The sequence below is a fragment of the Rhizobium sp. BK456 genome (assembly GCF_014194045.1).
GTDB classification, from domain to species: domain Bacteria; phylum Pseudomonadota; class Alphaproteobacteria; order Rhizobiales; family Rhizobiaceae; genus Rhizobium; species Rhizobium redzepovicii.
The window spans coordinates 1-115,343 of the sequence record NZ_JACIAO010000010.1 but is presented as its reverse complement, the minus strand read 5'-3'; the positions used below and the strand labels follow the sequence as shown (position 1 = coordinate 115,343).

Annotated in this window: 99 protein-coding genes and 9 pseudogenes (1 of these 108 running past the window's edge); 51 read left to right on the top strand and 57 right to left on the bottom strand. The window is 55.9% G+C overall.

The annotated features are described in order from the left end of the window. The 3 genes from FHX03_RS25460 to rpoN all read left to right on the top strand — a co-directional run. A protein-coding gene (locus FHX03_RS25460; protein ID WP_183856025.1) for a cation-translocating P-type ATPase crosses the window boundary here: on the top strand, nucleotides 1–1,756 show its 3' portion. It extends 530 nt beyond the left edge of the window; the window shows 1,756 of its 2,286 coding nt (coding positions 531–2,286); the start codon falls outside the window, past its left edge; it ends in the stop codon at nucleotides 1,754–1,756. Beyond that, a complete protein-coding gene (ccoS, locus tag FHX03_RS25455; protein WP_168257799.1) occupies nucleotides 1,753–1,923 on the top strand; it encodes a cbb3-type cytochrome oxidase assembly protein CcoS in 171 nt (56 codons plus the stop codon). Before FHX03_RS25460 ends, ccoS begins: the two co-directional genes overlap by 4 nt. A 298-nt stretch (nucleotides 1,924–2,221) precedes the next feature. Beyond that, nucleotides 2,222–3,781: an RNA polymerase factor sigma-54 gene (rpoN, locus tag FHX03_RS25450; RefSeq protein ID WP_183856199.1), complete on the top strand. Its 1,560-nt coding sequence runs from the start codon at nucleotides 2,222–2,224 to the stop codon at nucleotides 3,779–3,781. 1,067 nt (nucleotides 3,782–4,848) lie between these two features. On the opposite strand, the gene FHX03_RS25445 is transcribed toward rpoN, so the two are convergent. From FHX03_RS25445 to nifH, 8 genes are all read right to left on the bottom strand, one after another. Continuing rightward, the gene (locus FHX03_RS25445) at nucleotides 4,849–6,003 is read right to left on the bottom strand and encodes a uridylate kinase (RefSeq protein ID WP_183856023.1); all 1,155 of its coding nucleotides are present in this window, start codon (nucleotides 6,001–6,003) and stop codon (nucleotides 4,849–4,851) included. After that, entirely contained in the window at nucleotides 6,000–7,037 is a 1,038-nt protein-coding gene (locus FHX03_RS25440) for an aspartate-semialdehyde dehydrogenase (protein WP_183856021.1), read from the bottom strand. Before FHX03_RS25440 ends, FHX03_RS25445 begins: the two co-directional genes overlap by 4 nt. Nucleotides 7,038–7,076: 39 nt before the next feature. Further along, nucleotides 7,077–7,454 carry a ferredoxin III, nif-specific gene (gene fdxB / locus FHX03_RS25435; RefSeq protein ID WP_183856019.1) on the bottom strand — a complete coding sequence of 126 codons (378 nt, stop codon included), beginning with the start codon at nucleotides 7,452–7,454 and terminating at the stop codon, nucleotides 7,077–7,079. Between the two features lie 356 nt (nucleotides 7,455–7,810). Beyond that, nucleotides 7,811–9,154, bottom strand: a complete 1,344-nt coding sequence (nifN, locus tag FHX03_RS25430) for a nitrogenase iron-molybdenum cofactor biosynthesis protein NifN (RefSeq protein ID WP_183856017.1) — start codon at nucleotides 9,152–9,154, stop codon at nucleotides 7,811–7,813. Nucleotides 9,155–9,207: 53 nt separating this feature from the next. Continuing rightward, a complete protein-coding gene (nifE, locus tag FHX03_RS25425; RefSeq protein ID WP_183856015.1) occupies nucleotides 9,208–10,629 on the bottom strand; it encodes a nitrogenase iron-molybdenum cofactor biosynthesis protein NifE in 1,422 nt (473 codons plus the stop codon). Nucleotides 10,630–10,677: 48 nt separating this feature from the next. Continuing rightward, entirely contained in the window at nucleotides 10,678–12,219 is a 1,542-nt protein-coding gene (gene nifK, locus FHX03_RS25420; RefSeq protein ID WP_183856013.1) for a nitrogenase molybdenum-iron protein subunit beta, read from the bottom strand. Between the two features lie 97 nt (nucleotides 12,220–12,316). Further along, nucleotides 12,317–13,813: a nitrogenase molybdenum-iron protein alpha chain gene (nifD, locus tag FHX03_RS25415; protein WP_183856011.1), complete on the bottom strand. Its 1,497-nt coding sequence runs from the start codon at nucleotides 13,811–13,813 to the stop codon at nucleotides 12,317–12,319. Nucleotides 13,814–13,901: 88 nt separating this feature from the next. After that, complete coding sequence (gene nifH, locus FHX03_RS25410; RefSeq protein WP_127431682.1) at nucleotides 13,902–14,795, bottom strand: nitrogenase iron protein; 894 nt, start codon at nucleotides 14,793–14,795, stop codon at nucleotides 13,902–13,904. A gap of 757 nt (nucleotides 14,796–15,552) precedes the next feature. Between nifH and FHX03_RS25405 the strand changes: the two genes are divergently transcribed. From FHX03_RS25405 to FHX03_RS25390, 4 genes are all read left to right on the top strand, one after another. Continuing rightward, complete coding sequence (locus tag FHX03_RS25405) at nucleotides 15,553–15,747, top strand: hypothetical protein (RefSeq protein WP_183856009.1); 195 nt, start codon at nucleotides 15,553–15,555, stop codon at nucleotides 15,745–15,747. A 13-nt stretch (nucleotides 15,748–15,760) separates the two neighbouring features. After that, entirely contained in the window at nucleotides 15,761–16,213 is a 453-nt protein-coding gene (locus FHX03_RS25400; protein WP_183856007.1) for a TlpA disulfide reductase family protein, read from the top strand. A gap of 445 nt (nucleotides 16,214–16,658) precedes the next feature. Further along, nucleotides 16,659–17,225, top strand: coding sequence for a hypothetical protein (locus tag FHX03_RS25395; protein WP_183856005.1), 567 nt, complete (start codon nucleotides 16,659–16,661; stop codon nucleotides 17,223–17,225). Next, nucleotides 17,226–17,756, top strand: a complete 531-nt coding sequence (locus tag FHX03_RS25390) for an IS110 family transposase (RefSeq protein ID WP_312865344.1) — start codon at nucleotides 17,226–17,228, stop codon at nucleotides 17,754–17,756. A gap of 198 nt (nucleotides 17,757–17,954) precedes the next feature. Here FHX03_RS25390 and FHX03_RS25385 read toward each other — a convergent pair. Then, nucleotides 17,955–18,928: pseudogene (locus FHX03_RS25385) on the bottom strand (IS3 family transposase); the annotation flags it as partial. Nucleotides 18,929–19,302: 374 nt separating this feature from the next. On the opposite strand from FHX03_RS25385, the gene FHX03_RS25380 reads away from it, so the two are divergent. Next, nucleotides 19,303–20,625 (top strand): D-amino acid dehydrogenase, encoded by a 1,323-nt coding sequence (locus FHX03_RS25380; RefSeq protein WP_183856004.1) that lies wholly within the window; start codon nucleotides 19,303–19,305, stop codon nucleotides 20,623–20,625. Nucleotides 20,626–21,071: 446 nt separating this feature from the next. Here FHX03_RS25380 and FHX03_RS25375 read toward each other — a convergent pair whose 3' ends face one another. The 4 genes from FHX03_RS25375 to FHX03_RS25360 form a co-directional block, all read right to left on the bottom strand. Continuing rightward, nucleotides 21,072–22,142: an ABC transporter ATP-binding protein gene (locus tag FHX03_RS25375; protein WP_131702600.1), complete on the bottom strand. Its 1,071-nt coding sequence runs from the start codon at nucleotides 22,140–22,142 to the stop codon at nucleotides 21,072–21,074. Between the two features lie 13 nt (nucleotides 22,143–22,155). Further along, entirely contained in the window at nucleotides 22,156–23,991 is a 1,836-nt protein-coding gene (locus FHX03_RS25370; RefSeq protein ID WP_183856002.1) for an ABC transporter permease subunit, read from the bottom strand. A 171-nt stretch (nucleotides 23,992–24,162) separates the two neighbouring features. Beyond that, complete coding sequence (locus FHX03_RS25365) at nucleotides 24,163–24,528, bottom strand: hypothetical protein (protein ID WP_183856000.1); 366 nt, start codon at nucleotides 24,526–24,528, stop codon at nucleotides 24,163–24,165. Between the two features lie 101 nt (nucleotides 24,529–24,629). Continuing rightward, nucleotides 24,630–25,619, bottom strand: a complete 990-nt coding sequence (locus FHX03_RS25360) for a succinylglutamate desuccinylase/aspartoacylase family protein (RefSeq protein ID WP_131702603.1) — start codon at nucleotides 25,617–25,619, stop codon at nucleotides 24,630–24,632. 228 nt (nucleotides 25,620–25,847) lie between these two features. Between FHX03_RS25360 and FHX03_RS25355 the strand changes: the two genes are divergently transcribed. From FHX03_RS25355 to FHX03_RS25335, 5 genes are all read left to right on the top strand, one after another. Continuing rightward, entirely contained in the window at nucleotides 25,848–26,690 is an 843-nt protein-coding gene (locus FHX03_RS25355) for an IclR family transcriptional regulator (RefSeq protein WP_131702604.1), read from the top strand. 528 nt (nucleotides 26,691–27,218) lie between these two features. Continuing rightward, nucleotides 27,219–27,989, top strand: a complete 771-nt coding sequence (locus FHX03_RS25350; RefSeq protein ID WP_183855998.1) for an enoyl-CoA hydratase/isomerase family protein — start codon at nucleotides 27,219–27,221, stop codon at nucleotides 27,987–27,989. Nucleotides 27,990–27,996: 7 nt separating this feature from the next. Then, complete coding sequence (locus FHX03_RS25345; RefSeq protein ID WP_183855996.1) at nucleotides 27,997–29,541, top strand: AMP-binding protein; 1,545 nt, start codon at nucleotides 27,997–27,999, stop codon at nucleotides 29,539–29,541. Nucleotides 29,542–29,650: 109 nt separating this feature from the next. Beyond that, a complete protein-coding gene (proC, locus tag FHX03_RS25340; RefSeq protein WP_183855994.1) occupies nucleotides 29,651–30,517 on the top strand; it encodes a pyrroline-5-carboxylate reductase in 867 nt (288 codons plus the stop codon). After that, nucleotides 30,514–31,482 (top strand): ornithine cyclodeaminase family protein, encoded by a 969-nt coding sequence (locus FHX03_RS25335; RefSeq protein WP_131702608.1) that lies wholly within the window; start codon nucleotides 30,514–30,516, stop codon nucleotides 31,480–31,482. The genes proC and FHX03_RS25335 overlap by 4 nt, the downstream gene beginning before the upstream one ends. 209 nt (nucleotides 31,483–31,691) lie before the next feature. On the opposite strand, the gene FHX03_RS25330 is transcribed toward FHX03_RS25335, so the two are convergent. Beyond that, nucleotides 31,692–32,396: a hypothetical protein gene (locus FHX03_RS25330; protein ID WP_246622111.1), complete on the bottom strand. Its 705-nt coding sequence runs from the start codon at nucleotides 32,394–32,396 to the stop codon at nucleotides 31,692–31,694. Nucleotides 32,397–32,903: 507 nt separating this feature from the next. Here FHX03_RS25330 and FHX03_RS25325 point away from each other — a divergent pair. The 4 genes and pseudogenes from FHX03_RS25325 to FHX03_RS25310 form a co-directional block, all read left to right on the top strand. After that, nucleotides 32,904–34,004, top strand: coding sequence for an ABC transporter substrate-binding protein (locus FHX03_RS25325; RefSeq protein WP_245515210.1), 1,101 nt, complete (start codon nucleotides 32,904–32,906; stop codon nucleotides 34,002–34,004). Nucleotides 34,005–34,180: 176 nt separating this feature from the next. Further along, a complete protein-coding gene (locus tag FHX03_RS25320) occupies nucleotides 34,181–35,641 on the top strand; it encodes a M81 family metallopeptidase (protein ID WP_183855993.1) in 1,461 nt (486 codons plus the stop codon). Nucleotides 35,642–36,048: 407 nt separating this feature from the next. Further along, nucleotides 36,049–37,422, top strand: a complete 1,374-nt coding sequence (locus FHX03_RS25315; protein WP_183855991.1) for an ISNCY family transposase — start codon at nucleotides 36,049–36,051, stop codon at nucleotides 37,420–37,422. 289 nt (nucleotides 37,423–37,711) lie between these two features. After that, nucleotides 37,712–38,476 (top strand): annotated as a pseudogene (locus tag FHX03_RS25310) (IS30 family transposase); the annotation flags it as partial. Between the two features lie 13 nt (nucleotides 38,477–38,489). Here FHX03_RS25310 and tnpC read toward each other — a convergent pair. From tnpC to tnpA, 3 genes are all read right to left on the bottom strand, one after another. Beyond that, nucleotides 38,490–40,022, bottom strand: a complete 1,533-nt coding sequence (gene tnpC / locus FHX03_RS25305) for an IS66 family transposase (RefSeq protein WP_183855989.1) — start codon at nucleotides 40,020–40,022, stop codon at nucleotides 38,490–38,492. A gap of 71 nt (nucleotides 40,023–40,093) precedes the next feature. Continuing rightward, nucleotides 40,094–40,420: an IS66 family insertion sequence element accessory protein TnpB gene (gene tnpB / locus FHX03_RS25300; RefSeq protein WP_210298716.1), complete on the bottom strand. Its 327-nt coding sequence runs from the start codon at nucleotides 40,418–40,420 to the stop codon at nucleotides 40,094–40,096. A gap of 26 nt (nucleotides 40,421–40,446) precedes the next feature. Further along, nucleotides 40,447–40,878 (bottom strand): IS66-like element accessory protein TnpA, encoded by a 432-nt coding sequence (tnpA, locus tag FHX03_RS25295; RefSeq protein ID WP_046669441.1) that lies wholly within the window; start codon nucleotides 40,876–40,878, stop codon nucleotides 40,447–40,449. 74 nt (nucleotides 40,879–40,952) lie between these two features. On the opposite strand from tnpA, the pseudogene FHX03_RS34610 reads away from it, so the two are divergent. Further along, nucleotides 40,953–41,207 (top strand): annotated as a pseudogene (locus tag FHX03_RS34610) (transposase); the annotation flags it as partial. A gap of 169 nt (nucleotides 41,208–41,376) precedes the next feature. On the opposite strand, the gene FHX03_RS25290 reads toward FHX03_RS34610, so the two are convergent. From FHX03_RS25290 to FHX03_RS25265, 6 genes and pseudogenes are all read right to left on the bottom strand, one after another. Next, nucleotides 41,377–41,772 (bottom strand): hypothetical protein, encoded by a 396-nt coding sequence (locus tag FHX03_RS25290; RefSeq protein WP_131702611.1) that lies wholly within the window; start codon nucleotides 41,770–41,772, stop codon nucleotides 41,377–41,379. A gap of 126 nt (nucleotides 41,773–41,898) precedes the next feature. Then, nucleotides 41,899–43,020: a KamA family radical SAM protein gene (locus tag FHX03_RS25285; RefSeq protein WP_131702612.1), complete on the bottom strand. Its 1,122-nt coding sequence runs from the start codon at nucleotides 43,018–43,020 to the stop codon at nucleotides 41,899–41,901. A gap of 226 nt (nucleotides 43,021–43,246) precedes the next feature. Next, nucleotides 43,247–44,503 carry an ATP-grasp domain-containing protein gene (locus FHX03_RS25280; RefSeq protein WP_183855985.1) on the bottom strand — a complete coding sequence of 419 codons (1,257 nt, stop codon included), beginning with the start codon at nucleotides 44,501–44,503 and terminating at the stop codon, nucleotides 43,247–43,249. A gap of 154 nt (nucleotides 44,504–44,657) precedes the next feature. Next, nucleotides 44,658–45,596, bottom strand: a complete 939-nt coding sequence (locus FHX03_RS25275; RefSeq protein ID WP_183855983.1) for a hypothetical protein — start codon at nucleotides 45,594–45,596, stop codon at nucleotides 44,658–44,660. Nucleotides 45,597–45,755: 159 nt separating this feature from the next. Then, nucleotides 45,756–46,997, bottom strand: a complete 1,242-nt coding sequence (locus FHX03_RS25270; protein ID WP_131702615.1) for a Glu/Leu/Phe/Val family dehydrogenase — start codon at nucleotides 46,995–46,997, stop codon at nucleotides 45,756–45,758. A 50-nt stretch (nucleotides 46,998–47,047) separates the two neighbouring features. Then, nucleotides 47,048–47,119: pseudogene (locus FHX03_RS25265) on the bottom strand (hypothetical protein); the annotation flags it as partial. Between the two features lie 1,324 nt (nucleotides 47,120–48,443). On the opposite strand from FHX03_RS25265, the gene FHX03_RS25260 reads away from it, so the two are divergent. The 10 genes from FHX03_RS25260 to FHX03_RS25215 all read left to right on the top strand — a co-directional run bounded on the left by FHX03_RS25260 (nucleotide 48,444) and on the right by FHX03_RS25215 (nucleotide 57,997). Beyond that, nucleotides 48,444–49,154: a redoxin domain-containing protein gene (locus tag FHX03_RS25260; protein ID WP_131702616.1), complete on the top strand. Its 711-nt coding sequence runs from the start codon at nucleotides 48,444–48,446 to the stop codon at nucleotides 49,152–49,154. Between the two features lie 6 nt (nucleotides 49,155–49,160). Then, on the top strand, nucleotides 49,161–50,012 hold the full coding sequence (locus tag FHX03_RS25255) for an electron transfer flavoprotein subunit beta/FixA family protein (protein WP_131702617.1): 852 nt from the start codon (nucleotides 49,161–49,163) through the stop codon (nucleotides 50,010–50,012). A gap of 17 nt (nucleotides 50,013–50,029) precedes the next feature. Then, the gene (locus FHX03_RS25250; RefSeq protein WP_131702618.1) at nucleotides 50,030–51,166 is read left to right on the top strand and encodes an electron transfer flavoprotein subunit alpha/FixB family protein; all 1,137 of its coding nucleotides are present in this window, start codon (nucleotides 50,030–50,032) and stop codon (nucleotides 51,164–51,166) included. Continuing rightward, the gene (locus FHX03_RS25245; protein ID WP_183855981.1) at nucleotides 51,153–52,460 is read left to right on the top strand and encodes an NAD(P)-binding protein; all 1,308 of its coding nucleotides are present in this window, start codon (nucleotides 51,153–51,155) and stop codon (nucleotides 52,458–52,460) included. Before FHX03_RS25250 ends, FHX03_RS25245 begins: the two co-directional genes overlap by 14 nt. A gap of 11 nt (nucleotides 52,461–52,471) precedes the next feature. After that, the gene (locus FHX03_RS25240; protein WP_131702620.1) at nucleotides 52,472–52,768 is read left to right on the top strand and encodes a ferredoxin family protein; all 297 of its coding nucleotides are present in this window, start codon (nucleotides 52,472–52,474) and stop codon (nucleotides 52,766–52,768) included. A 196-nt stretch (nucleotides 52,769–52,964) separates the two neighbouring features. Continuing rightward, on the top strand, nucleotides 52,965–54,524 hold the full coding sequence (gene nifA, locus FHX03_RS25235) for a nif-specific transcriptional activator NifA (protein ID WP_183855979.1): 1,560 nt from the start codon (nucleotides 52,965–52,967) through the stop codon (nucleotides 54,522–54,524). Between the two features lie 195 nt (nucleotides 54,525–54,719). Beyond that, complete coding sequence (gene nifB, locus FHX03_RS25230; protein WP_183855977.1) at nucleotides 54,720–56,198, top strand: nitrogenase cofactor biosynthesis protein NifB; 1,479 nt, start codon at nucleotides 54,720–54,722, stop codon at nucleotides 56,196–56,198. A gap of 28 nt (nucleotides 56,199–56,226) precedes the next feature. After that, nucleotides 56,227–56,421, top strand: a complete 195-nt coding sequence (locus FHX03_RS25225; protein WP_131702622.1) for a 4Fe-4S binding protein — start codon at nucleotides 56,227–56,229, stop codon at nucleotides 56,419–56,421. Between the two features lie 172 nt (nucleotides 56,422–56,593). Then, entirely contained in the window at nucleotides 56,594–56,800 is a 207-nt protein-coding gene (gene nifT, locus FHX03_RS25220; protein ID WP_183855975.1) for a putative nitrogen fixation protein NifT, read from the top strand. A gap of 144 nt (nucleotides 56,801–56,944) precedes the next feature. After that, on the top strand, nucleotides 56,945–57,997 hold the full coding sequence (locus FHX03_RS25215) for a class I SAM-dependent methyltransferase (protein WP_183855973.1): 1,053 nt from the start codon (nucleotides 56,945–56,947) through the stop codon (nucleotides 57,995–57,997). 88 nt (nucleotides 57,998–58,085) lie between these two features. On the opposite strand, the pseudogene FHX03_RS35120 reads toward FHX03_RS25215, so the two are convergent. The 6 genes and pseudogenes from FHX03_RS35120 to FHX03_RS25190 form a co-directional block, all read right to left on the bottom strand. Continuing rightward, a pseudogene (locus tag FHX03_RS35120) lies at nucleotides 58,086–58,184 on the bottom strand (DUF982 domain-containing protein); the annotation flags it as partial. A 160-nt stretch (nucleotides 58,185–58,344) separates the two neighbouring features. Then, on the bottom strand, nucleotides 58,345–59,124 hold the full coding sequence (locus tag FHX03_RS25210; protein WP_183855971.1) for an ABC transporter permease: 780 nt from the start codon (nucleotides 59,122–59,124) through the stop codon (nucleotides 58,345–58,347). Nucleotide 59,125: 1 nt separating this feature from the next. Further along, nucleotides 59,126–60,160 carry a nodulation factor ABC transporter ATP-binding protein NodI gene (gene nodI / locus FHX03_RS25205; RefSeq protein ID WP_131702626.1) on the bottom strand — a complete coding sequence of 345 codons (1,035 nt, stop codon included), beginning with the start codon at nucleotides 60,158–60,160 and terminating at the stop codon, nucleotides 59,126–59,128. A gap of 37 nt (nucleotides 60,161–60,197) precedes the next feature. Continuing rightward, complete coding sequence (gene nodC / locus FHX03_RS25200; protein WP_183855969.1) at nucleotides 60,198–61,475, bottom strand: chitooligosaccharide synthase NodC; 1,278 nt, start codon at nucleotides 61,473–61,475, stop codon at nucleotides 60,198–60,200. A 21-nt stretch (nucleotides 61,476–61,496) separates the two neighbouring features. Then, nucleotides 61,497–62,147: a chitooligosaccharide deacetylase NodB gene (nodB, locus tag FHX03_RS25195; protein WP_183855967.1), complete on the bottom strand. Its 651-nt coding sequence runs from the start codon at nucleotides 62,145–62,147 to the stop codon at nucleotides 61,497–61,499. Continuing rightward, nucleotides 62,144–62,734, bottom strand: a complete 591-nt coding sequence (locus tag FHX03_RS25190) for a NodA family N-acyltransferase (protein WP_131702629.1) — start codon at nucleotides 62,732–62,734, stop codon at nucleotides 62,144–62,146. Before FHX03_RS25190 ends, nodB begins: the two co-directional genes overlap by 4 nt. 258 nt (nucleotides 62,735–62,992) lie before the next feature. Here FHX03_RS25190 and FHX03_RS25185 point away from each other — a divergent pair, with 258 nt between their 5' ends. The 3 genes from FHX03_RS25185 to FHX03_RS25175 all read left to right on the top strand — a co-directional run bounded on the left by FHX03_RS25185 (nucleotide 62,993) and on the right by FHX03_RS25175 (nucleotide 66,062). Beyond that, the gene (locus FHX03_RS25185; RefSeq protein ID WP_131702676.1) at nucleotides 62,993–63,925 is read left to right on the top strand and encodes a LysR family transcriptional regulator; all 933 of its coding nucleotides are present in this window, start codon (nucleotides 62,993–62,995) and stop codon (nucleotides 63,923–63,925) included. A 646-nt stretch (nucleotides 63,926–64,571) separates the two neighbouring features. Beyond that, complete coding sequence (locus tag FHX03_RS25180) at nucleotides 64,572–64,850, top strand: acyl carrier protein (RefSeq protein ID WP_127431415.1); 279 nt, start codon at nucleotides 64,572–64,574, stop codon at nucleotides 64,848–64,850. Next, complete coding sequence (locus FHX03_RS25175) at nucleotides 64,851–66,062, top strand: beta-ketoacyl synthase (protein ID WP_168257384.1); 1,212 nt, start codon at nucleotides 64,851–64,853, stop codon at nucleotides 66,060–66,062. 311 nt (nucleotides 66,063–66,373) lie between these two features. Here the strand turns inward: FHX03_RS25175 and FHX03_RS25170 are convergent, their stop codons facing one another. Both FHX03_RS25170 and FHX03_RS25165 read right to left on the bottom strand, forming a co-directional pair. Continuing rightward, entirely contained in the window at nucleotides 66,374–67,108 is a 735-nt protein-coding gene (locus FHX03_RS25170; RefSeq protein WP_131702631.1) for a helix-turn-helix transcriptional regulator, read from the bottom strand. A 152-nt stretch (nucleotides 67,109–67,260) separates the two neighbouring features. Next, entirely contained in the window at nucleotides 67,261–67,899 is a 639-nt protein-coding gene (locus FHX03_RS25165; RefSeq protein ID WP_131702632.1) for an acyl-homoserine-lactone synthase, read from the bottom strand. A gap of 178 nt (nucleotides 67,900–68,077) precedes the next feature. Between FHX03_RS25165 and FHX03_RS25160 the strand changes: the two genes are divergently transcribed. The 9 genes and pseudogenes from FHX03_RS25160 to FHX03_RS35115 all read left to right on the top strand — a co-directional run. Then, on the top strand, nucleotides 68,078–68,428 hold the full coding sequence (locus tag FHX03_RS25160) for a helix-turn-helix domain-containing protein (RefSeq protein WP_183856197.1): 351 nt from the start codon (nucleotides 68,078–68,080) through the stop codon (nucleotides 68,426–68,428). A 180-nt stretch (nucleotides 68,429–68,608) separates the two neighbouring features. Beyond that, complete coding sequence (locus tag FHX03_RS25155) at nucleotides 68,609–69,280, top strand: hypothetical protein (protein WP_064649264.1); 672 nt, start codon at nucleotides 68,609–68,611, stop codon at nucleotides 69,278–69,280. Nucleotides 69,281–69,401: 121 nt separating this feature from the next. Beyond that, nucleotides 69,402–70,121, top strand: a complete 720-nt coding sequence (locus FHX03_RS25150; RefSeq protein ID WP_168257382.1) for a hypothetical protein — start codon at nucleotides 69,402–69,404, stop codon at nucleotides 70,119–70,121. 66 nt (nucleotides 70,122–70,187) lie between these two features. Further along, nucleotides 70,188–70,592 (top strand): hypothetical protein, encoded by a 405-nt coding sequence (locus tag FHX03_RS25145; protein WP_183855965.1) that lies wholly within the window; start codon nucleotides 70,188–70,190, stop codon nucleotides 70,590–70,592. Between the two features lie 678 nt (nucleotides 70,593–71,270). Continuing rightward, nucleotides 71,271–71,843, top strand: a complete 573-nt coding sequence (nodL, locus tag FHX03_RS25140; protein WP_131702635.1) for a nodulation O-acetyltransferase NodL — start codon at nucleotides 71,271–71,273, stop codon at nucleotides 71,841–71,843. Nucleotides 71,844–72,684: 841 nt separating this feature from the next. Further along, a complete protein-coding gene (gene glmS / locus FHX03_RS25135) occupies nucleotides 72,685–74,511 on the top strand; it encodes a glutamine--fructose-6-phosphate transaminase (isomerizing) (RefSeq protein WP_183855963.1) in 1,827 nt (608 codons plus the stop codon). A gap of 77 nt (nucleotides 74,512–74,588) precedes the next feature. Beyond that, entirely contained in the window at nucleotides 74,589–75,074 is a 486-nt protein-coding gene (locus tag FHX03_RS25130; protein WP_011654219.1) for a MaoC family dehydratase, read from the top strand. Nucleotides 75,075–75,241: 167 nt separating this feature from the next. After that, a complete protein-coding gene (locus tag FHX03_RS25125) occupies nucleotides 75,242–76,690 on the top strand; it encodes an efflux transporter outer membrane subunit (RefSeq protein WP_183855961.1) in 1,449 nt (482 codons plus the stop codon). Between the two features lie 202 nt (nucleotides 76,691–76,892). Further along, nucleotides 76,893–77,254: pseudogene (locus tag FHX03_RS35115) on the top strand (transposase); the annotation flags it as partial. A gap of 92 nt (nucleotides 77,255–77,346) precedes the next feature. Here FHX03_RS35115 and FHX03_RS25115 read toward each other — a convergent pair. From FHX03_RS25115 to msuE, 11 genes and pseudogenes are all read right to left on the bottom strand, one after another. Continuing rightward, nucleotides 77,347–77,743, bottom strand: a pseudogene (locus FHX03_RS25115) (ATP-binding protein); the annotation flags it as partial. Then, nucleotides 77,664–78,008, bottom strand: coding sequence for a Mu transposase domain-containing protein (locus FHX03_RS35110; protein WP_376775553.1), 345 nt, complete (start codon nucleotides 78,006–78,008; stop codon nucleotides 77,664–77,666). The pseudogene FHX03_RS25115 and the gene FHX03_RS35110, both read right to left, overlap by 80 nt. A gap of 146 nt (nucleotides 78,009–78,154) precedes the next feature. After that, nucleotides 78,155–78,316 carry a hypothetical protein gene (locus FHX03_RS34215; RefSeq protein ID WP_210298710.1) on the bottom strand — a complete coding sequence of 54 codons (162 nt, stop codon included), beginning with the start codon at nucleotides 78,314–78,316 and terminating at the stop codon, nucleotides 78,155–78,157. A 50-nt stretch (nucleotides 78,317–78,366) separates the two neighbouring features. After that, a complete protein-coding gene (locus tag FHX03_RS25105; RefSeq protein ID WP_011654216.1) occupies nucleotides 78,367–79,221 on the bottom strand; it encodes a calcium-binding protein in 855 nt (284 codons plus the stop codon). Between the two features lie 286 nt (nucleotides 79,222–79,507). Then, nucleotides 79,508–80,755, bottom strand: coding sequence for an SfnB family sulfur acquisition oxidoreductase (locus FHX03_RS25100; RefSeq protein WP_183855957.1), 1,248 nt, complete (start codon nucleotides 80,753–80,755; stop codon nucleotides 79,508–79,510). A gap of 23 nt (nucleotides 80,756–80,778) precedes the next feature. Further along, on the bottom strand, nucleotides 80,779–81,561 hold the full coding sequence (locus FHX03_RS25095) for an ABC transporter ATP-binding protein (protein WP_131702639.1): 783 nt from the start codon (nucleotides 81,559–81,561) through the stop codon (nucleotides 80,779–80,781). Between the two features lie 71 nt (nucleotides 81,562–81,632). After that, entirely contained in the window at nucleotides 81,633–82,673 is a 1,041-nt protein-coding gene (locus FHX03_RS25090) for a branched-chain amino acid ABC transporter permease (protein WP_131702641.1), read from the bottom strand. A 3-nt stretch (nucleotides 82,674–82,676) separates the two neighbouring features. After that, nucleotides 82,677–83,573: a branched-chain amino acid ABC transporter permease gene (locus tag FHX03_RS25085; protein ID WP_131702642.1), complete on the bottom strand. Its 897-nt coding sequence runs from the start codon at nucleotides 83,571–83,573 to the stop codon at nucleotides 82,677–82,679. Further along, entirely contained in the window at nucleotides 83,573–84,466 is an 894-nt protein-coding gene (locus FHX03_RS25080) for an ABC transporter ATP-binding protein (protein ID WP_376776763.1), read from the bottom strand. Before FHX03_RS25080 ends, FHX03_RS25085 begins: the two co-directional genes overlap by 1 nt. Before the next feature lie 163 nt (nucleotides 84,467–84,629). Further along, nucleotides 84,630–85,733 carry a dimethylsulfone monooxygenase SfnG gene (gene sfnG, locus FHX03_RS25075; protein WP_168257372.1) on the bottom strand — a complete coding sequence of 368 codons (1,104 nt, stop codon included), beginning with the start codon at nucleotides 85,731–85,733 and terminating at the stop codon, nucleotides 84,630–84,632. Nucleotides 85,734–85,755: 22 nt separating this feature from the next. After that, nucleotides 85,756–86,343 carry an FMN reductase gene (gene msuE / locus FHX03_RS25070; protein ID WP_131702645.1) on the bottom strand — a complete coding sequence of 196 codons (588 nt, stop codon included), beginning with the start codon at nucleotides 86,341–86,343 and terminating at the stop codon, nucleotides 85,756–85,758. Between the two features lie 61 nt (nucleotides 86,344–86,404). On the opposite strand from msuE, the gene FHX03_RS25065 reads away from it, so the two are divergent. Both FHX03_RS25065 and FHX03_RS25060 read left to right on the top strand, forming a co-directional pair. Beyond that, nucleotides 86,405–86,686 carry a hypothetical protein gene (locus FHX03_RS25065; protein WP_168301796.1) on the top strand — a complete coding sequence of 94 codons (282 nt, stop codon included), beginning with the start codon at nucleotides 86,405–86,407 and terminating at the stop codon, nucleotides 86,684–86,686. Between the two features lie 23 nt (nucleotides 86,687–86,709). Beyond that, entirely contained in the window at nucleotides 86,710–87,009 is a 300-nt protein-coding gene (locus FHX03_RS25060; RefSeq protein WP_244604854.1) for a hypothetical protein, read from the top strand. A 296-nt stretch (nucleotides 87,010–87,305) separates the two neighbouring features. Here the strand turns inward: FHX03_RS25060 and FHX03_RS34595 are convergent. Then, a pseudogene (locus FHX03_RS34595) lies at nucleotides 87,306–87,398 on the bottom strand (transcriptional regulator); the annotation flags it as partial. 617 nt (nucleotides 87,399–88,015) lie between these two features. Between FHX03_RS34595 and FHX03_RS25055 the strand changes: the two are divergent. The 3 genes from FHX03_RS25055 (at nucleotide 88,016) to FHX03_RS34590 (ending at nucleotide 90,304) form a co-directional block, all read left to right on the top strand. Next, nucleotides 88,016–88,693 carry a hypothetical protein gene (locus FHX03_RS25055; RefSeq protein ID WP_168277511.1) on the top strand — a complete coding sequence of 226 codons (678 nt, stop codon included), beginning with the start codon at nucleotides 88,016–88,018 and terminating at the stop codon, nucleotides 88,691–88,693. A gap of 203 nt (nucleotides 88,694–88,896) precedes the next feature. Further along, nucleotides 88,897–89,610, top strand: coding sequence for a GntR family transcriptional regulator (locus tag FHX03_RS25050; protein WP_131702646.1), 714 nt, complete (start codon nucleotides 88,897–88,899; stop codon nucleotides 89,608–89,610). A gap of 202 nt (nucleotides 89,611–89,812) precedes the next feature. Further along, the gene (locus FHX03_RS34590) at nucleotides 89,813–90,304 is read left to right on the top strand and encodes a hypothetical protein (protein ID WP_246622866.1); all 492 of its coding nucleotides are present in this window, start codon (nucleotides 89,813–89,815) and stop codon (nucleotides 90,302–90,304) included. Between the two features lie 605 nt (nucleotides 90,305–90,909). Here FHX03_RS34590 and FHX03_RS25040 read toward each other — a convergent pair. The 5 genes from FHX03_RS25040 to FHX03_RS25020 all read right to left on the bottom strand — a co-directional run bounded on the left by FHX03_RS25040 (nucleotide 90,910) and on the right by FHX03_RS25020 (nucleotide 96,305). Continuing rightward, entirely contained in the window at nucleotides 90,910–91,992 is a 1,083-nt protein-coding gene (locus FHX03_RS25040) for a hypothetical protein (protein ID WP_183855955.1), read from the bottom strand. Between the two features lie 35 nt (nucleotides 91,993–92,027). After that, the gene (locus FHX03_RS25035) at nucleotides 92,028–93,236 is read right to left on the bottom strand and encodes a glycerophosphodiester phosphodiesterase family protein (protein WP_246622867.1); all 1,209 of its coding nucleotides are present in this window, start codon (nucleotides 93,234–93,236) and stop codon (nucleotides 92,028–92,030) included. 327 nt (nucleotides 93,237–93,563) lie between these two features. Then, a complete protein-coding gene (locus FHX03_RS25030) occupies nucleotides 93,564–94,061 on the bottom strand; it encodes a GNAT family N-acetyltransferase (RefSeq protein ID WP_245515214.1) in 498 nt (165 codons plus the stop codon). Between the two features lie 151 nt (nucleotides 94,062–94,212). Next, a complete protein-coding gene (locus FHX03_RS25025; protein ID WP_127431435.1) occupies nucleotides 94,213–94,884 on the bottom strand; it encodes an HAD family hydrolase in 672 nt (223 codons plus the stop codon). Nucleotides 94,885–95,018: 134 nt separating this feature from the next. Continuing rightward, nucleotides 95,019–96,305: a DegT/DnrJ/EryC1/StrS family aminotransferase gene (locus FHX03_RS25020; RefSeq protein ID WP_131702649.1), complete on the bottom strand. Its 1,287-nt coding sequence runs from the start codon at nucleotides 96,303–96,305 to the stop codon at nucleotides 95,019–95,021. Between the two features lie 453 nt (nucleotides 96,306–96,758). Here FHX03_RS25020 and FHX03_RS25015 point away from each other — a divergent pair, with 453 nt between their 5' ends. Beyond that, on the top strand, nucleotides 96,759–98,033 hold the full coding sequence (locus FHX03_RS25015) for an ROK family protein (protein ID WP_127431437.1): 1,275 nt from the start codon (nucleotides 96,759–96,761) through the stop codon (nucleotides 98,031–98,033). Between the two features lie 95 nt (nucleotides 98,034–98,128). Here the strand turns inward: FHX03_RS25015 and FHX03_RS25010 are convergent, their stop codons facing one another. The 6 genes from FHX03_RS25010 to FHX03_RS24985 all read right to left on the bottom strand — a co-directional run bounded on the left by FHX03_RS25010 (nucleotide 98,129) and on the right by FHX03_RS24985 (nucleotide 105,830). Beyond that, nucleotides 98,129–100,060 (bottom strand): methyl-accepting chemotaxis protein, encoded by a 1,932-nt coding sequence (locus tag FHX03_RS25010; RefSeq protein ID WP_183855953.1) that lies wholly within the window; start codon nucleotides 100,058–100,060, stop codon nucleotides 98,129–98,131. A 181-nt stretch (nucleotides 100,061–100,241) separates the two neighbouring features. Beyond that, complete coding sequence (locus FHX03_RS25005; protein WP_183855951.1) at nucleotides 100,242–101,408, bottom strand: ABC transporter ATP-binding protein; 1,167 nt, start codon at nucleotides 101,406–101,408, stop codon at nucleotides 100,242–100,244. 78 nt (nucleotides 101,409–101,486) lie between these two features. Continuing rightward, nucleotides 101,487–102,512 carry a Gfo/Idh/MocA family protein gene (locus FHX03_RS25000; protein WP_127431440.1) on the bottom strand — a complete coding sequence of 342 codons (1,026 nt, stop codon included), beginning with the start codon at nucleotides 102,510–102,512 and terminating at the stop codon, nucleotides 101,487–101,489. A 27-nt stretch (nucleotides 102,513–102,539) separates the two neighbouring features. Then, on the bottom strand, nucleotides 102,540–103,373 hold the full coding sequence (locus FHX03_RS24995) for a carbohydrate ABC transporter permease (RefSeq protein ID WP_027681768.1): 834 nt from the start codon (nucleotides 103,371–103,373) through the stop codon (nucleotides 102,540–102,542). A gap of 1 nt (nucleotide 103,374) precedes the next feature. Next, the gene (locus FHX03_RS24990) at nucleotides 103,375–104,304 is read right to left on the bottom strand and encodes a carbohydrate ABC transporter permease (RefSeq protein ID WP_127431441.1); all 930 of its coding nucleotides are present in this window, start codon (nucleotides 104,302–104,304) and stop codon (nucleotides 103,375–103,377) included. 71 nt (nucleotides 104,305–104,375) lie between these two features. Beyond that, nucleotides 104,376–105,830, bottom strand: coding sequence for an ABC transporter substrate-binding protein (locus FHX03_RS24985; protein ID WP_127431442.1), 1,455 nt, complete (start codon nucleotides 105,828–105,830; stop codon nucleotides 104,376–104,378). A 287-nt stretch (nucleotides 105,831–106,117) separates the two neighbouring features. Between FHX03_RS24985 and FHX03_RS24980 the strand changes: the two genes are divergently transcribed. Beyond that, nucleotides 106,118–107,377, top strand: a complete 1,260-nt coding sequence (locus tag FHX03_RS24980) for an ROK family transcriptional regulator (RefSeq protein WP_127431443.1) — start codon at nucleotides 106,118–106,120, stop codon at nucleotides 107,375–107,377. A 119-nt stretch (nucleotides 107,378–107,496) separates the two neighbouring features. Here FHX03_RS24980 and FHX03_RS24975 read toward each other — a convergent pair whose 3' ends face one another. Then, nucleotides 107,497–108,687, bottom strand: coding sequence for an ROK family transcriptional regulator (locus FHX03_RS24975; RefSeq protein WP_244604858.1), 1,191 nt, complete (start codon nucleotides 108,685–108,687; stop codon nucleotides 107,497–107,499). 128 nt (nucleotides 108,688–108,815) lie between these two features. Here FHX03_RS24975 and FHX03_RS24970 point away from each other — a divergent pair, with 128 nt between their 5' ends. Genes FHX03_RS24970 through FHX03_RS24955 form a run of 4 tightly spaced genes read left to right on the top strand, consistent with a single transcriptional unit; the run spans nucleotide 108,816 to nucleotide 113,543 of the window. Beyond that, a complete protein-coding gene (locus FHX03_RS24970) occupies nucleotides 108,816–109,799 on the top strand; it encodes an extracellular solute-binding protein (RefSeq protein WP_245007026.1) in 984 nt (327 codons plus the stop codon). Nucleotides 109,800–109,849: 50 nt separating this feature from the next. After that, complete coding sequence (locus FHX03_RS24965) at nucleotides 109,850–110,854, top strand: ABC transporter ATP-binding protein (protein ID WP_127431445.1); 1,005 nt, start codon at nucleotides 109,850–109,852, stop codon at nucleotides 110,852–110,854. After that, nucleotides 110,851–112,560 (top strand): ABC transporter permease, encoded by a 1,710-nt coding sequence (locus tag FHX03_RS24960; protein ID WP_127431446.1) that lies wholly within the window; start codon nucleotides 110,851–110,853, stop codon nucleotides 112,558–112,560. The genes FHX03_RS24965 and FHX03_RS24960 overlap by 4 nt, the downstream gene beginning before the upstream one ends. A gap of 17 nt (nucleotides 112,561–112,577) precedes the next feature. Next, complete coding sequence (locus FHX03_RS24955) at nucleotides 112,578–113,543, top strand: sugar phosphate isomerase/epimerase family protein (RefSeq protein WP_127431447.1); 966 nt, start codon at nucleotides 112,578–112,580, stop codon at nucleotides 113,541–113,543. Between the two features lie 85 nt (nucleotides 113,544–113,628). On the opposite strand, the pseudogene FHX03_RS24950 reads toward FHX03_RS24955, so the two are convergent. Both FHX03_RS24950 and FHX03_RS24945 read right to left on the bottom strand, forming a co-directional pair. Then, nucleotides 113,629–114,334 (bottom strand): annotated as a pseudogene (locus FHX03_RS24950) (IS5/IS1182 family transposase); the annotation flags it as partial. A 61-nt stretch (nucleotides 114,335–114,395) separates the two neighbouring features. Beyond that, nucleotides 114,396–115,343, bottom strand: a 948-nt coding sequence (locus tag FHX03_RS24945; RefSeq protein ID WP_183855949.1) for an NADP-dependent isocitrate dehydrogenase, incomplete at its 5' end; no start/stop codon positions are given.

The window sequence follows — 115,343 nt, the reverse complement described above, 5'->3', positions numbered from 1 at the left end:
GGCCTGGAATGCGCTGCGGCACTGGCGCACCAACATGGACGTTCCGATTTCGCTCGCCGTGACGCTCTCCTATGCCGTTTCATTGTGGGAGACCGTCCATCACGGCGAGCATGCCTGGTTCGACGCTTCGGTCTCGCTGCTCTTCTTCCTGCTGATCGGCAGAACCCTCGATCATGTCATGCGGGAAAAGGCTCGGGCGGCGATCAACGGACTCGCAAGACTGGCGCCGCGCGGAGCATTGCTGATCAATCCGGACGGGTCGCGACGCTACATTGCGGTAGAAGAAATCGCCGCGGGGGATGAAATCTCGATAGCCGCAGGCGAACGGGTTCCCGTCGATGGCATCGTCGTCAGCGGAGAAAGTGACTTGGACCTGTGCATCGTCACCGGCGAGAGCAGCCCGGTCGCCGTCGCCAACAACAGCGAAGTGAGTTCCGGGGCGATGAATCTGACCGGCTCCCTCGTGCTGCGGGCGACGAGAATTGCCAAGAATTCGCTTCTCTCGGAGATCATCGGCCTCATGGAAGCCGCCGAGGGCGGAAGAGCTCGCTATCGCAGGATCGCCGATCGCGCTGCGACACTCTATTCCCCGGTCGTGCATCTGCTGGCGCTGGTCTCCTTCCTTGCCTGGGGCCTCCTGGGCGGAGACTGGAAACAGGCCATGTTGGTCGCCGTAGCGGTGCTGATCATTACCTGCCCATGCGCATTGGGTCTTGCCGTACCCGTGGTCCAGGTCGTCGCCGCGGGCGAACTTTTCCGGAAGGGCATCATGGTGAAGGACGGCTCAGCACTCGAAAGACTGGCCGAAACCGACACCGTGGCCTTTGACAAGACGGGCACCTTGACGATCGGCAGTTCGCGACTTGTCAGAGTGGACGCCATGGACGAGAGCGCCACCGCGATCGCCCGTGGATTGGCGGCGCATTCACGGCATCCTCTTTCTCGGGCCCTGGTACGGGACACCGAAACGGACCTCATGTCCTTCGACCTCGTCACGGAAGTCCCCGGCGGGGGACTGGAAGCCAGGAACGGAGCAGATGTCTATCGATTGGGCAACGCGGCGTTTGCCTGCGGAACCAGCGTCGTGCCCCGCACAGCCGACAGTCCGTTCTCGGAAGTGGTCCTGTCGAAGAATGGCGTAGATCTTGCCCGCTTCTTCTTCGATGACACGCTTCGTCCAGGTGCCTGCGAGGCCATCGACCGGCTCGATGCAGCCGGCCTTGAAACGCTGATCGTGTCCGGAGACAGGCAGACCGTCGTCGACAATACGGCGCATGTCCTGGGTATCGACAGGGCTTTGGGCTCTCTGACGCCTAAACAGAAGGTCGAGGAATGCCAGAGGCTGAATGGCGAAGGTCGTCGCGTGCTCATGGTTGGCGACGGGATCAACGACGCCCCGGCACTTGCTGCCGCGCATGTCTCGATGGCGCCGGCCACAGCCTCCGATATCGGTAGACAGGCGGCCGATCTGGTTTTCTTCAACGATCGCCTTGACGCTGTTCCGGAAGCGATCGCCGTTGCGCGACGATCCGCCAGCCTCATCCGGCAGAACTTCGCTCTCGCCATCGGTTACAACGTTCTGGCGGTGCCGATCGCCATTGCCGGATTGGCGACGCCGCTGATAGCGGCGGTGGCAATGTCGACTTCTTCGATCATCGTCGTGACGAACGCCCTGCGCCTGAACGCCTTCGGCAAGCGTCGGGATATGCACATTCGAGGGCGGATCGGCAGGAGTGCGGAGGTCAAAGCCGCATGAACATGTTGATCTATCTCATACCGATCGCGCTGCTGATGGGAGGAATAGGACTCCTGGCATTCCTTTGGTCGCTGAAGAACGGCCAGTATGACGACCTTCAAGGCGCCGCCTGGCGGATCCTCGCCGAGGACGAAACCGATCAACGAAAGCCCGAAACCTCACACTGAGACCAAACACGAAAGGAATATGGACAATTGCGACAATCTGCACTGTCGTCGGCTCCGCGACAAATGCACTTTCCTAACCAAGTTCACTGCTCGCCAAAATAGCTAAATTAAGAATATTCTCCCTCGGAATTCATTCGATGATTTGGCAGGCTTTCTTGAAAGCTATTGGCGCCGGGGCGACCAAGTTGGCCCAAGTGGTTCATGATGCCAAGCACGTGCCAATTTCACGTGAAGGCATCGATCTCCGTGCCTGAGGTCATGATCAGGCATGGACCCGAGAATTAAGTGGAACTTCATCATGAAACTGTCCGCCAATCTTTTCCTGCGCCAGACCCAGTCCCTGGTGATGACACCGCAACTGATGCAATCCATCCAGTTGCTGCAGATGACTCATTTCGAACTCAACCAGTTCATCGCCCTGGAGGTGGAGAAGAACCCGCTGCTCGAATTTCCGTCGAATGACGGCGAGGCGGGCGGTGAACGCGGTGAAGCCGAAGATGGAGAATATGCTCATCAGCCGGAGGATGCCGGCTCCGACGACGGCTACGACAACCGCACCGAGGCGCTCTCCAGCGACTGGTATGACAATGGCGGCAGCGCCAGCACCAGCCGACTGAACGACGAACTCGACGCCAATTACACCAATGTCTTTCCTGATGACGGTGCTCCGCAGCGCCTCGATGCGCCGGAGCTCGTCAGTCAGTGGAAGTCGATGCCGGGCAGCGGCGAGGGCGCCGACTACGATCTCGACGATTTCGTCGCCGGTCAGGTGTCGCTGCGCGATCATCTCGCCCAGCAGATCCCCTTCGTCCTGCCTGACATGGCCGACCGGTTGATCGCGCAGAATTTCGTCGACCAGCTCGACGACTGCGGTTATCTGCAGGCCGATATCGTCGAGACGGGCGAGAGGCTGGGCACGAGCCTCGCACAGGCCGAGCGCGTGCTTGCCACCCTGCAGAGCCTTGATCCGCCAGGTGTTTTCGCCCGTAGCCTCGCCGAATGCCTGGCGATCCAGCTCAGGCAGAAGGACCGGTACGACCCGGCCATGCAGGCTCTGGTCGAAAACCTCGAACTGCTGGCCCGGCGCGATTTTGCCACGCTGAAGCGGCTCTGCGGCGTCGACGAGGAAGATCTTCTCGACATGCTCGGCGAGATCCGTCAGCTCAATCCCAAGCCCGGCAGCGGCTTCGAAGCGGGTGTTTCCGAAGCAATCACGCCGGATGTAGTCGTCAGGCCCGCCTCGGACGGCGGCTGGCTGGTCGAGCTCAATCCGGATACGCTGCCGCGCGTGCTGGTCAACCAGTCCTATTTTTCCCGTGTGACGAAGAACGGCGAGGACCACGCCTTCCTCTCCGATTGCCTGCAGAGCGCCAACTGGCTGACGCGCAGCCTCGACCAGCGGGCAAAAACCATCATGAAGGTGGCAAGCGAAATCGTCCGCCAGCAGGACGCCTTCCTGCTGCACGGCGTCGATTACCTGCGCCCGCTGAACCTGAAAACGGTCGCCGAGGCGATCAAGATGCATGAATCCACCGTCAGCCGCGTCACGTCGAATAAATATATGCTGACGCCGCGCGGCCTCTTCGAACTCAAATATTTCTTCACCGTCTCGATCAGCGCCGTCGCCGGCGGCGACAGCCATTCGGCCGAGGCCGTGCGTCACAAGATCCGTGCGCTGATCCTGCAGGAGAGCCCGGAGGCGGTGCTTTCCGACGACGATATCGTCGACATGCTGAAGAAGGGCGGCGTCGATCTCGCCCGCCGCACCGTAGCGAAATACCGGGAGGCGATGAACATCGCCTCTTCGGTCCAGCGCCGCCGCGAGAAGCGGGCGCTCGCCAAGGTCGCAGGCTTCTGACGCAGCAATGCTTCGACCTCGATCGAAGCATCCTGCCCTAAGCGGCGCGACTCTATGAAAGCTAGCCCTTGGGTGAGTTTGGATCACGCCCGCGGTGCTTGCGCTGGCCCAGTCTGCCATCTCGATTTTTGGGCGCGGCTCCTGTTTCGGGGTCGTAGGCGGTCAAGGAATGTTTTGTGCCGAAATGTGCCCTGCACCACATCTGCCGGCAACGCGCTTAGCTTCGCAACCGCAATGGGGGTTAGATCGTACCCTGCGCTCGAGCTGGATCAAGAAGTGCGGCGGCTATGACCGCATCTGCGACAGCGAACTCAATTCCCCAGACACCTCGGCGCAGGAACAGTTTTCGCAGTGCCACATTATACAGCGGCGACGTACATTTTTCGACAAGCGAGCCTGCACTAGGTGGCGATTACCTGGCGCTGCATGCCATTCTGCGGAAGAACGAATATCAAACAGCGCAACATCTTCGCAAGCTGCGATTTTTGTGCCGCGTGGTTGCGCCAGCAGTCCTCTCAAACGTTGCCTTCTGCGTCAAGGGACATACGCCTTGGGTTCCAACCCGATCAGGGTGTTCCGTCGGCGGAGTTCTCCTCCCGCCGTACAGGGGCCCGCGCGAGCCGTGGCAGCTAGGAGGCGCGCTGAAGACCGACCGCGATGTCATGAAGGCGCCGCTAGTCCATATGGCACCGCGGCACGGACTGCCGCCGGCCGCATAAATGGCCCGAGAATGCGAAGTACCTGCGCGATGAGTATAGCGACCAGCGGCCGGCGCAAGGGCATCAAGAGCGCGCCGGATCACGAGGACGAGATGCTGGCGCACTGCAAGGTAAAGGGCTGATTTCAGCCGCTTTGCACTATCCTCGTCTACCGCAACTGGAAAGCGGCGATCCAGAACCTGCATTCGACAATAATTTTTCGAATTCACCGGTCGCGTCTGTCCAGCGTCCTGCGATGAAGATTGCACGTTGAACCCGATGATGTACCGAGGTTATAAGGGCGGTGGAACAGGCGATCGTCGCTAGCGATCACCCGGCTACCAAGTCGAAGCATCCCTGGGCCGATGGCTAGATCAAGCGACTTCGCCGCCGCCTCCATTCGGGCGTCGCCTGTGGCGCTGTTTGGTCGTTCTCTATCACAAGATCGCGAATGGCTGCCGGATACATCTGTTCGTGGATGTTTTGCGCATGTGCCAAGGCGCTCTCGTAGTCAACGTGAAGGTGGAGGCGCGACATCGCGCCATTAAGCTCGGTCACCACGACCCTTGATCCGATGGCGACCGCGCGCCTGCCTGCCGATGCGACAAGGCGCATCGCAAAATCGATGTCGGTTATGATGCAAAGGCAAGGCCTGCCGTCCTCTTCAAAGAATATTGAGCTAATATCGTGTTGATCAAGAAGCACAAGGAGAGTGTCGCGTTCTGCATCACTCGCGACAGCTAATACTGCTGCGTCGCGTGCTACTGTCACGGAACCGGAGTATCCGTGGCCTGTGATGATCGTGCCCGTCGCCGCTCCGTCACTAGTCAGTGCTTTGCAAACTATGGTGACTGCGTGCTTTTTAGCATAATCCACTGCCCTATGGTGCAGCACCTTTGCGCCTTGTCGCGACATCTGCGCAATTGTCCAATACCCAATCTTCGGGATTAATCGAGCCCCTGATACAAGATGAGGATCTGCGGTGTAGACGCCCTTAACATCTGAATATATTTCGCAAGCTTGCTCTCCTAACATAGCTGCGATCACGACGGCTGTCAGGTCGGAGCTGTTTCTGCCGAGAAACGTTAATCTGCCCGACTGATCAATTGCCTGACCACCCGTCGCAATGACAATGTCATGCTCCTGAAGCGCAGCCCTGATTGGCTGAGGATCGACGCTTTCTACTGAAGCCCGACCGAAGTCTGAATTGGTGCGTATTCCGAGGGCATAGCCGTTCAACGACGTTACGGGAATCCCAAGGCAACTGACTGCAGCCTCCAGCATGCAGGCACTTAGCATCTCGCCCGTGGCAAGTGCCGCATCGAGATTCGACGGAGATGCTTCCCTGTTGACGCCAAGCATGGTTGCTTTCAGCTTGTCGGTCATACCATACATTGCGCTGACCACGGCGATAATCTTGGTTCCGCCTGCAGCCCGCAGCTCAGCTAAATGCTGAGCAACTCGAGCGTAGTCACAAGGATCTCGAAAACTCGAACCCCCGAATTTGACGATAGTCGTCTTCATGTTTCATCCACCAAGTTATTGGCGATCACAAGCTGTGCGATGAGGAGTGCGTTGAGTGCGGCTCCGACCTGAACGTTGTCGGCTACAACCCACATCCACAGCCCGCGCGGATTCTCTGGATTAACTCGGACTCGGCCGACGTGAACATATGCAGGGTCTCCCAGAAAGCGCGGCGTTGGATATCCGTCGCGAATTTCGTCAGCATAAAGTCGAACACCTGGTTCATTTGCCAGGAGCTCATGGACCTGTTCTAGTCGAACTTGATCGTCGAACTCGACGTATACCGCCTCGGAATGACACGTCTTTACCGGCACTCTAACGCAGGTGGCGGTTAACTGCAGACGAGGCATACCGAAGATCTTCCGTGACTCTTGAACCAGCTTGCGTTCCTCGAGAGCCACGCCTTCGCTGGAAATCTCTCCGATCTGCGGTATGACATTGAATGCAAGAGAGACAGGGAAGCTCTCCGCAGCGGGCCGCGTGCTCCCCTTGAGCCAGGCTTCGGCACCGTCTTCTAGCTCGTTAATCCCGCGCTGGCCAACTCCTGAGGCGGCTTGATAAGTAGTCAAAAGAATCTGGTGGACACCGAACGTCGATATCAACGGTCGCAGTGCCCGAACCAGCTGTATCGTGGAGCAATTTGGATTCGCTACTATTCCAGACGGTGGACGAACCGTAAGTGAACAGGCGTTAACTTGTGGTACGATGAGGGGTACGTCAGGCTTCATTCGAAAGGCATTCGAGTTATCAATCACCAAGGCTCCTTGGGATGCGAACCGGGGTGCCCATACGGCGCTTACGTCGCCGCCTGCAGAGAAGAATGCAATGTCGGTTTTGATATCATCGATATTGCGAATGTCGCGTAGTGCCTCAACTAAGTATGTTTGATCTCGAAACTTGAGTTGACGAGCACCCGAACTGGAGGCGAACAGCCTCAGTCGATCGACCGCAATCTCGCTTTTTTCCAATAACTTGATCAGGGCCGTTCCAACCACCCCGGTTGCTCCAACGACAGAGATATCTAATGCTCTCATGAGGATCCTCATTTAGAAGCTCGTGGTTGGATCTTGCTTTCAAATTTCGATGCTCGCTTCGGCCGCCCAAGGATGTAACTGGAACTCTGTCGTCCCGGCTTGATCCACCGCACGATGATCAACGGTGATATGAGTCTGGCAGTTCTTGGGACAGACGCGGGCGCACGCTCCGCAGCCGATACAGCGGCCAGGATAGTCAATGACCATGATCACGCGACTGAGCTCACCATTAAAGTCGTCCTCGCCATCGCAGACACCGAGCGTTTCACCTGCCTCGTCGATGCCGTAGGGGTGCATGACCTCACGTGAGCAGACCTTGAAGCAGCGACCGCAGCCGATGCACATCGCAGGGTTGATCGAATTCAGATATTCCGGCATCCATCGGGACCCGTCGCGAGTCACGCATGAGCTTATCATAGATTTCTCCAATTTAGAGTTCTGCCAATGACATATGTGACCGCCGAAGGCGCGCCGATTGCCAGACAAATGCGAGCCGGCAGCTGTCTAACGCCGCTATCTTCTCCCCAGTGCAGTCATCGCCTTCGCTTCGGTGCCTTCCGATCTCGTCGGAGATATCCTCGAACCCAGCGGCTTCCACGAAGGTTCACGCGTCGAGTATCGCGTCGTAGATGGCAACAGTCTGGGCGATTCAAACGACGAGTTCAGTCCCTCCATATCTTGCATGACGTTCGCAATTCGCAAGGTGGTTACCTGCCGTTTCGGCCGCTGTTGGTGGAGTTTGCCATTGAAGAGCGAGAGGCGGCGAATTGGTCTCACTTTGCGATTCCCTGTCGGTCGAATACAGTGGGCTGCGGGTTCGGAGGGTTAGCGTAAATGATGTTCGCAAAGTCGAAGATCATGTCGCGGGTTCCCCGGTATAATATTGTAAGCTTGTGCTGGCTGCCGAAGCGGTCGAACATGGGGAAACCCACCCGCATCAGCGGAACGCCGAGGCGTCTGGCAGCTTCTCGGCCGTGCGAGTGTGTAACTATAAGGTCGGCCGTTGCGGCGAGACTTTCGAGATCACTGAGATCGCCGACTTTGACGGTCTTCGCCGGTACCATCTCGAGCGCCTTCGAAGTGCCTGTCGTGGTGACCGCGGCCGCAATTTCCGCACCCATGGCAGTAAAAAAGTTGGAGAGCTGGAAAAGTTGATCGGGCTCGGAAGCGATTGCGATCTTCTTGCCAGCCATATGGGAATATCCGTCGAGCATCGCATCCTGCAGCTGCATTCGGTTGCGGCGGACATTGAGCGGTGTCTGTTTGCGTGACATAGCGGCAAGCACGCGAATGAAGCGATCGACGTTTTCTAGGCCCGTCAGCGATCTAAACAGCACGTACGGCACACCGGCTAGTCTCTGCAGCGCTTCAGCCGGTCGCCGCATATGCTCGCCGATTGCGATACATTGCATCGTCGCACCGAGATCGCGGATCTCCGTCAATTTCGTACCGCCATACGTTGTCGGCATCCATTCTTCGGGGATGGAGCCGTCGAGTGCTCCGGACACGTCGGGCAGAATAACCGGGTCGAGCCCGAAGCTTACGGCCGTCTCGCGCAAATGTTCAATATCAGCAACTGTTAAGTTGCAGCCAGGCAAGATCGCGACCTTCCCCGGATCACGATACTGCTTGTCAGGTCGCGTTATTGCCTCGATCATGGCGGTAACAGCTTTGGACCAACCCTCCTCTATGGCGCCGTCAAAGTCCGGCGTGTTAGCGACGACCACTTCGGTCCCCATAAGTTCTATCGCCCGCCTGCGCTTGATGTTTTCGACATCACCGGCGACATCCTCGTCGCGGGCCTCTACCGATGCGGTCGTGCATATTCCGATTAGTCGTGGCCTCGTGCGGGCTTTGAGGCTGAGAATTGCCTCTTCGAGACGATCTGCGCCGCCGACGATTATCGCGGCTTCGTTCATAGCCGTCGTTTGCAGCGGGATCGCTTCATTGAAATGCCTCACGAGTAGTGCGAGCGCGAAGCTCGTACATCCCTGGCTGCCATGGAGCAGAGGTATTGCGCCGTCAACGCCCAGAAAGGCGAAGGCAGCACCAAGCGGCTGCGACGACTTCAGGGGGTTGACCGCCGCCGACTTGGTTTGAGATACGACGCGTGCCATAGTACGACCTCAACATTCTTTGCGAGTCATCTCGCGGTTTTGGTTCGACGCGCTTACGCTTCTCTTTTAGCTCGCTTTTCAACGACCAAGGCCGGCTCCCATGGCGCCGGCTCGCGCACCTGCGGCCAAATCGGATTGTGAATTGCCAGGTCAATTTGTCGGGCAAGTTGCACCATTCCCTCATAGCCAGCGTAAGCGTGATGACGCTCCTGGTTGATGTCGAGCCAGGGCAGTTTTGCCTTTAGCGCTATATACTGGGTGCGTCCGCCCGACAGCATGATGTCGGCCTTTCTCTCGAGTAGAAGCGAGAAAAGCTCGCGCGGCGACATCGTCTCGAACAGGAGGTTCTCCTCCTTCAGGGTCTGTTTCACTCGCTCCCTATCTTCGAGCGTCGATTTCTTGACTGATGTGCCGACGATCTCCATGCCGATCTCCATCAGGGCATGGACGACCGACCAGGATTTCACGCCGCCTGTATTTAGAAGCACGCGCTTGCCCTCAAGGCGAGGTCGGTACGCTTCCAGCCTCTTCCACACCTTTCCCTCTTCCTCCGCTACAAGGATTTCCGTGCGATGCAAAAGCGAGGGGGCGGCACCCTTCTTTACAAGCAGATAGGCGATCCGCCGGAGCGCCTCTGAGGTGCCGGAAATGCCATAGAAGGAGCCCTCGAAAAATGGAATGTCCCAGCGTTCCTGCATCTTACGTGCCAAAGCAACGAATGCTGTCGAACACACTGTCATCGCTGCGCGTGAGCGGTGGGCGGAGGCGACTTGCAGATATCGCGCGTCTCCTGGAATACACGCGCGGACGCGGATGCCAAGCTTATCCAAGAGCGGCTTCACCTGCCAGAATTCACCCGAGAGGTTAAATTCGCCGAGTATGTTGATGTCGCAAAGGCCTGGTTCATCAGGCTCCACGGTACCTATGACATGCTTGAGCAGCGCCTCGCCCGCTAGCTTGTTGCCGAGGTTTTTAGATCCGACAAAACCTGGCGCATTGACCGGCACCACCGGCAAGGCAAATTCGTCTGTCGCTCGCTTGCAAATAACGTCGATGTCGTCACCGATCATCGCTGTAACGCAGGTTGAATAGACGAAGATTGCCGCGGGCGCATACCCATCCTTGATTTCCCGGATCGCTTTAAAGAGCTTCCGTTCACTGTGGCCCATTACGATGTCGATTTCCGTAAGATCAGTCGTGAAGCTCGTGCGCCAAAGTGTTGGACCTGACGAGGCAGCGCCACGGTTGTCCCAGGAATTTCCCTCGCAGGCGAGCGGTGCGTGAATCAGATGTGCGACATCGGTGATCGGCTGCAGTGCGACCTTGGCGCCGTCGAAAGCGCAACCGCCGACGGCCGTTCCCGGGGCCATTGGCCTCGCGCAATTCCTTCGGCGCGCCTTCGGACCCTTGCTGCCGCCCCTTGAACTCGCTAGCTCGTGGAAGGCGTCTTTGATTTTGGCGTTGAGCGAGGACATTCGTCTGCCTTCATATCTGGTGGAGAGAAAGGCCGCCTGACCCAGTTCTTAGCGAGTGAGGTCATACGAATAGTCTGTCACACCCGCGTGCATTGTTTCGCGATCGAGGGTGTCGAAGATCTTGTCCAGGATCGTCGTTAAAAGACGCAGTCCGCCCTGGTAACCCATGAGGGGGAATCGATGATGATGGTGCCGATCGAAAATTGGAAACATCAGCCGAACCAATGGGGTGCCGGTGTCCCGCTCGAGATACTTCCCGTAAGAATTGCCAATCAGAAGATCCACCGGCTCGGTGAAAAGCAGCGAGCGCAGTGCCCAGAGGTCCTTGCCTGGCCAAACCTGTGCATTCTTCCCGAAGGGCGATGATGCGAGGAGTTCCTTCATCTCGTTCTCCCAAGCTGAGGTGCCGTTTGTGGCGAGGCAGTGGATTGGTTCGCCGCCGGTCTCCATGATGAAGCGCGCCATCCCAAAAACGAAATCTGGATCACCGTAAATCGCGTATTTTTTTCCATACAGCCAAGCTTGGCTGTCCGCCATCGCGTCAATGAGTCGCCCGCGCTCCAGGCGGATCGTCTCGGGAATTTCTCTCCTGGAAATCACAGATATCGCCATCAGGAGTTCATCGGTAGCTTCGACGCCGAGAGGGTAGCGGAAGGAGGTCGTCGCTTGTCCAACGTCTCTGCAGTAATCTAACGTCTTGCGAGTGTTGTAATATTGCAGGGACAACGTCCCCTCCGCGTTCAACGCCGCCTTCACGTCATTGATTTTGGTCCCCCCGTCATACATCCGAAAGTTGCCATCGGAAGGGGTATCGAACTGATCTGATGCGTCCTGGATGAACATGTAATTCACTTGCATCAAGTCGAGCAGGCGTTTTAATTCGCGATTGTTCCCAACGCAGAAGCCATCAAATCCAGGAATGATGTTGACAGAAGCGGTGGCTTCACTTCGCGCGGCGCCCTTCCAGAAATTCTCCAGCACACCTTTTACCATGCTGTCGTAGCCATCGACATGGCTGCCGACAAAGGCTGGTGTGTGGGCGAAGGGGACATCGAAATCGCGCGGGACCGAACCTTCACCTTTGGCATTTTCGATAAAACCATGCAGGTCATCTCCGATGACCTCTGCCATACATGTGGTCGACACCGCGATCATCTTCGGGTCATAGAGCTTGTATGTGTTGGCGAGACCGTCGACCATATTTTTCAGACCGCCAAAAACAGCCGCGTCTTCTGTCATCGATGACGAGACCACCGATGACGGCTCCTTGAAATGGCGCGATAGGTGCGATCTGTAGTAGGCAACGCAACCTTGGCTGCCATGGACGAACGACATCGTTCGCTCGAATCCCGCCGCTGCGAAGACCGCGCCGAGGGGCTGACAGGCTTTGGCTGGATTGACGACAAGGGCTTGGCGGGCCAAGTTTTTCTCTCGGTATTCCCAGCTCTTCGTGAATTCGCCCTGGTCCGACACGACCTGATCCGGGTGTGGGCACTCGAATTTCAGTTTTTTTTTGGCCAGCATCTTCCTGTATTCCGGCTCGCAGAATAGGGGCGCGTGGTCGAGAGTTTTCTCAGCTGACTGCGGCATAGGGTCACCTCTTTCGATCTGGCCGCGGCTCAAGGGCGGTCCAGAAACACGTGTCGCTTAAGCCGTTGCGCGTTTTTTACGTGCGAACGCTATGTTCTCACCCAGCAACCGCCGCCAAAGCGCGGTCATTTTTCCAGGGCGCGTCGTAGAGACCCCAAACTGGATTGTTGATGGCCATGTCCATGTCCCGAGCGAAAATCGCGAAGCCGTCATAACCGTGATACGGACCAGAATAGTCCCATGAGTGCATCTGACGGAATGGAATGCCCATTTTCTGCACCGGGTATTTTTCTTTAACGCCGGACCCGACGAGATCGGGCCGAATTCCCTCAATGAATTTTTCAAGTTCATAGCCAGTCACATCGTCGTAGATCAGCGTGCCTTCTTTTACATAATGGCCAGTGCGCTGATAGTCGTCGCCGTGACCGAATTCGTAGCCGGTTCCTACGATTTCCATCCCGAGGTCCTCATAGGCGGTGACGACGTGACGAGGACGCAATCCCCCGACGTAGAGCATCACCCGTTTGCCGGAAAGGCGCTGCCAGTATTTGTCGATTACGGCCCAAACGAGGGGCTGGTATTTGGCTATGACCTTCTCGGCTTTTTCTTGGATCTCCGGCCCGAAGTGTTCGGCTATGTTGCGCAGCGAGGCATCGATTTGGGAGTGTCCAAAGAAATTATATTCCATCCAAGGGATGCCATATTTTTCCTCCATGTGCCTGGAGATGTAATTCATCGACCGATAGCAGTGGATGAGGTTGAGTGCCGCTCTCGGCGCGCGCTCCACTTCGGCGAGAGTTGCATCTCCCGACCAGTTGCCGACCACGCGCAGTCCGATCTCTTCGAGCAGGATGCGCGATGCCCATGCATCGCCGCCAATGTTATAGTCGCCTATGACATTTACGTCGTAGGGACCCGCCTCGAATTTTAAGTCTTTCTTGTCGAAGACCCAATCTCGAATTGCATCGTTCGCGATGTGGTGGCCAAGCGATTGCGACACACCACGGAAGCCTTCGCAGCGCACCGGCACGACGGTCGTCGTGTGTTCTTTGGCCTTTTTTCGCGCCACCGCCTCAATGTCATCGCCAATCAGACCGATCGGACATTCGGACTGCAGGCTGATGCCATTGCTTAACGGGAAAAGTTCAGCAATCTCGTCGATGACCTTTTCCAGTTTCTTGTCACCGCCAAAAACGATGTCCTTCTCCTGGAAATCGGAGGTAAATTGCATGGTCACGAAAGTGTCGATGCCTGTCAGACCGACGTAATAGTTGCGACGTTGCGACCAGGAATATTGACCACAGCCCACAGGCCCGTGTGAAATGTGAACCATATCCTTGATCGGTCCCCAGACAACGCCCTTTGAACCGGCATAGGCGCATCCGCGGATCGTCATCACGCCAGGAACAGACTTGATGTTCGACTTTACCTCGCACTCGCTAATTGCGTTTGGGTCCTCGCCGGCGCCCTTTTCGCTCATTGCCACGCTAAGATGTTTACTACGTCGCTTCGCTGCTTTGCCCGGATATTGCGACAGCACGTCTGATATAAGCTTCGCATGGAAGTCACTGTCATTGTCGTATTTGAGGCTCATTGACCCTACCCCTTACAAATTCCGGATGAAACCTCCCTCGCGGGATGGCGGGCGCTTTGCGTGTCGCTGCGTGCTCGTGTCAGTGTGATCACGGGGCAGCTATCAACCTGGCATCCCTGGCTTGAAGTTCGGCAAGCATCTGCTCATCGGTTTTCATGATCCCGAAATCGAGAAGCATGTCCTCAAGTTCTTCCATAGTGATGGGGGTCGGGACGGTGCCTTTGCCAGAATTGTCATGTATTCTTTGGGCAAGTGTGCGGTACTCGGCCGCTTGCTGAGAGTCCGGCGCATATTGGATCACCGTCATCTTTCTAAGTTCGGCATGTTGGACAATGTTGTCGCGTGGTACGAAGTGGATGAGCTTGGAATTGAGTTTGGCAGCCAGCGCTTCGGCGAGGTCGAGTTCGCGGTCGGTCTGACGCTCGTTACAAATGAGGCCACCCAGGCGCACGCTGCCGCCTGCAGCATATTTCAGGATGCCCCTGGCGATATTGTTGGCGGCATAAAGCGCCATCATTTCGCCGGACATGACGATGTAGATTTCCTGAGCTTTGTTTTCACGGATCGGCATCGCGAAGCCGCCGCACACAACGTCACCGAGCACGTCATAAGACACGTAGTCGACATCGTTGTAGGCGCCGTTCTCTTCGAGAAAGTTGATCGACGTGATAACGCCGCGTCCCGCGCAGCCAACGCCTGGCTCCGGGCCGCCAGACTCCACGCATTTGATACCTTTATAGCCTACCTTGAGCACGTCTTCGAGTTCAAGATCTTCAACCGAACCCCTCGTTGCTGCGAGATCAAGAACAGTATCCTGGGCCTTCGAGTTCAAGATCAGGCGCGTAGAGTCCGCCTTAGGGTCACAGCCAACGATGAGGATCTTCTGTCCATGGTCCACGAGGGCGGCTAGCGTGTTTTGGGACGTAGTGGACTTGCCAATTCCGCCCTTTCCATAGAATGCAATTTGACGCAGAGCTGCCATGTGTGGCGTTCCTTCATGTGTTCGAGGCGATGCGGTTATCCCGCAACGCGGATGCGGAGGCGGTCCCGCTGCCTCGCAATAGCTCACAAGATTCGTGCCAAGCGGTCCGATTGAGCTGACGAACAATAATTCGCTGCGATTCCATCTATGTGGGCGTAAAATACGGGATTGAGAACAAGAACGCTTGTCACGTAACCGACAAAGGTGATGACAATGTCGAAACAGACTGTCACCCTCTGAGGACCAATGAATGGTGGCCTTTGTGCAATATCTGACCAAACGACAGGATGTCTCATTTACCCATGTGCAACTTTGCTAGAGCAGCCTGTATTCCATCAGACCGGTGATTACTCGCCGCAAAGCGTTGTCTTCGGCGATGATCAAGCGCCATGCCGCGTCTGGTACCCGCATAGGGTTAACGTCCTACTCTGCTGTCCATTATGATAGTGGCAGTGATGGCAACGAAGCTCTCGCCCCCGCACACGCGGTCAGCAATCATGACCCTTAGACGACGAAGAAGGCGCCACTTGTGACAACACGTCGCACGGCGCGATCCAAGTGCCCTAGCTGCTTCTTCACAGGCGCCCGTCCCGCGTAGATCGTTCAGAAAGCTCCGCTTTCAGTAGCGTCCGATCCTTCGCTAACTTCAGAACAAATGATCTGCTCGTAATTTTCGAGGCCTTCGCCGAGTACCATTTTTCCGCGTCAGGGATCTACGTTGGCAAATTCCAAATGGCCAATTTAGTTGGGGTACGTCATGAGTTACGGCATTGTCGCTACCTTTGTCGGTTACGTGACAGGCGTTCTTGTTCCTCAATCCCGTATTTTAGGCCCACATAGCTGGAATGGCAGCGAATTAGTGTTCGTCAGCTCAATCGGCCTGCTTGGCACGAATCTTGAGACCGTCTCCGCATCCGCGTTGCGGGATAACCGCATCGCCTCGAACACATGAAGGAACGCCAAGCATGACCAACCTAAGGATAGGGGACACAGTTCCCTCAATTCGTGATGTGCACTGGGTTCGTGGCGGGACTCTCGAGACCTTTCAGCCGGGCAAAGTTTACATTCTCGTGTTTCTGACAACCAATCGCGGAGTTTGCGTTGAAATAATGTCCAATCTCGCACAGATGCAGGAGAACTACCGCGAGAAAGGTCTTGAGGTTATTGGCGTCGTATATAAGAGCTCTGCATCGGCGGCTGAGGGTCGAGTTTATGTAAATGCGTGGCTGAACGAAAACTGCCCAAATGTGAATTTCAGAGTAGCAGTCGATTTCACAGGAGAGATTCTCAGGCTCTGGATGGATCCGATGGATTATGGGCCTCCGACCTCTTTCATTCTCGACCGCGGCGGGAAGGTAGCCTCTATCGACCCGATGGACCTCGATGACGTTGTGCTGAAAGTGCTTGGCGGAAGCTAACTCAAGCCCACGCGGTATAGGCGCAAGCTGAGGGCCAACCGAAGGCATCCTGTTGATCGATCATTCCGCCGATGTTGGTTCTGAAACACAGTGGAGTGCAGATATGGCTATTGCATACAGGCTCTTCAGCTCTCCGTCGATTAAAGCGCAGGACTGGCTGCGTGGCAATCTTATCTCGGCCCTCCAGCCCGGCAAAATATACATCCTCGGTTTTTTGCGACGCCATACGGTCCTGCATACCGGCACGGCCCCGCCTGGCGCAAGTGCAGGAGAAATACAGAACATGGGCTCGAGGTCATCATAGGCGTTGCAACAGATGAGGAAGCTGCGATGGCTGACGGCTAGAGCTCACCCACCTGTACATGTGGCTAACGGCAAAGCTCCCTAATTTTGACGCAGCTGGCGCACCAGCGAGGAAGCGAACGATCTGACAACGGAGAACGAGATGGATGTCGCTGAACAATCATTGATCGGTCTCATCTGGTCCGCGATAGAGGCGAAGGATTGGAAGACGGCACTTTCGTTACTAGAAGATGGCATCAGTGTTATGCCGGACAGCCTCTACCTATTCCAGTTATATGCAGACATGTTGATTGACGAATTGCAAGACATGGAGGCCGGCTGCCTGATGCTACGCAAATTTGTCCGCCTTGCAATTGAGAAGAACTCAAAAGACTGGCTTCTTGGAGCGATGCATCAACTCTTTTACTCATCGCATGACTACTCGCGATTTCCATTTGGTGAACGCTTATCGATGGGCAAGGCGCTCTCCGAGCACATCCTGACACTGTGCCAGTGGCAAAACGCCCACTCAAGAGCGGAATATTATCATGCCATGGCCTACTTCTTCCATGAGATCGGCAACAACGTCGTGGCAGTGGAGTTGTTCGAAATGACTGTCACTTTGGTAAAGGGGTTGCCCATCCAAGACGAACTGAAGCAGCTAGCGCGATTGCTGAAGACACTAGCCGAGTACAAGTCTCACGAAGCAGTTCGCGTGGAACTGCTTTAATTGGGTGGAAAGAGGAGCCCTTGGCGATGCTTGGGCAGCGGGTCCAGCTTGATCAGGTCAGTTGGTGAGTTGAACAAGCAGATAGATAAAATTGAGACGAGGCTCGCGGAGGTTGGTCGTTCAGATCCAGTCTCAAATCTGCTGTCGTCTATCCCAGGTGTCGGCCCAATCACATCTACAGCCATCGCCGCGACAACTCCGGACGCGAGGATGTTCCGCTCCGGCCGAGAGTTCGCCGCTTGGCTCGGCCTGACCCCGCGTCAAAATTCCAGCGGTGGCACCACTCGATTGGGAGGGATTACGAAGGAGGGAGATGCATACCTGCGTTATCTGCTCGTAATCGGTGCCAGGAACATAGTCCGATACCCGAAAGCTCGAGCGAAGGTCGGGGGAGCTTGGATCGACGCCTTACTGCAACGACGGCGTCCTATGATCGTGGCCGTCGCCATAGCCAATAAGCTTGCCCGGATCATCTGGGCGATGATGACCAGTGGAGAGATGTTCAAGGAGGCGCGCATCAAGACAGTATAGCCACGAAACCCAAATCGGCGTAAGGTGCAGAAACAACAGATGGTCATACAGCGGAGCTGAGGATCGAGTAAACCCGGAGAGCTTTAGGCGCCGTATTCAAGCGCGACCCGTTGATGAGGCCTCGATCCGCGCACTCCATCAGGGCCAGCGACCTTGTTTCGGTCGCATACAGGCCGAATACATGAACGCACCCAAATGATGACTCGAACTTGCAGAAAGCCTCTTGCGCCCGCGGGGCCGTCTATACATGAACATCTCGATGTAGCTGTTGTCGGTCGGCTTGCCAGGCCGCGAGAAGTCGAGCTCGACGCCCTTATGGTAGGCCCAGAGGTCTAGGTCGCGCGAGATGAATTCGCTGCCATTATCGACTCGTATGGAGGCTGGATATCCAACGTCCCTGCATATTCTCTCAAGGGCTTGAACCACGTCTTCGCCTTTGTAGCTGAAGCGAGCGTCGACTGCCGGCGAAAAGCGCGAAAAGGTGTCGACTACCGTCAGCACCCTGATCTTACGACCGGTGGCCAACTGGTCATGAACGAAGTCCATGGCCCAGACATGGTTGGAATGGGTCGGTTCCGTGCGATCGGCGCGAAGCTTCGCCTTGACCCGTCGCTTCGGAATTTTGTTGTGGAGCTGGAGGTCCATCTCCTTGTAAAGACGATAGATTCGCTTCGGATTGACAGGCCAGCCGTCACGTCTGAGCAGGACATGAACACGGCGGTAGCCGTAGCGCACCCGTGTCTGGCAGATGTCCCTGATCTTCAGCTTCAATTCGGCCTGCTCGCCGCGCCTGGACTTGTAGCCATACAGCGACCGATCGATCTTCAACACCGAACATGCGCGCCGGATCGAGACCTTCCAGTCCGCCTTGACCGTGTCGACAAGCTTGCGCTTGCGGGCAGGCCTCAGAGCTTTTTTGACAGCACGTCCTGGAGCATGGCCTTGTCCAGAGAAAGGTCGGCGACGATCCGCTTCAGCTTGGCATTCTCCTCTTCGAGCTGGCGAAGAGGCTTCATCTCCGACGGCATCAGCCCAGCGTATTTTTTGCGCCAGTTGTAAAACGTCGCGTCCGAAATTCTTGCCTTGCGGCATACTTCGCCGATCGGCGTTCCATCTTCCGCTTGCTTCAGCACGAATGCGATCTGCGCTTCCGAAAACTTCGAGGCCTTCATCGAATTCTCCTCTTCTTCCCATCAGGGATCATAAGTGGAAAATTCCAGTTCCAAATGGCCTAAATTATTGGGGGCACGTCACGTAACTTGAGCCGCGATGTTGAGCGGAAGGCACGCGCTCCCTCAGATCGTCCTGCAATAACCTCGTCAGCTCTGACTTCTTCACGAATTTATACCTTTAGCGCCCTACAGCGTGAACTGATCGCTGAGTTGTTGCTATAAACGGGATGGTGCCAGGGAAGGAGAACATCTCGCCAGTGGCAATCAACCAGCAGCTTGACGCGGAACCACGCGTATTGCAAAATAATTGTTAATATTGCATACTGATGATGTCGGATTTGTCGCGTGACGCTAGGTTGCTTTTGAGGGTAGTTATGAAAGTTGTTGTGCTTGGTGCTGGAATCGTTGGTAGTGCGACGGCTTATATGCTCGCCAGAGATGGTCACGAGGTCACCGTTATTGATCGCTGCGACAGGCCTGGCATGGAAACGAGTTTTGCCAACGGCGGTCTGATGACGCCTAGCGACTCCAGCCCCTGGAACTCACCTGGAACTGTCAAACGGCTTGGTAAGATGCTTTTTGACAGCAACTCTACGTTAAAAATCAACCCAAGCGCGATCCCATCGATTGTCGGCTGGGGCCTAAAATTTCTCTCGAACTCAACCCACAAGAGGCATAAAGCCAATATGGTTTCGAACATTAGGATCGCGAGCCTGAGTTTAGAGACGCTGCGCAGCATTCGCCAGAATTCTACCCTACATTATGACCAGACCACGCGCGGGACGATGAGGGTCTTCCCTCGAGGCGGCCGCATGTCGGAGTTCGTGCATATGTGCCGCGAGATGCAGGGGTGGGGCGTCAAATTCGACGTTCTTGATCAGGAACAAATTCTGGAGAAAGAGCCGTGTTTGAAGGACGTAATCGATCGCTACATCGGTGCGGTATACTTTCCAGATGACGAAAGCGGCGATGCCCATAAGTTTACGAATGAAATGGCTCGCCTCGCTAAGGAACTTGGGGCTCAGTTTTTGATGAGAGCTAACATATTGGAAATAATCAAACAGTCCTGTTCGCGGATCTCCCACGTCAAAACGTCCGTCGGAGAAATTCATGCGGATGCGTACGTACTCTCTCTTGGTAGCTACAGCCCCATATTTGCCCGCCCCCTCGGTATTCAACTGCCGATCGTGCCCGTGAAAGGCTATTCTGTGACCTTGCCTCTAAACGGATGGAAGGGAGGGCCGACACGTCCGGTCATGGACGACGGCTACCATGCAATGATGGTTCCGATGGGAGATCGCTTACGGATGGGTGGGAAAGCAGAATTTGCTCAATATAATACGAAAATCGATCCCAATGAAGGCCGACGCGTCCTCGACGACATTCTCAGGATTTTGCCGTCCATGGCTGCGCACGTCGACGTCAGCTCGGCTTTGACTTGGTCAGGATTACGCCCGATGACGCCCGATGGACCTCCGATCGTAGGCCCAACGCCATATGAAAACCTTTTCCTCAACACTGGCCATGGCCCGCTTGGATGGACGATGTCGTGCGGTTCAGCGAAAATTACAACAGAACTTGTAACGCACGGACGGGTTTTGAGCGACAGCGTCGACCCCAGGGACTATATGCTGAGGCAAGTTCGGCGCTCGGACCGTTCCGCTGTCTCTTTGACCCAGAATGGGATCGTAAGCTAGCGTTTGGCGGAACGTGAAATTACAGTAACCGAGTGCCGCCCGCACGGTCCGGTCACAAGCGGTGGAAAACGTAGCAGCCTTATTTGAGCATACATGCTCAACATTGCGCACTGGCGATGGCGTGGCTAAAATTCTGTCCTCTGAGGGAGCACGTACCTCCGCCAAATTGACACACGGCGATCCGACCCGAATTCGCCTAAATTTGTCGTGTTTGTTACGAATATGTTTGAAATCCCAGGATCCCAGGCGGGAGTCTGCGCAATCTAATCCTGATCCTGTGCTTGAGCCTTCCTGCTTATGCTGAGTGTCCGGCCGAAGTGGGGGCGCTTCACATCAATAGAGCCAAATACGCTGACCGGGAAGCGACTTCGGTGGGGCATTGCCAAAGCGATTGAATTCGTCGTCGCCCATATAGTGAGATTGAAGCGATTTCGCACAATGTATGGCTAGTCCAAGACCTTGCAATCTTCTGCTTTCCACGAAACCGTCACCGGTGTTCCGCCGGAAAAGTGAGCCTGCCCCCGGTTCTGCCGCTTCACGGTAATTGTCTCATCACCACAGCGGACCAGGTACCGCGTCATTTCGCCGAGGAACAGTGCGTTTTCGACCACGCCGTCGAGCGCGTTGGGCAAATCCGCTCCCACCGAACGGAAGTCGATCTCGACGTGTTCTGGACGAACAAACATCCAGCCGTGATCGCCGTCAATCTGCCCAGACAACTGCGCCGCCCCGGGTGTGTTGCCTGCCAGGGTAACCCTGCCTGCTCCGTTTTCGATCACGTCGACGCGACACGGAATCATGTTGGATTCGCCGACGAACGATGCGACGAACCGGTTCCTCGGCCTGCCGTAGAGCGTCTTGCTATCGTCCACCTGAACGAGTCGGCCTTCGTTGATAACTGCGATTCGATCCGACATGGTCAGCGCTTCATCCTGGTCATGGGTCACGAAGACAACTGTCATATTCAGTTCCTTCTGAATACGCATGATCTCAATCTTCATGTGCTCCCGGAGATTGCGATCAAGCGCGCCGAGAGGCTCGTCCATCAACAGAATGCTTGGATTGAATACGATGGCTCGGGCCAGTGCGATGCGCTGCTGCTGGCCACCAGAAAGTTGGTTGGGATAGCGGCCGCTATACTGTTCCATTTTCACGAGTCGCAAGGCGCGCGCAACGCTGCTCTCAATTTGAGCTCGGGTCGACTTGCGAACCGTGAGGGGAAACGCCACATTCTCCGCGACAGTCATGTGAGGAAATAGTGCATAGTTTTGAAACACCATGCCGATACCGCGCTCATAGGCGGGAAGCTCTACGATGGAACGGCTTCCCAGAAAGATATCGCCTGACGTCGGCGTTTCGAACCCTGCTATCATCTTCAACGCAGTCGACTTTCCGGAACCGGACGGTCCGAGGAAGGTCACAAACTCACCTGGCTGAATTTGGAGATTAAAGTCCTTCACAACCTGAAGCGGGCCGTAGAACTTTTGGATGTTTTTCATTTCAAGGCTTGTAGACATTTTTCGCCTCCAGTCATTCGGCAATATTGTTAGAGATGCGCGTGTTATGACGCTCCCGGATGAACTGCACTGCAATGATTGATGCCGTCACAAGGACAACGATCAAGGTCGATGCCGTGCTCAGCAACGGATCAACCTGGTAGGCAATGTCGCCCCAGAACTTGATGGGCAATGTTGGTGTTTGCCGTCCCAGCAGAAAAATGCCGACAAGGAGTTCGTCGAAGGATGTCAGGAAAGCCAACAGTCCCGCCGTAAGGAGAGCAGGTTTGAGAATGGGTAGCGTGACAAGTCGAAGTGTTTGTAATGGACGAGCTCCGTGCACTGCAGCTGCTGGCTCTAGGGACTGGTCAAAATTTCTCAGCGCGGCAGCCATGACCACGATGACGTAGGGCACGGCGAGCAGGACATGCCCCATAACCAGCCCGCCGAAGGTGCCGAGTATGTGTAGCTTTGCTTCGAAGACGTATAGCGAGGTTGCGATAATGACCACTGGCACCATCAAGGGGGAAAGCGCAAACAGGAATAGCGCTTTCTTGAATAGAAACTTTGTCCGCACCAGCCAAAACGCGCCCATCGTGCCTATGATCGTCGCAACGCAGGCGGCGGCGATACCCAATTGAACCGAAAAGAAGAACGACTGGTGCCATTCTGTAGCACTCGCCAGCTTTTCCCACCAACGAAGCGAAAATCCTGGGGGCGGAAAGACGACGAATGAAGACGAACTGAAAGACAGCACCACGACGACAATCAACGGCGCCGTCAAGAAAAAGAGTATGAGGATAGTGTATACCCACAACCAACGGGAATTGCGGGTGAGGATGGGTTTTGTGAGAAAATGCACCGATGCCTCGACAGTGTAGAGAAGAGGACCGATCGATCGTTTCACTTTCTTGAGCAGCCGTGCCGCTGCGCGTGGTTCTTCATCGGTGAGGGTGACTGTTGACGATGACCATATCATTTCCAGCGGGATAAACAGGCTCGCAACGAAGAGAATGGCGATTGTCACCATAAGCAGCACGATGGACGAAGCATATCCGAGTTCGAAGTTCAACAGCGTTGTCATCTGCGCGACAATCAGTTGTGAGATCATTGTGTCACTCGGGCCGCCCAACAGGGCAGGGGTGATGTAGAATCCGATGGCGGAAATGAAAATCAGGACACCTGCAGAAAAGATACCCGGTAATGTCAGTGGGAAATAAACGCGCAGGAATGCCTGTACCGGCTTTGCCCCCAGTATCTGGGCGGCTCTGGCAACATCATGGTCAATGCGCACCATTGACGAATACATTGTGAAAATGGCGGTCGGGATGAAGACATGGGCCATACCAACGACCACAGCAAAAGTGGTGTTGAGCAGGGTCAAGGGTTCATTGATTAAACCCGCCCAAACCAGAGCGTTGTTTATGATACCTTCGCGACCAAGTATGATCATCCAGGCGTAGGTTCTAATTAGGAAGGCAGTGAAAAGCGGAATCAGCAGGAAAATACTGACGGTGGACAATGAACGTGACTTAAGCTTGGTCAGTAGATAAGCGACCGGGTATCCGGCAGCGAGGGATACGACTGTCACGATCAACCCGATCCGAAGGGTATAAAACAGTATGTTCAAGTTCGTCTCGCTCGAAAAAACGCGAGCGTAGTGACTGAAGTTGAATTTCGCTCCTTCGAAACTGCCCCAAACGATATAGGACAGCGGAACCGCCAGAAAGCCGATCAGGAGGATGAGGAGCGGACCCGAAACCAGAGCCCCTCTAATCCAGCGATTTTCTAACAGGGAGTTCATGACGGTTAGCCTCTTTGCCGGGCGCTTTATACCAGTGCCGCTCGCGCTTTCCTGTACCACATTCATAACTTTAACTCCGTCGCTGCTCCGAATGCAGCGCTAATGATTCCCGCTCGGGGCATATTTCACCCGCAATAGGTTTCTCGACTGCGGCCAGCCACAACGAGCAGAAAACGGCTTGGAAGGAGCACTATTACGCGTTGGCCTCATAAGCCTCTTCTTCTGACGGCATCTAATTCAAGAAATCTTCAGAAGTTGGAGGGCTTCCACGCAGCTCGAGATGTCCCAAACATCAGCTTCATTCCTGTTCCCGTTTTTTTGCGGTATATTGTTATGCAATATCTTATATTGGAAAAGCGGGAACGTCAAGGCGTTTTTGATTTTGCCGTCTGTGGTAGATTGTCGGAGGCAAGGCCAGCTTAAATCAAAGATCCTCACCCTTGCGCCCAACCATTCGCCCGCGATAGGCTCGGGCTTTCTGGATCGATGCGGCAGGACGATCGTGTGAGGATGAAAGCGTTCTGCGGCTCTACGCCCGGACGCGTTTGCAACCATTTGCGGCTCTTTCGCCTTTTTTTTAAGAATTCCGGTACCGGCAGCCACACGGACCCAATCCTGTCGCTAGCAAACTGGGTGTTGAGGATCGTCGTGGCGAGGCTAAGCGTATTCGGACTGGCCCTAGAAATAGCCAATCTTGCGGAACACTATTTTGCCTGCGCCTCTTCAACAATGGTCAACAGCGCTTCACCTTTGCGGATGGAAGGGTGAGTAATACGCCAAAGGACGAATCCCGTCGCGGGAGCAAACACCTCGTCCAGGACATCTCCAAATACGTCGCGCACTGAGCCGAGACGCTGCCCTTGCCTCACGATGGATCCCGGCTCGACTTCTGCATGAAAATCCCCATCGCTAGGACATTCAACCCAGATGTAGCTGTCGCATAATGAGCGTCCATTGGTGGCCGATGACGGTTGGGAATCTATAATTCCGAGCAACCGGGCTACGTTCAATACTCCTTCGACATGAAAGGAAATATCGGCTTCGCTCAAAAGACCATTCGACCCGGCCTCGGTCATTATGGCGATCTGCTTGCGCAAAGCGCACGCTGTCGGAGGTCGACCCGGTTTCTTCATATATTCCGGGCCAAGGGCAAGCACGATCTCACTGTTGAAGCACATTGCAACGTTGCATGCCGCGGCGTCGAATTCATCATCACCCGTGCGCTGGAAAATGGTGAACCAGGATACCTTCTCTTTCAGATCCCCTCCATGCATGTCGATGTAGCAGTCTGCGCCCTTGACCCACTCGTTGAGGACGGCGTCGCAGAGGACTTCGGAAAAGGTCCCGTCGGTTCGACCGGGGAACATATGGTTGATGTTCTTGCCGTCGGCGGGGCACACGTACTCACTATATTTGTGGATGGCTGGCTGATTGATGACGGGTACAATTGACACTGACCCCTTCATCTTTTCGGGCTCGAAAAGCCTCTGAAGCCGTATGGACGCCTCGATGCTAGATACTTCATTGACATGCACTCCGGCAGACACACAAAGCCGGGGGCCAGGTTGCGTTCCTCGGATTTCGCATAACGGCCAAGTATAATCCCCCAAGACCTCGTTGTCGAAGCGGAATGTTCCTCGGAACACGCCTTCTTCACCGTATCTGCAGCTATTCTCTTGAGCGGTTATCTTCATTTTATGATCTCAACGTGATTTTCGGAACCGCCGCCATAGGCCATGTTCACCCGTCAATTCTATTGCATAATAATATCCTATATTGTAGCTTGGCCATGTCAAGGGACGCTGCATGGCTCCCGTTCACAGTGACGATTATGCCGGGGATCAGCGCGGGGCTTCAGCCTTTACACGCGCATTGAATAGCAATATGCACTACCGCATTCCATTTTTAGTTTGAGAGGCACGATGCTTGATCGCGGCGGTAAGGGCAAGAGCGGAGTCAATCCACCTGCTTCGTTCGAAAAGACCAACGTGGATGAGCGTCTTTATCTTGGCACCATCGAAAAGGGGATGCTCGTACTAGACACGTTTTGCTCAAATCCGCGCCCAATGACATTGGCTGAAGTCTCCGAGGCTTCCGGCTTGAACAAAAGTGCGACCCAGCGCGTGCTCTACACTTTGCGGGCGCTCCGGTATCTGACCCATAGTGAAACTACTCGCCAGTATTCACTTTCTGTCAGAGCCATGGACATTGGCAACGCGTATTTGCGAAGCAATCCGATCGTGGAAGCGACGTTTCCTTATTTGCTGGAGGCGAACAAGCGTTCACAGGAGACGGCCAATCTGACGGAACTCGATGGTTCTGACATCGTGTTCATCTCACGTGTGCCGAGTAGAAGCGTGATGAGTTCATATGTCACGATTGGGACCCGTCTTCCTGCTTTTGCGACCGCGCCAGGTCGTGCAATCCTCGCAAACTTGGACCCGAGCGTAGCAAGCGAGATCCTCAAAGCACCTTCCTTCGACGCTCTAACTCCCTTTACGATCCAAGACCGCCAGAAGTTGCTCGATGAGCTGGATAATGTGCGCAAGAAGGGGTTTGCCATCGCAAACCAAGAGGCAATGCTCGGCGACATTTCAGTCGCTGCACCGATTTTCGGGTATGATAACAGAGTGGTCGCAGCGGTTAACATCGCAGTTTCCACCGCTAACTGGACCATTGAACGAGTCGAAGCTGAACTCAGTCCGATTACCGTCGAGATTGCTAGGCAGATGTCTAAGGTAGCGTCGCAGTACCGGAGAGCCTGAAGCCGCCACCCTGAGGGGGGGTGGCGCGAGCACACTTTCCGGCAAGTTGTCATGCTTGGAATCTTCTGCGGAGGAGCATATCTCAGGCGTCGTTACGTCCATACTGTTATCGGTTTTTTGAGGACGTATTGGATAAACGTTTGCGACAATAGACGGTTTGACCGTTAGAGCCAGCGGATTGGTGATCGAATTCGCAAGTGACCGCAGGGCCAATCCTCGATGACGTTCAAACACTGAGAATTTGTGCCTGCCATCTACCCACCTCCGGGAAATTCGCGCCTACCACCAGCTAGCACCATACGTGTCGGGTTGGCGTAACCGCGCTCCCGCTCCTGCAAAATCCTTTCTTATATCGATTCCGAGCGACCTATGCACCGGATGATCGTTGCCGTCTCTCGTTTCCCGGTCGCTGAAACGCGAGGAATGACCGGGTCACATTCCACCGACCTGCTTAAACGCGCTTGACTTCACGAACCGGTTCGTCACATTATGCGATATATAATATTGCATTCCAATGAATGGTGGATCATGGATCGCTACATAATCGTTGAAAGAAGAGACGAGGTCGCAGTGGTCACACTGAATCGGCCCGAAATTCTGAACGCCTGGCACAAGCCAATGCGGAGCCAGTTTGTTGAAGCACTCGTCGACCTCGAGGAGGACAGCACTGTCCGTGCGATTGTACTGACCGGGGCAGGGGACAGGGCATTCTGTGCCGGCCAGGACCTCAACGAAGCCAAGTCCTTTGACGGAGAGACAGGCTCCCAATGGATCGCTGAGTGGGAGCGGCTGTACGGGGCAATTCGCTCGCTCTCCAAACCTCTCGTTGCGGCTTTGAATGGTGTGGCCGCCGGCTCCGCATTTCAGGTTGCGCTGCTATGCGACTTTCGCATCGGTCATGCCGGAGTAAGCATGGGTCAGCCTGAGATCAATTCCGGGATCGCCAGCGTAACCGGGCCGTGGATCATGCGCGAGATGCTTGGATTGGCTCGAACAACCGATCTGACGCTTAGCGGCCGACTGATGGGTGCCGACGAATGTCACTCCGTCGGGATCATCAACAAGATTGTTCCGCAGTCAGACGTCCTGACAGCTTCGCTTTCACTCGCCCGTGAGCTTGGCGTCAAGCCTCCAGTCGCCATGCGCCTCGATAAGCAATGGCTGCGCGAAATGACCGAGCTTGGGTTCCGCCAGTGCCTGGATGCGGCAGTCCGGATCCACCGGGAAGCCTACGCGTCGGGTGAAACAGCTCAAATGATGGAGAAATTTTTGGCGGAACGGGCATCTCGAAAGGCGTGACTTTTTCATGATGGACAATCTAAAGGGCTTCATTGCCGACTTCAATGCAAAAGCCGACCGAAGCCCTGATCAGGTTTTTGCGATTTTCAACGGTCAGCCGATCACTTTTGCTATGCTGAAAATGGAATCAAGCGCGTTCGCCTCGACACTGCGACGCAAAGGCGTGCAACCGGGCGACCGTGTCGCAGTAATGATGCGGAACTCCCGTCTATCGCTTCCTGTCCTTTTCGGCATTGCAAAGGCTGGAGCCGTCTGGGTGCCGATCAATGCGCAGCAAAAGGGCGACGGGCTTTGCTTCATGCTCGAGCATAGCGAACCCAAGCTCATCTTATGTGACCCTGATTTCCGATCAACGATCTCAGGGTGCGGTGCTCAACTACGCTCCGAAAACATCATGTTGGTCGGCGATCAAGATCATTCGGTACCGGAGGCAATCCTGCTCCGCGAAAGCAATTTTGCTGATGCCGTTCCAGATGCGCACGATTTGTTTGCGATCATGTATACGTCGGGAACAACTGGTCGGCCGAAGGGTGTGCTGGTTACCCACGGGATGCTGCGGCTTGCGGGGGAAGCGGTACGGACCCTAACCTCAATGGGTCCAGCAGACGTGTTTTTTGTCTGGGAGCCACTCTTCCATATTGGCGGGGCCCAGCTTTTAGTTCTGCCGATCATCGAAGATGTGACGTTGGCCATGGTCGACCGCTTCAGCGCGAGCCGCTTCTGGGATCAAGTTAGGAACTCATGCGCAACTCATATCCATTATCTCGGGGGCATCCTTCAGATTTTGCTGAAGCAGCCGGGGAGCCTGCTTGATCGTGAACATTCGGTTCGGATCGCGTGGGGAGGCGGGTGCCCGAAAGACGTTTGGCCGGAATTCCGCGATCGCTTCGGCGTTGAGATCCGGGAATGCTATGGGATGACCGAAGCAGCGAGCATTACGACCTGCAACACCAAAGGGGTCGTTGGCTCCGTCGGAAAGCCGACGCCTTGGTTTTCTGTTTCGATCGAGGATGAGGTGGGCAACCCCGTTGCGAGCGGAAATCGAGGAGAGATCGTCGTCAGATCCTCGCTCGATGGTGCTCTTTTCAAGGGTTATCTCCGCAACCAGGAAGCAACGGGAAAAGCGCTCGTAAACGGGGCGCTCCACACTGGAGACGCAGGCACTTTAGACGGAGACGGAAACCTGTGGTTCCATGGCCGGTTGACAGACAGCGTCCGGTGTAAGGGAGAGAATGTCTCTGCTTGGGAAGTGGAGCGTGTCGTTGGTACTCATCCAGCCGTTGAAGACTGCGCGATGATCGGAGTAGCTGCCGATGTGGGTGAGCAGGACATCAAATTGTTCGTGAAAGCGAAGACCGGAAAAGTTATCGAGCCTGAGCATCTATCTCACTGGCTTTCTGACCGCCTCGCCTCCTACCAGAACCCTCGCTACATCACAGTGGTGAAGGAATTTGAGCGCACGCCAAGTCAGAGGATCATGAAGCATTTGCTTCCCAAAGATTTAAACGATTGCTGGGATCGGCTGGCAGCAAAAGAGCAAGCTCGGGCTTAGGCTGGGGTCACAGGTATGCAGGCCCACCGCGCGGAACGCAAATTGGCTACCTTGTTGAAGCGTACGGAGTACAGCGCAGCGGCAACGCAGAGCGGGACGGGATGGTGAAATGAACCGCACATCAATCAAACTAGATGAACCCTTGATCCTCGTCGGTTGCGGCAATATGGGCTATGCACTGCTTCGTGGATGGATCGACACGTCTACTGTCGATCCCGCCGCTGTCCACGTCGTCGAGCCAGTCAGAGTTCTGCGGGAGAGAGCCGTGGCGCTCGGCGTGAATACCCATGAGACCTGTGAGACGCTACCAGCAAAAGCAGGGATCATCGTCTTCGCACTTAAGCCTCAAGCCGTCCAAAATGAGCTGCCTTCCTATCAGCGCTTTTCAGATGGCACCGTTTTCGTGAGCATCGCGGCGGGCGTTCCCGCTGGGAAGTTGAAACTTTTGCTTGAATCTCCACGCATCGTGCGTGCGATGCCGAACACCCCGACCTCTATAGGAAAAGGCTCAACGATTATTTTTAACGGCAGCGCTGTAGAAGACGGCGAGCTTGAGAACGTCTTATCGTTGTTCAAAGCCGGTGGTGCGGTTCATCAAGTCACACGAGAAGACCTTATAGACGCGGCCACAGCGATAAGCGGCTCAGGGCCGGCGTACATCTTCTACCTCATCGAGTGCCTAGGTGATGCGGCTCGTGAACTAGGTCTGCCGGCGGAAGTAGCGAGCAAATTGGCCAAAGAGACTGTTCACGGTGCGGCGGCGCTAGCTTTTGCATCCAATGACCACCCAGCAGAGCTTCGGCGACAAGTCACAAGCCCGAATGGAACCACCGCAGCGGCTATGTCGGTCCTTGCGACAGAAAGCGCACTTTCTGCACTCATACTGCGCGCCACTAAGGCAGCTTTTCAACGATCATTGGAACTTGGTGGAGCAGAGGAACTTGGATTAACGTCAAGCGGCCAGGGGACCAAATGACAGAAGACATCTTATACCTGAATGCATCAGACATAGATCAATTGAACATATCGCCATCTGAACTGCGGGCGGTGCTTCGAAAGGCATTTGGAGCCTATAGTTCAAGTGAACTTCGGATCCCTTCCAAGCAGACTGTGAGAGCCGCACCAGATCGATATTTTCAGACGATGGCCGCGGTTTGCAACGAACCTCCATTGGCGGCTGTAAAGTGGGTGAGTGTCGTAGGAACGAACTCTCAGCGAGGACTGCCAAATGTTAATGGCCTGATCATCCTCGGCGACGGTGAAACCGGACTGCCGCTCGCCGTTGTGGACGGAAATCGCCTCACAGTCATGAGGACCGCAGCCATGTCGGCACTAGCGTCTGAGTACCTCGCATCACCGGCTAGCACATCGCTAGGCTTCGTAGGATGTGGGGCACAGGCGTACGGCCATCTGACGGCGCTGCGAGACGTGCTTCCGGGCTTAGCTGACATCGTATGCTTCGACCGCCGTATCGAGTCTGCGGTATCACTCGCTGCGCACGCCGACGCAGACGGCGCCAACGGTCGAACCACCACCAGCCCGGATGATGTCCTTCGATGCGACATCGTTGTCTCCACCGTTCCGAATGTCGCAGGCATGGAGCCGTTCCTCGATGCTCGGAAGCTGACGGCGGGTAGCCTGGCTATCGCAATCGATATGGGGCGATCGTGGTTGCCTGATAGTTTTGGAGCATTTAGCTCGTTCATCGTCGATGACAAGGTGCAAGCCGAGGATCCTGATAGCCGATCAAAGCTAGCCTATTCTGGCCCATTTAATGCGGACTTGGCTGATCTCGCAAGCGGCGTTTCGAGGGGCCGTACAAGCGGATTGGATCGTATCCTATTCATCTATCCTGGTTTTGCGTTGGCGGATCTTGCTGTGGCGGGTGAACTCTACATTAGGGCTCGGCGGGAAAATGTCGGGACAAAATTGCGCCGCTAATAGGATCCAGTTCCGGGTTCTCCAATGTGATCGTTTTCCAACTTAGATGAACGCCAAGTCTGAATTTTGGCGTCACACACCCTCAACCTCTCCCGGCTGCGCTGCAAGTACAGCTTCGTATGCAGGCGATCGGCCGATCACGCACACTGCAAACCAGTGTGCCGGGAACATACGGTGACTTATCCTTAGATTTGCTGAACAGGGCAGCTTTAGTGGAGTGCGCCCATCGTTAAACGACAGAGATCCGTAATGCCGTAGACTGGTAAGCCAATTTTCTTTCGCAGTGCCGGAGCAACGCAAGGGAAAGCGGTGCAGGTCAGTAGAATGTTTGCAATGTCTGGGTGAGACGCTCGCAAGCGTGTTGCACCCGCAATCACATCTGCCTCAAGGCCCGCCATCTTTTCAGAGATAGTCACCTCCGCTGGATAGCGCGTCTTCACGCTTTGCTCATACGCACCTTCGCAACCGCCGAAAACTACCCTGCTCCGATCAGCCGAATTCTCAATGCCGAGGGCTGCGTCATCGTAGGGGGACGGCAAGGAGACACTCAATAGTCCAATTTTCGCCGCACGGCTCGCCTGACGCAGCAAGAGAGGCAACAAAAGCAGACTCGATAAAATCACCGGAACGCCCACCGCTGCTGCCACCGCAGGCTGATGCCAAGAAAAAAGGCCACAATCTGAAGCAACTGCGACAGCACCCCTTTTTACCAGACGTTCGGCAGCGACGATAAGGGCGGGCTCAATCGAAGAATCGCGGGCCCAGAGCCGATCCATATAGGCCCCTTCGACTTTTTCCGCGATGATCGGAAAATCAAATGTCTCAGGGTTAGCGACATAGCCGCGCGGCAACACGGAGTCGCCCTCGGTCGTCAGAACGCCCAGCGCGCGTCCAATCATTCCATTGCTGATCATTCTATTTCCTCCTCTGGAAACTGTCACAATCCAGTATCATCCCGCGTAAATTATTATGCAATGTGCAATATTGAATTTTCATTTTGGAGAAGGATTGCGCAAAGGTCTTCGGGCACGAGTTGTGATTGAGGTGCCCACGCTCGGAATTCCACAGAGGGTACAAGATCTTGCACCTTCAAAGCGTTCAGTTCGTAGATCCCGAAAACTGTGGTTGGTTTGATTGCAGGCAGCCTTGCCTCATCGCTGCCGGGCGTCAACTCGGTATCACGTCGGCTTCAACGCATTATTTGGTTCAAGATGCGTACGGTGTCGGGCGCACTGAAGCAGCGTCAAGCCGTTCCTATGCCGGAAATATTCTCCTTGACGAAAATAAATTAAATTATACAATATGTCGTATTGCTATGCGATATAACCGTATGATGCAGTTGCTAAGCATGTCTGGAGATGCGCTCGAGTCTTTATGACGTTGGAATCCACTTCGAGCTTTGCACAAAAGGGGAACAGAGGATGAGCAACAGAATAGCAAGCGACGCTCTCGCGGTCTGTGCGGCGATATTGCTTTCCGGATTGCCGACCGCAACTCGCGCGGAGGAGATCCCGGAAAATCTTAAGGGAACTGGGGAGGTGGTCGTTGCCACCGCCGGCGGCGCTTTTGAAGAAGCGCAAAAAAAGGCTTGGTTCGAACCGTTTGAGCGCGATACTGGCATCAAAGTGATTACCATCCCTTCAAGCGCTAAACTGCTTGCCTCGGCAAAGCTCGGCCAACCAGAGGCCGATATCAGCAATATCAATGGCGGTGAGGTACCGACATGGGTTGACAACGATGCTCTGGAAAAGATCGACTACACCTTTTTTGCCAAGGAAACTCTGGCAGGGCTTCCGGAATTCATGAAGGGTGAATATGGCCTCGGCTCTTTCTATTACTCAGTTGTGGTCGCATACAACACAGCCAAATTTCCCAATGAGCGTCCGAAGAATTGGACTGACTTCTACGATGTGAAGGCATTTCCAGGCAAGCGAAGCCTCCCAAATTGCGACCTGATGCTGTATGGCGCACTCCTGGAAGGGGCACTGATCGGTGATGGCGTCCCAAAAGACAAGCTTTATCCTCTCGATATGGATCGAGCCTTCGCGAAGCTTAAGGAAATAAAGCCCAATGTTGGTCGCTGGTGGGCAACGGGCGCAGACGCGCCGCAAAGCCTTATCGGCGGTGAAGTTGATATGGCCGCTGCATGGAACGGCCGCATCGTCACTGCCAAGAAACAAGGTGCGCCACTGGAACTGTCATGGGATCAGTCCATGCTGCAGTATGATGATTGGATCATCCTGAAGGGCGCGTCCAATAAGGAAAACGCTTCGAAGCTGCTTGCCTACATTTCGCGGGCAGAGGCACAGGCAGCGTTTGCAGAAGCAATCCCGTACGGCCCGGTCAACAAGGATGCATTCAAGCTTTTGCCGAAGGAACTGGCGGAAACCATACCTGGCGCACCCGGAATCATGGAACAGCAGATCGTACAGAATTACGATTGGTGGGTTCAACGGGGTTCGGACGGCCGCACCAACTATGATGTGGCCATAGAGCGCTGCACCACTTTTCTGTCACAGTGAGGTTTTGCAGCTGCGGTCCATAGGTCCGCAGCTGCTTTATAAAGGCGAGCCTCGCCCTTTACTAAGCAGCACGATATCCTAGGGCAATTTACTGGCACCGACAAACCCGCTTAGAGAAGTACCTTTTTTGCTCTTCCGAGTTCATGCGGTTCGCCATCTGGAGAATGGAGAAACTGATGAGAATTGCCGTAGGTGGTATCCTTCACGAGACGAATACGTTTCGCAGGCAAGATGCACAGCTTTTAGATTTTGAGATCGTACGTGAGAAAAGTCTGATCGAGGCTCACAGCGGAGTTCGCTCCTATATAGGCGGAATGCTAGACGCCGCGGAGAAGGCAGGGGCAGTCGTTCAACCGACGATGTTTGCATCCGCTGAAGCCGGCGGCGTCATTGAGGAAGAAGCCTATGCCAGTATGCTTGGCGATCTGCTTGCGGGTATCGAACGCGCTCTCCCGGTCGATGCGGTGGCGCTGGCTCTCCACGGCGCGGGCATTGCGAAGGCGATAGGCAATATAGAGATCGACATATGCCGAAAAGTTCGCGACCTCATTGGCCCAAATGTGAAGATCGTGCTAACCCTTGATCTTCACGGGAACCTCGATGCGTCTCTTTCCGTAATTGTTGATGCAATTTTTGGAACAAATTTCCATCCTCATACCGATATGTTTGAAAGAGGGCAGGATGCGATAAATATCCTCCCTGAATTGCTTTCTGGGCGCATCATTCCGAAGCTGCACATTGAGAAGCTTCCCATCCTGCTGGTCACCGCGACTACCATGTATGGCCCGATGGCTACGGTTAACGAACTATGTCGCTCCATCGAACAAGAGCCTGACATTATCGCATGCACTTTCTTTCATGGATTTGTATGGACCGATACCGCTGACACTGGGCCGTCGGTGCTAGTAATCGCGAACGGAGATGCACAAAAGGCTCGTGAGGCTGCCCAGCGCGTCGCTCGGTTCGTCTGGGAAAGACGGGATAAGTTTCGGTCAAACGCTCTTTCGCCGGAGACGGCGATCGAGTCCGCGCTAAGCTCTGGCGCCTGGCCAGTCGCTCTGTTGGATGGGGGAGACGATCCCGGCGGCGGCTGCCCTGGCGATGGGACATATTTGCTACGCGCCATGCTCGACGCGAACCTGACCAATACGTGTTTTGCGGCAATGTTTGACCCTTCAGTCGTAGCGAAGGCTCTCGCAGCGGGCGTCGGTGCCACTATCGAGGTTGAACTTGGTGGCAAAACGGATGTTCGGCACGGAAGTCCTATCGCTGCGACGGCGTACGTTAAGATTCTGACCGATGGGCAGTTCCTTTGCCAGTCTCCGATGGGCAAGGGAAGCCAAGTCATTGTTGGCCGCACCGCAAGGTTGCAAATTGGTGGGATCGACGTCATTGTTGTCTCCGAACGTCATCAGCCAATCGACACCGAAATCTTTCTGATTCATGGTATCGACGTGACACGCTACCGCATAATTGCGCTGAAGTGCACGAACCACTGGCGCGCTGGCTTTGCGAAAGTCGTAAAGCGTGACTTCCTCGCCGATAGCCCCGGGATCATGAGCAGGAATCTCTCCGACCATTCTTATACCCATCTCAGCCGGCCGATCTGGCCGTTAGATCAATCGGCGGTGTATTAACAAGAATGGATATCGGCATCCTAGCTGTTTGACGTGTAATATTCATTGGAGGACTTCACACACGAAACACCGAGCTCCGCGCAAGGTATTCGTAGCCCAACCAATAGCGTTCTTTGAAAAGCTCCACGGGGTTCGACTACAGTATCTTCGCTCTCAATGTGTTCGGAAAATTTTCAACATAGCTAGGGTTAGCGTTCGCTGGAAATTGCCGGGACTTGGTCGCCGTTGTCGTAGCACAATGACCTTTTCTGCCGTCGACACGCGCGCCTGATTGATGATGAAGAGTTCGCCGAAGTTCCATAAGGTTTGTTACGCCGCAAATGTGTGTAGCCGCAAAGTTGAAGTGTCCTGTTTCTGCAAAGTTGGAATGTCACTCTCCCCGGGTTTGGTGACCTGGGAGATTGCGGATGGGACTGATTGCGATGAGCGAGCGTGATTTGCAGCGGATCGAGATTCTATCGAGAGTGATCGCCGGCCGGATGACGATGGTGTCGGCGGCACATCTGCTTGATCTGAGTACGCGCCAGGTGCGTCGTCTGCTGGAGCGGATCAATACGGGTGGTGCGGCGTCGATCCGGCACAAGGCGATCGGCCGGCCGTCGAACAACCGAATCAGCGACGGTGTACGGGATTACGCCGTGACGCTGGTTGGCGAACGCTATGCAGACTTCGGACCAACCTTGGCGGCCGAGAAGCTTGCCGAGCGCGATGGGTTGCGGGTGTCGCGCGAGACGTTGCGCAGCTGGATGGTGGATGCGGGCCTGTGGCTCTCGCGCAAGCAGCGGCGGACGTTTCATCAGCCGCGCTTGCGGCGTGAAGCCTATGGCGAGCTGGTGCAGATCGACGGGTCCGAGCATCGCTGGTTCGAGGACCGCGGTGATCCATGCTCGCTGCTGGTGTTCGTCGACGATGCGACGGGCAAGCTGATGCAGTTGCGCTTCGTGCGCTCGGAAAGCGCCTTCAGCTATTTCGAGGCGCTGGCGCTTTACCTGCGCGATTACGGCGCGCCTGTAGCCTTCTACTCCGACAAGCATTCGGTATTCCGGGTGGCGAAGAAGGACGCCAAGGGTGGCCAGGGCATGACCCAGTTCGGGCGTGCACTGTGTGAGTTAAATATCGAGATTCTTTGCGCAAATTCGAGCCAGGCCAAAGGCCGTGTCGAACGGATGAACCGGACGCTGCAGGATCGGTTGGTCAAGGAATTGCCGCTGGCCGGGATAGCCGACATGGCGGCAGGCAATGCGTTTTTGCCCGGCTTCATGGAAGACTACAACGCACGCTTTGCGATTGCCCCTGCCCGGTCGGAAGACCTGCATCGGCCGATAAATCTGGCGCCGGATCGACTACACGAGATCCTGTGCAAGCGTGAGCAGCGCTATGTCGGGTCGCAGTTGACGTTTTCGTTTGAGCGCCAGCGGATCATGCTGGAAGAGACCGAGGTGACGCGTGGCCTGGTTGGCCGCTATGTCGAGACCTATGCCTATGCCGATGGCCGGCTGGACGTGCGCTGGAAAGGTCATTCCCTGCCCTACAAGGTGTTCGACAAGGACCAGCGGGTGACGCATGCGGCGATCACCGAGAACAAGCGGCTCGGCGATGTCCTGGCCTATATCAAGGAGCGTCAGGAGCAACTGCCGGCGCCCAAGGTCAGGACCAACAGCGAGAAGAATGGCTACACGCCGCGGGGCCGCAAGCCGGGTCGGAAGACGGATTTCATGAACGATCCCGCCGTCATTGCCCGACGGCGACAAGCGCTCTCTGGCCTCGATGCGGCGGAATGACTGGCTGCTCCAACTGTCAAAGCTAAAGCCGAAGGGGAGCATCTCACCCGCCCCCTCCCTTCCCTTGCAACCCGGTCCAGCCGGTCCGCTCGGGGGCTTGCCTAAGCGCAAGTGGACATGCCGAGTGTCGCATTTCTAAATAGCTGAAGACGCGCCCAAAGTGACACTTCTACTTTGCACACAAACGGACATTCCAACTTCCCCGCCACATGTGTGTAGGGGGGTGGGTTCAAGGATGAAGTGCGACTTGCAATAGATAACAACGGTTTATCCTTGCAAGGAACGAGACATGAAGCGCACCTACTCCCAGATCGATATCGATGAACGCCGCAAGATTGCCCGCTGGCGCACGGCTGGGGTCAGCGTTGATGTGATCGCCGAGAAGCTGCACCGACATCGCTCAACCATTTTCCGTGAGCTGCGCCGCAATACGTTCGAGGATCGTGAGATGCCGGACCTCAACGGTTACTACTGCGTGATGGCCAATGACATGGCGCGAGAACGGCGTGCCAAGCTGCGCAAACTTGCCCGGTTCGCGCAGCTCCGCCAATCGGTGATCGAGCGCATCATGCATGGCTGGTCGCCGCAACAGATCGCCGGCCGATTGCAGCTTGAGCGCCATCCGATCTCCGTCAGCCATGAGACGATCTATAAGTTCGCCTATTCCTCGGACGGTCACGCCATCAAACTGTGGCGACACCTGCCGGAGCATCGTGCCAGACGCCGGCCGCGGCACGCCAGACGCCGCCATGGCAAGCGGTTCACCCCGGATGTCAACATTCTCTACCGGCCAGACGCCGTCGCCGAGCGAAAACAGTTCGGGCATTGGGAATGCGATCTCATCCAGTTTCGCAAGAAGTTCGGAAAGGCCAACGTGACGTCGCTGGTCGAACGGGTCAGCCGATTTGCCGTCTTGCTGCGCAACAATGACCGGCAATCGAGGCCGGTGATGGACGGCCTGATCCAGGTGCTACAATCCCTGCCCCACCTCGCCCGTCGCTCGATCACCTTCGATCGTCGCACGGAGTTCACCGACTGGCCTTACCTGCAGGCCGTAAGCGCTGGTTTCAGGCCACGGCTTTGAGTTCGGACTTTGCGGCATAGGCCCAAGGCAGCAGATCGTCGATCTGGCTGTTTGGATGCCCGTTGACGATCCTGGTGAGGACGTCTGAGAGATAGGTCAGTGGCTCGACATCGTTGAGCTTGGCAGTCTCGATGAGCGAGGCGATGGTCGCCCAGTGTTCGGCCCCGGCGTCGGACCCGGCAAATAGCGCATTCTTGCGATTGAGGGCAATTGGCCTGATGGATCGTTCGACGGTGTTGGAGTCGATCTCGATCCGGCCGTCGTCGATGAAGCAGGTCAAGCCGTCCCAGCGTGACAAGGCATATCGAATGGCTTCAGCGAGCTTTGTCTTTTGGCTGATGTAGCCGAGTTGTTCACGCAGCCAGGGAGCGAGGCTGTTGGTAATCGGACGACTTTTTTCTTGACGGGCGACACGACGCTCCTCGTGGGTCCGGCCACGTATCTCGTCTTCGATCTTGTAAAGTTCGGCGATGCGTCGGAGCGCCTCGCTGGCGATGGGTGCGGGACCGGCGGCAGCCAGCTCATAGAAGCGGCGTCGAACGTGGGACCAACAGAAGGCCAGCGACACGGTGTTCCTTGCCGCGAGCGGGCGATATCCACTGTAGCCGTCTACTTGCAGGATACCGGCGAAGCCATCGAGATGGACCATAGGCCGTTCACCTTTGCGGTCTGGCGCATAGACATAGGCGACGCCGGGTGGGTCATTGCCCTGCCATGGCCTGTCATCACGCGCATAGGCCCAAAGTTGCCCGGTCTTGGTTTTGCCGCGTCCCGGATCGAGCACCGGGGCTGTCGTCTCGTCGGCGAAGAGCTTGGATGACGACTTCAAATGATCAAGCAGCCGCTGATGAACAGGGCGCAGATGCCAGGCGGCACGGCCGACCCAGTCGGCGAGCGTCGAACGATCAAGATCGATGCCCTGGCGCTTGTAGATTTGCGCCTGGCGGTACAGCGGCAGGTGATCGGCATATTTAGAGACCAGAACCTGGGCGACAGTTGCCTCCGTCGGAATGCCGCCCTCGATCAGCCTTGCCGGGGCCGGAGCCTGGACAACGACCTCCTCGCAGGCCCGGCAAGCATATTTTGGGCGGCGCACCACAAGAACGCGGAATTGGGCGGGCACAATGTCCAGCTTCTCGCTGACATCTTCGCCGATCCGATGCAGGTCGTTGCGGCAGCAAGGACAGACATGGTCATCGATATCGACCACGACCTCGATGCGCGGCAGATGGGCTGGCAGCGAACCTCTGTTCGTGCGCCGCTTGGCAACTTGCGACTGGCGAAGAGCCGTGGCAGCCTGTTCCTTCTCTTCCAGTCCGTCGGCTTCGACCTGCTCGGCTTCTTCAAGCCCAAGCAGAAGCTGATCCTCGGGAAGCGTCTCTGCCCGTCGACCAAAGCGGTGGCGCTGCAATTCCTTGATGATCTGACGCAGGCGGGCATTCTCCGCCTCACGCGAAAGCACCATGGCTTTCAGCGCGTTCAGGTCATCCGGAAGTTCGTCCGCCGTTATCGTCATGGATCGAGAACAGCATATTTTACCGCTCGGATCGAGAGGCTGGATGGTGCTGATTCAATTGGTCGCGGCCGTCATCCAGCCCTTACCGGCGTGCGCGTTTCGCTCGGCGCATGAACGCGTTTCCAGTCCAATCCCTCGAACAGCGCCGAGAACTGTGCGGCCGTCAGATGCATCGCGCCGTCCTGCATTCGAGGCCAATGGAACTCGCCATCCTCAAGCCGCTTGGCGACCAGGCACACGCCGCTGCCATCCCAGAAGATCAGCTTGATCCGGTCCGTTCGTTTGGCGCGGAACACGTAGATCGTGCCAGAGAATGGGTCAGCACCCATCTCCGCCTTCACCAGTGCTGCCAATCCTTCAGCACCTTTGCGGAAGTCGTCGGGCTTGGTGGCGATCATCACCTTTACCGCACCGGACGGACCAATCACGACTGAGCCTTCAAGGCCTGGATCACGGCAGCAATGGTCGCGCTGTCCGTGCCAGATGCGATCCTGACGATCGCGCCGCCAACCTCCAGCTCGATTGCCGCAATTGGAAGTGCGCTCCTCGTTATCGTCTTTCGCCGTGTCGGGGGTGGCTCTGCCGGACGATCAATTACCGCTGGCACAAACATTGACGGCGAGTCTTGCTTCGCCTGACTTCGCACCTGCCGACGCCAGGTAAACAATTGTCCGGGCGACAACCCATGCCGACGCGCAACAGCACTGACCGACATCTCGCCGCTATAGCTCTCGGCGACAATGCGGTCCTTCTCCTCGTCGCTCCAGTCGCGGCGACGGCCTGTTCCCGTGAAAACCTCAAACCGTTGCAACGGCACATCTTCACTGGTGCCATGCGTAAATCCTGTAATCGTCATATGTCGAAGCCTCGTTCGGCAACAACATCAACAATCACACGCTGATCCGGAAGGTGGGGTCAAGGCACCGCTTACTGCAGGCCAGCATCGGAGCGCAGACATGGTTTTGCGATCCGCAATCCCCGTGGCAGAAGGGCACTGTCGAGAACACCAATAGACGGGCCAGGAAATGGCTTTCGAGAGAGGTCGATCCACTGTCTCTCAGCGACCGCGATCTCACCGAGATCTGCAACCGCCTGAACGCAACGCCACGCAAATGCCTCGGCTACAAAACGCCGGCAGAAGTCTTCCGCCAGAAACTCCTCGCGCAAATCAGGCCTACCGGTTAGCCTCTCAAAGCCCGCAGGTCGCACTTCATCCTTGAACTCACCCCTATGGCACGCCGCCCGCGTGATGCGGTGCTGCGCAACCGAAGTGGTGGCTCAGCACCGCAACCCGCAGTCAGCGCGCAAATGCAGCAACCAAAAACCGTCGGAGCGAGCTCGAATTGGTTAATACTCAAGTTTGTGAAGCGAGTTCCGGTTGCACGACCTCGAAACGAATCGTCGCGCCCACCCGCAAGCTGATCTCGTTTACAGAGTTTGCTACCAATTCTACAAGGCTCTCGAGCGAATGGATTCGTTGCTTGTCTCCAGCGAGTGTGAATTTTCCCAGGAACAACAAGGCGCACACTTTGTCCGGCCGAGCGCAGAAGACCAATTTACTGCCCTCGGCTTCTAGCACCAGGAATGCGTCATCGGATGCCATTCCGGGGAACATTTCGTAAGCTCGAGACAGTCTGGATCGGATTACATCATAATCCTCTAATGTTTCAATGGCACCGACCAGGGACAGGTAGGGCAATCTGGTCGAACTCCGCAACCACACTTCAGTTCCGTCGGCTTTTAGAAACATACGTATCTCCACCGTACCTTAGAAGGTACCAGGTAGTACCAGGTCTTGAAGCACTCTGTGCTTCAGATCGAGAAGAACATGTTTGAGTATATGACTTTACCTCAAAGCATATTCGGCCACATGTCCTCATGTTGTTTCGTGCCTGTCCGGGTCCTTCCAGGTTCTCCATTCGTAGTTACGAAGGACGATATAGCCGGGGCCAGTTCCTATTACATAGTTTGGGTTTAGCGGTGTTTTGCCGAGCGGGGTGCAGATCACGTATTGCGGTACGGCAAAGCCGGTAGTGTGCCCACGCAGGCTTTCAATAATATGCATGCCAACATTGATTGAAGTTCGGAAGTGCTCAGCGCCCCGCACTAGGTCGGCGTGGTATAAATAGTATGGCCGCACGCGCGCAATAAGGAGTTTGTGGACCAACTCTTTCATAACCTCGACAGAGTCGTTTATTCCTTTCAAGAGCACCGACTGATTACCCACTGGCACTCCCGCTTCTAGCAGCCGTTCGATCGCCAATTTCGCTTCAGACGTGATTTCATTGGGGTGGTTAAAGTGTGTATTGATCCAGATGGGGTGATACTTTTTGATCATCTGGCAGAACTCGGGCGTGATCCGCTGCGGCAATGTCACAGGTATTCGTGTGCCGATGCGAATAATCTGAACGTGAGGAATTTGCCTGAGGCGTGACAGTACATACTCTAGCTTACTATCAGAGACGGTCAGCGGATCGCCTCCGCTTAGCAGTACGTCCCGAATCTCTGGACGCTCGGCAATGTACGCTATACCTCTGTCAATTAGCGCTTGGTCACTGACCATTGACTCTCGGCCCGCGCGGATTTTTCGTGAACAGTGCCTGCAAAAGGTGGGGCATAAATTCGTAAGATAAAAGAGAACGCGGTCCGGGTACCTGTGAACGATGCAAGCGACGTCAGTCTTTCCCTCCTTCCAAAGAGGATTTTCGGAATCAACGCCGGACTTGTGGAACGAAGGAAGTTGGTCAATATGGAAGATGTCGTCGAGTTCCTTGATGCTCGGAATTGCCTGTAGGCGGATGGGATCGTTCGGATTGTCCTTTTCTATCAGCGATAGGTAGTAGGGTGTTGCCCGGAAAGAATATCGCTCACCCACTTTTTGGAAAGCTTCTACTTCATCGGGAGTGATGTTTAGCTGCTCCTTGAGCGCCTCCAACGTGGTGGCGCTGTTTGCAAGCTGCCAACGCCAATCATCCCAAGCCGTCGGGTCCGTCGTCATATGATATCTCCGGTTTGAGTTTCTGTTGGCGGTATTGAGCATCCAGTACGAAGGGTCCCGTCCGCAGTGAGGTCTGGAGCAAACCTAACATTTTCCTTCGTTCCTCAGTTCAAAGTTGCGGCGCACCTGGACCTACTCAGCCGCATCTCGTGCGGCATCTAGTCGAACGACCACAATCGTTTTTTCAGTCACGTCGCTCGACGGAGAAGAGATTGTTACACGACCGTCAAGTTCCAAGCAGCCTCCCGTTAGCCTCTTCACCCGGGGATGGCGCGACTGCCCAATCAACTAGGTTCAACGCGCGGTGAAGTATCGCGTCGGCTTCTGCGGGGTCGGTCGAAGCGGCAATAACATGTCCGATTATGTCTAGGTAATCACCTTTCCGGACAAGAGAGACTCCCGGGTCAACATAGAATCTAACCTCAGCAATACCTGGTACAATCTCCGCCAGATCGGTACCTCTGATGTGAGCCAGTGTGCCGTCCCGATCAGGTACGAAAAAATGGGCTGCCGCGACGCGGGATCGGCTTTTATGCAGGTCGCACTCTTCCCCGATAACAAGGCTGATGTGTTGTTCGATGACATCTAGACCGTAGGCCAACTGGACCAGCCGAGAAGTGGTCCAACCCGGAAGCCGTGGGTTGACTTCCATCACGACCGGGCCTCGTTTTGTCCAGCGGAGTTCAACATTTGCTGGGCCCCAGCCGAGGCCGAGTGCTTGCAAGCACCTCAACGAGACATCCGTGATACCCTCGTGCTCCTCATCAGTTAGCTGGGCTGGAAACATGCTTCTGCGAGGAACGAAATGAGGCGGGGGCCCAAATTCGGCTGAACCAATCGCAATGACTGCGTTCCCCATTGTAACAACGTCATAAAAAGGCCCTTCTACGAACTCCTCGACAAGTATTGTCGGCGAAGACCGCCAGGGGAAAGCCCCTCCCAACAGATAGGTTGTGTGTTCGGCTAACTCAGCGGCATCGCGACATAATCGGACACCGCTGCTTCCGTTTCCAACTGCGGGCTTAACAATAACCGGGAACCCGATGTTAGCGGCAGCCCTATCCACAGTCATTGCACTAGCTGCCCATCGAAAGGTCGGCACTGGCAGGCCATTTTGCGTCAGGAGCTGACGTTGATTAAATTTGTCGCAGCAACGTTCGATCAAAAGGGGGTCCGGACCTGGTCGGTCGAAGCACCGGCATAGCTTTCCGACCGTCACGTTAACCGACTCGCCGAGGGTCGCAAAACCGACAAACCCGGCAATATCACAGGTCGTAGCCAGATTGAGGCACTCACGCTTCACCGCATCGAAATCGTCAGTATCGACCATTATCGCCTTACCGCCTTCCGCCATAAGGTAGTCATACTGCGTTGGATCAGCCGCCAGGGAAATCGGTTGTAGTCCACGACGTCGGGCGGCCTGGACGTACAGCAGACCATTACTTCTCGATCCTTCAATGAGTACGAGTGCTTTTGTTCGCATTGGGTGTTGACCCTCCATCCGTCCGAGGCTGTATCCGAGGGCAAATTCGCACTGAATTGTCTCTAGAGGTTCCCATTTTTCCAAGGTTCGCGTATTGCATCGCAATTTACTGGCCACAAGAGTGTCCCCTGCGTGAGTCAATAGATGACGTAGTCTAGAAGACCTCAGCCGTCGGTAGCGTTCTCTCGATATCGGAAAGAAGTAGGGGCAGTTTAGACACCAAATGCTGATTGTTCAGATCTATAAGCCTGAGAAAATCTTGGTCGTACATAGTCACATAGTTGAGCTTCGGGACCGCGCATTTCGACAGCACCGGAATTGACGAAAGGTCCACTATGATGCGTGGCTCCAGTCGCAGAAGGGCGCCCTTTAGAGCCGCTTTGTAATCTTCACTTAAATCGGCGGTTGCGATAACAGCGCATGAACGCAGCTCTCGAACGCCCCCAATCTCTTCTGGACGCATTATCGCGATTTCCCTGTCAGAGGAGCCCCGGAGGCGCCTGCGAAGTTTTTTGGGATTCCGCGTTACGACTACAGTGGAACGGAATCGATCTGCCCCTCTAGTGCTGATTAGGTCGCGCCCCAGCATACCTGCCCCAATCATGTAAAGACGGCCGGGTTCCTCTATCCCCTTAAATTGCTCGGCGATTAAGTCGTAAACAATTCGATCATAGTTGAACGGTGCGATGAAGTGCAGTCGCTCTCGCGATGCGCGACCCATACCTAGTGCCAGCCGTGCGATCCGAGAAATTGGAAGCGCCGGATCAAGGAGCGCGACAGCATTCGAAACTTGATCGTTAACGTAGGGCTCCCCAAGGATCTGGGATTTAGCACCGGAAGAGATCTCCGCGAGACGCTTAGCAACAGCCCTCGCACCTTTGACAAGCGCGCGCGGAAAACCAGAGAACAAAAGATCTATATTTCCGAGCGCGGACTCTTCTCCATAGACTTCAACGCGCAGGCAGGTTGTAATTAAAAGGATCCCGCGTTTCGCTAAATCGATCGCCATCGGTTTGATCTTCGCTGAATGCTGCGCCATTTGAAATGGCGACGTCATTTCGTGATCAACGTAGTGCCCAACGATATCGGTCATCATTTCACTCCTGATCTTGGCTGAAGGCCTAGGGATGTCAGAGGCGCTCGACTTCGAAACTCCAATGAACCGCGCCTCGGACGTATATGTTTTAGCTGTCACTCCGCACAGCGGTGGTTCGTACTGGTCTCCTTTCGGCCATTAGCTTGCAAAGAATTGCTAAGTCCCCTTCGCCTCAATAGCGTCTACAAGTCGTGAGAGCGCGTGGACGTAGGCGGCGCTTCGCAGGGTGATGTTCTTGTCCTTCGCACACGCCCATATTGCGGCTCCTTCCTCTTCCATCTTCGTCTTCAGCCGGGCATGTATGTCCTCAATGAGCCAACGGTCGCCTTGGCGGTTCTGCACCCATTCGAAATGCGAGACAGCGACCCCACCCGCATTCGCGAGGATATCCGGAAGAATGACAACGCCCCTGTTCTTGAGGATCTCATCAGCCTCCAGCGTGATCGGGCCGTTGGCGAGTTCAAGAATGATCGGAGCCTTTACGTTGGCAGCGTTACCCGCGTGGACCATGTCCTCCAGGGCTGCCAAAACGAGCAGGTCGCAATCCACCGAAACCAGTTCGTCGGCAGCAATTCTCGAGACACCGTCTGAACTCGCGAAGCTGGTAACGCCTCCGTCGCGCTCTTTAGCAGCATTCAGCTTTTTGATATCGAGGCCCGCCGGGCAACGAATTGCACCCTTTGAGTCGGAAACGGCCACGACCTTGTATCCGGCCGATTCGAGCAACTGCGCCATGTGAGATCCGGCGTTGCCGAAGCCTTGGATCGCGGCTCGTGCACCCGGAGTTAAGCCGAGGTCCTTCGCCAGGAATTGGAGGAGATAATAGCCGCCACGGGCCGTCGCATCATCACGGCCAAGCGAGCCACCAAGGCTGATTGGCTTACCGGTGAAGACCGCCGGCGTCCACTCGCCAACGATAGAAGCGTATTCGTCCGCCATCCATGCCATGGTCATCGCGTTGGTGTTGACGTCGGGCGCCGGGATGTCGCGGTTGGGGCCGATGACATTGGCAAAGCGGCGGACATAGCCACGCGCAAGACGCTCCAGTTCATTCTTGGAAAGAGAGTGAGGATCAATCTGGACGCCGCCTTTGCCGCCACCAAACGGCAGGTTCACCACTGCGCACTTGATAGTCATCAGGAAGGCGAGCGTCTCTACTTCATCTGCCGTTACACTAGGGTGATATCTGATGCCGCCCTTGGTTGGGCCGCGGGTATCGTCATAGCGGCAGCGCAAGGCCGGTAGGTGTTTGTGTGAACCGTCGTCCATTTGGATCGTCAGACGGGCGTGCGTGGTCTCTTTCGGGGACGCCCATCTTTCAAGAATTATCGGGTCGATGTTGAGGTGCTTGGCCGCATCAACAAGACGTGTCAGGGCCTTTTTCAACTTGCTGGCCATTTAGCGTATCCCCCAATTCGGATGATCACCGGTATCCGTGGTACGCGATGGTCCAAGAGGGCCGCTAGCGTGTTTTGGGACGTAGTGGACTTGCCAATTCCGCCCTTTCCATAAAATCTGACGCAGAGCTGCCATGCTTGGCGTTCCTTCCTGTGTTCGAAGCAATGCGGTTATTCCGCAACGCGGCGGCAGCCGTTTCCGCTGCCTCGCAATAGCTCACAAGATTCATGCCAAGCAGGCCGATTGAGATGACGAACAATAATTCCCTGCTATTCCAGTTATGTGGGCGGAAAAAAGGCGCGCGATCGAGGAGGTAACCTTTGTCGCTGATCTGACAAAGGTGACGACAATGTTGGATTGTTGTCATGCGTCTGAAGGATGGCGCTGGCTCAATGTAGCAAGTCGCGTCAGATCATGATCATACGGTACCTCGCCCAGCCGATCAGAACGGCGTTGATGTAACGATTGAGGCGGAGAAAGAGCTCGATGCGCTGCGGCAGCGTTTATGGACGGCTTTCGATTGATATTTCCAGCAAGGATTTCTCCACGCATCTGCCAATGATCCTGCTCACGCCGCAACGTCCAGTTAAACCGCTTGTCCAACCTCACTAGGCGCCCGCAACGTTATTCTCTCGATCGCTGTGCTTCTGATCGCGCATACGGTGTCGCTAGTCAGACTATCAACGGTAAACCGAATCTCGATACACGCCCACCGCACCAGAACTTCAGTCCCCTTGCTATCTCCCGGCGTATTATTCGGCGTTGAAACCTTCCGGCTCGTGGCGCAGCTATCGTGGACTTATCCGACCTGAAGCCTATCGGACCGCCCCTCGGTTCGCGGTGGTGATCGGGGCGGATTGCGACACGACATGTCGGCAACCCTACAAAACCCCTCCGCATAGCGACAACGAATCATGTGCAATCTCGAAGGCTTACCGGCGCAACTGATTGGCACGAGTAGTGCTCAGAGTAAGCCGGGTCCCTAAAGCCCAAATCCGATTGGGAGCTTAAACGACTATGCACATCGTGGTCTGTATCAAACAAGTGCCGGGCTTCGGGCGCCTGGTATCGTCTTCGTCGGGAAGCAGACAATTGACGGCGACACGGCCCCGGTCTGACCGGCATCGGAAGGAGGCCGAACCTCCAGCCATCGACTTACATGGCGAGGAGCTCTGGAATGGCCTCCTGCTCCATCTGCATTAGACCTCGGCACCTTCCCGTCACGCCGCTGAATATCGTCACGCTCTCAGAAGAAGGAATTTGCAATGTCACGCCGCACCCGCAGAAGCCATTTCAGAAGACGGGATCACAAACGTTCAATGTCCAACCTATGGAACGATCGCCGCGGTGGCCTTTCAGTATCAGAACAACTCGACCTGATACTTGGCAGGAGAAGCTCATTCCTGGCACACGAAACGCCGGATAAACCACTGTCGGGAACAAGACGTGACTTCTAGTTTAAATCTCGGCTCTCCGGCCCCGTCTATCAAAGTGAAGGACTGGCTGCGCGGCGATCCGTTTTCCAACTTCCAGCTCGGCAACATATACATCATTGAGTTCTTTTCGACTACCTGCGGTTATTGCGGGCCGGAGCTATCCGACCTGGCGAAGTTGCACAAGAAATTCTACACAGGAGTTGAGTTCATCGGGATCGCAGCAAGTGAGGAAGCTGCAACGGCTGACGACGCCCGAGTCCAGGTGGACGCGTCTATAACCAAATCGCTCCCGAATACGAGCATTCGGATGGGGTTCGACCACTCAGGCGAAATGAATGAGGTTTGGCTCAAAGCCAGCCTGTCGTTCCACGTTCCAAAGACGTTCGTTGTCGACCGAGACTGTAGTATCGCCTTTATCGGTGATCTGATTATGCTCGAGGACGTTTTGCCAAAAGTGATTGACGGCAGCTGGCGCGCCAGCGCGGAAGCAAAGAATGCCGAAAAGGAGCGGATTGCTGAAGGCGAGACTTATGCTGCGGCGATTAGTTCCATGATCGAGTCTCGGCGGCGACAGAGATTAAGACATTGGAAGACGGCGCTCTCGGCCATTGAGGAGGGCATCAACCTGAACCCGGATCTTCTTGCGGCGCAACTTTATTGGCGCGAGCAGTGCTCAAAGTTAGCCGGGTCCCTAAAGCCCGAATCCGATTGGGGAGCTTAGACGACTATGCACATCGTGGTCTGTATCAAACAAGTGCCGGACTCTGCGCAGATACGCGTCCACCCGGTGACAAATACGATCATGCGCCAAGGCGTACCGACCATCATTAACCCTTACGACCTGTTTGCTCTCGAAGAGGCACTCCAGGTTCGTGACCGCTATGGGGGCGAGGTGACCGTTCTGACGATGGGACCGCCCATGGCTGAGCAAGCGCTACGCAAAGCCCTCACCAACGGCGCAGACCGCGCAGTGCTTCTGACCGACCGCCACTTTGCTGGATCTGACACGCTGGCGACCTCGTATGCTCTTTCTCAAGCAGTAGCGAAGATTGGCGAGAGCTATGGGGCGCCTGATATCGTCTTTACGGGAAAGCAGACAATTGACGGCGACACGGCCCAGGTTGGACCCGGAATTGCAAAGAGGCTGAACCTCCAGCAACTGACTTACGTAACGAAGATTGTCTCCATTGATCCCACTTCGCGCGAGCTCATGGTTGAACGGCACGCGGAGAGCGGCACGCAGATGCTGAAGAGCACGTTGCCATGTCTCATCACCGTGCTGGAAGGTGTCAATGCTATCCGCCGGGGTTCTCTCGATGACGCCTTCCGTGCCGCGCGAAGCCCAGTTCTTAAATGGGGGGCCGCTGACGCCGGCATTGGGGAGTTGACCAAATGCGGCCTACGGGGATCGCCGACGGTCGTGAAGCGCGTATTCGCTCCTGGTCCGCGCGCCGAAAAAGCTATGCAAATGGAGATCAACGACAAAACGTTGGCCGAGGTCGCCGCGGAGGCGGTCGCTGCAATTTTTGCGCGCCAGCCTGTTTTGGAACGCAAGCTCACGTCCCATGGCAATCGGTGAGCAGCGAGGAGTAGATTTTGGTCGCTAGAAAAAATGAAACGACGGCAAACGCGGTCGGCCGCGCCAGCTCAGGGAAAAAGCTGCTTAAGTGTTTCGAAGATCACCGGCACGTCTGGGTCTTCATGGAACTTGAGCGCGGCAATGTTCATCCCGTATCGATTGAACTCCTCGGCGAAGGCCGCAGACTAGCTGACAAACTGGGTGTCCAACTGGCCGGGGTAGTCCTCGGTTCGTCTGAAGGCGTGGGCACCAAGCCTGCGATCGAAGAGGCCTTCGCTTACGGAGCTGATGTCGCCTATCTGGTAGAGTCGCCCCTCCTCGCCAACTATCGAAACGAACCCTTCACCAAGGCTTTGACGGATCTGGTCACTACTCACAAACCAGAAATTCTCCTTCTCGGCGCGACTACGCTCGGCCGCGACCTCGCCGGTGCTGTAGCAACGACCTTACAAACAGGGCTTACGGCTGATTGCACCGAACTGGATGTTGATGGAGATGGTTCACTCGCAGCGACGCGGCCAACTTTCGGCGGGTCCTTGTTGTGCACGATCTACACGCTGAACAGCCGGCCGCAAATGGCAACGGTGCGGTCCAGGGTCATGGCGACGCCGCAACGTGCGGATAAGCCAATTGGACGCGTTATCCAACATCAACTCCTGATGGTTGAGGAGGAGATCGTCACCAAAGTGCTCGCGTTCCTTTGTAACAGCGGGTCTGAGCAATCCGATCTGGCCAACTCCGACATCGTGGTTGGGGGCGGACTCGGCCTCGGCGCTGCAGGAAACCTGCAATACTTGAGAAACCTGGCAACGACGATCGGCGGGGGAGTCGGGTGCTCGCGCCCACTGGTCCAAAAAGGCTGGATGCCTGCTGATCGACAAATTGGTCAGTCCGGCCATACCATTAGACCCAAGCTCTACATCGCGGCGGGAATATCTGGCGCGGTCCAGCATCGCGTTGGCGTCGAAGGAGCCGATCTGATTGTGGCTATCAACCTTGACGAGAACGCTCCGATCTTTGAATTCGCCCACATCGGCGTTGTCGCTTGCGCGCTGGAGTTCTTGCCGGCGTTGACAGAAGCTTTCGCCAAGCGAATGCCACCGCACAACTCTATCAAGGTTATGGACCGAGGAAGGCTAGATGACCAAGGGTAAGTTCGACGCGATAGTCATTGGTGCCGGTATGTCCGGCAACGCCGCAGCGTATTCGATGGCTAGTCGCGGTCTAAAAGTGCTGCAGTTGGAGCGCGGAGAACATTCAGGCTCTAAGAATGTTCAAGGGGCTATATTGTACGCCAACATGTTGGAGGCGATTATCCCAAACTTCCGCGATGACGCTCCTCTTGAACGGCATCTGGTAGAGCAACGATTCTGGCTAATGGATGACTCGTCGCACACGGGCGTGCACTATCGCTCTGACGACTTTAACGAACTGAAGCCAAACCGGTATACGATCATCCGCGCCCAGTTTGACAAGTGGTTCTCATCCAAGGTGCGCGATGCGGGCGGCACAATCCTTTGTGAAACGACAGCGACTAGGCTCGCTCGGAACCTGAGAGGTAAAGTAGTAGGTGTTCACACCGACCGGGAGGGCGGTGTGATCCTCGCGGACGTGGTTGTCCTTGCTGAGGGCGTAAACGGACTGCTTGGAACTCGAGCCGGCTTACGCGATATACCGAGGCCAGAAAATGTGGCCCTCGCTGTCAAGGAAATGCATTTCATGCCGGAAGAGGTCATCGCAGAGCGCTTCAGCCTCAACGGTAGCGAAGGCTGTGTGATCGAAACCGGCGGCACGATCTCACGCGGAATGGCCGGACTGGGCTTCCTTTATACCAACAAGGAGTCGATCTCGGTGGGGATCGGCTGCCTCGTCTCCGGTTTAGCGGAAGGCATGGAAAATCCGTACCGCCTTCTTGACGCCTTCAAGCAACATCCCTCGATCCGACCATTACTGGCCGGATCAGAGATAAAAGAATACGCCGCGCATCTTATTCCCGAAGGGGGCTTTAAGGCAATCCCGCAACTCTTTGGCGACGGGTGGGTGGTCGTGGGCGATGCCGCGCAACTAAACAATGCCGTGCACAGGGAGGGATCAAACCTCGCGATGACATCAGGCCTCATGGCCGGCGAAGCGATCTGTCAGATAAAGAGCCGTGGCGGCTTGATGACGAAGCGCAATCTCTCTCTCTATAAGGGCATGCTGGATAAGTCGTTCGTCATGAAAGACCTGATCAAACACAAAGATCTTCCAAGCCTCCTCCACACTGACAGTCACAATTTTTTCATGACGTATCCAACGCTTATATCTCAGGCAGCGCAAAATTTTGTGCGCGTCGACGGTGCACCTAAAATCAACAGGGAGAAGGCTACAGCCGCCTCCTTTATCAATGCACGATCCCGTTGGGGGTTGATCAGCGACGCGGTCCGCTCCGCCGTATCTTGGCGTTAAAGGAAAATTCGATGAAGGCGACCATCATTGAGCGCATTGAGGACAAGCTGTACCAAAACCGATATCTGGTCGATACTGGACGTCCGCACATTACGGTGCGACCGCATCTGTCGCCAAGCCCAAACCTCCTCGCCTTGACGCAAATCTGTCCGGCCAAATGCTACGAAGTGAACGAAATTGGTCAGGTGGCGATTGTTGCCGATGGCTGCTTGGAATGCGGCACATGCAGAGTGCTATGCGAAGCGAGTGGCGACATAAAGTGGAATTATCCCCGGGGCGGGTTCGGGGTCCTCTTCAAATTCGGATGAGGAGTCCCTACCTCCGGCGATAGCAGCGACCGATCCAGCTGCATTAGCGGCGGCGATTGAGTGTGCATCCACTCATCACCTTTCGAAAGGCAAATTTTCTATGCCGCCGGGAACACGTACTTTTAACTTAGGAATATGCGTTAGCATATTTCGCGCACCAGGGTAAAAAGCAGTGCACTCTCCCCTGTTTGTAGGCATGATTAAACCAGAGGCGCGGCTCCATATACTCTACGACATATCCAAAGAGCTTATCTCTTCTTTTCCTCTAGACAACGTGCTGAAGGCTGCGATGAACGCCCTCGTCGAGCATCTGCGATTGCGCGATGGCGGAATCGTGATTCACGGCGCCGGAGGAGAGCCCTGGATAAACGTGCGGGCTCCCATTGGGCACGACGTTCGCTCACGTTCTCTTACGATTGAACAGGCGGACGCAATAGATCGTGTCATCACTAGCGGTGAGAAGCACTTTGGGAAAAATTCTGCCGTTCTCCCCGTTAAAGTAAACCGGAAAGCAATTGGCGCATTGTGGCTTGATTTCGCGCAGAAAAGCGGAGATCAGGACGAAACCCTTCTGGCAATGATTGCCGTCCTGATCGGCTTAACCTGCCAGCGCTATCGCGAATTGTGCAGCGATGGCGGCGCAGTCGCCGAGGAACAGCAAGTAGGACAGATTCCGAAAATCAAACCGAAGCCTCAACCCACCCAGCTCGATAAAATCGATTGGATCGTTGGGGAGAGCCCCGCGCTCAAGAGAGTATTAGCTACCACCAATATCGTGGCTGCGACGAACTCCGCGGTGCTCTTGAGAGGAGAGAGCGGCACTGGCAAGGAATGCTTTGCAAGAGCAATACACGCGTTATCGATACGGAAAAGCAAGGCGTTTATTAAGTTGAATTGCGCCGCGCTGTCGGAAACCGTTCTGGAGTCCGAATTGTTTGGCCATGAGAAGGGCGCTTTCACTGGCGCTCTCCTTCAACGAGCTGGACGCTTCGAACTGGCCAATGGCGGAACGCTGTTGCTTGATGAAATCGGCGATGTATCACCACAATTCCAGGCAAAGTTATTGCGCGTATTGCAGGAAGGTGAATTCGAACGTCTCGGCGGAACGAAGACATTGAAAGTAGACGTTCGAGTTATATGCGCCACCAACAAAAACCTTGAAGTGGCCGTCCTTCGTGGGGAGTTCAGAGCCGATCTCTATTATCGGATCAATGTGGTGCCCATCGTTTTACCGCCACTTCGCCAGCGCGACGGTGACATTTTGCTTCTAGCGCAAGTGTTCCTCGAGAAATTCAACAAGGCAAATGATCGAAATTTCTGCTTCACGCCGTCGGCAAAAGACGTTTTGTCGAAATGCGCCTTCCCCGGCAATGTTCGCGAGCTGGACAACTGCGTACAAAGGACCGCTACTCTCGCCAGTTCAAATACGATTGCTTCATCAGATTTTGCCTGTCAGCAAGGCCAGTGTTCTTCGGCGCTCCTCTGGAACGACGCCCGCGACGTTATTGACAAGGACGCGGTGCATAGTCTCAACCCACGAGATACAATGTCGAGCGGACTGGGCCCCTACCCAGGCGCTGCCAGCGGTGCCACAGCCACAATGGAGGCACCGGGTCTCACTGAGCGTGATCGACTGATCAATGCAATGGTGAAGGCTGGTTGGGTACAGGCCAAAGCAGCTCGTATCCTGGGTAAAACGCCGCGGCAGGTCGGCTATGCGCTACGCCGGTTTCGTATCGATGTGAAGAAGGAGTGACGGCGATCGCCAAGAACTCCGTAAGCGTGGCCCAACGACTTCGGGCGCGATCTATTTTCATTTCTACAAGACATCTCCGGCGGCAAGCGGGGAAACGGGCGGTAAGGCGACATAACGCTGAAACAACAATGTCTCGTCGACCGGAATCTCTTTTGCATTCGGAGATTTAACCTTCCTCAACAGTGGAACAGTGTGATGTCGGAACCGGAAATAAAGGTCGGGATGACCAGCAGCGCGCCCTTCGACCGGGCGCCGATGGAGCCCGCTATGCGCGGCGGCCGCGCATCTTCGTCCTATGACCTTTCGGTGACGGATGACATCGATGCGCGGATCTGGGAGAGAATCAAAGACCATCCCTGCTTTTCAGAGCAAGCCCATCACTATTTTGCTCGCATGCATGTCGCGGTCGCACCTGCCTGCAACATCCAGTGCAATTACTGCAATCGCAAATATGACTGCACCAACGAAAGCCGTCCCGGGGTCGCATCAGTCAAGCTAACTCCCGACCAGGCACTACGCAAGGTGCTTGCCGTCGCCAGCAAAGTGCCGGAGCTTTCCGTAATCGGCATTGCCGGACCGGGCGACGCTTGTTACGACTGGAAGAAAACAGTAGCGACATTTGAAGGCGTTGCCAGAGAAATACCTGACATCAAACTATGCATTTCTACCAATGGATTGGCGCTTCCGGACCATGTCGATGAGCTAGCTGACATGAACGTCGATCACGTGACGATCACCATCAACATGGTGGATCCGGAAGTCGGGGCGAAAATCTATTCATGGATACTTCACGGTCATCGTCGATACACTGGGGTAGAAGGTGCCAGGATCCTTCACGAGCGCCAAATGTTGGGTTTGGAAATGCTGACCGAACGCGGCATCCTCACCAAAATCAATTCGGTTATGATTCCAGGCGTCAATGACACGCACCTCGTGGAAGTTAACCGATGGATCAGAGACCGCGGGGCATTCATGCACAATGTTGTGCCCCTGATTTCAAAGCCTTCGCATGGTACTTATTACGGTCTCACGGGTCAGCGTTGCCCGGAGCAGTTCGAACTAAAGGCACTTCAAGACTGTCTCGATGGCAACGTTAAGCTTATGCGCCACTGCCAACAGTGCCGGGCCGACGCCATCGGTTTGCTGGGCGATGATCGCGAGCGAGAGTTTGCTCTCGACCAAATCTCCACCAAAGCTGGATACGATGCCAACAAGCGCGAGGTATATCGGAAGCTGGTCGAGCATGAGCGAGAGGATCAATTCGCAGCAAAATTGGACGCGAACAAAGCAGTCAAGTCACTGGATTCGTCGGGAACTCTTGCCGTTGCCGTGGCGACCAAAGGTGGCGGCCGGATCAACGAGCATTTCGGTCAGGCAAGAGAACTCCAATTGTATGCCGTCTCTCGAAAGGGAATCGATTTAGTGGGACACCGAAGGGTTCAACAGTATTGCCTGGGTGGTGTAGGCGAGGACAGCGCTCTCGATCACATCATCGTTGCACTCGACGGTATCGATATTCTGCTCTCTGCCAAAATTGGCGATGGACCAAAGAAGCGGCTGGCAAAAGCTGGCGTGCGAGCAACGGACGCATTTGCCTATGCTTACATCGAGGCTTCAATTAGCGCGGTATACGCAGCCGAGTTTGGCCGAAACCCGTCGATGCCGACGGCTTAGCCCCCTCTGACTGACTCAGGAGCTACAAATGGCTTACAAAATAATCGCATCCCAGTGCACTCAGTGCGGCTCTTGCGAATTTGCATGTCCCTCAGATGCGATCAGTTTCATAGGTGAGGGATATGTTGTTGATTCACAAAAATGTACCGAGTGCAAGGGTGAGTTTGACACGCAACAATGCGCTTCGGTGTGTCCGATGCCGAAGACCTGCGTCCCTGCCTGATTGTCACTGGACTAAAGCGCGTAAGACCAATTTCGCATCCAGGGGGCAGATTCCGCCCAAATCTGATGTAGAGCCATAACGGAGGTATCGGCCTGGGGATATTTCCTACCAGAATAATGGGCCTTGATAACACTTTCAAAGCTCCCAAAGCGGCCAGCGAGAAGGAACGTGCATGAGAGTGACAATCAGCAGAACTGACGTCGGCTTATCGGCCTATATTCACAAGAAAGACCTCGAGGAACCGATCGTCTCGGTTGAGCACAAAAACCTATGGGGCGGCACTATTCTGCTGAAAAACGGATGGCGGATTGCCCTTCCCGACCTATCGCAGAACAGGCGCCTGCCCGTTACTGTCGATGCGAGGAGGCTATCCAGTTAGAGTGCGCGCGCAGGTCGGGACGAGCGTTGGTGCAAAGCGTAAGCAGTTCATACACCCAACACAGGGCATCGAGTTTCATCCTTTGCCGATCCGTTGAAGACGACGATCGTCAAGAGGTCGCCCTTATACCAGGAGGAATCCGACGTGAACCAACTCAACGAAACAACGCTTAAGGAGCTCGTGGACCGCATCTTTGGCGACCTTGGTGGTGCATTCAGCGTGCCGCTGGTGCGGATCGGCGATGAACTTGGCCTCTACAAGACGCTGAAGGCGATCGGACCCGCGACGGCCGAGGAGGTTGCCGTGGCCGCGGGATGCACGCCTCGCTATGTGCGCGAGTGGTTGGCAGCGCAGGCGGCTTCGGGCTATGTGCATTACGAGAATGGTCGGTTCTCGCTCACGCCCGAGCAGGCCTACGTGTTTGCTGAACCCGACAGCCCGGTCAACCTGATTGGCGCCTTCGATACGGCTGCCGCCATGGTCGGAAATCAGGCGAAGGTGCAGTCTGCCTTCAAGACAGGTGAAGGCGTTGCCTGGGGTGACCAGGCTGGCTGCATGTTCTGCGCTGTCGCGCGGCTGTTCCGCCCTGGTTACGCCAATGCGCTGGTCCAGGAGTGGCTGCCGGCGCTCGATGGCGTGAACGCCAAGTTGAAATCGGGTGCAACGGTCGCCGACGTCGGATGCGGGCACGGGGTATCAACGGTTCTGATGGCGCAGGCCTTTCCCAATTCCCGGTTCACGGGTTACGACTTTCATTTGGGCTCGATCGCGGCTGCGAAAGCGCACGCTGAAGCGCACGGCGTGGCGAACGTGCAGTTTGAGGTGGGCCGGGCGCAGGACTTCGACGGTAGCGACTTCGATCTGATCACCTGCTTCGACTGCCTGCACGACATGGGCGACCCGGAAGCCGCGGCGTCTCATATCAAAAAAGCGCTGAAGGAGGGTGGCACGCTGATGGTGGTCGAGCCTCTGGCGGGAGATACGCTTGAGGAGAATATCAACCCGGTCGGGCGGCTCTACTACTCCGCCTCGACGATGATCTGCGTTCCCACCTCCCTGGCACAGGAGACGGGATTAGCACTTGGCGCTCAGGCGGGAGAGAAGCGATTGACGGAGGTGATCCGGTCAGGCGGGTTCACACATGTCAGACGAGCAGCCCAGACGCCGCTGAACATGGTGCTCGAAGCAACTTGGTGAAAAGGAGTGGTGCATCCGGGACCTGCCAGATGGGGCAGGCTCTCGGCGCACACGTGACGTTGAAGGCGGCTAGCACTTGAAATTTGGACCGTTTTGCGCTTGAGGGCAGATCCGGTCGCCGCTCTTCAACTCCCTGCTGCACGAGCGAGACAGCGGCGATACTCGCCTCATTGACCGCACGCAATGTGTCGGCACCCTTGACGGCAGCCTTTCCTCACCGTCATCACAAGGCCAGTCGTTTACCAGGAGACGCGCCGTCGCCTGGCCTCCATACGACTTGCGAGATGCCGGGCCAAGCAAAGCAAACCGACCGGATTGATTCTGATGATGATGTGAAGCAGCATCCGTCACCGCATTAGTCGCCGCCGAAGCAATGCGGTCGACACGAGGAATGGTACGACTATGTAGATGCAGAGAACGCCGATATGCAGGCAGACATTGGCGATTGGTTGGCCCAGCATCGTCGGGCGGATAACATCTATCGAATGTGCCAAGGGCAAGAAGGCGGCTATCTGTTGGAATGCTACGGGCAACTGGTCTACGGGAAAGACTGCGCCTGACAAAAACAACATCGGTGTGATGACCAGCGTTTGATAAAATATGAAATAATCGTAGCTGGGCGCGAGGGCCGTGACAACCATTCCAAGGCTCGCAAAGGCTAAGCCCGTGATGGCGATGACCGGAAGAGCGTAGAGAAGAGCCAGCCAGTGAGTGTATCCCAACATGGCGGCGACGATACCAATACCGGTGCCTGCGAGCGACGCCTTGGTTGCCGCCCACGCCATTTCCCCAACGACGATATCCCCCAGCCTGAGCTGCGTGTATAACATTGCTTCCCAGGTGCGCTGGCCCTCCATTCGGCCAAAGGCCGCATAGATAGTCTCGAAGGTTGCAGCAGTCATCGCGCTTGTCGCGATCATTCCAGCCGCCAAAAAAGCAGTGTACGATACGCCGTCAACGCGCCCCACCATCACTCCCAATCCAGCGCCGAGCCCGAATAGATATATAATGGGATCGGCTAGATTTCCCAGAATGGATGCCAACGCCGCTTTTTTCCAAGCCAAATAGTTCCGGCGCCAAACTGCGAGCCAATTTAAACCGCCGGCGGATAATGCTGCTACGCTCATTCTACTTCTCCATCTCGCGTCCGGTTAACCGCAAGAAGACATCTTCTAGATTTGGTGGACGCTCCAGCAAGCGCAGGCCCGTATATCTACGCAGCTGCGCGCGCACCTGCTCTGGATCAGGCGTGTAGCAGAACAGGGTCTCTCCGCTGATCTCCAGTCGCCTAGCATTCGGCCTGATCAAGAGACTAAGCTCCTGCGGATCGCCGCCATAAATTTCGATCACAGGACAGCCAATCTGCTCCTCGATCAGGGCATGCGGTCGGCCCTCGGCGATCTTTCGCCCAGCTTCAAGCACGCACAGCCGGTCGCACAACCGCTCAGCCTCTTCCATGATATGGGTCGTCAGAAGAATTGTCTTGCCGCATGCCAACAGCGATCGAAGTCGTTCCCAGATCAAGTGGCGCGCGTGTGGGTCGAGGCCAGTGGTCGGCTCGTCCAAAATGAGTAGCTGCGGGTCATTAATGAGCGCACGCGCCAAAGTGAGGCGCCGCTTCATCCCTCCCGATAGGTCTGCCACACGCGTATTCGCCTTGCTTTCAAGTCGCGCAAATTCAAGCAGCGATGGGATGACCGTTTCGACTTCTCGGGTGCTCATGCGGAAGTAGCGGCCGTATACCAAAAGGTTCTCGCGGACCGTGAATTCCAGGTCGAGATTATCGAACTGAGACACGATCCCGATTTTCGCGCGCGCCAAGCGAACCTGGCCCGGCTCCTGCGCTCCGAGTACAGTGATCTTGCCTGCACTCGGCGACGTCATTCCTAGGATCATACGGGTGATCGTGCTTTTACCTGCGCCGTTCGGTCCTAAAAGACCAAAACATTCTCCTGCGGCGATAGTAAACGACAAGTCATTGACGACGATTTTACCACCATATGATTTCGAAACGCCGGCCAGGTCGATTGCGACTGGGGACAATGAGCCAGAAGGCGAATCCATTGCCTTAAATTTCGATTGGTGCTGCCGCTCCGAGAGGATGAGATGATCCTGGTGCGGATCAGCGATCGTCGTCTTCAAATTCGTTAATTGCCCGTTCATATCTTGTCCCAGATTTTGAGCTGCAGTGACGCGTTCATCACTCGCCACTATAGGCAATTTCAGATGTCGCCCGCCCTGGCATTTTGGTAGCGCCCTGCTGCCCAACCGTGGGCGCAATCGCGACTGATCCGCGCGACAGCCAGTCGCTATTGGATAGGGTACAAAGGGCATAGGCCTTCAAGGGAATTAGGAGAAAGATATTCACAAGCGTGTGGAGAGCAAAACCCAGAAACCTAAGTTCGCGGGCGCGATAGGCAGCCACGCTACACCGGACAAGAGTCATGGATCCAATGACCAGGATCGTCCACCAGGGTAGTGTGGCGGTCAGCGCAAACTGGCCAATTCCTGTCAATACCGACAGCGCAAGAAGTAGCAGGCCGACATTTTGCCCGATTGCGTCCAGCGTGAGATACCGATCGAGGCCGGGCAGCACTGGGAGCGCAAGCAAAGTGTCCCGAAAGGTGCTGCGTGCCCAGCGTAGTTGCTGACGCAGATAAATACCTATTGTGTCAGGAACGACTGTCGCCGCGATGGCGCTCGGAACGTACTCGGTTCGAAATCCTGCGCTCAGCATGAGAATTGTCAAATGGCGATCTTCACCGAAGTCACTCGGCTTGCCGCGATAAAGCTGCGTCTCGTACTGATCGAGCAGCGAAAGCATAGCAGACCGACGGTACATGGCACATGGGCCGCAGCAACACATAACTGCACCGAAGCGAGCTTGCGCCGCGCGCTCCTCGTTGCAGGCAAGCCAGTACTCCATGTCGATCAAACGAGTTAGCCAAGTGTCCTTCTGGTTACTGGCTTTCAATTGCCCCATCGCCGCACCGACCGATGGATCGCGCATTTTATTGGCAAGCTTTGAGACGACGTCGGGGGCGAGCGTGGTGTCTGAGTCCACGTTCAAGATGAGGTCCCCAGAGGACTGGGTTATAGCGGCGATTTGTGCTTTGCGCTTTCCAACATTTTTAGCGAGAATTGTGAAGTTGAATCTTTCATCGTCTGCATAGGCAGCGCGCTGAGCCACAACTGCGTCGCGATTCTTAGAACCGTCGTCGACTACATAGATACGCAATTTTCCGGCATAATCTTGTTCCGCAAGCGACGCGAGGCATTCCGAGAGAACGATTGGGTCTTCGTTGAAGGACGGCACAATGACATCAACGCTTGGCACAGCGGTGGTTTCGATTTCCTTCGCAGGTGTTATTGAGATCGTTGTCCGCCTAGCATGAAAGACCTGCGCGCTCTTATAAACAGTGGAGAGCGTTGCATAAAGCGAGACGGCGGCGATGCTGGTTGTTGCGAGCAGGGTCATGGTTTCTCGTTGTCCAGTGTTTCAGGGAAGTCTACCAATTTCGAATCCGCTGCTACGCAGTGCCGGAATAATTCGAGAGAGTGCTAAAAGCGTTTGGTCACGCAGTCCGGAAAGCGAGCATTGCTCAACCTCATCGGGAGGACACCCGTCGTGCAAAAGCACGATTGCCCCAGGCCGAGCAGCAGCAAGCACCTCATCAACGATCACGTCGACGCCCGGGCAAGACCAATCTCTAGGATCTGCCGACCAATGAACAGCTCCAAGTCCAGCACTCATCGACGCTGAAAGCACCTCTTCAGTCCAAACCCCGTAAGGCGCTCGTAGGTGCCGGACCATGGCTTGGGGACAGGCCGAGATAATAGCTTGATGCGCCTGGTCTATTTCACGTTTCACATCGTTAGGATCGCAGGTGGCGAGGTCGGGATGCGTCATGGTATGATTGGCGACATCATGACCTTCCGCCACAAGGCGCCGAATGAGTTCGGGGTGATCCTTCACGTATGAGCCGATAGCAAAAAATGTCGCCGGAACACGGTGCTCAGCTAGAACATCCAGGATTTGCGGCGTGCAGAATGGATTAGGACCGTCGTCGAACGTCAAGTAAACGCAGCGATCTTCCCGGCCGTTTGTGTGATTGACTGGTACTTCGCTCATATAGGCAGGCCGCTTCATAGTTCCGACCCGTTTCGTTCAATCAACGAGCCCGCGGGCCACTCAGTCAATGGACGGTTGACGGGAACCACCAATACGAGGACATCTTCAGTGCGCGTGGCTGGCAGGTCGGAATGCGCGTCTGGAAGCGTGGAGCGCACACGCAGCCCGGTCATAATATTGGCGGTCCCGTCTCGGCAGTATCTTTCCATATGATTCCGCATGGCGTGGCGAACTGTTCCGAAAGCAAATGGAACACTCAACTCGCGCAGAACCGGAAACATGGCGCGGACCGAGTGAGCGATGCCTAATCCTTCTAGATCCGGTCGCACTCCGTACAGGCCTAGCTCGGCCACAAGCAAATCAGTTGTACCGACCTTTATGAAGCGGCGTAACAAGCCCATGTGGCTAGCGACGCCGTGCGAGTCATATGCGATTGCGCGGCGTTCGGGCCTCGCACCACCCCAGCTTCGGCCAGTCTCGAACGGCTTGGCATTGAACGCTCCCGTCGGCCCATAGGTCTTGCAAAAAAAATCGGCGAGTTCCGCGTGGTCGGAAGCTTCCAGCTCATTTTCCCAGCATATTTTCCATCGCACTTCAGAAGACATGCAAAAGCTCCAAGTTGTTTCTTCGCCCAACCACGATCAGAGCTGCGCGATATTGTTGCGCATACTTGTTGGATTGCCGGTTAGGCAATCGAGCGGTTAAGAGATTTAAGAGTCTCAAACCGGGCCCCTGCCCGGCGCTTCGTTTTTTAGTTCCTGGCCCTGATATTGATCAAGTTCCGGGTTTTCTATAAGTGATCCGAAAGATTGGTAAAATTGATTGTTTGGATGGCAATCATCTATGGAATGGATATTCAACCCATGCGTTTTAAAGGCCTAGATCTAAACCTTCTTGTAGCACTCGACGCTCTAATGACCGAACGCAAGCTCACAGCAGCGGCGCGCAGCATCAACCTCAGCCAACCCGCCATGAGCGCTGCCATCTCTAGGTTGCGCGACTATTTCCGCGACGACCTTTTTATCATGCAGAGACGGGAGCTAGTTCCGACCCCGCGTGCAGAGGCACTTGCCCCCGCTGTCCGCGAAGCCCTCTTGCATATTCAGCTCTCCGTTATCGCTTGGGATCCAATAAACCCAGCGGAGTCCGACCGCCGATTCAGAATTATCCTCTCAGACTTCATGGCACTGGTCTTCTTCGACAAGATAATACTGCGCTTAGCTCGGGAGGCGCCAGGGGTCAGCTTCGAGTTGCTGCCACTTGACGACGATCCGGAGGAGCTTCTCCGCCGTGGTGATGTCGATTTTCTGATCCTCCCGGATTTATTCATGTCCGGCGCCCATCCGAAGGCAAGGCTTTTCGAAGAGAGACTGGTGTGCGTCGGCTGCCCTACGAACGAGCAGTTACAAGGGCAGCTCTCCTTGGAGCAATATATGTCCATGGGACATGTTGCGGCTAAGTTCGGACGTGGTCTTAAGCCTTCCGTAGAGCAATGGTTATTGATGCAGCACGGCCTCAAGAGGCGTATTGAGCTCGTCGTCCCGGGGTTTAACTTGATCCCGCCATTGCTGTCTCGCACTAATCGAATAGCAACCATCCCCCTGCGGCTGGTCAAACATTACGAACGAACTATCCCACTAAGAATCATTGAGCATCCTTTGCCGCTTCTTTCGTTCACTGAGGCTGTCCAATGGCCGGCTCTTCACAACACTGATCCTGGAAACATCTGGATGCGCGAGATTATGATCCAAGAGGCTTCGCGCATGGAATCTGAGATGGAAAGTTGTACGTCGTAAGCGGCACCGCCGGCTCATTTCACAGCCCCAGTAATTAGATCCATACGCGTTGGCTGTGTTCCCAAAGGAGGCATTACGTTACAGGCGGCCCCCGCCGCCTCAGCTCAGCTAGCAATCGAAGCTATTGCCGAGAGCGATCGTTTCTACCTGAGAAGGTACGATTCGTATGCTTTCCCTGGCCTCATGCAAAAGTGATTCAAAACTTTATTCCTGTAACTTATGTTCGGCCCATCGCGGAAACCAGCATTCAGCTGCGGTGACTTCCCCGACCTTCCGCACATGCGCTTCTGCGCGAAAATGACCAACGCGCCGACCCGGGATAGTAGCCGAAGCTCTACTTTCGATTCCGCAATAAATCTTGTTCTTGAGGGTTTGAAACGGCGCCGGCGCGAGAAGTTAGCCGCGGCAATATGTCGAGCCACAATCCATAGCGTGGATGCTTTTGATCCACACAATCAATTTTACCAATGATCCCATATGATCCATAGCAGGGCAGCCGCGCGGTGAGATTCCGGTAAGTTTTATTGGTTTCTGTCGTCACTTCGCAGACGAGCCGGAACATCTTCCGATGTTAGCAGCAATTAGATCGAGCCTTCTCGCAAGGCCGTCGGCTCGTCGAAATTAGGCATGATGGAGAGGAATACAAATGGCTGATCAACTCACACTGGAAATTATCAGTGCGATCAATAAGCTCGTCAAAGCTGAAGACGGCGGGAGAACGATCGTAGCGCTCGGCGAAATAACGACTGACACTGAGTTGACTTCACTTGGCATCGATTCGCTGGGTTTGGCCGATGTCCTTTGGGATCTGGAGCAGCTCTACGGCATTAAGATCGAGATGAATACGGCCGATGCCTGGTCGAACCTCAACAATATCGGCGACGTGGTGGAAGCCGTCCGTGGCTTGCTCACCAAGGAGGTCTGAATGGACAGGCGCGTCGTTATCACCGGATTGGGCGGACTGTGCGGACTGGGCACCGATGCTTCCTCTATCTGGACGGAGATGCGCGAAGGCCGCTCCGCCATCGGCCCGATCTCAAACTCAGAGATTCATGAGCTGAAGGGGATGATCGGGACCGAGATCAAGGTGCTGCCTCAACACGACATTGATCGCAAACAGCTCATCTCCATGGACCGCTTCAGCCTGCTAGCCGTGCTTGCAGCTAAACAAGCCATGCTACAGGCCGGCCTTTCGTGCAATGAAGGAAATGCCCACCGTTTCGGCGCGACAGTGGGCGTTGGCTTTGGCGGCTGGGACGCTACCGAGAAGGCCTACCGCACCCTCCTATTGGGCGGCGCGACTCGCACTGAGCTATTCACTGGGGTAAAGGCAATGCCTAGCGCGGCTGCCTGTCAGGTAAGCATGAACCTCGGGCTGCGGGGGCCAGTCTTCGGTGCCACCTCTGCCTGCGCCTCGGCCAACCATGCGATCGCTTCAGCGGTAGATCAGATCAAGCTCGGTAGGGCGGACGTTATGCTAGCTGGAGGAAGCGACGCGCCACTCGTGTGGATCGTGCTTAAGGCATGGGAAGCAATGCGCGTACTCGCTCCAGATACTTGCCGGCCATTCTCGGGCGACAGGAAAGGACTAGTTTTGGGCGAAGGTGCGGGCATGGCCGTGCTGGAAAGCTATGAGCATGCCGCCGCCCGCGGTGCAACGATGCTTGCCGAGGTCGCCGGCATCGGCCTTTCCGCCGATGCCTACCACATAGCTGCACCAGCTGTGCATGGGCCGGAGGCGGCGATGCGCGCCTGCCTTGTTGATGCGGGTTTAAATGCCGAGGATGTAGACTACCTCAACGCCCATGGTACCGGCACCAAGGCCAACGATCAGATCGAAACGACGGCGATTAAGCGCGTCTTTGGTGACCATGCTCGATCGATGTCCATCTCTTCCACCAAATCCACTCACGCGCACTGCCTCGGGGCAGCAAGTGCGCTCGAAATGATAGCCTGCGTGATGGCGATCCAAGAAGGTGTCGTGCCGCCCACGGCCAACTATCGCGAACCAGACCCCGATTGTGATCTGGACATCACGCCAAATGTGCCCCGGGAGCGCAGGGTGGGCGTGGCCATGAGCAACGCCTTCGCCATGGGCGGCATGAATGCTGTCCTTGCGTTCAAGCAGGTGCAATGAAGTGAAGATCGTCACGACTAACCCTTGTAAGGCCAGCGGCACATGCTTGAAGCAGGCACCGCAATCCTGTCAAATAGTCTCGCTCTAATTCCTCGGATACTCTCGCATCTGAAATTTTCCTCCGCGCAAACCATGCTACTCCGCCGTCTCGGGGCAAAGGCTGTGGGATGAGAGGGATGCAGCCCGTCGCCCGCTCTTTCCGGCATCAGCGAGCACACACGTCTGACGAAGTGGGCTCGGCACCGCTGCTTGTTGGCATTGATGAACCTTTACGGTGACTTTGCGGCCTTCGTGGTCATCGGAGAAAGCGATCACCACGCTGATATCAACTCGAGCGCCGTGGCTTTGGCGACAGCTTCACTGGTCGTGGCGACGGTCAGCTTTCGGCGTGCCGACGCAAGATAGAGCTGCACCGCACTTACCGAAATGGACAAGCGGGCGCAGATTTGCTTTGCCATTAGGCCGCTGGCCGTCATATCGAGACATTGCAGTTCGCGGCGCGACAATTGCGGAAAATCCGCAGTTTTTCTCAGGCCCGACAGAACCATGGCCCTGTCGTGGAGATGGTGGGCGAGAAACTGGAGGTCGCGCATGCTGTCCATGCGGAACCGACGCCAGTAGGAGGCGGGCTGATTGGAGGTGATCGTAAACAGCGATCGCTCCCCGTGAGGCCCACGCACCGGCAGTGTCACGCCTTGCTGCCCGATACCGAAGGCCATCGCCTCCTTAAAGAAGCCGTGAGCCCGGCCTGAATCCCATTTTGACGCGGACCATTCCACGGGCAGAAAGCCGCGCTGTCCGAGCCGCACGACGGGATCGATGCTGAAGTAATCCCGGGCAAGATATTGCTTCACCCACTCGGGCGGGTAGGTCAGCATCAGCAATGGATTGTTGGCCGCTGCGCCCGAGGAGCGGGTCACATGCAGAACCATGTGCGATATCGCATAGATGTGGCGGACTTCGTCCAGCGTCGTTTCCAGATCTTCCAACGTCGGCGATGCGGAGATCCGGTCCAAACTGTAGAAAAAACGAGAACTGCTCGGCATGAGATGGACTCGCGGTTGTGTGTTTTCCTGACTGGGGTAATGGTAACATTTCGCGGTTAGCGAGAACAGAACATTTTATGGCAACCATGACGCGATGTGAAGAACAGGTTAAGGAACTGACGACACTGTGGGCGGCGGGACGGCGACTGGCCTTACCGCATGCCACCATCGACAAGGGCCCTGCCAGGACAGGAAGAGGTTTGATTGAGAAGTCGGGCTAGGTTGGTGCGAAGTGTCCGACAGTTATCTGCAGTCACGTCCCACAGGCCGACATACAGTTTGCCGATCTCGGGCAGTGATCGGGCAAGCGGCGTCGGCCTCCAGCCGAGCCTGCGATACACCCCGACCATCGCCCCATCATAGACGCCGACGATGTTTTCGATACCGGCGCCGAGGGCAAGATCGCAAAGCCCTGAGAGCAGTTCGGTGGCGACTGCGCGCGATTGCGCAATGTGTCCGGCAGATGGGTGAACGCAAAAGCGAGTACATTCCCAGGTCGTCGGGCTGTCGACGTCGATAGGCTGATCGAAGAAATGCCGAAACTCGCTTTTGAGCATCGTCGCGCCAGTGGTCGGCAGCAGGCGTAGCGAACCTGTCAGTGTGCCCGAAGGTCGTTGAGTGACGAGATATACGGGATCTTCGACCTCATCATATCGGTCCCTCTCCCATTGATCCCGGACATCGACCTGCCATCCCAGCCGATCGCGAAAAACAACGGCGCGAGCCCGAAACATTGCATCGAATGCACGTCGATCGGTCTCGAGCATGTCTTTGGTGAGTATCCGCAACATATCCGTTCCTCCTGATCGTCGATGTTTCACAACAGGGGCCGACCTCGAGCAATCTGGATATTTCACCAGATTGACCGGCGCTTCGACTTACCTTTCACTTTCACAGGCATTTCCGAAGCTTGATCGATCTCAAGCTCGCTGTGGCTTCCACTTCAACGCAACCAAGGAAGAATCGTTCGTGACCTACGATCCAGCCCGCGGCAAACGCGTTCGAGAAGCGATATCTCGGGGCAAGTTCCGGAAAGTACACGCTCTTGCAGCCGAACTGAATGTATCAGTCGCGGCCGTCTCGCGCTGGCAAAATGGCGGCCATACGTCCCTGGAAAGCGCCTGCGCTCTCGCGCGCCTGCTGGATGTTTCCCTCGATTGGCTGCTCTTGGGGCGAGGGACCATGGACGGGCATAGGAACAGCGCGATCTCCGCCACGGAATTGCTGTGGGTAATGGCGCTACGCGGCCGATCTGCGGCGGCTCAGTCCAATCTTATTGGGCTGCTCGAATCCATCCCTCCGGAACACGCCTTACGCTAAGCACAATTCTGAACGGTTTTTTTAACTTGCGCTCAACAGCTTTAGGTTGCTTAAATGAGCAGCATCAACGATCTTTCTAATTAGGGTTTCATTGACGGGACCGGCAGGAAGGCTAGCCCACCCTGCCCTCGCCGACGCGAAGACCCTTGTTTTCACTATCAACGCAGAAGGGTTGCCGACATGTCTACAATGTTGACCATCAACGTGAAAAACTACGAATCCCAGACGCAAAACTTCTACTTCTTCCAGCAACCGGCAATTTATACCGGCGGCGGGCAAGTCTATTCGAACAGCCTTTTCTCGCAGTCGCTCGGCAACTACGACAACACCGGCGCGATCCTGACCTTCCAGGTCAACCTGCAATATTATGCCGGCATCCAGCAGGCGAATACACCGCCGCAAATCGGCGCCTCTTCCGGCTACTCGTCAGCCAGCCGCGCCATTGATCTTGCTCCGAGTTCGGGTGGCAGCGGTAAACCGAACGACTGGACGACTGCGACGGTCAATCCGCTCGGACTATCCTCGCCAATCTACGGGGAAGGTGTACAGCCTGGCGCATTCCGCATCACCACGCCGGTCTTCAACTCGCCGCCCTACTTCAATGTCGGCTCAGCGGTTGCCGTCAATGGCGGCATCGTGCTCTCCAACTTCGTGCAGGCAAACCCGGCCAGCAATACCGATTGCCAGCCGATCCTGAAATATTATGTCCAGACCGGCGCCTACACGCCAGGTGTCGTGATGAACTTCACGCAGTCGAGCGTGAACGCGGCGCTTTCCGACTTCACCGGCGGCTATTCCGTCTGCAACGTCAGCCTGAAATCTGACGGCACCTGGACCACGCAGCTCCAGTAAACCTTGGCAGCCATGCAGGTGAAAAACCGTCCCGTCTTCACCTGCATGCGCAGCATTCGCGCGTTGCCGCCGCCCGCCGGGCGACGGACAGGCTTGATCTCAGAGGGGATTGTCACACGCCATGACCAGTTCGTCCTACCAGATCATCGTTCGGAACTTCTCGCAGACGACGCAATATTTCTATGTTTTCCAGAAGCAGGCGGCATTTCCTTTGTTGCCGAGCCATGGTCCCATCCTCAGCGGCAGTCTCGGCTGCCAAAGCATCGGCAATTACGCAAGTTCGGGAGCGCAGATCAATTTCGGTTTGGACAGTCAGGTCTATGCAGGTGCCCTCAGCACCAAACAGGCGGCGTCCCCCTCGCAGCTTATCGCGCTTCTCTCGCTCAATGCCGCCACGCTATCCGTGGTCGGCAGCAGCTCGGCGTTCCGACCGGTTACGCTCACCACGGTCGACGGTTCGCCGGACAATTGCACGACCTTGACGCTCGATCCGCTTGGACTTTCCGCGCCCGCCAATCAAGCCGGAGTTGCGATCGGAGGATTTGGCATGAACGTGCCTTCCTACACGCCGTTGCCGCGTCCCGAGCTCTATTGTGGCGTCGTCGCACTGAACGACAATCAAGCTATCATACTCTCGAGCTTCGTCGCTCCTTTGCCCAACGCCGTCATGAACTGCATACCGAAACAGATCTTTTTCGTGAAGATGGGCTACCAGCCGGTCGGAAGCACCGTGACTTATGACGAGAGCAACTCGGCATGCTGCGATTTCACCATCGGCTACGCGATCTACACCGTGACTTACAAAGCTGACGGAACCTTTTCGGCGACAGGAGGACCGTAGACCCAGAGATCCGGATCATCACTGACGCTTGAACAAGCCAACCCTTGAACCGAAAGGAATATAGCAATGTTACGTATCACGTCGAAATTCGCTGGCCAAACAGCACGTAGCGATAAAATCGCTGCCGGGCTTGCCATTTCCATCGTCTCTATCCTCGCAACAGCGCTGCCTGCCGCCGCGCAACTCGTTTTTTCGTCCGATTGTCGGAACTACCAGCCCATTGCGGTCGCCCCGCCGAACGACGCGATCCTCTTCACCAAGCAGCCGGTGCCCCATCCGAACGGAACGGCCTCCGTCTTTGCGATCGTCGGAGCCGACACCTATGTCATTCCGGCTGGGGCCAACTCCTGCATCGTCGCCGCTCCCCCCGCCGATGACAATTACTGCTTCATTGCCCGTAACGACAACACGATCGACGGCGTCGGTTTTGCCGCCATTCGAAATCCGGGGGGCCTGACCGCCTGCCAGTAAGGGGTGAATTTCCTACATCCAGCAGTTCTCGTCCGGTCTTGCGCGAAGGTGAGGCGGAAAGTGGAATATCCACCTCCGCCCGCTGTCGCGCGCTTGTCACCCTGGCGACCCAATTCTGCACGCTAAGAAGCAATCGGTGGGTGAAAGAAACTACAGCTAATGAGCAGTTCATAGGCACTGGCGAGCGGTAATCTTTCCGGTTCCAAGGATTCTATTGACGGCGGCCGCGATAGCGGCCTCCGTCGGTGAACCAGCCCTTCGTCATGCCGCGCCGCGCCAAGACGCTGACGATTTGCATTCCCGCCGGCATCGAGCAAGGCGGACGGCCCATAGAGACTGGAATAGAATAAACCTTCGGGAAGCTGGGCAGTAACTTGAGTAAAAGTCTTTTTATGACGGTCTCTTAGTCAGCCTTGGTCTGCCTATGCGCTTGCCGCTGTGTTCGGAATCTGCCAAGCTAAATAGACACATCTTATTGTGCCCTCCCCCAGCCGGTGAATGCGAAGGTCGCTTCCGGTCTGCCTATCTGCAGGATTTGCCGCGCTTGAGCAGATGACTTTCGAACCAGCCGCGAAAAGGCGAAAGATTGCTGTTAACTCCTTTGTGCGCTCTGCCGGCAACCAGGTGAATCCGAGCGCAATGACCGACCACTCCTCGAACAAGATCTGAGAAGAGACGATGACACGCAGCCAAAAAGAAAAGATGCTCGCAGGCGAGATGTATAACGCAGCGGATCCTGAGATCCAAGCCGAGTTGCTCCTCACCGGGGCTTGGCTGAAACGGTACAATGACACGCTGGGCGACCCCGCCGAGCGGTGGCATGCGCTTCTGTTAGAACGATTGGGGGCTGTCGGGCTTGGAGCTGCTATTCGTCCTCCGTTCCACTGCGATTACGGGTTCAACATCCGGATCGGAGCGTGGGTCTACATCAATTTCAACTGCGTCATCCTTGACGTGGCAGCAGTGACTATCGGCGACGGAACCGCAATAGGGCCTGCTGTGCAGATTTATACTGCGGACCATCCACATGATCCAGAGCAGCGCCAGGCTGGGTTGCAGTTGGGACGGCCGGTCAGCATTGGCAGGCACGTCTGGATTGGAGGTGGAGCAATCATTCTCCCGGGCGTGACGATCGGCGATCATGCTGTCATTGGCGCTGGTAGCGTGGTCACTCGAGATGTTCCTGCAGGAAGCACGGCGATGGGAAATCCAGCTCGGGTCAGGGTTGGTGGACGCTTGCCGCAATCATAAAAGTAGGCGTCGGGCGAAAATCCGGTGGTTAGGGGTAGTCTCGTTGCTTGTGCGAACGACGATTCTGGGTCGCCATGGCCCGTGCGACCGTCGGCACTCTGACGCAGTTCTCTTTGCAAATGCGGTCGGGCAGTCGTGCTAAGTGATTACTGATCGCGTTTGCTACGACCGGCTGCACATTGCACCGGACCGCCGGATTCCAGTGTCAGGATCCGGCTGTCCTGTCGAAAACTTAAGGCACCATCTACTGCCGACACACGCGGCCATGTGACCTTTCCTCCGAGACCGTTTGAAGATAGCCTGCGTTCGTCCCATGCCAAAGCCTCCTTCCCATCGGCGCCCGAAACCAACCTGTCGAATCTAGATCGACTGATGTTTTCCAGGAGATGCTGGTTCTGCTTCCGATTTATGAGTTGCGAACTGGTCGCATGCGAAGGGGTCAATTACGTTTAGGCTCAACTCGCAGATACAGACCGTTTCACCTGCATGAGCACGAATTGTTTTCGTGCGCTCGATGAATGACAATTGCTCGCTCTGAATAGAAATCCACGCGCGGTATGTCGTCGGTAAATATCTTGCTGTCGCCAGGAACATCTTCAGAAGTAGGCACCGATCACCCGGCGCAGCCTATCGGTCCCACTCTGCAGAAAGCGCCTTTCGCCACGTACAGCGTTGATTGACCAGCTACCTAAGTACACTGCATCCATAACGTGGATGATAGCTATCCCAACAATCAATTTTACTAATCTGTTTGGATTTATTAGCACGCGCTGGAGGACACGCGCCGAGCGGCGTCCGCCTCCTGATTACCTGTCGGGGGCTCTTGACATGGGTGACGAGCATGTGTGGAATTGTTGGCATAGTGGGACATAAGCCCGTGTCGGAGCGACTGATCGAAGCCTTGGAGCGGCTGGAATATCGCGGCTATGATTCATCCGGCGTTGCTACGATCTTCGAGGGAGAATTGCACCGACGCCGTGCGGAAGGCAAGCTCGGGAACCTTAAAACGAGATTGAAGGAAGCGCCACTGAGCGGCACCGTCGGCATTGCCCACACACGATGGGCGACCCATGGCGCACCGACAGAATGCAACGCTCACCCGCACTTTACCGATGGTGTAGCCGTTGTTCATAACGGCATCATCGAAAATTTCTCCGAGCTAAAGGACGGATTGGCGGAGGTTGGGGCCAAGTTCCAGACCGACACGGATACCGAGGTGATTGCGCATCTCCTGACAAAATTCCGTCGGGATGGCATGGGATGCATTGAGGCCACGCATGCCATGCTGAAGTGCGTCAAGGGCGCCTTCGCTCTTGCCATCCTCTTTGAAGATTATCCCGCGACAATTATGGTGGCGCGCAATGGACCACCATTAGTGATAGGCCATGGCGATGGTGAGATGTTTCTGGGCTCCGACGCGATCGCTCTTGCTCCGTTCACCAATAACATCACATATCTGAACGACGGCGATTGGGCTGTTGTAAGCAAAACGAGTGTCCAAGTTTTCGATATGGAAGGCAAGGTCGTTACGCGCCCACGACACATATCGCTTGCTAACGCCGACCTGGTCGGCAAGGGCAATCATCGGCATTTTATGGAAAAAGAAATCTACGAGCAATCCGAGGTCATCGCCGGTGCTCTTGGGCACTACATCAATGTCAAAGATAGTCATGTCACAACGACTTCAACTGACATCGATTTCGCCAGGGTTGAGAGCCTCGCGATCGCCGCCTGCGGCACGGCATATCTTGCGGGATTGATTGGCAAATATTGGTTCGAGCGCTACGCACGCTTAATGGTTGAAATTGATGTCGCCTCTGAATTCCGTTACCGCGAAATCCCGTTGTCGCCGCAGTCGGCAGCGCTCTTCATCTCTCAGTCTGGTGAGACGGCTGACACGCTTGCATCGCTGCGCTATTGCAAAGCACAGGGTCTGAGAATAGGCGCTGTCGTCAATACCCGAGAATCAACTATTGCCCGCGAGGCAGATGCCATCTTTCCGATCCTCGCCGGGCCAGAGATCGGCGTTGCTTCTACGAAGGCATTCACTTGCCAGCTTGCTGTTCTCGCTGCGCTAGCCATCGGCGCAGGCAAGGCGCGAGGCACGATCACAGATGGCGAGGAACAATTGCTCGTCCAAAGTTTGGCGACGTTGCCGAGCGTTATGCGACAGGTGCTGAACGACATCAAGCCGAAGATAGAGCTCTTGTCCCGGGAATTGTCGAATTACAGCGACGTGCTCTATCTCGGCCGCGGCACAAGTTTCCCATTGGCCATGGAAGGTGCGCTGAAGCTCAAGGAGGTTTCCTATATCCATGCTGAAGGTTATGCGGCAGGAGAATTAAAACACGGTCCGATCGCCTTGATCGATGAAAATATGCCAGTCATCGTCATCGCGCCACATGATCGGTTCTTCGATAAAACTGTCTCCAATATGCAGGAAGTGGCCGCCCGCGGCGGCCGCATCATTCTGATCACCGACGAGACGGGAGCTTCGATGTCGAAACTCCCCACCATGCACACTATCGTATTACCCAATGTCGAGGAGATTATCTCGCCGATGATCTTTTCTCTACCGCTGCAGCTTCTTGCGTATCACACAGCGGTCGTCATGGGGGCAGATGTGGACCAGCCGCGGAATCTAGCTAAATCGGTCACAGTCGAATGATTGTGACGATTGGTTAGATCGCAAATCGCCTCCGGGAAAATCCAGGACTTGATCAGACATCAAAAAAGTGAGGTCGTATGCACGAACTTTCGCTCGCCGACGTGCCGTCGCGAATTGGCCAGGAGCTCGGTAAATCCGAATGGATAACCGTTGATCAAACTACAATCGATCTCTTTGCCGATGCGACACACGATCATCAATTCATCCACGTGCACCCGGAACGCGCGGCAGTCGAAAGCCCGTTTGGTGGCACTATCGCTCACGGCTTCCTGACACTCTCGCTTCTGTCGGCGATGAACTTCAGCGGCATGCCAAAGATCCGCGAGCAGACCATGGGCCTTAACTACGGCTTAGACCGGGTGCGTTTCATGTCACCAGTTAAGACCGGCAGCCGTGTGCGCGGTCGCTTCGTTCTCTCTGAGTGTCAATTTCGCGGCGCAAGCATGCTGGTGACTACCTACGAGGTTACGGTGGAGATCGAGAACGAGAACCGACCGGCACTCACTGCTAATTGGATCACTATCATTCAGTTTGATCCGAACGACAGGCCTAAAGGGATTTGACGCCAGCTCGCGCCAGCGGGTGTCGACTTGTTGTTTTGGCTGCACGCGATTTCGTAGTGTCACGCCGGAATTCTCGATCTGCTGCGTCGGCAATTGCGCGCTGGCATCATCCTTCGGGCAGGCGAAACGGGTTTGATTTGAATTTCGCTGTAATGGAGGCTGATTGATTGCATTCGTTCCGTCTGGCCGCTGCGGTGTTGCCGCTACTTTTGTCATCTTGCATGCTCGGGCCCGACCATGCACCGCCGGAAACGCCTTTGCCGGAGAAGTTTTCCGAGGGTGCAAAACAGAGCGCCGGCGATGTTGCGGTGTCGGCGTGGTGGGATTCGTTTTCAGATCGTACGCTCAACCAGTACGTTGCCTCCGGCCTGGATGAGAACCTCAGTGTTCAGCAGGCGCTCGAAAGGGTTAACGCCGCCGCCGCGGACGTCACCATCGCTGGCGCCGGGGGCCTTCCCAAGGCATCACACACGACAAGCGGCGAGATCGGCAAAGGGGGAGATGTCACGAGCACACAGAATATCTCCAGCGTGCAACTATCGTTGACCTGGCTGCTGGACGTATTCGGTCAGTACCGGCGCAGCACTGAAAGCGCACTGGCTTCTCTTGATTCTGCGCATGCGGCTGTCGACGCCGCAAAGCTAGCTCTAATCAAAGATCTTGTTTCCTCCTACATCGACGCCCGGTACTACCAGCAGCGCGTTTCGATTTCCCGAGCGAACCTGAAGTCCCGCCAGGAGACCTACGATTTCACGAATTTTCAAGTCGAAGCGGGAGCGGCTTCCCGGCTGGATGTCTTGCAAGCCGAAGGACTTGTCCGATCGACGATTGCCGAAATACCAAGGCTAGAACTGAATTTTCGCGTGTCGGCGCATCACATTGCGGCCCTCCTCGCTTTGCCGTCGGAAACAGTGATCAAGCAACTGCAGAAAAGTGAAGGGCAGCCGGTCTATCGCGGAAAGATCAATGCCGGCATTCCCGCCGATCTTATTCGCAATCGATTCGATATTCGCCAGGCTGAACGGGATCTCGCCGCCGCGACTGCACAGATCGGCGTGGCGGAAGCACAGCTTTACCCCGCCATAACGCTCTCCGGCTCGATCACCCCTTCCTATATCAAGCAGCGCGGCCGTCACGGGGGTATCTTGAAATGGTCCTTCGGGCCGAGCCTTGACCTCCCAATTCTGGACGGCGGCCGTTTGCGGGCAAACGTGGAGACTTCTAAATCGGACGCCGCAGCAGCCTACATAAGCTGGAAATTAACCGTCCTGACAGCTGTGCAGGAAGTCGAGGACGCTTTGACAGCCGTCCGACGCGACGTTCACACAGAGAACTCACGTCGCAGGCAAGTAGAAACGATCGAAGAAGCACTGAAGCTTTCGACGGCCTCGTACACGGATGGCGCCTCTTCTCTCCTCGATGTTCTCGAAGCGCAAAGGCAGGTGTCCAGCGCTCAGGCGAGCCTCGCTGCGGCGATCCAACAACTGGCCAAGGATCACGTGCGGTTGAATGTAGCAATCCGCGGTGGTTTTGCGGCTTCCAAAGTCGCGTCACCCAGGGAGGCCTCGACGGTTGCAGCCGCAAATGCAAACATCCAATCCGCACATTCGCAATAGCCGAGCGCTGGATGCGGGATGGTTTAACCTGATCAAGTCATTAGCGCGCCAGCGCCTGAGTTGTATTGGCGCCGGCCGGGAGGTCGTCCAATCGCGGCACATGCCCTTCACCACCTCCCGCTTACGAGCAGGGCTTGGAGCTAATGGGATGGTCCGCCCTGTCTCCCGAGAGCATAACGGAGGTGGGCAAAGGAGGGCTGAAATTATGGATCGCAACCAACTGCGCCAATGCGCCGTCTTCGGCATCGATATCGGAAAGAACCTCTTCCACGTGGTCGGCCTGGATAGTTCCGGCGCGAGACGCTACTGCAGTTCTTCGAACGAGCGAACAGAACGCTTGTCGGAATGGAATCCCGTCCGGGTTCCCAATGGCTTGCGCCAAGTTGCAGACGATGGGGCATTCCGTCCGCATCATCCCGGCGCAGTGAAGTCTACGTAAAATCGAACAAGAATGACATCATCGATGCTGCGGCGATCGCAGAAGCTGCAAGGCGACCGACGATGCGCTTCGTTGGCATTAAGCAAGCCGATCAGGTCGATCTTCAGATGTTGCATTGGGTGCGTATTCCGATGAAACCGGCCACCGATTCCGATTTGAAGCCGGCCACTTTTCGGGCTGATCCTGGGTCTGTTTGACGTTTGGATCGGGTTTTGTGTCAGGTCAAGCTTTGCTGTGTTTCAAGCGCCATCGGTGAACGCTGTTTGCGCATACTTTCGCCAATGAGATCGATGCCTCGGCGTTGTGAACGAGGCGATCCAGTATCGCATCGGCGGCGTTGGGTTTGAAATAATTTCCCACCAGCGATCCAGGGGCACCTGGCTTGTGACGATCGTCGAGCGACGCTCGTAGCGGTCTTCGATGATCTCGAGAAGATCGCGGCGCTGATCATCGTTGAGTTTTTCCGGTCCCCAGTCATCGAGGATCAGCAGGTCGGTCTTGGCGATAGATTTGGGGATTCTGCCGTATCGCCCGTCACCCCTTGCAAGCGCGAGCGTGGCGAACAGCCGGGGAACGCGGTGGTATGCAACGGAGAAATCCTCGCGGCATGCTTTGACCGATGGATGCGGCCCAGCGCCGAAAGCGATCTGGTGTCCACTCAGCGTATCGCCGGTGGGAACTGGTCATGTGATCTGGGTCGGTTCCATGACGACAGCCGCCATAGCGGCGCTGATGGACGGCGATGCGCTTGCCGCGGTAAAAGATCTCGATGGTGCGCGCCGTTGCTCTAAGATCGACCTGCTGGCGAATGAGGGCATGGGGGACGGAATAAAAGAAGCTTTTGAACTCGACGTGATAATCGGTCGAGACACGGAGCAGACGCCATTCGGCGAATTCGTAGTTTCACCCGGGAGGCTAGCGAGCGCAGCACGTTCGACACGTTCAAATACTTGCCGCCGGGTAAACACCCAATCGATGCATGAGGTGATCGTTGATGCGATCAAGTGCCACTAGCGGCATTGGCCTCAGCCAGCGAGAAGAAAGTCAGCTTGCGCAACCGTCCCAGGATGCAGGTGGCGCATGGCGGCGTCGTCATCGGCGACGAGAACTTGTTTCAATGGCGTACCTTTACTGGTGCAGTCGATCAATAAAATCACGTCGTTTCTATTTTCAGTTCCCTGCGCCATGTTGGAAAAGAGAAGCGCCCCAAGGGTGGAACGCTCCTCGGATCATCGAATTAAATGAAGCCGAAATTTTCCGCCGTAAGCGAGGTAAGATCCGACATGTCGTGCAGATTGTCGACATGAGCGAAGGCATGCGCGTGGTTCGCAGAATCGACATAGGCTAGTGTCGCACCGTGAGTTTCGCCATCTTGACCGAGAGTTTTTTGATCATGGAAGACAATGATGTCACCGCGGGCTTCGTGATCAATAGCAGTCGCGGCGGCAGCGGCAGACGCAAAGCCTCGATCAGTGATTACCACGACGTGCTCGCCGTGCGCGCCTTCGGCCGCGCCGTTGTAGAAGGTGTCCACAAATTCGCCCGGAAAACCCTTGGAATGATTGATGAAATTTGCATCAAACAGATTCCGGTCACCACCGAAATCTGCGGCGTCCAGGACAAAGCGGTCCTGCTTCGTGTCGAAATCCATCACACTCGTATAGCAGTGCGTTGTTCCAACCATAGGGTCGTGGAACCGAAACACGAAGGCGTCGCCGTCGTCGCCGCCAGTCAGAACATCTGCGCCGTCACCAGCCACAAGTATATCGCTGCCAGGGCCGGCGTAGAGCACGTCATCGCCCTCGCCGCTGTGCGGTATTACGCGGTGAGGGTCGGTGACGTATAAGGGGTAGGAGGCGTCGCTGTACAAGAGATCGTCACCACCGTCGGCATGGATTACGTCTGAGCCTTTCCCGGCCCAGACAATGTCATGGCCCGGACCGGCCGTGATGCTGTCTTGGCCGTCACCAGCTTTGATCCGATCATCGCCGTTGCCGGCATCAATCCAGTCGTTCTTCTTGCCGCCATCGATTATGTCGTTTTCAGGGGATCCTTTGATAAAACTGCCGTTATCACTGCCTTTGATATTCATCGCATATACTCCTTATTAGGCAACGGGCGCCGCCTGTGCCCCTTATCTTTTCCAAGAGCGAATTAGTGAAATCCATTGTTTTGATATGACCTATTTGAATGACGGATGCGAAAATGTTTATCTCGGCCGCACGGCACGCCCTTCGTAGTTGGCCGGCAGATATGAAAACGACTGGGGGCTATGACGATCGGCGGCCGTTGACGAAGGCCACAACTTCTTCCCTCGTATACGCTGGAGACAAATCTGCAGAGCACCTGATCTCAGGGTGCTTTGCAGATCGAAAACCTCAGCTCCAGGCGTGGAGCGGTGGCTTCTCGCCGTTCAGGAAATACTTACCCAAAATGGCGTACTTCCAGCGGACGGGGTCGTGCAGAGTATGGGTGCGGGCGTTGCGCCAGTGGCGATCAAGCCCGTGCTCTGCAAGGGTCGAGCGCGTTCCTGCCAGTTCGAACAACTTGTTGGCGGCCGCGATCGCGATCTCAGTGGAGAGGATCTTGGCTTCGGCGGTAACGATCTGGGCTTCCGCAACGGTTCCCGCGTTCGGGTCGAGGATCGCTCGGTCAATGGCATAACCTGCCTTTTCAAGCAGCGCCTGCGCCGCATGAAGCCTTAGCGTCAAGTCCCCGATCGCGTGGATTGTGTACGGATCGTCCCAAGCGTTGTCGACGCCGGAATCCACCCAGGCGCGGCTCTTGGTGCGCACAAAACTGACGGTCTCGTCAATCGCGGCCTGCGCGATGCCGGTATCGACAGCCACTTGGATAATCTGGAAGATCGCTCCGTCCGCAGTCGGCACTTCATACCCTTTGTAGCCAGGCACGAGATGCGTCTTCGACACTTTGACGTTGTTAAGCAGTACCGTGCCCGACAGCGTGGTACGCTGGCCAAAGGAGGACCAGTCGTCGATGACAGTCAGACCCGGGGCACCGCGCTCGGCAATTGCGTACCAGGCCCTGCCCTCGTCATCCAGTGCCACGATTGGCACCAGATGCGCGAGCAGCGCTCCTGACGAGTAGAATTTCTGGCCGTTGACCACGACATGATCTCCGGCATCAACGAATTTTGTTTCGAAGTCGACCGCACGCTTGGATCCAAATTCGGAGAAGGCATTGCCGAAGCGCGTTCCTTTCAACACTTCCGCGAAGAGCAGCTTCTGTTGGTCTTCGTCTGACACCGTGCGGATGGCGGCGACCACACCCAGGTGGTTTTGCGCGATTTGTCCGATGGATGAATCGGCCGCCGAGATGATCTCGATGACCTTCGCAAGCGTCGCATAAGAGACCTCGGGACCGCCGAAGGCCTTCGGCACGTTGATAGACCAAAGCCCGCTTTGCGAAAACGCGTCCAGTTCCTTGACCGGCCAGATGCGGTCGCGATCGCGTGCTGCCGATTCCTTGACGAACTCTGCCGCGAGTGTCTTGGCGATGGTAATCGCTTCGGCGTCAGTCTTGATAATGTGGGCGGGCTGCGACGGGCGTGGAACAGGTGGCACGGCCTTTGCGGCATTTTCGGTATTTATGGTAGGATGGGTCACGGTGTTTCTCCTCTTGGATCGTGTTAGCCGACAACGGCGGGGATGGAGGGAGCCACGGCTCTCTGGCCGAGGTAGAAAGACTTGATGTCGTCGCGCCCGCGCAGATCCTGTGCGTCACCGGTCAGCACCGTGGCGCCGTTTTCGAGAATGATGGCGCGATCCGCATATTTCAGAGCGACGGCGGAATTCTGCTCCGCCACAAGGATAGAAAGACCTTCTTCGCGATTGAGGTGGCGGAGCTTCCGGAAAATGTCCTGGACGATGAGCGGCGCCAGTCCCATGGATGGTTCGTCGAGAACCAGGAGGCGCGGCCGCGACATGAGCGCCCGGCCGATCGCCGTCATCTGCTGCTCGCCACCCGAGGTCAGGCCGGAAAGTGCACGACGCTTTTCCTTCAACCTGGGGAAATGCGCGTAGATCTTCTCGATATCCTCGGCGATCTCAGCGCGCGTGCCGCTGCGGCCAAGCCCGCCGGAGACGAGGTTTTCCTCGACCGTCAGGCTGCGGAAGCAATGGCGGCCCTCAAGCACCTGCACGAGACCGGCACGCACCAGTGCAGCAGGGCTTGTGCGCAGGACATCGAGCCCGTCGAAGCGGATGCTGCCGGAAACGACTTGCCCACGTTCGGCTGGAAGCAGATTGGACAACGCCTTGAGCGTCGTCGTCTTTCCCGCGCCGTTGGCGCCAAGGAGCGCCAGAATTTCACCACGCGCCAGATGGAAACCGACGCCGTCGAGTGCGGTGATGGCGTGATTGTACGTTGCCTTCAGATCATCGACCGCAAGCAGAGTGGTTTCCAGAGCCATGACAGGCGCCGGTCCGGGTTGATCTGATAAGGGCTGGTGGCATTTCGAGAGCCTTGATAGCTCCGTTTCGATCAGGACTGCACGATGGCGGCACGGATTCGTTTTCGGACCCGATCCCAAAGGGCGACAAGCCCATCCGGTTCGAGGACCAGAAAGAGGATGATGAGCGCGCCGAGCACGATGCGCTGACTCATATCCAACACGCCTGAATTGAAGATATTTCCGAGCAGGAAGGAGCCAAGCCGGGACAGGACCAGGGGAAACACAACGATCAGCGCCGCTCCGAAAAAAGCACCGCGGATCGATGCAAGCCCCCCGATGATGACGATGAACAGGACCTGGAACGACCGGTCAAGATTGAAACCGGCGGGCTCGACCGTGCGCAAATAGGCGAACGCCCACAGGACTCCGGCGATGCCGATGATGAAGGAGGAGATTGCGAAGGCCAGAAGCTTGGTTTTCAGCACCGGCACGCCGATGATCCGCGCCGCTGTCTCGTTGTCGCGCACGGCAATGAAATTGCGGCCGGTCTGCGAATTCACCAACCGATGGGCCAGCAAAGTGAGAACGGCGACCACCGTCAGCGCGAAATAGTATCGTCCGACGGGCCCATCGAAAACAAGACCGAAAGCCGAAAGCTGAGGCGCATCGATAACGCCGGACGCGGACTCATTCGAAAACCAGCTAAATTTGGTCAGTGCCCACTGCACGAAAAACTGCGCTGCAAGCGTCGATACCGCGAGGTAAAAGCCCTTGAGGCGCAGGCTGGGAACGCCGAACACCAAGCCGACGCCGGCCGCAGCGAAACCAGCAAGTACCATACTGACGATCAAAGGCAGACCGTCGACGCGAAGATTGAAATTGAACGCCGCGAACGCGCCGACAGCCATGAAGGCAGCACTCCCCAACGACACCTGCCCGGCATAGCCCGTCAGGATATTGAGCCCCAAGCCGGCGAGGCTGAGCGCCAGGAACGGCAGCAGGATAGCCTCGAACAGGTAGTCTGACCCGAGAAGCGGCACAATGACATAGGCAATGGCAAGCCAAGCCAACGGCGTCGCCCAGCGGGCGGGGAACCGGTAGGCCGGCAGATCGCAAGTGATCGTGGACATCGGTCAGACCCTTTCCAAGAGCTTCTGGCCGAACAGGCCGGAAGGGCGAACGAGGAGGAAGGCGAGCGCGATCACATAGGCAAACCAACCCTCAATGCCGCCGCCGAAATATCCGCCGATATAGACCTCAGCCAGCTTCTCGGACGCGCCGATCAGCAACCCGCCGAGGATCGCGCCGAGGATCGAGTCGAACCCACCGAGGACGAGAACCGGCAAGGCCTTCAGGACAATCAGCGACAGTGAGAATTGCACCCCGACGCGGGCTCCCCACAAAAGACCGGCGACCAGCGCCACCAGACCTGCGGTGGCCCAGACCGTCGCCCAGATCCAAGGCAGTCTCAACCCGACGGCGAGCGCCGCGAACTGATCGTCGGCCACGGCGCGAAAACCGAGCCCGATGCGGGTGTAACGGAAGAAGACAGAGAGCAGCAGCACCATGGAGGCGGCAACGACGGCTGCGAAGATGTCGAATTGACTGATGTAGACACCACCGACATCGAACGGCACATCCTCGATACCGAGATCAAGGCCGTGCACCTGCGTGCCCCAGATCAGTTGGGCAGCGCCCTCGATAATATAGGAGAGGCCGAGCGTCGCCATGAAGAGCGTGATCGGCGGTTTGTTGGTCAGCGGCCTCAACACGGTACGCTCGACAGCTATCCCGATAACGACGATGATCGCGAAGGTGATCGCGAATGCGAGCGGGAAGGAAATGCCGCGTTCCGTCAGGCAGACGAAGGTCAGCGCCGCGAACAGGAGCATCGCCCCTTGCGCAAAATTGAGGACGCCGGATGTCTTGTAGATCAGGACGAAACCGATCGCGACCAGCGAATACATGACGCCGGACAAAAGGCCGCCGACGAGAATCTCCATGAAGAACAGCCAGTCGAAGTCAGCCATCAGATGCCCGCCCCCTCTTCATTTTCGGGAGCGACACCGAGATAGGCATCAATCACGCGCTGGTCGCGCTGGATTTCGTTGGGTGTTCCATCGGCGATCTTGCGGCCGTAGTCGAGCACGACAACGCGGTCGGACAACCCCATGACAACGCCGATATCGTGCTCGATCAGCACGACGGTGGTACCGAACCTGTCACGTGCGGCGCGCACGAAATCGGCCATCTCGTTCTTTTCCGTCGCCGTCATTCCGGCCATCGGCTCATCGAGCAGCAGGATGTCGGGCTCGGCCACTAGAGCGCGCGCCAATTCCACCCGTTTTTGCAGACCATAAGGCAGTGTACCGACCAGACGATCGCCAATATGCGAAAGGTGGAGGAACTCGAGCACCTCGAAAGCCCGACTGCGGGCATCCCTCTGTTCCGTGCGGGCTCGACCGAGGCCGACGATCTGTTCGACGAAGCTAGACCGCGTCTTGTGCGCTCGTCCAACCACGACATTGTCGAGAACGCTCAAACCATTGAACAATGCCAGGTTTTGGAACGTGCGAGCAATGCCGAGACGGGCAAGTTTCTGCGTCGGGACCTGGGCATGGCGGCGCCCGGAGAGCCACACAAAACCGCGATCGGGTCGGTATACGCCGCTGATCACATTGATGATCGAGCTCTTGCCAGCACCGTTGGGCCCTATAACGGCGAGGATTTCGCCACGCCAAACGGACAGATCGATATCCTTCAGGGCGACGACGCCACCGAAGGATAGATCGATGCGGGCCAGTTCCAGAATGATGCCGTCCGTTGCGCCGGCTTCAATGGGCGACGCCCAGGCCGCGCCTGTTCCTCTGTCCAAGCCGGCCAAGTGCTCCTGAACGTCCGGCGGAAACGGCGCCGCTCCCAAGCCTCCGAAGGCAAATGTCATAGTGTGCACGCCCCTGCTTTCGACGGCGCGCCACGAGCCCACGAGTTCATAGGCGCACGCTATCCCACCACGAACCACCGGGTTCTTGGCCTGTCATCGTTGATGCGGCCGGCTTTGCGGGCCGGCCGACAACGTGTTGCGATTACTCGGCGGCGACGGCCGTCGCCGTTTCGGCTTCTTCCAACTCGCGGATCAACGGGATGACGTGCTTGCCGAAATACTCGACCTCTTCCTGGAAATGCAGGAAACCGAGAAGGATGAGGTCCGCGCCGGCGCGCTTCAGGTCGATGACCCGCTCGGCGACCTGGCGTGGTGTCCCTATCAGGTTGGAGCGGAAGCCGTCGTTGTACTGGATCAGGTCCTCGAAAGAGGATTTCGCCCAGTTGCCCTCGCCTTCAGGTGATGATTTCCCGGCGTTCTTGACTTCGTGCCCGAAGGCATTGACCGCCTCTGGATTGGCCTTCTCAATAATCTCGGCGAGCACGGCCCTTGCCTCTACCTCGGTCTCGCGGACGATGGCGAAAGCGTTGACACCAACGCGGACGGAATGACCGTTAGCCTTCGCCTTGCCCTGGATGTCAGCCACCTGCTTGCCGATTTCCTCCGGCGTGTTGCCATTGGTGAAGTACCAGTCGGAAACACGCGATGCCATATCGCGTGCAGCGCGAGAGGAGCCGCCCTGGAAGATTTCCGGCTGTGGATCGATCGGCTTGGGCTTAAGCGAATAATTGTTGAAGCGATAGAAATCGCCGTGGAACGTGAAATTGTCTTCGGTCCAAATACCGCGCAGTGCGCGGATGAATTCCTCCGAGCGGCGGTAGCGCTCGTCATGGTCAAGCCAGTGCTCGCCAATTGCGTGGAACTCGCCTCGGAACCAGCCACTGACGATATTGACGGCGACACGACCATTGGTGAGGTGATTGATGGTGGCGATCTGCTTGGCCGCCAGTGTAGGATTCCATGGTCCCGGCAGAATGGCGGCAATCACCTTCAGCGTTGTCGTCGATTCCAGCAGCGCATGGCTAAAGGAGACGGATTCATGCTGGAATTCGGCGCCATAACCGGCGGTGAAACGAATTTGGCTCAGCGCATAATCGAAGCCACTAGCCTCGGCGATCTGCGCCAGCTTTCTGTTATATTCGATTGTCCAGCTCGTCCGCTGCTCAATATTGGAAATGACGAGGCCACCCGAAACATTGGGAACCCAGTAGGCGAATTTGACCGGCTCTCTGCTGGCATAGGACATGATACTCTCCCTCTTGAAATGGCTAGGCTGACGCGGCGGCGAGCGCCGGGCGGTTTGCATGAGCGCGCGCGGCAGCGGTGTGATCAGAGAGCGGCAGCACCTGAGCGAGTTCTGAAACGGCGCGCTCGATACGCTCTTGAACCACAGGACTGGCGATCTCATAATCCGTGAAATCGGTTTCGGTAGCGTAGATCGACGTCGGCAGTGTCAGGGCGTTGAAGAAGCCGAATAGCGGGCGCAACTGATGTTCGGTCATCAAACCGTGCAGCGGTGTGCCACCTGTGGCAGCCAGAATGACCCGCTTTCCGGTCAGTGCGCGGTAGTCAACAAGGTCGAAGAGATGCTTGAGAGCGCCGGTATACGATGCCCGGTAGACCGGCGACCCGACAACAAGGACATCAGCCGCCTCGACGGCGTCGATAATCGCCCGCCCCTCGGCATCCAACTGGTCCGATCGAAGCGCCTTGAAGAGAATGGGGGCAGCGTCAACCAGTTCTATGGTTTGCCCATCGAGACCCAGCTTCGATGTGGCTGCCGACACAAGTGCTTCCACAAGGGAGGCAGTTCGCGATGGTCGTTTTACATTTCCCGCAAGACCCAGAATTCTCATGTCGACGACATCCTTTTGCGACCGTAGTCTATATATTTAATGGACTAATGATAACGACACGATGCCAATATTTCTCCCTGTTGTAGATTGCCATCCTGAAATCGCGCCCAATGGGCGAAATAAAAACTTCAGCTTGGCGTTCTATGTGGCGCAGCAAACTGCACGCCACGGCGAGAGCGAACAACTCTCTATGGCCAAATGGGTTGCGCTGGTGCTGAAGCGAAATGGAGCTCGCGCAACGATCGGGAAGCATATTTTCGTCTCGCCATGGAGGGAAGAATGCGAAATTTGCAAAGGTCCGACCTGCTACAGCAGTTACTTAGCGACCAGCCACGGTGTCTAAACTAAAGAGGAGCCCGTTCGATCGTGCTCGAAACGCTATCGATTCATAGCGCGAATCAAATTGACCGCATAAGCGGAACTCAAGCAGCAAACAAGCAGGGCACCATGACATCTTACCTCACAAGGCAGAAGCATGCTAAGGAAAGACTAGGCGCAGCGCTTCAAAAAATGAATGACGCCATCCGCGACGTACACAAATCCGGCATTGATGTCGATATCAGTACCCTCACGATACACACGCCGCGTGGCCCGATGGTTCAAGTCGACCTTAAGACGTTCCGCGCATATGACGCGCCCCCAGTGTTGCGATTGGTGGAAGAATAAATGCGGTTAGATTCGCTCATCGATCACCGTGCCACGATGATCGCGTGCCTGGGTTTCCACCAATCGCAGTCGGCAAGCTGTCTCTACAGCTAGGGTGCGACGAATGACTTCAGGCGCTAGCCTTCGCGCCAGCCAATTAGGCGGAAGCGTCCAGCTCGGCTAAGTCTGAAGCCTGGATGGCCCTATAAGCTGTAGGAGCTTGAAGGGCTTCCCATTAAGCGCCTCCTGTACTCGGTGAGCTGCTGCAGGCATCCTCCTTAAGGCCGCTGTGTAGCGACTTCAGTGCGACGCATGTCTCAAATCTTGTCTAAAACTCCTAGGGCGGCCGCGGTCCTTCGTATCCTTGACGAGTCAAAATCCGAGTTCTTCTCAAGAGCTGTCAAGTCAGACCATCGCTCGTCCAGCGAAAGCTAGTCGGATCTACCGCAAGGGGAGCCAGGATGTCATCGTTTCCGACCTTCCGAGAACGCTTTCTCTGCCGGCCGAATATAATGGTGGTCCGAGTAAACTGACTTCGGCGTAACCGGTGTTCGTCCCACGCGTTATCCTGTCAGCAATCTGGTGTTCGACTTTCAATACAAGAGCGAAGGAAGTGTCTCCGTCGAGACTGAGATTCTTCCAATAAATTCAACTCATTGGCGATCAGCCCGGTGGTGACGAAATACTCAATCCGACCAACATGTCGGGGTTGTCAGATAGAAGAGGAACTTTTCGTGCTGCTTGAGGGAGTCATAGCCGTACCTTACCACTTCGAGGTTTGGCCATCGCCAACGGGAGATTGTCAGCTCGAACATTTGCGGACTCAAGCAAATCTTGAACTCTCTTGCGTAATACTATATCGTGCCGAGTTGTGTACTCGACCAACAAAGTATAAACGTAAGCCATGGTGATTGGCTAAATATATCAGAAAATATATTATTGTTAAATATTGATCTATGGCGGAGTGCCGTCTAGACCTGCTCAACACGCGGCATGGGACTACCCCGGTCAGCGACGGGAGGCTTAGATGAACCGACGTGACAAAATGCATCCAAACGAACCCAGGTGTGATAGCCCGGAAATGGGGCTCGTCTTGCTCGATGGCGAACGCGTGCTTGCTCAACGGCGTGGTATACGCTGGCAGCCGGCCGCACGGAACGAGCATCTGGATGCGCTTCGCGAAGTCGCAGATAGCGGAAGATATTATCGGGTTAACCGTCCTGTAGTGACCGGCATGGAGCTGAGCCTTGAAATATTGTCGACATTGCAACAACCACCTGCCGAACACGAGGCAAGCATAGGCCTGGACCTAACCAAAGCACATCTCGCCACCAAACACGAACCGGAACAAATGCATCAGATCACATGGTCTCTTTCAAAATCTGAACGTGTCTTTGATTGCGCTGGAGGCGATTCTGACAACGGCGAAGCCATCGCTACTGATGGACAAGTCGAGGCTCTCGCGAACCGCGGCTACATCAAATCCGCCGAAGCCTATAATCAGCTGATTGATAGGAGTAACCGATCACGTCCACCGAAGAGCTATCATGCACATGTTGATTTTGAAAACTGTCACTACATTGATGGCACTTCCAGGCCTTGGAGACACGGTTCGCTTAAAGGCGGCCGCTTGCGCGTAATACGACGGGCGGTAGACATTGGACCAGCGCGCCATCCCGACGCAGCCTTGTGCCTATGGCATTGAACTTAGCGGCAGAATGCGATAGCTGCCAATTACGGCCGCGGCTGTAATACAGGTGGTTGATCCCGAATCTGGTTCGGGCGTGAAACGCGGTGCCGGTATTGGAAGGGTCGACTAATTCGACCTTCAACTCCAAGCGACCGTCCGATCTCAAAGCAAAGCTCCTGTAGGGTCCTTGAAGGATATCGACAGAGGAAAACTATCAAATGCGGTGTTGCAAGAACGCGCCCCAAGGTCGTGGGGGTGGCTCGAATTTTTCTACTGAACCAGAACCTGCAAAGGCCGATATTGCCTACGATGCTATTCGAAGAATTCTCCACAGTAACGGTCGTGTGCCGGAGCAACATCTCAGGGAACAGGATCTAGCGTCTAAGCTCGATCTTGGTCGAACACCAGTTCGCGAAGCGCTTCAGCGGCTCGCAGCTGAAGGGAAGATTCAATACATCCCTCAAAGAGGCTTTTTCACCAGGCCGATGTCGGAAAGAGCTCTGTTAGATGTTTATGTTGTCGGACGTGAAACCCTGATCTCGGCATTGAATCGAATGCGGCCGCAGGTCCCAGAGAGCTGGACGGTGGCGGATAAATTGTCCTCTGACGAACTTGCCTTAAGGGCAGAAGCGATATTCACTAAAATCGCGCAAGAAGCATCGAATTGCGAGGCTTGCAAAATCGTCCACCGGTTCTGTTTTTGCACTCACCCTTTACGAATGGAACTAACTGCGTCGGAACTTCGGCCCGCGTTTGTTGAAAGCCTCGAGAAGCTAATTGACGCAATGTCTGAACTAGGCACGGCAACGACCCTGGTGGAGTCCGCGTTGATGAACCACCTTGATCTAGAACAGGGTGCCGTCTCAAGGATTGTACAAGAGGTGAACGAACGTGGATTAACAGGTTTTCCGGGGCCCGCGAAAAGTTTGTGACATTTCAAACTGTCATCTCGACGAATGATCCTAGTCAACGAGCCTGAAGAATTTTGTCGAGTGCCGCGCATATCTGCGGCTGCTGCGGGCAATCCAAAAGCCGACGTCGGCATCACCTACCAGCATTTTAATTATGTTGCCAAATCAAAGAGGCTGCCGTCATCCCTTCAGCATCCCAGAATACAGCGCTGCAGAGCGAAAGGTGCTTGTGTCCTATCGGGCAACGCCCTCCGCAGGTTTCCATTTGCTGCGGCTTGGCCAGGCCAGCTATGTTGATCGAGCGACGTTTTCAGCCGAAGTCTCAAAAGACATTGTGCCAAAGATCATAACAGCCAACGGGATCGACGCTGCGACCTTGAGGACAGAGGTTACGCCGGGCGGGTATCTCCTCAAAACAAATGCATCGCTTCAGACCGAGGGTGATCTCGATGACGCCGTGACGGATAGGCTTGCCGGCCCGCTAGGCTACGTCTTGCGCCAGTATCGCGTTCTTACCTCTCGCCTCGACGACACGACAGGTAAGACAGGCCTTGTTATCGTGCGGTTTCCGCAGGGCAGCCTTAGCGCCACCGTGGCGCAGAGATTCTTCGAAGCAGCGGACGCAACGAAAAATGGCTTGGGCGGCGGATATAGCGTAGTCGGTGACGAGCAGATCTTCCTCAATGCGACGAATTCCGAAGGAAAAACCTTATAGCGGACTCGATGACGCAAGCTTCCTACGGATTGAGGCGCGCAGCCGTATCGTTTGGCAGCCCTAAACCAAGGGTTTCTTCCCTCGGCAATGCGACCGCGCGCTTTATTGGGAATGATTGGCAGAGGTCAACAAGAGGCGAGGGCTATCAAACCTTGCTCGGTGGATCGGACGGCGAGTTAGTGAGAAAGCTCGACGAGATCAGCAGCTGTTATGCATTCCTCCTCGCGAAGACAGCTGACAGCAAGGGCTGGGCCAGAGATGAATAAGGGCCGGACGAGGACCTACGCTCAAGTCGCTGAGCGAACTCAAAAGGCTTTCGCGAAACCGGCCTCGCTGTCGACACGATTTTGAGGATCGCACGCCGGCCGCCTGGGGCCGCGCCGGAGAAAATCTCACTACTGCAATGCTCAAGAAATTGAAGACGGCTTAATCCTGCTAGAGTTCTAGAATATCTTAGCGCGACGATTTCCACGCTTGAGTGGTCACCATCTTTGCCCGATCTGGTCAGACATTCGGTTGGCAAGCGACCGGGATTGCGGCATCGCGGTAGCTGAAACTGATGCCGCCTGATCGCCGTTGGAACAAATGAGAGTCGTCCAACATCGCTATTCAAAGCGTTCGATATTTGTGCGGATCGCATCACCAGCCACCGACTTTACATTCGACGGAGGATTGCCAGGACGAGCCGTGCCGCAAGGAGTCCTTATCTCGCCGGAAAGGTACTGGCCGCTGTTGCAGGGCAGCATGTTGACGTCGAGAAAGTCGCTTCTCTTTAGGGAATTCTGATACGCTACGACTTCTTTCATCGACAAGGGGGTCGAGAATATCGTCACTCCCTCAAATCCCGGTAGCGCCTCAATTGGCTCAATCATGGGCGATGTTTGACCGGGCACTGCTGCAGCGCCAATAACCCATGGGCCAACCGATCCGAAAATGACGGATTTCGGACGATCGGTTGGCGTACCAGAGCTGAAAGGAGAATGCGGGAACCCACTGTCGAGCACTGCCTCATCCCACTGGTAAGCTGTAAACGCTAGAAAATATGTGTATGGCGCAAAACGGTCCATGCGAACTTTGCCGTCTGGAGTAAAGGTATAGTAAATCCACTCAGTGCCGGAGAATGCCCCTGTTGGCCCCACGACGTTCATGTCCCAGGGCTTCTGCCACCATGCAATAGACGCCATGTTGCTTTGAAGCAGGCTTTTCGCGAAAGACCACTTCTGACCGTTCGGATTGGGCGTCGCTCCCAACGCGAATGATAGGTAAGCATCGTTCGAATTAGAACTTAGAAGCGATAAGGCGCTGCCGCCATTAGGAACGGTATTTTCACGGGTCTTTTCGACCAAAAGGACAGTGAACCCCGTGTCTGGTCTGATCGACGCGCTTTGACTAGTCTCGATTGACGTGCGCGGTGGAAGGTTGAAGGAAGTCTTGTTGGTATAGAAGTCAAATGCCTGCTTCGTATCTTCGGGCACCGGATAATCCGCTTCTGCCGCCGAGTCGTGTATGTACAGCTTTGGAAATTCCCCGAAAATGGGCACTACCTTCGGTGTGAGCGTCTGAGATACCTTCTCCGACGCGCTTCTAAGACAATTGGCTTCATTGGTACATGATGCCCCTTGCCCTTCTCCAGCGACAAGACAGCCCAGCGTGGAAAACAATAGGAAGATTTTTATTCCATTATTCATCAAAACATTCCCTTTTTGAAAGCGGAGGTCTTGCTCTAACGAGTGAGCTCGGAGGTGTTGCGGCGCCGTATCTGGCGCAACATATCGCCGACTACGTCGGGCCAATCAGTGGTGATAAGATTGGTACGATTGACGACCGCCATCTCAGGATCTCCCCGGTAATCTGGTACGATCCCTCGTTGAGCGGTCGATTTCGGATCCGTATTGTGCTCGAAGCAGCATTTTCCGGCGCTGTTTGCGACGCCCTCTGGAAAGTAGTTACTTTCATGATAGGTGGCGAAGCCCCGCTGCTGGTCGATATAGTCGAAATATGCCTGCAGACCGTCACCTTTATAGAATTGGTTCATTTCAAACTGAATGGAGAACGGCGCCACATTCCATTGATCGTAGATTGGATCCTCGTGGGGATCATAGCTGGAATCCTTCACATTCTCGTCATCCGGGTTTTCGACGACAATTAGCCCGCCAATGAGGTTAGGGTCGTAGGTTGTCCGATTTAGAATCGTGCCGACATCCGCCGCATCCTTTGCTTTGAGCTTGAATACAACGGCTTTGCTGAGTTTCGCATTTCCCTTGCTCGCGAGAATGTCAAGGCAGCGTTGCATGAGCTCGATGGGATCAGTAGGGTCCTGATCATCGACTGCCGCCTTGATATCGACGATCATCACGTACCCATGACCATCATCGGAAACATATTCGGCGAGTAGATCGAGCGCGGCGGAGAATGTTAGGAACTTCGCCTTTCGCCCTTGTGAATCCTTAAAAACGCGGCCATGTCGGTCCCGTAGATCGGCCTGTCGTAGCTGCGACAAGTTCTGATTATATAATAGGCCGCTTCCAGTTGACTCGCGCTCAATCCTGTAGTCGTGAGATAGAACGACTTCTTTGTCTGCGGTGAAGCGGGCATCGACCTCCACGCTCTCAATCTGCGAATTCCAGGCGTCTTGCAAGGCATAGGCTGAATTCTCAGGATAGATCTCCCAAGATCCGCGATGCGCAGATAGCAGGACCAAGTCGTCATCGGGTTTCGGCAGCTTGAACATGTTTCTTGTAATCGCACTTACAACATATGGTGAAGGCTTTACCGGAAGTAGCGCCTCTGCTGCGGCGTAGGATGGAATACCGAAAGCAAGAAGAGAAGTTAAAGTGAGCGATGCACGCAGATCACGTCGGCCGCCGAGGTAACCGAGACGCGAGAAACAAAAATTCACAAGCACTGATGCCACATTGTTGCTGGTGTCCATAAAGATTCAAAACCTTTCGATGAGAATTTTGGGTAGCTCGCTACTTTGTACGGCTTGTTCGTGCGGCCTTTGCAACAGCCCATCACAGCAAGGCTTGGGGGAGCGAAATCCTGGGGGGTGCCCGTAGTGCGAGGAAGTTTTTAGCCGGCCCACTATCGCTGCGATGTGCCGGCAATAACACGCTCTTCAACATCAAGATGATCCATAAATCAGCTTCCACCCAGGGCGCTGCGTTGCCACGTCGCGACGTCGCGTGCTCAAGCGTTGAGAGAGTTGTCATGAAAGCAGCTTGGAGCTCCGGCGCAATTATTTCGTCCTAGCGTAGCCTCAGTTGAGAGGAAGCAGGGCTTTCTTCATTAACGCCGCTTCGCCATACGATGTTTGGACGTGATCAATTGCCCGCCAGCCGCTCTTCTCGTAAAGAAGTTGCGCGTCCTCTGTTGTCAGATAAAGACTCTTGCAACCGAGGCACGATGCTTCGTGCTCGAGCCGCTCGATCAACAACCTGGCTATTCCTTTTTTGCGGTGAAATGGATGGACAAAAAGCGACTTAAGCCAAGGGGATAGATGAGATTTTCCATCGAAATCACGATCAGCCAACGTGACCATTCCTACTGGCAACGCGTTTTCGATGGCGACTAGTGTTAGCGGCATCGAGCTTTTTGTTGCCGCTTCAAACTCGCCTCGCGTTTGTTCGTACGAGCCATTTGATTGACAACCCCATTGTCCGAAAGACCAACTTGCGCAAATGGAAATGAAATTCGGAAATCTTTCTAGGTACTCGATCGTTACCGGAGTTCCAGCTACCATTGCTTTCTCGGTCATAGTGTCTCCATTTTTTGGCGGGCCGAGCAATCGCGTGACGATCGGTCAACTTGAGGTGAAGCCCGTGCACTAGTGAGCTATCGGACCTCACGATATATCCTGCACGGTGACGCCGCGATTCAAGACGGGTCGCCAGCACGCAACAGCGTGATCACAAACCTGCTAAGATTTGTGGCAACGCGGTCATGCGGCTAAACAGCTTAGTGGCACCTGCTTCCATCAGTTTGTCTCCGTGCCCAGGAAGGCAATGCGAAGCACCTACGAAGCCAATCACCATCATCCCGGCTGCCACCGCCGCCTGAGTGCCAGCAACGCTGTCTTCAATAACGAGACAACTGCTAGCCGGTGTGTTCATATGATCTGCTGCAAACAGAAACAGATCCGGCGCAGGCTTACCACTCGCAACCTGCGAAGCGCTGAAGACATGGGGCCAAAAGTAATCATGTAGGTCCGTGACTTTAAGCGCCAAGGAAAGCTTTGCAGCATCGCTGTTCGACGCCACGCACTTCTTTAAATTAATGGTCTCCAAGGTTTGCCGAACGCCGCTGATTGCACGCAGATCGCGAGGATATCGTTTTGCAACTTCGGCCATCACACATTCATGATGATCCTCCGGTAGGCGTAAGTCGCCCTCGGATTCTATGACTGAATAACTTTGCTGGTCAGTCATCCCTATGAAGCGATCGTTATACTCTTCAGCCGATATGATGTAGCCGAATTTAGCCAAAGCTTCGATGTGCACCGCAGTTGCAATAAGCTCACTATCGACGAGAACCCCATCGCAGTCGAAGATCAGTAGTTCCGGACTTTTTGAAAAAGACATAAGCAGTCCTCATTATAGAATGACTCTGAGTTTTGTCCCAGTTCCAGCTTTCAATCTTCCAGGCATTGAGCAGGGTAGGATTGTATCCGATCGGATGTTGACCATTGCGGCACTGGGAAATTGATGCGCGGTGCTCAGCCGGAAATTGCTCCTGCGGCGATCTTCGGGCCTTGCTTATGAAGAGCATTCCAAACCTTGTGAAACGCCTCTGCATAAAGCTCCATCAATTCGCCATTGTTGGGTGGCGCAATCTCCGAGACGTAAAACATCGTATCCAACAGTTTCACTGTGTTCGGGAAATCGGCGGCCTTCCAGTTGTCGCAAATGTCCGGAAGATATTCGAATACGGGCTTCGTGAGCCAAACACAGATAGGCACGCCTTCGGCCTGCAGAGACCTGACCACGAAATCCCTTGCAGCCGGGCCGGGTGCGAAGCCAAGCGCCTCAGGTTCGATCCGGAGGGGAAAGTTGAGCATCGAATGGTCGCAGTCGGATGGGTTGAAGAGAGGAGATATGCCCACAAGTTCGCCGATCAATTCCCACAAAAGCTTGCAATTGTCTCTTCGGATTTGCAGTTGCGTATCCATCTCTGTTACCCGCAGCTTCGCTATAGATGACGAGAATACGTTCGGCCTGTAGTTGTACCCTTGGGAATAGGGCGAGAATATTCGCGCTCCACTTCGAGACGAGCTGGACAGCGATACGCGATCAACATGTGCAATCAAGTTGGCGTCCTCAGTAATGACAAATCCCAGTTCGCCGGCCCCAAGGTGCTTGGCGCCGTTTCCGGATAGAGCGAGCGCGTCTGCATCAAGATGCGCACCGCCGACGATTGCTTTCGCGGCGCCGATTGATTGGCAGATGTCGTCGATCACAGCAATGCCTTGAGCTCGCGCTGCAGACCTCGCGTCGGGGACGAGAACATTGTTTCCGAAAAGGTGAGTGACTAAAACTGAAGCTACATTAGGGCCGAACTTTTCAGCGGCCGCGCGCTGATCAATCCCGGCCAAGTTCATGTCGACATCAACGAAGACGGGTTCGAGACCGCTGATTTTGATTGGTCCTACCGCTCCTGGCCAATTCAGTGCCGCGGTAACAACTTGCTCGCCTCGCTCTTTGACGTAGTCGAGCTCGATGTGAATGGCCGCCGTTCCGCTGCCGACAGCGCGCACTTGCCACTTCCCAGTCCAGCTTGCAAGATCTTGTTCCAAATCGCTCACGATTGGGTGGTTAACGCGGTGATACCTTCCACCATCCACAACACCTTGGAGTGCATGCAAGTGCTTATTCTCCGCGGCGGGCCAAGGTGTAACACGTCCCTGGGGGACCACAGGCTTCCCACCGAAAACGGCGAGCTTCTCGCCTGAGAAAGCACCAGTTGTGTTGCGAGTTATGAGCCGTAGTGCACCGAATCCGTTCATCACGTTCTCCAATCATGCTCACTAGAATGCTGATCAGCCCACACAAACGCTAGCACTGCTTTCCCACGTTTGGTAGCTAAATTACAGTATATCACAAAGTATATTTTAAAGTAGATTAGGAGCAGGCGGGCACAATAAGTATGTTACTGAATATTTGTTGTATATTGGCGGACGGGCGCTTAAGGCGTCACTTTGGTCAGCTTCTGTGCGGAGCACGTTGGAAATTTCAATAGTTTTTTAACGGCTGGCCGGACAACTGAGATCACTGAATGAGGCTGGGGACGGGAACCGGCCAAAGTTTCCCGTAACGCCCGGTGCCGATTGAAGAAGCGTTGGACCAACAGCACATTGCCACCCCAGCTCATAATCCGAGCCCCACCGAATGGCGAAAGGTCGCCCTCCGCTAGTACTGGCCGTTGGTGGCAATGGAATTCGGCAACAGGATTGGATGCTATGGAATCCTTGATAAGAAGACACGAAGCTCATCGACTGGGAGAACGCGAGGGCAGTCCTGACGATCACCATATTGATGAGAGCACTAAGGGTATTGTACTGGCTCAAAGATTGATTCCAACGGGAACCTTGGGCGCCGCGAATCGGGGCCGATTGTTGCAAGCCTTGTACGACATAGGGCCATCTAGCAGAGCAGATCTGGCCCGCCTTACCGGTGTGACTCGAGGAACTATCGGAGGGATTGTGCAGCCCCTGATCGATCAGGGTGTTCTTGCGGAAGGAGAAGTGATACCTCCGAACGAAACAGGGGGCAAGCCAGCTACCAAGTTATGGTTTTCCAAGGATGCAAGACCTATGTGCGCGGTGCTCCTGCTGCACGACCGCGTGAGTGCGTGTTTGGTCTCTTTGGAGGGCGAGGTCTATGCTCAACACGCCGCCGATTTTCCGAAGAACCTAACACACCCCTCCGACGCCTCACGCATTATATGCACCTGTGTCGAAGAAACTATCGCATCTGGCAAGCCGATCTTAGGGATAGGTGTAGCAGTGGCTGGAACGATCAATACGGAGACGGGCACAATTGTGACCGTCAGTCTCGGGCCATTCCTGGACGGCTTACCCCTCGAAGCCGAGTTGCACAAAAGATTTGGAGTTACCGTGTGTGTCGATCAGGATACCAGAGCTTTGCTGGTTGGAGACCGATGGTTTGGGCAAGGCCGCGGTCGGAGAAACTTCGCCTCGGTCCATATCGGCGAGACTTTGGGTGGAGCGCTTTACCTTGATGGGCATCTCTATCGGGGATCCGCAGGTGCAGGCGGTGAAATCGGTCATACGACCGTAGACATCAAAGGTCGGTTATGCCAGTGCGGCCGACGCGGATGCTGGGAATCAATTGCCAGCTCGAAGTGGTTAGCAGACGAGGCCAAGGTCAGGCGGCTGCCACAACCTCACTCATTGGATGTGAGCCGATTATTGACTCTGGCCAACGACAATGTCCCAGGCGCAAGAGAATTACTTCGCGACTACGCGTTCAATATCTCGGTCGGTCTGGCGAACCTCCAGCAGTTCATGGCGCCCAATTTCATCATTATTCACGGCGACATCGTACGAGGGGGAAACCCGATGCTTCATTTAATCCAGGAAAGCTTCCGGGAATTGGTATTCCATCGCCCGGGTGATGAAATTGCCCTTGCTTTCGGAGACAGCGAATGCCTGGCGGCTTTACGCGGTGCCGCCAGTCTTCTTCTTTCTGAATTGCTGAATTTCGTCATCTAATGACATCCGCTACAGATCCTTCGGAAGCTTCTTAAGTGGCGGCAAAAATGGACTCCATTTGAAGCAATCTGGGAACGACCTGAGGCGGTCCGCGGTCATTGCCGGGATGTATCTGCAACTCGACGGTCACTCACTGTGCCGAGTGCGTTCGCGACCTCTTCAAGCATCCGGCTTGCTGGCGAAGACATTGACGCTGTCTCCGGGTTGGTTTGACTGGTCTGCCTCTCAGAGAGAGCATTCTCAATTTGAAACTCCGCTACAATCCCGCGCAACTGTTTTGCCTCGATGGCAAGTGCCGTACTTGCAGCCGTGGATTCCTCGGCCATGGCTGCATTTTGCTGCGTAACCTGATCCATTTGATTGACTGTCCGGTTGACCTCAAAAAGGGTTGCGGACTGTTCGTTGGAAGCGGCGGTGACGGCATCAAGCTGAGTGTTGATCAGGACTATCTGTTGAATGATAATCTTGAGTGCTTCGCCGGTGTCTCGGACCAGCTTGACGCCACTGCTGACCTCATCAACCGAATTGAGGATAAGATTCTTGATTTCTTTTGCTGCGTGCGCGGAGCGTTGAGCAAGCTCCCGCACCTCCTGGGCAACCACCGCGAAACCTTTTCCTGCCTCGCCGGATCGTGCCGCCTCGACGCCTGCGTTGAGCGCCAGAAGATTGGTCTGAAACGCGATTTCGTCGATGACCCCCACAATACTGGAGATCTGCGAGGATGACTGTTCGATGCGTTGCATTGCTGCCACAGCGCTTGAGACCACTTCGCCGGAGTGGCGCGCCGACTTGTTTGCCTCGATCGCAACATGTCGCGCCTCCGCTGTGCGCTTTGAGGAACGGGCGACGTTCTGGGTAATCTGATCCAAAGCGGCGGCGGTTTGCTCCAGTGAAGCAGCCTGATGCTCTGTGCGGCGTGACAGGTCCTGCGCGCTCAAACTGATTTCCTGCGCCCCGCCATCGATCGATTCAGTTGCGTACGACACAGCTCTCAAGCTCTCAGCGAGTTGGGCAACGGCAGCATTGAAATTCGCCCGTAACGGTTCGAAGTCGTCGGCGAATTTGTCGTCGAGGCTGAACAGGAGGTTCCCGTCGGCGAGATGCCTTAGGCCTTCTGCAAGCCCGGACGTTGCCTCCGCCATATCCTGCGCTCGCCGATGCTCGGTCTCGGCGAGACGCGCACGTTCAATCTCATTTGCTTCACGGCTTGTCTCTGCATCCTTTTCGAAATCGCGCGCCCGTAACTCGTTGTCCTTGAATATCTGTACTGCCCGGGCCATCGATCCGATCTCGTCGCGGCGAATCGTTCCCTTAACAGTCGAAATGAGATCGCCGTCGGCTATGACCTCCATTGTCGTAACCATCTGCTTGATAGGTTTGACCAACCAGGAGCGAATTGCGAGAAAGCCGAAGCACGAGACAGCGAAGAGTGCCACAATAGCTGTTCCCAAACTCAGCACGGACGTGTCACGGACAACGCTTGAAACGTCACCACGCTTTTGCTCTGCGTCCGAAGCGAGTTTTTCCGTGACGGATGTGAATCTCGGTGAGACAGCAGCAAAGGCGGGTTGGCAAAGAGTGAGATAGAGTTGCTGCACCATGGCAAGCTCGGCTTCACTAGTTGCGCCGCGACCAACTGCGATGGCTGCACCACACGTATCGGTCAGGACGGAGAATCCATCCGCCTTCAACTTCGGCAGTTCGCTCTGCTCAGGAACTGCAGCGATCGCCAGATCCATGAACCTGACGAAGTTTTCTCGTGCGTCATTCAAGCCAGCTTCAGCGCGCGCCCTCGCCTCTTTCGACCGTGTCATCACCATGTCGCTGATGCTGGCACGCGCTGTTTCCAGACTTCGGTTCGACTGGGTCAAGCGTAGTGCTGCAGATGCATCTCTATCGAGAAGCTCCTGATATCTGTCGTTAACCTTCAGCATTTGCCGGTTCTGATAGAACGTCAGACCGAGTGCCAGGATGCCGAAGACAGCCACGATGATAAAGAACTTACCGACAATGGAAACGTGTTTCACAGGCCACTCCTCTAAGCTCGGGATCACTTACGGCAGATGGATGTTCAGATTCTGATGGTTTGATGTCTCGGGTTTTAAAAAAATGGCTGCCGCCGACCTCGTAATCGACGACAGCCAAGTTGCCTGGGAGGGCAGGAGAAAAGAGTTGAAACCCCAATGGCGATAGTAAGTGCACTTTCTGTCAGTCGCGGATCGCAGTCCCGGTTACTGGATCGAACCAGTGCAATTTCTCCAGGTCGACAGTCAATGGCAGCACCTGATTGGGTCGAGGCGTCAGCGCCGGTGGTATACGCGCCACGAGCCGGTTCTTACCCTTATTGAGAAAGTCTTCGGTATCTTCAGCATCGTTGATATTGACCGACGGTGACGCGATGTCGAAGAACACGAAGGTGTCGGCTCCAAGCGCTTCGGCAACCGGGATCTGCTCGTTGAACAACGCCTCGGCCTCGGGACAAACCTTAAACATCTCTGGGCGAATTCCAACAATGACTTGTCGCCCGGCGAAGGCCGACAGTGCCCCCTGGGCTGGGACCGAGAAGGATATTTTCGTTCCAGTTACCGCAGCTTTTAGCGACCTGCCTTCCGCCGTCAGCTCGACCCGAACAAAATTCATGGCGGGCGAACCGATGAACCCCGCGACGAACAGATTGGACGGCTTGTCGTAAAGCATCTGCGGCGTATCGATCTGCTGAAGATTACTCTCCTGTCCATTAAACACCGGCTTCAGCACAGCCACACGATCGCCCATGGTCATAGCCTCGACCTGATCGTGGGTCACATAAAGGGTTGTGACGCCGAGCCGCTGATTAAGGAGCTTCAGTTCGCCGCGCATCTGCACGCGGAGTTTGGCATCCAGGTTGGAAAGAGGCTCATCCATCAGGAACGCCATGGGATGGCGAACGATCGCCCGGCCCATCGCCACGCGTTGGCGCTGACCGCCGGACAATGCCCCGGGCTTGCGCTCTAAATAACGGGTAAGATCAAGCATTTCCGCTGCGTCGCGAACCAGCTTGTCGATCTTGTCCTTGGGCATTTTTCGCTGCTGCAGACCGAAGGCCATGTTGTCGTAAACGGTCATATGGGGGTAAAGCGCGTAGTTCTGAAAAACCATCGCAATATCCCGGTCCTGGGGTTCTGTCTCCGTCACGTCAGCGTCATCCATGAGCAGCCGGCCGCTGTTGAGCGCTTCAAGACCCGCTGCCATCCGCAATAGTGTCGACTTGCCACAACCCGACGGGCCGACCAACACGACGAATTCTCCGTCCGCGACCGAAAAACTTACATTCGCAACGGCAACGGTCCCGTCCGGAAAGGTCTTGCCGATCCCGTCGAAGGTCATGGACGCCATTTTTATGTACTCCCGCATTTTTCAAGGAGGCAAGCCGCACCGTTTGTGCGGACATGCCCCTCGCCTTTGGTTCCGGCTTTAGCCGATGTTCACAGCCTTGCCGGTCGCGACGGATTCCTCGATCGCCGCCAGGATCTTTGTGTTTGCCAGACCGTCCTGCGCATCTGCCAGCAGCGGAGCGTCTCGCACGACGCTATCGACAAAGCGGGCAATGGATTCCAAGACAAAACCGCCGATCCGTGTCGCGCCGGTTGGTGTTATGCCGATGTAGTCATTGTATTTCAGTCCGCCGTCGACGATCTTGCGCAGGCCGCCATTATGGGTGGGGTCCGCCTGGACCTGGCCCTTTTCACCAACGAACTCGATCTTGAAATCAACAAGCGAAGGATTGTCACGCGACAGGATCCAGCTGTTCTCCATGGTCACGACCGTGCCCTTGGAAAATTCAAGCACCGACACATGGAAGTCTTTCGTATCCACGCCGGCGGCAAATAGGGTACCCGAGCGGGCAACCGAATAAACACGCACGACTTCGTCTGCGAGAATGAAACGTAGGACATCGACGAGGTGGCTGCCCAGGAACCAGAGTGCCGAAGACTTTGCAGCCCAGCTCAGCATTTCGAGCGGAACGAATGTCGTATTCGAAAGACGCGCGGTCCCGTGTTTGGCCAAGCCGATCTGACCGTTTTGGATCATGTCACGAACCTGGGCGAGGATCGGATTCACACGGTTGTGGAAATCAATCATCAGCTTGCCCTTGGACTTAGCGGCAGCCGCAGCGATTTCCTCGGCTTCACGCACCGTCGTCGCAAGCGGCTTTTCGCTCAACACGTGTTTATCGGCTTTCAGAGCCGCTAGAATGATCGGCGTGTGGGTAAAGTCAGGCGTTGCGACCGAGATGGCGTCGATCTGATCGCTTGAGATCAGCTTCTGGTAGTCGGTGAAGGCCTGCATTGCGCTGTAGCTTTCCTTCATCTTCAGCGCCCGGCCCTCATCAAGATCGCAGACGCCGACCAGATCGGTCTCCGGCAAGACATTAAAGGTATGGGCATGATTGCCGCCCCAGAGACCGGCGCCGATGACGCCCATTCGCAGTCTATTCATTTCATTACTCCATTCATAAAGGAAAGCTCAGCCCTTCACCGAACCAAAGGTGAGGCCTCGTACGACGTATCGATCGAAAACAAGGAAGATGATCATCGGAGGTATCATCGCGAGCACTGCGGCGGCGGCGATGTAGTTCCAGGTCACTCCGCTCGTTGCGAAATACCCAAGTGTTCCGATCGGAAGGGTGGCGGTCGAGCGTGAGCTCAGCACCAGCGGAAAAGCGGCGTTGTTCCACGCGAACACGAAGGCGAACATCGAGGTAACAATGATCCCAGGACGAACGATCGGTAGCGTGATCCGCAACATGATCGTGTACCAACGGGCGCCGTCCACCCGGGCAGCTTCCTCCAGTTCCACTGGCACCTCATCGATAAAGCTCTTCATCAACCAGACGGAAAACGGGATCGTCAGCGTCTGTAGGACCAGGATCATCGAAAAGTAGGAACCCTGGAGGCCAATGCGCGTGATGAGGATGAAATATGGGATCAGAAACGCGACCGGCGGGGCCATCAACAGCCCGAGATACCACAACATGATGTTCTTCTTGCCGCGGAGCTTGAAACGGGACAACGCGTAGGCTGCGGGAACCGAAAAAGGCAGATTGAGTAGCACAGCACCGATCGCGACGATGAGGCTGTTGACCAGTTGCGGCGCGTTGGTGCCAGGATCGACGAGGATGTGCCGGAATGCGTCGAGATTGGGCTCGAATGTGAGTTGCGGCGGCATGGTGAACGCCGTCTCGGCCGGCCGGATCGCAAGGGCGATGAACCACAGGATCGGACCGACGAAGATTGCCAGGAAGAGGAGGCCGGCGGCGTAGGTGAGTGCCGTGTTGAAGCTCGTGTGTCGGCGCGACATTTTACCACTCCTCGTTTCGGAACGCGAAGAAGACGTACAGTGCAACGATGACGTTGACGATCAGCACGGTGATCCAGGTCATGGCACTGACCAGTCCGATGTTGAAGTTCACAAGGCCCTGTTCGTAGAGTGAGTATCCAAGGGTGCGTGTAGACGTGCCCGGTCCGCCGCGCGTGAGCACAAGCACCGTGTCGAAGGTGTTGAAGATCTGCATGAAGCGCAGCATGACGATAATGATTGCGGTGCGTTTGATCAGCGGTAGCTTGATCCGCATCAGGATCGTCCATGCAGACGCGCGATCCAGGCGTGCGGCCTCCAAAATCTCGTCCGGCACGGCCAAAAGGCTCGCATAGAGAACGATTGCAAAGAACGGTGTCCACTGCCAGATGTCGACGAAGAGGATCGCCGCGAGTGCTGTCGATGGCGAGCCAAGAATTCCTTCTGCGGGAACGGGGAGCCAGAGCGACTGCAACACCCAGCTCAACAGGCCACCGCCGGGATCATAGAGGTAGCGGAACAAAAAGCCGACGACGATGGGCGCGATCGTTGTTGGCAGGATCAGCAGGGCCCGCACGATGTTCATGCCAGGCAGTGCCTTGAGCAGAATGAGCGCGATCGCCAGGCCAAACGTGAACTCAAGTGCCGTGCCAAGGATCGACAGGATCAGGGTATTGGTGAGCGCGGCGCGAAAGTCGAAAGCGTTGAAGGCCTGCACATAATTCTCGAACCCAATGAACTGGAGCGGCTCCGGGCCGATTTGCAGGTTCCAGAAATAGAAGCTCGATCTTAGGGCAAACAGCAAGGGGTAGGCGATCAGAGCGAGCAGCATCACCACCGAAGGCGCAATCAGCAAGTAGGGCAGGTTTCGTCGGATAAAGCTCTTCCGGGCGGGCCCGAGGGCTCGCGGAGAGCAAACAGTAGTCGTGTGCATTGCCAGATCCAGTTCTTCTTCACTTGGCTGCCGGCGCGATCGCTCTCGCGCCGGCCCGAGGAGAACTCTAATTAGTTCTTGGCGATCAGGGCTTTGGCCCCATCAAGAGTATCTGTGTAGCTATCCTTCTGATAAGGGATCATGAGATTGCCCTTCAGGATGCTCTCGAACAGGCTGTTGGCGCGCTCGAGGCCGGTCTTCGGCTCTTCGCTACCGGTCAGAAGCTGGTTCAATGTGAGACCCAACACGCTTTCGATGGCTGTGTAACCAGGGACAGGCGGGCGTGTGATCTTGCCGTTGCCCTGCTTCATCATCGCATACTGCACATCGAGGTAAGGATAGATCGCCTTGACTTCCTCGTCTTGATAGAGCGAAATGCGCGCAAAGTCGGAGAACTGGTAGTTGAGGTCCGGCCAGAGGGCCATTTTCTTCTGCGTGGCTTTCGAGGTCGCCCATTTGATAAAGGCGTAGCCTGCTTCTTGCCTTTCGGAACTCGATGGAATGCCAAGGCTCCAGCCGCCGAGACTAACCGTCTGAGGCACGCCCTCGGCCTTCGGCAAGGCCGCCGTTACGTACTTATCCATGATGTCCGACTTTTTGCCGGTCATGTAGCCCGAGTTCTTGATTAGATAGAAGTACGGGGTCCACCAGTAGAACATGCCGATATCGCCCTTGGCGAAACGGGTGCCGGCATCGAACCAAACATAGTTGATCGCTTCAGGCGGAGACAACTTGTAGAGCTGCCTATAGACTTCGACAGACTTGATCCAGGCGGGGCTCGTCAGTTGCGGGGAGAAATCCCACGGAGCGGCCGGGAAAGATTTGAACCAATTCGCGCCGTGGCTTGCCGACACCTGCGTAAACATGTGGACGATCGGCGACGGCTGGGAACCGCAAACGACGGTTGGAAAGAGCGGCTTACCGGCGAATGATTTGCCTTCCATCGACTTCAGTGTGTCGATGTATTTCGTCCAGGTCCAGTCTTCCGATGTCTCGGTCGGCGGCGCTGCAATGCCGAGTTCGTCAAAGACGTCCTTGCGATACATGACCCCCTGCGCATAGGCGGCAACCGGCAGTGTGCCAACTTGGCCGCGCCACATATTCGAGGAGTAAAGGACCTCGGGGATGAAGTCGGAGAGGTCGAATTCGCTGTCCTTGGCAATAAAATCGTTCAGCGAGATGATCCAGCCGTTGTCGAGATATTGCCCGAGCCACATCTGGTCGACGACGATGACATCGGCGTCGGAGGTCTTGGCGACAAAGGCAGACACGAGGCGCGATTGAAGGGCGTCATAGGAGAGACTCTCCAGTTCGACTTTGATGCCGGTTTCCTTCTCGTATTCTGGCACCAGCGCCTTCATTGAGAAAAAAAATGGGTCTTCAACGGACAGGACGCGCACGGTGTTCGCATCCTGCGCGGCACCCCTCCGTGGAATGGCCAATGATCCCGCGCCAGCCACAAGAGCTGCGACGGAAGCGCTTTTCAGCAGGTCACGTCGCGACATATTTCCGATATCGATTGTCATAAACAGCCTCCTCAGTTGCTTCGTATCCCAACCCCGGCCCTTCAGCGCAGCCCCTGGGCTTCCGCTTGTCGATACTGAGATTGTTACCCCTAATGTGCTTTTTGTAAGCGGTTAGTTTGTACCTCGCACAAACTTATGATAGTGTCAAGAAGTTGGCGCGGCGAAAATTCCGGCGCGGTACTGCGGTTGTCATCGAGGTCCTGCTTGCATCACCGGAAAGGGCCTTATGTTGTATGGCCGTTCGATAATGTACGGGCTAAAAGGATCCGGTAGATTGGAGAAGAGAATTGAAGTTTGAGAGCCAGCCGTCCTATTCGTTGGGCCAGCGCACCCCTGCCAGCAGAGAAGTCGCCGTCGGCGAGAACGGCGGTAACGTGACACTTGTCTCCCAATCGGCGCTTGGAGCGATAAACCGCGGTCGCGTCCTTCAAGCCTTATATGACAACGGACCCAAAAGCCGGGCAGATCTCGCTCGACTTGCAGGTGTCAACCGGACCACGATAACCGGTATTGTGCAGCCGATGATCGAAGACCAGCTTCTTATTGAGGGAGATGCGTCGCCTTCCGACGTCAAAGGCGGCAAGCCGGCTCGTCCGCTTTATTTTAACCCCGATGCACCGATGCTTGGCGCGGTCCTCCTTCTGCCCGGCACGATACAAACATGCCTCGTGGCGTTAACCGGTGAGATCAAGGCCGTTGCGAAAGCTGAATTTGATACGCATGGCGACACAGAAGCATTCATCGCGGTCATGACGGAGACGCTTACTGCCACACTGTCTCAGGCCCAGCAGGCGCCGTTTGGCATTGGCGTGGCCTCTGCTGGAATGATCGACAGTGACAATGGAACCATTCTCACCGTCAATCTTGCTCCCGTTCTAACGGGACTTCCCCTCGTAGCAATACTACAAGAACGCTTCTCTCTTCCGGTTGCCATCGATCACCACCCCCGTGCCTTGCTTGTTGGGGACAGATGGTTCGGACCCGGTCGCGGTCAACAAAATTTCGCAGCGGTCTATACTGGCGAGGTTCTCGGCGGCGCCTTCTTCATCGACGGCAAGGTCTATCGTGGACTCGCCGGATCCGGCGGCGAGCTCGGGCACACCGTGGTGCAGATCGATGGTGCCCCTTGCAACTGCGGAAAGCACGGCTGCTGGGAGACGGTCGCTGCTCTTCCGTGGTTACGAAAGGAAGCCGCCCGAATGGGCTTGCCGCATCCCAAGAGCATCACCTGTGCCAGGCTTGTCAAGGAAGCAGACGAAGGCTCGAATGCGGCAGAGGAGCTTCTCGTCCGTTACACACGGAACGTGGCTTTCGGCATCGTCAATCTGCAGCAAACACTCTCCCTCAACTCCTACGTCCTTCATGGAGACGTCGCCGGAGGCGGAATGAAGGCAGCAGAGCTGATCAGGCAGCATGTAGAGCAGCTAGTGGTGAAGAGACCTGGTCAGGAGATATCGATCACGGTGAATGGTATCGGCGAAGGCCATACGGCTCTGCGCGGCGCCGCCGGTTTGGTTTTATCCAGCCACCTCAAGCTGGTCATTTGAGGCTTTGTAGCGACACCGATATGCAACGAAGGGGCTTGCGGACCTGTTGTGTCGATTCGCGCCGGGCAAGGCCTGTCCGGTAGGCTTCTTAAAGAGACTCAGGCGCGCTATCGAATTTTCTAAGGTCGGGATTTGGGCTTGCGACCGTTAAGGTAAGGACTGCCATCGTCTGCGACGGCGGCGGAAAAGAGAGAGGCAAAGAACGGAATGCAGGCCGCCCCGATCGCGCCGGCGCGAGGGCCAAGTCGAGAGGCCTCAACTGCGGCAGCCTCCAAGCCGCGCGACGGGCCAAGGATTGGCTGACTGGAAATTGCGCGTACCAGCCTGTCTGTCACTAGTTCTGGCAGCCGTCCCCCAAGGACAATCAGCGCGGGGTCGAACATCGCCGTAGCTACACGCACCGTCTCGCTGAGCTGCTTTCCGGCGCGTTCAATCCAGATTTCTAACGCCGCTTCGGCGCTATCTGGTAACCGATCGAGGTCGATGAAGTCGTGGATGGCGAAGCCGGCACTGTTGAGGGTGGCAAAAAGGTCTTGGCCGGATGGGCGCGGCTGGTCGTACGGGTAGAGAACTCCGGGCAGGCAGGCGTTTCCATTGACACCGCGGTACGGCCGCCCGTCGATAACCGCCCCTCCCCCGACACCGTGTCCGATGTGAATGAAGAACATCGGATCAGGCTGCGGGATGCGTCCGCCGAACACATACTCTCCGAGCGATGCAGCTGTTCCATCATTCTCGATGTAATAGGGCGCTTCGAAAGTCGCTTTAAAAGCTTGGTCCGCCTCACCATCATCGAAAGCCGGGAAGAAGCTGTGGGCCTTGAGGATGTGCGACATCGTGCCGAAATTGCCGGGCACCGAGCAGCCGACCCCGAGAAGGCGATCTTTAGGCGTGCCAAGATCGGTCAGCATCGCTGCGATAGCAGCCTGCGCCGCCTCTGCCACAGACAAAGCTGTGCTGGTCTCGATGTCTACAGATCGGGAGGTAAGAATCTTACCCGCTAGATCAGCAATTGCTACCTCCATTCGGGAGACCGAGAATGTTATTCCCGCGGAAAGATATCGGTCAGCCCGCAAGCTCAGCAAGCGCCGAGGCTGGCCTTGGGCGCCGGTCCGCTCGACCACCTCGATCAGAAGTCCGATCTCAATTAAGCGACCTATCAGCCGAGTGACAGAAGCACCTGTCATGCCGGACCGTTCCGCTAGGTCGACCCGCGCAATCTGCTTGCCTACGAAAATCAGTTCGACCAGTCGTCGTTCGTTCCGTGAAAGGTCCATTGGTTCCAAGAGTGTCAAATTGTCAGCAGCCAAACAGCTATTGCAATATATATTAAATTACGCAATGTAATTAATCTGTCATGAGGATCCTTTAAGAAAGCCAAACCGGAATGACCGCCAAAATGAAATGGGAGAACACCATGCACCAGATCAAACGATTGTTGAGCCTCGCCGCCGTGCTGATCGCGATCGCCTCTCCGGCCTTGGCAAAGAGTCTCGTCGTTTATTCACCTCAGGGGGAAGAGAACGTTCAATGGATAATCGACCAGGCTAAAGCCGCCGGTCACGACGTGCAGTTTCTGCGCGCACCCGGAGGAGAACTTTTTGATCGGCTGGTCGCCGAGAAGAACAACCCCCAGGCCGACGTCGTACTTGGCATGGTCGACGCGTCTATGGCTCTGCTCAAAAAGAATGGCCTGTTCCAGCCATACACACCAGCCTGGGCGGCGGACCTGCCTGCGCACTACAAGGACAAGGAAGGCATTGTCTACAAATTCTGGAGCACACCGGTCGTCATCGCCTATGAGTCTGACAAGCTTGCCGCTGAGCGGGCGCCGAAAAGCTGGCTGGACCTGACAAGGGGCGAATACAAAGGCAAATACGTCATCGGCAACACCGCCTGGCAGACGACAAGGGTCTATCTTGCCGGCATCTTGGCCCGGTTCCTCGACGACAAGGGCGAAGTCACTCAGGCTGGATGGGATTTTCTTGGCGCATTCTATGCGAACGCGATCGTTGTCGATGACGCCGATGCGCGCAAGGAAGCCTTCAAATCGGGCGGTGCGATCATCAATCTGAACTGGTTCGGCGGCGTCATCAAGGACGCCAAGGAGCTCGGCATGCAAGTCAAGGTCATTGACCCGGAAGGTGGCACGCCCGTCATCTCTGAAGGCGTGGCGATCATGGCGGGAACCGATCAGCTGGAGCAGGCAAAGGCATTCGTCGACTGGTTCGGCTCTGCCGATGTCATGGCCGGCTACGCCAAGAAATTCGGTCAGGTTCCGGTGCTGCCGGCGGCGTTGGCCAAATCACCGCCAGAGGTGCAGGCGAATGCGAAACTAGTCAAGGCGCAGCCGATCGATTGGGATGCCGTCGCGCCCAAACTGGACGGCTGGTTGCAGAAGATCGAGCTAGAAATCCGGTGAGGATGTAGGGCCGGGCGACGCAGATCGCCAGGCTTCTCAGGAGTATGTTTATGCCGACCCCGATCCTCATCATCGATAAACTGCATATTGGCTATGGCGACAAGGTTGTCATCAGCGACCTCTCGCTTGAGATTCACGAAGGCGAGTTCGTTGCTCTGCTCGGGGCTTCCGGCAGCGGCAAATCCAGCGTCCTAAGGACCCTGGCTGGCTTTCATCCGGTCATGAGCGGTCGGATTATTCTTGAAGGAAAAGATATTACCATCGAGCCTCCGGAGCGGCGCAACGTCGGCATGGTATTCCAGAACTATGCGCTGTTTCCAACGATGACGGCTTTCGAGAATATCGCCTTTGCTTTGCGTGTGGCGAAGATCCCGCAGGGCGAGATTGTCAAGCGTGTCACCCAGATCGCCGAAACATCCGGGATTACGGAGCAACTGCACAAGAAGCCCGCGACCATGTCAGGTGGGCAACAACAGCGGGTCGCGATTGCGCGCGCGCTCGTCGCGGGCTCCAAGGTGCTTTTGTTCGACGAACCATTGTCCAATCTCGACGCCAAGGTGCGAGTGACGATGCGCCGCGAGATCAAGAGGCTCCAGCAGGAATTTGGCTTCACGGCGGTCTTTGTCACGCATGATCAGGAAGATGCACTCACCATGTCCGACACGATCGTCGTGCTGGCGAACGGTGGCGTTGAACAGATCGGTGACGGACGTACTCTTTATCGAAAGCCCGCGACGCCGTTCATCTGCGAGTTTATCGGCACCGCCAACGAACTGCTCGCACCGGTTGTCGCGCAAATTCTGGGCCGCGACGTTCAGGGGCGCATCTTTGTCCGCCACGAAGATGTGTTCGTCGGGAAAGCGGTAGAAGCCGGGTTGCCGGCGACCGTCCGCCATGTGGAATTTCTTGGCGCCCACAGCCGCATCGACCTGGATGCCGGCGGACACTTAATTTCGGCCGCCAGGATGGGGCACGAGTTACCTGAAATCGGTGAGACCGTGTCCTGGACGGTCCGGCCGGGCTCGGCGCATATCTTCGAGGAAGCGGGCAGATGAACCGCGCGGCGCCCGTCGAGCGCGTAGTCTATTGGATCGGAGTGGCGGCCCTGATCTGGATCGTCATCACCTTCCTGATCCTGCCGCTAGTCGCGTCACTTCATGCGGCCTTTTTCAAGGACGGCAGCCTGGTGGTCGGCCAGATCGCAAGCGAACTTTCAAGATCACGAAGAGTGCGCGCTGCCCTTTGGAACACGCTTTGGATGACGTCAGCGACCATGGTTACGGTGACCATTGTCGGGATGTTCCAGGTCGTCGTCCTTGAATATTTTCACGTACGCGGTCGCGCACTCTTGAAAATCGCCTATGCAACGCCCCTGGTCTTCGGCGGTGTCGTTGCGGCGGCGGGCTACAACTTCACCTATGGTCCCAGCGGTGCGGTGACACATCTGGTGAAGGCCGCCGTCTCCAGCCTCCCGCAAGCCTGGTTCATTGGCTGGTTTGGCGTGCTTTTCACGCATACCTTTCTGATGACCAACTTTTACTATCTTTTTCTGCGCGCTGCGATGCGCCGCGTCGACTACGCAACAATCGAAGCTGCGCGCAGTATGGGTGCCTCGGAATATACGATCCTGTGGCGTGTGGTACTGCCCGCGATCATGCCGACGTTCCTCGCCGTCACCCTTCTCACCCTTTACACCGCAATCAGCTCTTTCGCCGCCCCTCAGGTGCTGGGCGGTCGCGATTTCCACATGCTGAGCCAGATGGTGCTGACCTTGAACAGCCTGCGCCGTCCCGACATGGCCGCCTTACTCGCGCTTATGATGGGACTATGTCTCATGGCGCTTATACTGCTGTCTCAATATTTCGAAGCGCGCGGCTCCTATGTCGGCGGCGCGAAAGCGACTGCGCCCATCCAGCTACGCAAAATTTGCAGCCCCATCGGCAATGCAGTGCTACATTTGTTTGCCTATCTTCTCGTGGCTATCTATACGGTGCCGATCGCGCTTGTCGTACTCTTCTCCTTCGCCCCTGCCGCGAGCATCGGCATCGAAGTGATCCCATCCAGCCTGACACTGAAGAACTATACCCGCGTCTTCACCGAAGGCAGCGCCTTTCTTCCGTTTTTCAACTCCATAGTGATGAGCCTTGTCGCGGTATCGGCGGCGCTCGTCGTTACACTGTTTGCCGTCCCGGTTATTCTTGGCCGCCGCAGTTGGCTGACGCGCCTTCTGGACATCACTTTCTTCCTGCCATGGGTAGTTCCTAGTATTCTGCTCGCTGTCGGGCTGATCGTCACCTTTGACTCGCCAAACCCGCTCGTTGGAAACGCAGTCCTCCTCGGCGGCTACTGGCTCCTGCCGATTGGCTACGCCATCGTCGCCTTGCCGCTGATGGTGAGGTTCCTGAGGGCCGCCTTCGTAGGAATTGATCCGGCCTATAACGAGGCCGCCCGCTCGATGGGCGCCACCGGTCTTTATCGCTATCGCCGCATCATTCTGCCGATAGTGGCGCCGACTGTAATCCTCGTCGCCGGGATGGCCTTCAACGATCTCCTGTCGGAATACCCCTTGTCGGCCTTTCTATACAACGTCAATAACAAGCCGCTGCCGATTGCAATCGTAGACAGCTCGCTGTCTGTCGATCCTGAGCAGGCGGCCCTCAACCTCGTCTACGTCAATCTGATCATGGTGTTTTCAATGGCGATCATTCTGTTGGCTGAGCGGATCGGCCTTGGCAAAGGTCCAGAAACCACAACATTGTAGAACAGGAGACTGATCCATTGGATACCTGCATCACCGTCTGGCATTGGCCGCACCAGGAGCGTTGGTACGACGAAGGCATTCGCAACTCGCTCACCCTCATTAAGGAAGCTGGCTTCACACACATCAACTGGAATCCCGACTCCGGCAGTTCGTACTGGCTGGCCGACGCCGAGATCGAGTTTACAAGCAGGATCGTGGCCGATGCTGGGCTGAAAGTGCACTCGGTTCATGCCAGCAATGGCCGCAATCCTATCACCGAGATCGGCTACAAAAACCCTGGCCCTTTCGCGATGGAGACGCGCAAGGACTTCCTGTCGCCGCATGAATGGCAGCGCCGCAGCGGAGTCGAGCTGTTGCGTAACCGTGTCGACCTGGCGGCCGCGTTCCAGTCCCCCAATATCGTTCTGCACATCGATATCAACGACAACGTCTTCGGCAGCGAAGCCGCCGAACGAGCGTTCTTCGACCCCCTTTTCCAGTCTCTCGACGAAATCAGGCCTTACTGCGTCGAAAAGGGCGTCCAGATTGCCGCGGAAACTCTCCTCTGCGCCAACGCCCAGAATTTCCTCAACCTCTATGATCGGCTGTTCGCTCGATACGGCAAGGAGTTCATCGGCGTCTGCTTCGATTGTGGTCACTGGGAACTGATCGAGCCAGGCAAGCTCAGCGTGCTTGAGCGTTTCGCGGATCGCGTCATTGCTACTCACATTCACGACAATTTCGGAGCAGTGGATGACCATCTCTTGCCATTCGACGGACGATTAGATTGGCACACGATCGCCTCGGCGATCGCCTCAACTCCTTATCAGACTCCGCTCAACTTCGAGACGCCAATTGACCGGTATGGGATACCAGAATCCGCCTACTATCGCCGCGCTCACGGTGTTGCTGTTAGGCTTGAGGAGATGGTAGCCGAGGCGCGCGAGAGGAAAAGCAGTGATGGCGAATGCGCCTGCCCTCGACAATTCTTCACTACGTCGTGACAAAGGTAGCAGCGTTGACGTTTGAACCGTTCCGCGGTCCAGATGGATGAACAGTTTAGACCAAAGAATCTGTCGGCTTCGTCGGTGTCGTCGAATGGGTCAGCAAATGGCCTTCAGGGCAGCGATAGCCATCGGTCTCGGGTTCGAAGACGAACGTCGACTTGCGCATCATGACGGGCTTGGGCGGAGTGGGATTGCGATAGCCTGTGACGCCAAGGATCTGCCGGTCTTCCAGGCCCTTGGCGATGCCCGGCGTAGCATAGCCGGCATCCAGCCCGTCCGCGCCGACATCGAAGCCGAAACGGGTCTGCTGCCGGTCGAGCCTTGAGAGATAGACGATCGAGTCGTGGACATTGGCTGGCGTGACATAAGTATCGGTGATGATGGCGAGCTTGCCGTCCATCGTGCGATGATCGAGAGAGAAGAAGCCCTTCGGCCTGCCGTCGCGCACCATATAGCCGCTGTCTGAACGCTGCGCGTAACCTTAGTCGTCGTCACCTCCGGCCGGCGTTCCTTGTCCTTCAAGGGCTTCTGGCCGTGCAGCTTGCGTTCGGCCTCGATCGCCGCATCCAGATCGGCCAAGTAGTCGGCGCGCGACTTCTCGACCATTGCAAGATCGTATTCGCCCTTGTTGGCATTGGCCTTCAGATGGGTCGAATCCGTGTAACGCCACCGTGCCGACCAGCCCGTGGCCGATCGCCTGTTCGACGATGTAATCGAAGATGTCCCGGGCAACCGATTTATCGTTGTAACCGCGGCGGTTCTGGGCTGAGCGTCGGGGCGTCGAACACTCGCAGCAATCTGACGGCGGGGAAATCCCCGCCGCTTCGATGTTATTTTGGAAAGGCCGGCTCACGCCATGGCCTTCTGCAGGTTTTGATCGATCTTGTCGAGGAAGGCGGTGGTCGAGAGCCACGGCTGGTCGGGGCCGATCAGCCGCGCCAGATCCTTGGTCATGAAACCGGATTCGACGGTGTCGACGCAGACCTTTTCGAGCGTTGCGGCGAAGCGGGCAAGCTCGGCATTGTCGTCGAGCTTGGCGCGATGCGCCAGGCCGCGCGTCCAGGCGAAGATAGAGGCGATCGAGTTCGTCGAGGTTTCCTGGCCCTTCTGATGCTGACGGTAGTGGCGGGTGACCGTGCCGTGCGCGGCTTCGGCTTCGACCGTCTTGCCGTCGGGCGTGAGCAAAACCGAGGTCATCAGGCCGAGCGAGCCGAAGCCCTGGGCAACGGTATCGGACTGGACGTCGCCGTCATAGTTCTTGCAGGCCCAGACGTAGCCGCCAGACCACTTGAGCGCCGAGGCGACCATGTCGTCGATCAGGCGGTGTTCGTAGGTGATGCCGGCTTCCTTGAACTGATCCTTGAATTCGGTCTCGTAGACTTCCTCGAAGATGTCCTTGAAGCGGCCGTCATAGGCCTTGAGGATGGTGTTCTTGGTGGACAGATAGACCGGCCACTTGCGCATCAGACCGTACATCATCGAGGCGCGGGCGAATTCGCGGATCGATTCGTCGAGGTTGTACATGGCCATGGCAACGCCGGCGCCCGGTGCGTTGAAGACTTCCTTCTCGATGACGGTGCCGTCTTCGCCGACGAACTTGATCGTCAGCTTGCCCTTGCCGGGGAACTTGAAATCGGTGGCGCGGTACTGGTCGCCGAAGGCGTGGCGGCCGACGACGATCGGCTTGGTCCAGCCGGGAACGAGGCGCGGCACGTTCTTGCAGATGATCGGCTCGCGGAAGATGACGCCGCCGAGGATGTTGCGGATCGTGCCGTTCGGGCTCTTCCACATTTCCTT

What these genes read in the sequence shown, in the direction of transcription:
- FHX03_RS25025 (WP_127431435.1), bottom strand. Translation starts at nt 94,884, where the DNA reads ATGTCTTTTTCAAAAAGTCCGGAACTACTGATCTTCGACTGCGATGGG.
- ccoS (WP_168257799.1), top strand. Translation starts at nt 1,753, where the DNA reads ATGAACATGTTGATCTATCTCATACCGATCGCGCTGCTGATGGGAGGA.
- FHX03_RS25400 (WP_183856007.1), top strand. Translation starts at nt 15,761, where the DNA reads ATGACCAACCTAAGGATAGGGGACACAGTTCCCTCAATTCGTGATGTG.
- FHX03_RS25240 (WP_131702620.1), top strand. Translation starts at nt 52,472, where the DNA reads ATGAAGGCGACCATCATTGAGCGCATTGAGGACAAGCTGTACCAAAAC.
- FHX03_RS25015 (WP_127431437.1), top strand. Translation starts at nt 96,759, where the DNA reads ATGGAATCCTTGATAAGAAGACACGAAGCTCATCGACTGGGAGAACGC.
- FHX03_RS25095 (WP_131702639.1), bottom strand. Translation starts at nt 81,561, where the DNA reads ATGGCTCTGGAAACCACTCTGCTTGCGGTCGATGATCTGAAGGCAACG.
- nifE (WP_183856015.1), bottom strand. Translation starts at nt 10,629, where the DNA reads ATGTCCTCGCTCAACGCCAAAATCAAAGACGCCTTCCACGAGCTAGCG.
- FHX03_RS25005 (WP_183855951.1), bottom strand. Translation starts at nt 101,408, where the DNA reads ATGGCGTCCATGACCTTCGACGGGATCGGCAAGACCTTTCCGGACGGG.
- FHX03_RS25330 (WP_246622111.1), bottom strand. Translation starts at nt 32,396, where the DNA reads ATGATCAGCAATGGAATGATTGGACGCGCGCTGGGCGTTCTGACGACC.
- FHX03_RS25180 (WP_127431415.1), top strand. Translation starts at nt 64,572, where the DNA reads ATGGCTGATCAACTCACACTGGAAATTATCAGTGCGATCAATAAGCTC.
- FHX03_RS34215 (WP_210298710.1), bottom strand. Translation starts at nt 78,316, where the DNA reads ATGGCGCAGGGAACTGAAAATAGAAACGACGTGATTTTATTGATCGAC.
- FHX03_RS25380 (WP_183856004.1), top strand. Translation starts at nt 19,303, where the DNA reads ATGAAAGTTGTTGTGCTTGGTGCTGGAATCGTTGGTAGTGCGACGGCT.
- FHX03_RS25105 (WP_011654216.1), bottom strand. Translation starts at nt 79,221, where the DNA reads ATGAATATCAAAGGCAGTGATAACGGCAGTTTTATCAAAGGATCCCCT.
- FHX03_RS25185 (WP_131702676.1), top strand. Translation starts at nt 62,993, where the DNA reads ATGCGTTTTAAAGGCCTAGATCTAAACCTTCTTGTAGCACTCGACGCT.
- proC (WP_183855994.1), top strand. Translation starts at nt 29,651, where the DNA reads ATGAACCGCACATCAATCAAACTAGATGAACCCTTGATCCTCGTCGGT.
- FHX03_RS24960 (WP_127431446.1), top strand. Translation starts at nt 110,851, where the DNA reads ATGAACCGCGCGGCGCCCGTCGAGCGCGTAGTCTATTGGATCGGAGTG.
- tnpB (WP_210298716.1), bottom strand. Translation starts at nt 40,420, where the DNA reads ATGATCGCCACCAAGCCCGACGACTTCCGCAAAGGTGCTGAAGGATTG.
- FHX03_RS24995 (WP_027681768.1), bottom strand. Translation starts at nt 103,373, where the DNA reads ATGTCGCGCCGACACACGAGCTTCAACACGGCACTCACCTACGCCGCC.
- FHX03_RS25090 (WP_131702641.1), bottom strand. Translation starts at nt 82,673, where the DNA reads ATGTCCACGATCACTTGCGATCTGCCGGCCTACCGGTTCCCCGCCCGC.
- FHX03_RS25255 (WP_131702617.1), top strand. Translation starts at nt 49,161, where the DNA reads ATGCACATCGTGGTCTGTATCAAACAAGTGCCGGACTCTGCGCAGATA.
- FHX03_RS25350 (WP_183855998.1), top strand. Translation starts at nt 27,219, where the DNA reads ATGGATCGCTACATAATCGTTGAAAGAAGAGACGAGGTCGCAGTGGTC.
- glmS (WP_183855963.1), top strand. Translation starts at nt 72,685, where the DNA reads ATGTGTGGAATTGTTGGCATAGTGGGACATAAGCCCGTGTCGGAGCGA.
- nifN (WP_183856017.1), bottom strand. Translation starts at nt 9,154, where the DNA reads ATGGCACGCGTCGTATCTCAAACCAAGTCGGCGGCGGTCAACCCCCTG.
- FHX03_RS25370 (WP_183856002.1), bottom strand. Translation starts at nt 23,991, where the DNA reads ATGAATGTGGTACAGGAAAGCGCGAGCGGCACTGGTATAAAGCGCCCG.
- FHX03_RS25320 (WP_183855993.1), top strand. Translation starts at nt 34,181, where the DNA reads ATGAGAATTGCCGTAGGTGGTATCCTTCACGAGACGAATACGTTTCGC.
- FHX03_RS25245 (WP_183855981.1), top strand. Translation starts at nt 51,153, where the DNA reads ATGACCAAGGGTAAGTTCGACGCGATAGTCATTGGTGCCGGTATGTCC.
- msuE (WP_131702645.1), bottom strand. Translation starts at nt 86,343, where the DNA reads ATGAGAATTCTGGGTCTTGCGGGAAATGTAAAACGACCATCGCGAACT.
- FHX03_RS25055 (WP_168277511.1), top strand. Translation starts at nt 88,016, where the DNA reads ATGAACCGACGTGACAAAATGCATCCAAACGAACCCAGGTGTGATAGC.
- FHX03_RS25440 (WP_183856021.1), bottom strand. Translation starts at nt 7,037, where the DNA reads ATGAGAGCATTAGATATCTCTGTCGTTGGAGCAACCGGGGTGGTTGGA.
- nodI (WP_131702626.1), bottom strand. Translation starts at nt 60,160, where the DNA reads ATGAACGGGCAATTAACGAATTTGAAGACGACGATCGCTGATCCGCAC.
- FHX03_RS25175 (WP_168257384.1), top strand. Translation starts at nt 64,851, where the DNA reads ATGGACAGGCGCGTCGTTATCACCGGATTGGGCGGACTGTGCGGACTG.
- FHX03_RS25165 (WP_131702632.1), bottom strand. Translation starts at nt 67,899, where the DNA reads ATGTTGCGGATACTCACCAAAGACATGCTCGAGACCGATCGACGTGCA.
- FHX03_RS25315 (WP_183855991.1), top strand. Translation starts at nt 36,049, where the DNA reads ATGGGACTGATTGCGATGAGCGAGCGTGATTTGCAGCGGATCGAGATT.
- FHX03_RS25345 (WP_183855996.1), top strand. Translation starts at nt 27,997, where the DNA reads ATGATGGACAATCTAAAGGGCTTCATTGCCGACTTCAATGCAAAAGCC.
- FHX03_RS25290 (WP_131702611.1), bottom strand. Translation starts at nt 41,772, where the DNA reads ATGTTTCTAAAAGCCGACGGAACTGAAGTGTGGTTGCGGAGTTCGACC.
- FHX03_RS25395 (WP_183856005.1), top strand. Translation starts at nt 16,659, where the DNA reads ATGGATGTCGCTGAACAATCATTGATCGGTCTCATCTGGTCCGCGATA.
- FHX03_RS25155 (WP_064649264.1), top strand. Translation starts at nt 68,609, where the DNA reads ATGTCTACAATGTTGACCATCAACGTGAAAAACTACGAATCCCAGACG.
- nodC (WP_183855969.1), bottom strand. Translation starts at nt 61,475, where the DNA reads ATGACCCTGCTCGCAACAACCAGCATCGCCGCCGTCTCGCTTTATGCA.
- FHX03_RS25275 (WP_183855983.1), bottom strand. Translation starts at nt 45,596, where the DNA reads ATGACCGATATCGTTGGGCACTACGTTGATCACGAAATGACGTCGCCA.
- FHX03_RS25065 (WP_168301796.1), top strand. Translation starts at nt 86,405, where the DNA reads ATGCCAATATTTCTCCCTGTTGTAGATTGCCATCCTGAAATCGCGCCC.
- FHX03_RS25225 (WP_131702622.1), top strand. Translation starts at nt 56,227, where the DNA reads ATGGCTTACAAAATAATCGCATCCCAGTGCACTCAGTGCGGCTCTTGC.
- FHX03_RS25085 (WP_131702642.1), bottom strand. Translation starts at nt 83,573, where the DNA reads ATGGCTGACTTCGACTGGCTGTTCTTCATGGAGATTCTCGTCGGCGGC.
- FHX03_RS25030 (WP_245515214.1), bottom strand. Translation starts at nt 94,061, where the DNA reads ATGACCGAGAAAGCAATGGTAGCTGGAACTCCGGTAACGATCGAGTAC.
- FHX03_RS25170 (WP_131702631.1), bottom strand. Translation starts at nt 67,108, where the DNA reads ATGCCGAGCAGTTCTCGTTTTTTCTACAGTTTGGACCGGATCTCCGCA.
- nodB (WP_183855967.1), bottom strand. Translation starts at nt 62,147, where the DNA reads ATGAAGCGGCCTGCCTATATGAGCGAAGTACCAGTCAATCACACAAAC.
- FHX03_RS25130 (WP_011654219.1), top strand. Translation starts at nt 74,589, where the DNA reads ATGCACGAACTTTCGCTCGCCGACGTGCCGTCGCGAATTGGCCAGGAG.
- FHX03_RS25360 (WP_131702603.1), bottom strand. Translation starts at nt 25,619, where the DNA reads ATGAAGATAACCGCTCAAGAGAATAGCTGCAGATACGGTGAAGAAGGC.
- FHX03_RS25035 (WP_246622867.1), bottom strand. Translation starts at nt 93,236, where the DNA reads ATGGACACCAGCAACAATGTGGCATCAGTGCTTGTGAATTTTTGTTTC.
- FHX03_RS25040 (WP_183855955.1), bottom strand. Translation starts at nt 91,992, where the DNA reads ATGAATAATGGAATAAAAATCTTCCTATTGTTTTCCACGCTGGGCTGT.
- fdxB (WP_183856019.1), bottom strand. Translation starts at nt 7,454, where the DNA reads ATGATAAGCTCATGCGTGACTCGCGACGGGTCCCGATGGATGCCGGAA.
- FHX03_RS25145 (WP_183855965.1), top strand. Translation starts at nt 70,188, where the DNA reads ATGTTACGTATCACGTCGAAATTCGCTGGCCAAACAGCACGTAGCGAT.
- FHX03_RS25335 (WP_131702608.1), top strand. Translation starts at nt 30,514, where the DNA reads ATGACAGAAGACATCTTATACCTGAATGCATCAGACATAGATCAATTG.
- FHX03_RS25020 (WP_131702649.1), bottom strand. Translation starts at nt 96,305, where the DNA reads ATGAACGGATTCGGTGCACTACGGCTCATAACTCGCAACACAACTGGT.
- FHX03_RS24965 (WP_127431445.1), top strand. Translation starts at nt 109,850, where the DNA reads ATGCCGACCCCGATCCTCATCATCGATAAACTGCATATTGGCTATGGC.
- nifD (WP_183856011.1), bottom strand. Translation starts at nt 13,813, where the DNA reads ATGAGCCTCAAATACGACAATGACAGTGACTTCCATGCGAAGCTTATA.
- FHX03_RS25285 (WP_131702612.1), bottom strand. Translation starts at nt 43,020, where the DNA reads ATGACGACGGACCCGACGGCTTGGGATGATTGGCGTTGGCAGCTTGCA.
- rpoN (WP_183856199.1), top strand. Translation starts at nt 2,222, where the DNA reads ATGAAACTGTCCGCCAATCTTTTCCTGCGCCAGACCCAGTCCCTGGTG.
- FHX03_RS25445 (WP_183856023.1), bottom strand. Translation starts at nt 6,003, where the DNA reads ATGAAGACGACTATCGTCAAATTCGGGGGTTCGAGTTTTCGAGATCCT.
- nifA (WP_183855979.1), top strand. Translation starts at nt 52,965, where the DNA reads ATGATTAAACCAGAGGCGCGGCTCCATATACTCTACGACATATCCAAA.
- nifT (WP_183855975.1), top strand. Translation starts at nt 56,594, where the DNA reads ATGAGAGTGACAATCAGCAGAACTGACGTCGGCTTATCGGCCTATATT.
- FHX03_RS25280 (WP_183855985.1), bottom strand. Translation starts at nt 44,503, where the DNA reads ATGCGAACAAAAGCACTCGTACTCATTGAAGGATCGAGAAGTAATGGT.
- FHX03_RS25355 (WP_131702604.1), top strand. Translation starts at nt 25,848, where the DNA reads ATGCTTGATCGCGGCGGTAAGGGCAAGAGCGGAGTCAATCCACCTGCT.
- FHX03_RS24990 (WP_127431441.1), bottom strand. Translation starts at nt 104,304, where the DNA reads ATGCACACGACTACTGTTTGCTCTCCGCGAGCCCTCGGGCCCGCCCGG.
- tnpC (WP_183855989.1), bottom strand. Translation starts at nt 40,022, where the DNA reads ATGACGATAACGGCGGACGAACTTCCGGATGACCTGAACGCGCTGAAA.
- FHX03_RS25270 (WP_131702615.1), bottom strand. Translation starts at nt 46,997, where the DNA reads ATGGCCAGCAAGTTGAAAAAGGCCCTGACACGTCTTGTTGATGCGGCC.
- nifK (WP_183856013.1), bottom strand. Translation starts at nt 12,219, where the DNA reads ATGCCGCAGTCAGCTGAGAAAACTCTCGACCACGCGCCCCTATTCTGC.
- sfnG (WP_168257372.1), bottom strand. Translation starts at nt 85,733, where the DNA reads ATGTCCTATGCCAGCAGAGAGCCGGTCAAATTCGCCTACTGGGTTCCC.
- FHX03_RS25325 (WP_245515210.1), top strand. Translation starts at nt 32,904, where the DNA reads ATGAGCAACAGAATAGCAAGCGACGCTCTCGCGGTCTGTGCGGCGATA.
- FHX03_RS24985 (WP_127431442.1), bottom strand. Translation starts at nt 105,830, where the DNA reads ATGACAATCGATATCGGAAATATGTCGCGACGTGACCTGCTGAAAAGC.
- FHX03_RS25190 (WP_131702629.1), bottom strand. Translation starts at nt 62,734, where the DNA reads ATGTCTTCTGAAGTGCGATGGAAAATATGCTGGGAAAATGAGCTGGAA.
- FHX03_RS25405 (WP_183856009.1), top strand. Translation starts at nt 15,553, where the DNA reads ATGAGTTACGGCATTGTCGCTACCTTTGTCGGTTACGTGACAGGCGTT.
- nodL (WP_131702635.1), top strand. Translation starts at nt 71,271, where the DNA reads ATGACACGCAGCCAAAAAGAAAAGATGCTCGCAGGCGAGATGTATAAC.
- nifB (WP_183855977.1), top strand. Translation starts at nt 54,720, where the DNA reads ATGTCGGAACCGGAAATAAAGGTCGGGATGACCAGCAGCGCGCCCTTC.
- FHX03_RS25050 (WP_131702646.1), top strand. Translation starts at nt 88,897, where the DNA reads ATGCGGTGTTGCAAGAACGCGCCCCAAGGTCGTGGGGGTGGCTCGAAT.
- FHX03_RS25375 (WP_131702600.1), bottom strand. Translation starts at nt 22,142, where the DNA reads ATGTCTACAAGCCTTGAAATGAAAAACATCCAAAAGTTCTACGGCCCG.
- FHX03_RS25210 (WP_183855971.1), bottom strand. Translation starts at nt 59,124, where the DNA reads ATGAGCGTAGCAGCATTATCCGCCGGCGGTTTAAATTGGCTCGCAGTT.
- tnpA (WP_046669441.1), bottom strand. Translation starts at nt 40,878, where the DNA reads ATGACGATTACAGGATTTACGCATGGCACCAGTGAAGATGTGCCGTTG.
- FHX03_RS25150 (WP_168257382.1), top strand. Translation starts at nt 69,402, where the DNA reads ATGACCAGTTCGTCCTACCAGATCATCGTTCGGAACTTCTCGCAGACG.
- FHX03_RS25000 (WP_127431440.1), bottom strand. Translation starts at nt 102,512, where the DNA reads ATGAATAGACTGCGAATGGGCGTCATCGGCGCCGGTCTCTGGGGCGGC.
- nifH (WP_127431682.1), bottom strand. Translation starts at nt 14,795, where the DNA reads ATGGCAGCTCTGCGTCAAATTGCATTCTATGGAAAGGGCGGAATTGGC.